This window comes from Neptuniibacter pectenicola (assembly GCF_001597735.1).
GTDB lineage: Bacteria > Pseudomonadota > Gammaproteobacteria > Pseudomonadales > Balneatricaceae > Neptuniibacter > Neptuniibacter pectenicola.
On sequence record NZ_LUTS01000007.1, the window covers coordinates 115,344 to 211,361 of the forward strand.

Consider the following 96,018-nt stretch of genomic DNA (forward strand, 5'->3'; position numbering starts at 1 on the left):
AGAGAGGTGTTGATAATAACGAGTGTATTAAATAAAGGTAAGAGGCTGGGCGTGTATTCTAATGTATAGCAATAAAAAAGGACGCCGAAGCGTCCTTTCTGTTGAGCGGTAAAGTGCTTAACAATTAACCAAACTGGTTAGAGGTGTTTTTCGCACCGCCAGCTTTAAGCGCGTTTTCACCCGCAAAGTATTCTTTGTGGTCATCACCCATGTCTGAACCAGACATGTTCTGATGTTTAACACATGCGATACCTTGACGGATCTCTTCACGCTGAACGTTCTTAACGTAACCCAACATGCCCTGCTCACCGAAGTACTCTTTCGCTAGGTTGTCTACAGACAACGCAGTTGTGTGGTAAGTCGGAAGTGTGATCAAGTGATGGAATACGTTCGCTTCACGTGATGTATCCGCTTGGAAGGTACGTGTACGTTCGTCAGCTACGGCAGACAACTCAGTTTCGTCATACTCAGCGCTCATTAGATTTGCGCGGTCGTATGCAGAGACATCTTTACCTTCAGCAGCCCAAGTATCGTAAGTCTGCTGGCGGAAGTTTAGTGTCCAGTTGAACGATGGGGAGTTGTTGTAAACCAATTTAGCATCTGGGTGAACTTTACGAACGTCATCCATCATGCCTTTGATTTCGTGTACGGTGGGTACAGCTGTTTCGATCCATAGAAGATCGGCACCGGCATTGATCGCTTCAATACAGTCAAATACGCAACGCTCATGACCTGTACCTTGACGGAACTGGTATAGACCGGATGGTAGACGCTTAGGACGAACAAGCTTGCCGTCACGGTTGAAGCATACATCGCCTTCAGCCATATCCGCTACATCGATCTCTTCAACATCAAGGAATGAGTTGTAAACATCGCCCTGATCGCCAGGTTCATTAACCACTGCGATCTCTTTTGTTAGGCCTGCACCTTCAGAGTCAGTACGTGCAACGATGATACCGTTGTCGATACCTAGCTCAAGGAAAGCGTAACGTAGCGCACGTAGTTTCGCGTGGAAGTCAGCGTGAGGAACGGTTACTTTACCATCCTGGTGACCACACTGTTTTTCATCAGCTACTTGGTTTTCGATCTGCAGTGCACACGCACCGGCTTCGATCATCTGCTTAGCCATGAGGTAAGTTGCTTCAGCGTTACCGAAACCTGCATCGATATCTGCAACGATTGGCACGACGTGAGTTACGTGGTTATCAATCTGATCTTGGATTTTAGCTTCAGTCGCAGAATCGCCTGCTTCACGTGCAGCGTCTAGTTCACGGAATAGACCGCCTAGTTCACGTGCATCTGCTTGGCGTAGGAAGGTGTAAAGCTCTTCTACTAAGTTAGCAACCGTTGTTTTCTCGTGCATAGATTGGTCAGGAAGAGGACCGAAATCAGAACGTAGCGCAGCAACCATCCAACCAGAAAGGTACAAGTAACGACGATCAGTTTTGCCACCGAAATGTTTCTTGATAGAGATCATTTTCTGCTGGCCAACAAAACCATGCCAGCAACCTAAAGACTGCGTGTACAATGATTTGTCTTTATCGAATGCTGCCATGTCAGCACGCATAATGTCAGCAGTGTACTGAGCGATATCTAGGCCAGTTTTGAATTTATTCTGAGCGCGCATGCGAGCTGCAGATTCTGGGTTAATAGCGTCCCAAGGACTACCAGCAGCTGCTTTTGCAGCAGCGATAGTTTCGATGTCTTGATTCAATGCGGACATGGTCAATCCTCTACAGAGTAATCTGTTCAGTAAATTAAATTTTGGCGAGTCACAAACCCAAGCCGGTAGTTCCCTTAACTCAACTTTTTTATTTGATTATCGTGCAGGTGATAATCAGACCAAACAGGCTGTTGAATACTCTGTATGGCTTGGTGGACTGAATAATGGGGGTATTTTGTGCCGCCGTCAAAGCTACTTTTTGTGCAGGTGCAAAAATGTAGTATTGCTACATGACCTCTCGGCATAAAGAGGTAAAATAACTACATAATATATAAAGGCCAATTCAGTAAAAAACCTTATATATCGGGGCTTCTGAGGTTCATTCCTAAGTACTAGCGACTTTGGTATAAGGCCGTATGTTCTTTATTTACAGGTTTTATAGTTATAACTAAGTTGTTTTATATTCCAATTGAGTCTAACTGTTTTTGACTACAAAACGGTGCTTACTGCCCGATTTTAAAGGCGTTGGAGCTATTTTTAGTAAAAACGTCAAATAAGCCAGCGTAGAAAAAGATCGTTGTATCCAATTAGTCAGTAGGGTGGCCCAGGTTTGGGTGTGAATTTGTCGATGGAAATGATTTTTTATCATATTTTAATGGCTGCAGTGTTGTGAAATAGCGCGTTTACTCAGTCCATAATGAGCCGTTCATCGTGGCATTTATTCGTGAATATTACGCAGTTGCGGTACATGATTTTATCGATATCTCGCTTGTGTGTTTAGCGAAGCAGGGCGGGGCTATTTTCTAGGCGCGATATCCGGTTGGGCTCGGTATGATTTTTTGCGTTTTAGTTTGTGTTTTGTACTTAAAAAGATACTCTCTTGTTACTAGGTTTTTTGTTACCAAATGAGTGAGATTATAGTGAATTTAAAACGGAAATTTACACTGCATTTAGATGCATTGATCGTGATAGGGTTTTTATTTATTTGCTCTATCGGCTTTAATTTTGTTCAACTTCAGCAGGTGAAAAGTTTAAGTCAGGATGTAATTCGCTTAGAAAGTAAGGTATTAGTTCATGAACTAAACTTGAGTTCGCAGCAACAGTATATTGATAAGCTGAAGCGTAAGTATGAAGCTGAGTCTACTCAGTAGTTCGGCCGGTCACATGGGGGAACGGTGTAGACGTTGTAAGCGGGATGAGTGTTTTTGAACCAGACGTTTTATCACCCAAATAGCAAAAAAGGATGCGATGCATCCTTTTTTGGTTAGTCTGCTCTGATGACCCATAAATCACAGGGCTGGCAGATTATTGTCTGTTAGTCGCTGAGTGTTGTGACGTGAGCGGCATCGATATCAGCATTAAAATAGGCCATACCCAGTTTAGTGAGATATTCCATACGGTCAGCCTTCATTAAATCAATTTCGGGTGCATCAAACCCATTTTCTTGATAAATGCCTGCTAGATAGGCCATAAAATTTTCACCTTCTTTAACTAGCAATAAGCTTGCGGCACCGACATCGGGTTTTACTTGTGCATTAAGCTCTTCCGAAAGATTAACGGCAAGGACGACGGGCTGTTCATCTCCTTCGATTCGTACACTGCGGTCCCTAACTGTTTGCTGGGCCCAGTAAAAAGCTAACTCTTTGCTTTGTGTTAAAAAAACCGGTTCAACTGATTCTGTATAGGCATTGCCGATTGTTGCCATGGTTTTTTTTGCCGCATCTTTCAGCGCTTGATCACCTGAGCGTTTTAACCCTTGTTCTTTAATTGAGTCGACCAGCGCCGATGATGTCCCATGATACCAAGTATTACCTGTAGTAAATCCTTGCTTGGTTAACAAATCTTTAGCATCTTTAAGAAAAGCAGGTGTATCAGTCATATTCGAAATCACTTAATCAGTTTGCAGTAGAAAGCGGGTTAGAATTCTAACGTAAAAAGCCATTCGAGTCTTTCGGCGGATGGTTAGAAACAATCCTATTCATAAAAAAGGCGGCCCTTTATACAAGGTGCCGCCTTATTCTCCAAGAGGAGCTTGCCCTAACGATACTGAAACGTTAGTTAGGGCAGGTTAACGCTAATTAAGCTTAGTTAAACTGGTTAGAGGTGTTTTTCGCACCGCCAGCTTTAAGCGCGTTTTCACCCGCAAAGTATTCTTTGTGGTCATCGCCGATGTCTGAACCAGACATGTTTTGATGTTTAACACATGCGATACCTTGACGGATCTCTTCACGCTGAACGTTCTTAACGTAACCCAACATGCCCTGCTCACCGAAGTACTCTTTCGCTAGGTTGTCTACAGACAACGCAGTTGTGTGGTAAGTCGGAAGTGTGATCAAGTGATGGAATACGTTCGCTTCACGTGATGTATCAGCTTGGAATGTACGTGTACGTTCGTCAGCTACGGCAGACAATTCAGAATCGTCATACTCAGCGCTCATTAGATTTGCGCGGTCGTATGCAGACACATCTTTACCTTCAGCAACCCAAGTATCGTAAGTCTGCTGACGGAAGTTTAGTGTCCAGTTGAATGATGGAGAGTTGTTGTAAACCAATTTAGCATCTGGGTGAACTTTACGAATGTCATCCATCATGCCTTTGATTTCGTGTACGGTTGGGATTGCTGTTTCGATCCATAGAAGATCGGCACCGGCATTGATCGCTTCAATACAGTCAAATACGCAACGCTCATGACCTGTACCTTGACGGAACTGGTATAGACCGGATGGTAGACGCTTAGGACGAACAAGCTTGCCGTCACGGTTGAAGCATACATCGCCTTCAGCCATATCCGCTACATCGATCTCTTCAACATCAAGGAATGAGTTGTAAACATCGCCCTGATCGCCAGGTTCATTAACCACTGCGATCTCTTTTGTTAGGCCTGCACCTTCAGAGTCAGTACGTGCAACGATGATACCGTTGTCGATACCTAGCTCAAGGAAAGCGTAACGTAGCGCACGTAGTTTCGCGTGGAAGTCAGCGTGAGGAACGGTTACTTTACCATCCTGGTGACCACACTGTTTTTCATCAGCTACTTGGTTTTCGATCTGCAGTGCACACGCACCGGCTTCGATCATCTGCTTAGCCATGAGGTAAGTTGCTTCAGCGTTACCGAAACCTGCATCGATATCTGCAACGATTGGCACGACGTGAGTTACGTGGTTATCAATCTGATCTTGGATTTTAGCTTCAGTCGCAGAATCGCCTGCTTCACGTGCAGCGTCTAGTTCACGGAATAGACCGCCTAGTTCACGTGCATCTGCTTGGCGTAGGAAGGTGTAAAGCTCTTCTACTAAGCTAGCAACCGTTGTTTTCTCGTGCATAGATTGGTCAGGAAGAGGACCGAATTCAGAACGTAGTGCAGCAACCATCCAACCAGAAAGGTACAAGTAACGACGGTCAGTTTTGCCACCGAAATGTTTCTTGATAGAGATCATCTTCTGCTGGCCAACAAAACCATGCCAGCAACCTAAAGACTGCGTGTACAATGATTTGTCTTTATCAAATGCTGCCATGTCAGCGCGCATAATGTCAGCAGTATACTGAGCGATGTCTAGGCCAGTTTTGAATTTATTCTGAGCGCGCATGCGAGCTGCAGATTCTGGGTTGATAGCGTCCCAAGGGCTACCAGCAGCTGCTTTTGCAGCAGAGATGGTTTCAATGTCTTTGTTTAGTGTAGACATGCTCATTCCTTCCATATTGTTCGAACAACGTTTTATGTTGTCCTTTGTAATAGTTTCGATGTGGATTCTAGTGTGTGGGGACGCATAATTGAAATAAATGGCTCTTATTTGCAGTATTTATTATGTGAATGTAGCTGTGGTATTATGAGCTATCTTCAGTGTTTATGCGGCGTTGCTATGAATTTGGATAAGATCGACTTAAATTTATTAGTCTATTTAGATATTTTATTACGTGAACGTAATGTCACTCGCTCTGCCAGTTTGTTAGGTATAACGCAGCCTGCGATGAGTAATGGGTTACGTCGCTTGCGCGAAACGTTCGGTGACCCTTTGCTGGTAAGAACCAGTGACGGGATGGCACCGACTGAGCGGGCACAAAGTATTCAACCTCTATTGCGGCAGGTATTAGCATCGGTTGAGCAGGTGATAGAACCCGCAGCAAACTTTGATGCGGCATCCAGTGATCGTGTATTCCGTATTATGACCAGCGATTATGGTGAGTCGACCTTAATGCCGCGACTCTTAAACCGTCTAAGGGAGGAAGCGCCTAACGTTGTGCTGGATATTCTCACGCCGAGTGATATGAGTTTTCAGGAGGTGGAGCAGGGGCTTGTTGATTTGGTGATTAACCGTTTTGATACGATGCCACAGTCCTTTCACCAAAAAACCTTATGGCGAGACAGCTTTTCCTGTCTCTTTTCTGTTGATAACCCTATAGCTGATGATTTTCGTTTAGAAACTTATCTGCTTGCACGCCATGTTTGGGTTAGTAAGACAGGCATGGGGGCTGGCATGGGGATTACGCCAAAAGATACTAAACGTTTGGGCTGGGTTGATGAGGCCTTAGAGAAGCTACATGCTAAGCGGCATATCTCTGTGTTTACGCGCCACTATCAGTCGGCTGCGTTACTCGCAGAAGAGAAGGGGCTGATTGCAACGATACCCACCAAAGCAGCGTCTCAATCCCAGTTGAATAACCCTCGGTTAGTGATGAAAACGCCGCCATTTGATGTCCCTGAATTTGAACTGAAAATGGCGTGGAGTCCTCTTTTACAACATAATGTGGCTCACCAATGGATACGGCGTGTCATCTCTGAAGTGGCCCAGAGTCATGGACAGTAACTTATTGATTTAGCAGGGAACAGGTATTTTAAAGCTCTAAAAATGTGAAACTATTTAGGTGAATCGTTACCCTGAAACGACGAGGTTATAAATTTTTTGATAATCACTCAATTACTGATGTGCGCACCTTAGTGAATCTGTTATAAGTATAGATAAATCGCTTGCTGCACCTCCGATGGAGTCGATAAGGATCACATCTCACTTTATCAGCAGGTATCGAATTTAATACTAAGATAACTTACAGATTGTTTTTATTATTTAGGGTGAATATTGTGAAAAAAGGATTACAAAAAACATTGTCGGTTGCTATTGCGTGTCTATCGCTGAGTGCTAACGTGGTTTTAGCTGCGCCTGATAAAGCATGGAGTTTAGTGGGGTTTGATGAGCCTGAATCAGTTTTGGTTCATCCTACAAAACCACTGCTTTTTGTTTCCAATGTAAACGGTCACCCTGCGGCGCTAAATGGTAAAGGTTATATCAGCCTATTATCTGACGAGGGTAAAGTGATTCGCCACGTTTGGGTTAACGGGATGGATGCGCCTAAAGGGCTCGCTATGGATGCGCAATATCTTTATGTTGCTGACATGCAGCAGATGCATATTGTTGACCACGAAAAAGGTGAACTGGTTAAATCAATCAAAGCTGAGGACAGTGTTATGCTGAACGATGTTGTGATTGATGATAAAGGCGTTGTTTACCTGAGTGATATTCTTGGCGGCGGTCTGTACCGTTATGAAAATGAAACGCTGACTAAGTGGATTTCAAGTGAGGCGTTACCCCATCCCAATGGTCTTCTTTTTAACCATGGGCAGTTAACGGTTGCTACCTGGGGAACGGGTCTTCACGATGATTTCTCAACGGATGTGCTCGGCGGTCTTTCTGTCATTGATCGGGAGACGAAAAAGCTAACTCCTTATAAAAACGGCGAAGCCTTTGGTAACCTTGATGGTATCGCTGAGATAAACGGGGCGCTGTTTATTAGTGACTGGATGAATGGCAATATCTTTAAATACAAAGACCAGACGCTGGAATTGCTTTTTAATGAACCTAAAAAGTTTACCGGTGACCTTTCCTCGAAAGGGAATCTCTTATTTGTACCGTTAATGTTCTCACAGCGTATTGATGCTTATCAGATTGAACCTTAACTAATCGTTATTTGATTTGCCTGTTAGATCAAGTATAGGCAGATGATGAATAAGCGCTAGAGGCCTGCTTGCAGGCCTCTTTTTGTTAGGCAGCAAACGTCGTTACTAATAATCAAAAGGGGATATATCGCCTGAATAGTTCAGGCTTTCTCCGCACGTCTGACAGTAACCTGCGTTGGCTTTTTCTTGTGAGTAGCAGGCGGGGCAGTGCACTGTAATTGCATCACGTTTCCCACGATCAGAGATGACCTTCGCCATCTCATTTTTAAGGTCCGGTTTAGGATCTAACCCACTATCTTCAAGTAGATTCCAGAGTGATTCTGTAATGATCGATAACGTCTCTAGCTTTAATTCAAGTGCGTTGATACGGGCTGAATTGATCTCAGATTCTAGTGAGGGATTTGATTCGACCATTTTGTCTTGCAGGGTGTGTTTGGGTGATGTCACGGCTAATAGGTTCACTTTTATAAGAGGTTACTGGCTAGGTATGCAGTAGTGGCGTTTATACCATGGCTTATTATAGCCAGGTAAGGCCAATAGTCAGTATGGATAGCACGATCGCAATGGCGGATGTGTATAAGCGCCAGCCGGTACACTTGCCCATGACCGCTAAGTTGGCCAGATAGGCGCAGCTAATTAGCAGTAGAGGCAGTGCCATTTGAGCGCTAATGTAAAGGTAAGGAGGTAGGTCACCAAGGCGTTCACTTGTGTAATAGATTGAACAGGCAAGCAACGGGATTAAACAAATAACGCAGGCTTTAATCAGTGTGCGGGCTGAATTCATGGGCACCTCAAGCTTATAGCTATGTGAGTGAAGAGCGTTTACGGATCGGTTAAGTGCGGTTTTACATTATTCCTTATCGAAACTGTCGACGATAATGGCACCCATCGACGCGGGCATCGTGATAACGATGATGCGTTTAAAGGATGTGAGAGGGTCGGCAAATAAGGGCAGTTTATTCAGACAAAACAGTACTAGGGCAACAACCATCGCTGCCATGATATAGGCGATGGCAATCCTCGATATAAAAACAAACTTCCTTGCAGCTACATCTCGTTGAAATACGCTTTCATAGGTGTAAAGCCCAAGAAAAATAACCGATAAGACAAACAGCATTAATAGATTATAGCCGGGTAAGGTCTCGCCGAGCCGCCAAGCCTCTTCAGAAAATGAAATGGGGACGGCCAGCGCAAAAGCCCCTACAAATATCTGGCTTGCGTCTTCGACGTTAAAGCTTAACTTCATAATCGTCCCTATTAGCGTGTACAAGGCTGCTGAGGGGGAGATCCCTTCAGTAGTTAGTCTTTGTCTTGGCGTTAGCGGTGAAGCTCACCAGCTCTTTCAGGCTGATAGAGCACCTCTTTTAATTTAACCTTAAGTGCGCCACCTCCGGGTTTTGGCCATTCGATCTCATCGCCAACTGAAAGGCCGAGTAGGGCGCTGCCAATGGGGGCCAAAATTGAGATTTTCTGCCCACTGGAATCCAGATCTTTTGGATAAACAAGGGTTAACTCAAACTCATGGTTAGTTGATTCGATAATAAATTTTACCGTTGAGTTCATGGTAACCGTTGTCGGTGGCACCTCATTGGGCGCGACGACATTTGCGCGGGCAAGCTCCGCTTCAAGTTCTGCTTGCCCCGCAATACTATTTTTGGGCAAGGATTCAATTAAATTATAGAGTCGATCTGCATCTAATGAAGTAATCGTTATTTCTGGCCTTGTGTTCATGTTTTACTCTCAAACTATTATGTAAATAACGTGTATTGAATAGGGTGACTTTTTTGGCTCAGCTGCACTCACGGCTGTTTTTGATGGTTACGATGTTGATCATAAGCACATTTCAATAGCGGTATTCTGGGAGTGATAAGAGCGGATAGCTAACTACGTTTTGGTCATCGGTCTGTTATTACGTGTGTATGAGTAATAGCAAAATGATTATCGTATTCACGTGTTTCTTAAATGTGAATAGTTAGTTTGTCTTTAATATTAGAATGTATTTGTAATCTTTTGTTTATAAAAGGTTTTCCTTAACCTGTCTTGGTTATGAATTAAGATCAGCTATGTTAATAGGGGGTGCCCCTTTTGCATGGTTCTACAGTGTAAATTAGCCGATGTTGTGCGTAAAAGCTAGTTTAAGATGAGAGAGATTTTGCGCGGTATAGTGGGCGAGCTGATAAGGCATAACGGAAAGGGCAAGCACGGTGATTGTCGGCTAGCCCTTCGTTAAGTAAAGAGGGTTATTCCTCTTCTAAGAAATAGACCGAGCCCTGTAAGAGTAATGCTTTGAGTAGTTCAATATTCTCTTCGTTGGGGCTAATTACTTCGTGATAGAGATTCGCGCAGAGGCTTTCGGCCAGTGGAATCTGTTCTGCGCTACAGACACACCCTTTACCATCAACAAAAAGGATAAAGTGATCGTCGACCCGGTTAAAGGCGAAACGAGAGCCTTCACTGCGGCAGATTGGTATGCCCGCATCAAGTAGCTGTTTAATCTCCGCTTCATCCATATCGCAGCTTTGATCGGCTCCCTGTTCTTGGTTTTTGGGTTCGGTCATAAATTGACCAAACCAGTGGGAGAGGAGTTCGGGGCTATCGATATAGTCGTGCATAATCGCTTTAACGCGATCAAGGGCGGCAGGGGTTATTTCCCCCGGGTTGTCCTGTTGCTTGAGGTCTGGGTCGCTATAGCGATCCTCAGCGGTGGTTATATTGTCTAGGTAGTCGGTGAAGTCTGCCATCATCTCTTGATGGGAGGGCGCTCTGAATCCAATGGAGTAGGTCATGCAGTCATCCCCAATGGCGTAGCCGTTATGACCTAGTCTTGGTGGGACATAAAGCATATCACCGGGCTGTAGATCCCAGGTTTGTTCCGGCGTCCATTCTGGCAGAATCATTACGGGGACATCGTCACGGCGGGGTGAGTCTTCGCCGTAGGTGCCACCCACTTCCCAGCGTCGAGTGCCTGATGCTTGGATTAAAAACACATCGTAGTTATCGTAGTGTGGACCTACGCCACCGCCATCGGTGGCATAACTTACCATTAGGTCATCAAGGCGCCAGTTAGGTACAAAGCGGAAATACTCTAATAGCTCATTTGCTTCGGGTACCCAATGATCCACTGATTGTACTAAGAGTGTCCAATGGCTATCGGGTAAATCGGAAAAGGTCTCTTCACTTAAGGGGCCATGTTGTAGCTTCCAGTCTTTACCGTCGGGAGACTGGATGATTAAACGTGACTCCACCTCTTCTTCTAAGGCCATGCCAGCGAGTTCATCAGGGCTGACGGGGGCTTCAAAATCAGGGAACGCGTTGCGTATTAATAGGGGCTTTTTCTGCCAGTACTCGCGCAGAAATGTGTCTATACTGATGTCGCCAAATGGAGAGTTCACTATTTAATAAACTCCATTAACTCTTCAACCGCTTTCTCCATCTCGTCGTAAACTTTACGTTTGTCGCGATTGGCTAAGGCTGCAATCTTGTTGTTGCCCACTTTTTTTAAGCATTTTGCGATGGTGTCAGCACTTTGGCGAATGCCTACGGCGTTGTAACCCATCATTTTTGATTCATCTTGCATCTGTTTGATGCCCGCACGCAGTTCATCGGCTTGTTTTAATAAAGCGTCTAGTCTGTCTTCCATCGTATTGGGTCTCACTTTATCGATCAGCGGTTTAGCTGATCGATTGGTTATTTTTTGAGTTTTTCAACGGTTTCTTCGACTGAGGTGAGTATGCCGCGGAGCATATTCAGTTCAGTGCGCTCAGGGCGTGAACGGTTGAAGAAACGGCGTAATTTGTCTAATACTTTACCCTCATGTTGAGGAATTATAAATTCTGTTGTGCGCAGCACTTTTTCTAAATGGTTATAAAATAGCCCCATCTCTTTTTGGCGGGGGTATTCTTCCTCAATCTCAGTGTAAGTTTTTTCTTCCGCGGCGACATAGACTTCGTAACAGAGCAGTTGAATCGCCTGAGATACATTGAGTACGGGGTAGTCTGGATTAGCGGGGATGTAGATATGGAGGTTGCATTGCTGCAACTCATCATTATGTAGCCCCATGGTTTCACGCCCAAAAACGAGTGCTACTTTGCCTTGTTTTGATTCGGCGACAATACGTTCGGCCCCTTTTCGCGCGTTGAGTAGTGGAAGATCGAATGTTCGTTTTGTGCGGGCACTGGTTCCTATGACCAGCTGACAGTCGGCAATCGCTTCTTCTAAGGAGTTAACAAGGGTCGCGTTTTCTAGCAGGTCTTTGGCGCCCGCAGCACGGGCATCCGCTTCATCGCTAGGAAACTCTCTTGGCTCAACAAGGTATAGATTAGTTAAACCCATATTTTTCATGGCGCGGGCTGCCGCGCCAATGTTGCCGGGGTGGAAGGTGTTGATCAGTACAACTCTAATGTTTGATAGCATTTCAGGAGATCTCACAAAGCATCAACAAAGCGGTTAAGGTCATAGATAAATTTTTGTCTATGCCACAAGTGGGGAGAGTGGTCCGCGCTAGGGTAGACAAGCAATTCGGAATTTTCAATATGTTGGTGAACCCAGTGTTGAAGTTCAGCACAATAAAATTGGCTTTCTTCACCATAAATTAACAGGGTCGGCTTGTTTATTGTAGGCAGAACATCACGGTAGTCCTGTTGGGTTATGTTTTCCCAGCAAGCGATTAAGAGCGGCGCATTCTGCTTTTGTAGGTAGTCACGCATCTTTTGAAACCCGTGGGAGTTTTGTTGGAAGTTTTTTAACGATTGGTGATGCATGCCATAGGCGATCAGCTCTAAGACGCTTTGGCTAAAGTCCTGTTTAAGTAACTGGATAAAGGTCTCGTTGTTTTGGTTACTAAATTCACCATAGACGCCGTGGTTCCATTCTTCATCGGTCAGTAGCTTAGGTGAATGATCAACCATGCAGAGGCCGGCAATGCGATCCTGACCAAATTGGCGAATATACTCCCATGTGGTTAATGCGCCGAGTGAATGACCAATGATCACGGCTTCCTCCACGTCTAAGTGGTCTAGGAGCGTGTTAAGGTCATCGGCCATCTGGGATAAGGTCATGTTAGTGTCTTCGGGGTAGGGGTGCCCTCCGTGCCCTCGTGCGTCCCAGCACACTACATGGTGCTCTTGGGCGAGTTCTGAGGCGAAAGGTAGCCATTCACGCACGCAGGCGGTCCAGCCGTGAAGAAAGATTAAGGTTTTTTTGCCTTCACCAAGGGAGATGAAGTGAATCTTAGTTAAGTCGGGGCGGGTAAGATATTCCATAAGGCTTAATCCATAATAATAAAAACGGGGCCATAGCCCCGTTTTTAAAATCTAAATTGAGCGTTAAGGCTCCCCTTTAGATTTTCTTCGCCTGATCTACCGCATTACCTATGTAAGTGTGCGGTGTCAGTGCCTTAAGCGCTTGTTTGGCGTCTTCTGGCATATCAAGCGTGTCAACGAAGGCTAGAATGGTTTCTTTATTCATATCCTGACCACGTGTAAGCGCTTTTAACTTCTCGTATGGTTCTTCGATAGCGTAACGGCGCATAACGGTCTGGATGGGTTCAGCAAGCACTTCCCAAGCATTTTCTAAGTCTTCATTTAGCTTAGCAGGGTTTAGCTCAAGTTTACTGATCCCTTTTAAACTAGATTGATAGGCAATTAGGCTATAGCCAAAGCCAACGCCCATATTACGTAGGACTGTTGAGTCTGTTAGGTCGCGCTGCCAGCGGGAAACCGGTAGTTTCTGTGCCAAGTGGCCCATGATCGCATTCGCTATGCCTAAGTTACCTTCGGAGTTTTCGAAGTCGATAGGGTTAACTTTATGCGGCATAGTGGATGATCCAACTTCACCGGCGATTGTTCTTTGCTTGAAGTAACCCTGAGAGATGTAACCCCAGATGTCACGATCGAAATCGATTAAAATGGTGTTGAACCGAGCGACGGCATCAAACAGCTCAGCAATATAGTCGTGCGGCTCGATCTGCGTTGTATATGGGTTAAACGATAGACCTAGGCTTTCAATGAACGCTTGCGCATTCTGTACCCAGTCGATATCAGCATAAGCGGATAGGTGGGCATTGTAGTTACCTACGGCACCGTTGATCTTGCCTAAGATCTCAACCGCTTTTAACTGTTTGATCTGGCGTTGCATACGGTAAGCAACGTTTGCAAACTCTTTACCTACGGTCGTGGGTGATGCTGTTTGACCGTGGGTGCGGGATAGCATTGGCTGTTCCGCGAATTCACGACCCAGTGCTGCAATTTCATCGGTTACTTGCTGCATCTGTGGTAGTACAACGTCTAATCCATGTTTAAGCATTAAACCATGGGAGAGGTTGTTGATGTCTTCAGATGTGCAGGCAAAGTGAACAAACTCATTAACGGCCATTAACTCGGCATTGTCTTTGATTTTGTCTTTGATGAAGTACTCGACAGCTTTAACATCGTGGTTTGTTGTACGCTCGATGTTTTTGACCGCCGCGGCATCGTCAGGACCGAAATTAGTCACGATAGCGTTTAAAACAGAATTAGCTTCAGCACTTAATGCTGGAACTTCACTAATCTGGGCATGAGCCGCTAGTTTCTGTAACCAACGTACCTCTACTTCTACGCGAAAGCGTATTAGGCCATATTCACTAAATACATCACGTAGGTCAGCTGTTTTGCTGCCATAGCGCCCATCAATCGGCGAAACGGCCGTCAGTGCGGAAAGCTCCATGAAACGATCTCTATCTTGATTAAAAAGAAGGCGCGCATTATACCCGAGTAGCGGTCACTTTCGTAGGGCTAGTGCCGACAAATCACAGACAATCGCCTGATGCGGGGGTGGAGATCCTTATAATGAGCGCCTTAGCCCATTATTTTTTTTAATGAGGGGCGAAGGCGTGATTTGAAAAAGAGTAGGTGCCAACGTTTACCACCTTTTTGTCGCCAGAGCATGGCACTGCGGATACCTGCGAGGAGTAAGGCGCGAATTTTTGCCGCATTCTCACTGTTTTGCAGATGCCTTGGGTCTCCTGTTACCTGAATACGGAAGCTAAATGAGCTGATCGTATCTTGATAAAGACTTGCGAGGTTAGCAATAACATTAGGGTGGCAGTAGGTGGCTGGCGTTAAGGTAACATCCTGCTCTTCAGCGAGGTTCGCATCGCTGTAATGTTTGTCAGCGTTGAAGTATTTAGCTTGTTCGGTCACTTGGCTTAAGCGGTGAGCGATGGTTTTTAGCATCTCTGGGTTTGCACTGAGTTTGCGCTCTAAGTGCACCATGCTGAGGACGTAGCGAATCACATCTTTATTGTGTTCTGCCCGTGGCTTATCTACGATATCTTTTAGGTTTTGTAAGCCTAAATGTAGATTGTAGGGGAGGTCGGCTGCGCCCCCATAAACATCTTCAGAGCATGCGGGGTCAAGCTGCATAATGCTGTAGATGGATGTTTCAAGGCTGTCCTGTGCAACCATTCCACGGGTCGCTATCTGCTCGACTAATGCTGCCGCTTGGAAAAGGCCAGCAAGGCCTAGGGTTTGTTCATCATGTTGACGTGACACCGTAAACCTCTCAACTATCTAATGATTCATGCTTGCCAGTATTTTCGATTACGCCGCCGCCAAGGCATATATCCGCGCTATAGATAACAACGGACTGACCTGGTGTCACTGCACGCTGGGGCTCATCAAATCGGATGAGGTAACCTGAATCGCCATTGCGTTCTATGATGCAGTTTTGATCAGACTGACGGTAGCGCACTTTTGCCTTACAACGGTAAGGTAGTGGTGGCTCTTCACTATTGATCCAAAAGATCTCATCGGCGGTTAGCCAATCCGTAAATAATAGATCATGTTGTTTACCCTGTACGGCGATCAGTACATTCCGCTCTAGATCTTTACCCGCTACAAACCACGGCTCTTCTGGGTAATCCTTTAGACCACCAATATGAAGGCCTTGGCGTTGGCCTATGGTGTAGTACATCAAGCCGGCGTGTTCACCAATTTGATCACCGGCAGGGGTTTCTATCTGACCGGGCTGCGCGGGTAAGTATTGCTTTAGAAAATCACTAAAGCGGCGCTCACCGATAAAACAGATGCCTGTACTGTCTTTTTTATTATGCGTGACCAGATCGTTAGCTTCTGCGAGCTTTCTTACGTCTGGTTTTTCCAGCTCCCCAACGGGGAAAAGGGTTTTCTCTATCTCTGGTTGGCCTACCTGATGTAGGAAATAACTTTGATCTTTATTGTTGTCGAGGCCTTTAAGTAAACGGGTTTTTCCCTCACGTAGACCGCGGCGCACGTAATGACCGGTAGCGATCATGTCTGCGCCTAATTCTATCGCATACTCAAGAAAGGCTTTAAATTTGATTTCACGGTTACAGAGAATGTCGGGGTTAGGTGTTCGGCCCGCTTTGTACTCTTCAAGGAAATGCTCAAAGACATTATCCCAGTATTCTGCTGCAAAATTGGCGGTGTGAAGGGGGATGCCTAGCTTATCGCATACAGCTTGGGCGTCCGCTAAGTCATCTTTAGCTGTACAGTATTCTGTGCCGTCATCCTCATCCCAGTTTTTCATAAAAAGGCCTTCAACCTGATAACCTTGCTGCAACAGGAGTAGGGCTGAAACGGATGAGTCAACACCGCCGGACATGCCGACGATCACTTTAATCTGGCTATGATCAGTCATGAGTGATTTCGATTAGTTACTGTATTCGTGAATGAGTTCTAAGGGGTATTGTTTGCCGGCAATGTAGTCGTCAATGCACTGTAGCACCATTGGACAGCGAAGTTTATGCTTATTGAGCGCAACTTCATCACGGGTCATCCAAACGGTTTGAATAATACCGTCATCTAATGGCCTACCTGCATCGTGTTTAATCGCTTCTGCATAAAAGCAGGCGCGATGGTACGTGATGTTATTATTGCCCGATCGATAGACATAGAAACCGATAAGATAGCTGGGTTTTACATGCCAAGCAGATTCTTCCAGTGTTTCTCTACATGCGGCTTGAACAAAGGTTTCCCCCTCTTCAATATGACCCGCCGGTTGATTTAATACAACTTCACCGGACGAGTGCTCTTCTATCAGTAGAAATTTGCCGTCTTTTTCAACAATGACAGCAACGGTGGCATGAGGATACCAATCCATCATATTCCTCAGAAATTTGTTCGTAATTATTTGGATTTATACGTATAAAATAAGCGCCACACAATAGCATCAAATGGGGCCGTTTGATAGATAAAAACACGGGCTAAAGGTTACGATAATCCAGTAAATTAATGCTATTATCTGGATTGTTAATCGTAGGGGTAAAGCGTTATGGCCGTGACTCAGGTGCGTGTTCAAACGGATGATTTTGATATCGGGGCATTATCGGAACAGGTCAGGGCCAATGATGCGACGAGCGGTGCTATTGTTACATTCACCGGTATAGTGCGAGAGTTAGTAGCGGCGGACCAATCATTGGAGGCGCTGTTTTTAGAGCATTACCCCGGTATGACTGAAAAAGCGTTAAACCATATTGCTGATCAGGCGCGAGCGCGTTGGGCTTTGGGTAATATCGTGATTAGTCATCGGGTAGGGACGTTGTCTCTTAATGAAAATATTGTGTTTGTGGGGGTCGGTAGCGCTCACCGAGCCAGTGCATTTGAAGCGGCTCAATTTATAATGGATTACTTAAAAAAGGCGGCGCCTTTTTGGAAAAAAGAGATCTCGTCTAAAGGCGAAGTGTGGGTTGAACAGAAGCAAAGTGATTTAGATGCAGCGAAACGCTGGTAACCTATGGCCCCTATGTGATGTGGCTTAACAGGTCCGTTTATTCATGTTCATTAAATCTATAGCCTATGCCGTGCACTGTCTGGATCAGTTTAGGGGCTTTTGCGTCTAACTCAATAACTTTTCGTAATTTAGAGATGTGCTGGTCTAGCGTACGGCTACTTGGTAAATAATCTCTCCCCCAACATTCATTGAATAACATATCTCGATCAACGACTTTGCCTTTTTCACGGTGGAGGAGTTGGAGAATTTTAAGATCCCTAAGGCTCAGTTCAAATGTCATTGCGTCACGTTGCGCTTGTAGTTGGGCAGGCAAAACGTGCAGGTCATTCATCCAGAAGGTTTCAGCGTCCTGTGAAACCTTAGGCTGCGGGGTAGGTCGGCAGCGCCGGGCCACGGCTTTTATGCGGGCGATGACCTCGCGGGTACCAAAGGGTTTTTTTATGTAATCATCAGCCCCGAGCTCTAAGCCTAACACTTGATCAATCTCTTCTGACTTTGCGGTAATAAAGATGACGGGGACCGTCTCATTAAGCTGGCGGATCTTTCTGCATACCGTATAACCGTCCATGATCGGCATCATAATATCGAGTAAGACAAGGTCCGGCTGATGTTTGATATATACGCTTAGCGCTGCCTCACCGTTTTCCGCTTCAAGGCAGGTATAACCCTCATTATCGAGTAGATCGGAAAGCCCCATTCTAATGTTGAGGTCATCTTCTGCGATAAGAATTTTCATAGGTTACCTTTAACGGCTGTGTGGCTTAGGCTGATGGGGGTGTGGAGGCTTAAAAGGAAACAGGCCCCTGAGGGAGTGGATTCCAGAATTAAATCACCGCCATGTTTACGTGCGAGCTCGCGCGCAATACTTAAGCCAATACCGGTGCCGCTGACGCCATCGGTGAGTTTGTTGCTGGCGCGGTAAAACTGATCAAAGATAGAACGGGATGAATACTCATCGATCCCTGGGCCATTGTCATGGATGCGGATAAAGCTGTAATCATGTTCTTGCCAGCATTCGATCTGTAGGGTACCGCTATTGGCTGCATATTTTTCGGTATTACTGAATAAATTATTTAAGATCTGTTCGACGCAGTGAGGGTCTAGTAAAACACTGGTGTCGCATTGGCTTGTGAGCACCGGTTTTATCCCGCGCTGAGTAAAGGCGGGGGTGAAGGCGTCTAAGGTGGTATTAATACAGGCCTGAACTGTGCCCATCTGTAGGGTTAAATCAAGGCTGTCGCGCTCTAGTTTTGAAAAACTGAGCACGTTATCAATTAAGCGGGTGAGTCGTTTGCTCTCGTTATTAATGATACTTAAATAACGCTTCTGTTTAACTTGCTCATCATCAAGCTGGCTCTCCAACATCTCGGTATACATTCGTACATTGGTCAACGGTGTTTTTAGCTCATGGGATACTTGATTGACAAAGTTGACACGCTGGAGGGCTAAGCGTGATTCGCGGGTTTGTTCTCGGTATATGAGCCAGCCGAGTGTGGACAAGCCGCTCAAGGTAATGACTAAAATAAGAAGCTTTTCGAGCCAGTTTTGTTCGGGTTTATTGAGGCTCGTGGTGGCGTAGTCTAAGCGCCAGCTGCCCAGCGGGTGGCTAAGGTTTAAGCTTTTTATCGGCGTTAGTGTGTCGGCAGCTATCGTTGCGTCACCCCATTCGTAACTCAACTCGCCACGGCTATTTTTGAGTGTTATGACGGCGTTGCTCAGTGAATGGTTGGAGGCGATCTCTGATTGATCCGGTAACAGGTTGATAAGATCAGAGAGTAAGCGTGCGCGGCTAATGGCAAACCCAATCACCCGATTATCGGGGGTTGTTTGCCAATAAATATGTTGCAGTTGGGTATTGTTATACCAAGCGATCCAGCCGGAGTCAGTGGGTTCTGCCTTTGGCATCGCCTTAGGCGTAGGTGATGCTACATGACTGTCTGCTGCGACCACCTCTAGTGATGAGGTACTTAAAGGGGGCATTTCTGTTTCGGCGCTGCGGGTGTTTTCCGCTGAGCGGGTTAGGCGCTGTGTTTGGGGCGCTGATTTTAATTGTGCACTATAGGGCGCTTGGGCTATCTGTAATGGTGTTGTGTTCTTCTGGGGCGCTACGCTATTTGCGGTGGGGGGTTGTGTTGTCGTTAGGCTCTCTTGGGTGTGGGCAAAGAGCGTCGGTGTGTCCAGCAACGTTTTTGTTTGTTGCAGAAACTGCAGTTCCTGCGCGGTCGCGTTGTCGTGGCGGGGATAGACCCGCTCCCGTGTTGGGCTAAGAATAAAAATTTGCTCAATATACGGACTGGCTTTAATCAATTGGCGTAGCGCAAGGGGGGAGTGTGAGGTTTCGGTGTCAGAATTAAGTACGGATGCTTCGGATTTTAAGACCGCTTCTAAACGCTGGAAGTGTCCTTGGAACAGGTTATCAACTGACTGGAGTTTAACCTCAACTAAGGCTTGGAATTGATGTTGGATGAGCTGCTGTTGATTTTGTTCTAGACGCACGGATAACCAGCCAAGAATAAGGATTGGTATTAAAATCAGTCCACAGAGTAACAAGGCTGTTTTTTTCAAATCATTCTCACTTTGCTGGTTCAGCCCTCATGTTTATGAGGGCTGTGGTATCGGTGATTAGGTGTTGTGCTTATTTGTCTTAATAGCTTTGCTGTTTCGCACGTTTGAACTGACGCTCTTTCAGCTCTTTACGTTTTTTGCTCCACTCTTGTTCATCATCAAGCTCACTGGCATCTTGGAGCGCTTCCTCTTTTTGCTCGATCAGTTTAGGTGAGGATAAGGTTTGTCCTAAATTATCTAAGTAATCTGCGCTTTTTTGCAAGATGCTTTGTGCGCCTTGAATATCGCCTTGGTCTCTTTTTTCTACCGCTTCACGGTTGAACTCGTTAGCGACCTGTTCTGCGGCGGCCTCATAGGTTTGGGTATCGACGGCGTCATCAATCTTCTTTTGAGAGCGGGTGAAGTTTGCGACTACGTTGCTAGAGAGCTGCTCATTCTGTTTATTAAATAGGTCATTATAGCGAATGTCGACATCGACCAGCTCTAGGTTTGAACGGTCCTCTTGGGCTGGAACCTCGACTTCTAGGATAATAAACTTCTCTTGTTCACTATACAGCTGGTTCATGCGCGTGCTAACCATATTGCCACTGATATCGGCTTCACGTCCTAAAACACGTAAAGGGCGTACACCGTTTTTACACGTTATATGGATCTCTACCCCTTGAGCGACGACTGATAACACATCACCAAACTCATATTGAAAAATCCTAGCGAGGTCCTCTGCATTTTCTACAAAGGCATGGTTACCGTCACTAAAGCCGGCCAGCTGTGTCATTAAATCTTCGTTGTAGCCTAAACCAAGACCAATGGTGGTTACACTGATTCCCTCTTTAGCGAGCGACAAACCTAGCTTACCCAGTTCATTGGGGGTACTTGGGCCAACATTCGCTAAACCGTCGGAGAGAAGGATGACACGGTTGACCTTATTCATATCCAAGAACTTTCGGAGTTCTTGCGAGCCTTTGCTCACGCCGGCAAACAGGGCGGTATTACCACTGGCTTCAATCTGCTGAATGGAGCGCGCAATACGGGCGGTATCGCTGGCTTTGGTTGCGGGTACAACAACATTAACGCGGCTATCGTAACTGACAACCGATACTATATCGTTCGTGCCTAAGCGGTTAATCGCCATGATGGCTGCTTTCTTTGCGTGGTAAAGCTTATCACCCTGCATTGAACCTGACTTATCTAATACGATGGCGATATTAGCGGGGATACGTTCCTGTGGCTGCTCTTGTTTAATGGCTTCTAAGGATATTTTAATAAACGCGTTATGTGTCCGGTCGGCCTCCATTACCGGTGTCGCGAGATTCACTTGAAGGTCGATCTGTTTCGCGTGGGCTAGCGGAGCCAGTGTGCTGCTTAAACATAGAGCAATGAGTAAACGTTTAATCTGAGGTAGGCGATATCTGTTCATGTGGATGTCCTTTATTGATCCCTTTGTTACCTGTAATTTAGGGCAATACCTCCGGTGAAAAGTCAGATAAATCTATCAATGTTGTAAAAGATTTGTAAAAAGTGCCCGTGTTATGCTGTATAGAATAACCCATTCCGAAACCCTGACGATAAAATAGGTGCGGGCTTGCATGAGATTAGATGAGTTTGTTACTGATTTATATCAGTTACAAACTATGCTTAAGTCAACACTATGGATAATGAGTTGAGAAAGGAGCATTAAATGACTATCACGAGTGAATTGATTTGGCAGGATCAACAGCATCAGACGTTATTTCAGTTGATTGATGAAATTAAAGCTGAGCAGGTTGATCTATCTACCTTCACTCGTCTTATCGATTACGCCGAGCACCACTTTTCTTTAGAAGAGTTGTATATGCAACAGCTTAACTACCCCGATTATGAGGCCCACTTTCAGGCACATAATAAGTTTCGTAATGAACTACTGAAAATGCTGGATGGGCACCAAGAGTACACGCCTGAGCTTAGGGAGATGTTGGCGAGCTTTCTTTCGGAGTGGCTAAAGCGACATATCTTTGGGGTCGACAAACGTTTAGAGGCTTATATTTTAGCTTCAGAGCGTAAGTAATATCGCCATATTAGTGTTTTTACTTAAATTAAGTTTGAGTTTTATAAGGCGTTGTTTTAACGTCACCACTGTATCAATTTATAGTGGGAAGCCAGATGGCGCTTATTTGTATTAAATCATTACCGTTTGAAAATGATGTTGATGTGCCCGCCATGATTCGAAGTATTACAGACGATCTGGCTCGGGGTGCTGATATCAGTATTGAACACATAACGGTGACCTGGGAGTTTATTCCTTCGAGGCAGTATGCGGTAGCAGGTTTAATGCCGAGTACTCAACCGCAAAGTGGCAGTCATCCCATTCTTGTCGACCTTCATGCCCCCAGTTTTCATAATGTTAATTGTGTTGAGGCTATGATGGAGTGCATCGCGTTTTCTATCTCTAAGCGTAGCCGCGTGGCTTACAGTAATATCTTTATTAATTACCGTAAAATTAATTCAGGCCATGTTTTTGACCATGGGGATGTGGTGCGTTGGAAGTAGGCTATGCTGAATAAAAAAGAGGCACTTAGCCTCTTTTTTATTGCCTAATTATAGATTAATGCAGCTTCATTTTTGGGCGAACTACTTTACTGACTTTTTCTGCGATATAAACCAGCATCGCTTTAAAAAATCCATGTATGGCTATCTGGTGCATGCGATAGAGCGAGATATAGACAACGCGGGCTATTTTACCTTCGATGAACATGGAGTTCTTCGTTAGGTTCCCCATCAGGCTACCGACGGTGCTGTAGCGACTGAGGTTGACCAGTGAGCCATGATCTTTGTAGACAAATGGCTGCAAGGGCTTACCTTGTAGCTTGAGCTTAATATTTTCTTTAACAAGGGATGCCATCTGGTGAGCTGACTGTGCTCTAGGTGGCACCCAGCTACCATCCTCTTGGGCACATGCACAGCAGTCACCAATCACGAAAATGTTGTCGTGTAGGCTGCTTTGCAGCGTTGGTTTAACCCGAATTTGATTATTTTGTGTTAATTCAAATTTATACAGGTCAGCGATAAAGTCTGGCGCTTTAACCCCCGCCGCCCAGATCATCATATCAGCCTCAATAAGGTCGCCGTCAGCGGTAGTATACCCCTCAGGCGTTGCTGATTTGATCATGGTGTTTTCTTGCACTTGAACGCCAATGTCAGACAGTTCTTTGCGCGCTGAGCTTGAGATCCTTTCAGGCAGGGCCGGTAGAATGCGCGGCCCGGCTTCTATTAAGGTAACTTTTAACTGTTGGGCCGTCATATTGGGTAGGCCGTAAGCACTTAGCATGTCTGTTACATTATGTAGCTCTGCTGACAGCTCGACCCCCGTCGCGCCGCCGCCAACAATGGCGATATTAAGCACACCGTGGTCTTGTTGGTTGATACGCATAAAGTTATTGATCAAGCTTTGGTGAAAACGTTCCGCTTGCTTTGCGGTATCTAAGAAGTAGCAATGTTCTGCAACCCCAGGTGTTTTAAAGTCGTTGCTCACACTGCCAATGGCTAACACCAATGTGTCATATTGGAGGTAGCGCTCAGGCAGGATCACATGACCATTTTCATCGAAGGTTTCGCTTAGGGTCACGGTCTTAGACTCGGTATCTAAATCGGAAAAACTCCCTAACTGAAATTGATAGTGATGCTTGACCGCATGGGCGTGGTAAGTAACCGCATCGGTGCTTGGGTCAAGGGTGCCGGTCGCCACTTCGTGAAGCAGGGGCTTCCAAATATGCGAGCGCTTTTGATCGACCAAGGTCACGGTTATATTGGGTTTTTTTCGATAACGGTGTCCTAGCTGAGTGACCAGCTCTAGTCCACCTGCACCACCACCGATCACTAAGATCTTGTGCGGTTCTGTTGCGTGTGTCATGGGTTGAATCCTCAAAAAAATATGGGATTAGTTACAAACACTTGGCTTGTACGGCTATAACTAATCCCATATCCATTCGCGTTATTATTCGTTGAACATTATGACTTTGGTATTATTCGAGAAAAAAGTAAATCATTAAGGCGGTTATTTAGCTCTAAAGAACGAAACCGCCGGTCAGAAGGTATAATAACTTACCGCTACTTACAGATTAAATGCCGCTTTTAATAAGGCGCGGGTATAGTCGGCTTGCGGGTTAGCAAAGATCTCAGAGGCGTTACCTTGTTCGACAATATCACCCCGGTGTAAGACCATCAGTTTGTGACTCAACGCCTTTACGACGGCTAGATCATGGCTGATGAACAGATAGGTTAACGCGTACTTTGCTTGCAGGTCACGTAAAAGATCAACAATCTGCTTTTGTACGGTTCTATCAAGAGCAGAGGTCGGCTCATCTAATATGATTACGTCCGGCTTTAGCACTAATGCGCGGGCGATGGCGATACGTTGTCGTTGCCCGCCTGAAAACTCGTGGGGGTAACGGTGGCGACTGTCGGGGTCTAAGCCCACCTCATTGAGTGCATCGATGATTAAGGCTTCATGTTGAGCTTTATTATCGGGTTGGTGTATTTGTAAACCTTCAGCAATGATCTCTGAGATCGACATACGCGGGCTGAGGCTGCCAAAAGGGTCTTGGAAAACGATCTGAATCCGGCTGCGAAGGGGTTTTATCTGTTTTTGGTCTAGAGAGGCTAGCTCATGACCGGCAAAGTTGATACCGCCCACGCTGCGAATCAATTTAATGATCGAGAGTCCTAAGGTTGTTTTTCCTGAGCCGGATTCACCTACAATACCAAGTGTCTCGCCTTTATTAATGCTGAGGCTAACATCATTAACCGCTTTGATATGGTCAACCGTTTTTTGGAAGAACCCTTGTTTTACCGGAAACCACACCCTCAAGTTATCGGTGCTCAGTAGGGGCTCACAGATCGCCGGTAGGGGAGCAGGCTCGCCAGAGGGGTCTGCATTTAAAAGCATTTTGGTGTAGCTATGCTGAGGGTTGGCAAACAGTGTTTCTGTGGATGCGCTTTCTACTTGCGCCCCTTGGTACATTACGCATACATGATGGGCGTAGCGTTTTACGATATTAAGATCATGGGTGATCAGTAATATGGACATGCCCAGCTTTTGTTGCAGCGATTGGAGTAACTGCAATATTTGCTCTTGTATTGTAACGTCGAGAGCGGTGGTCGGCTCATCCGCAATCAAGAGTTCAGGATCATTCGCTAATGCCATCGCGATCATAACACGTTGTCGCTGACCGCCTGAGAGCTCATGTGGGTAGCTCTTTAGTCGTTTGTGAGCATCGTTAATGCCGACCAAGTCTAACAGCTCTAAAATGCGCACTTGGGCTTGTTTACCCGTCATACCTCTATGGAGCAGCAAGGTTTCACCTATCTGCTTTTCAATCGTGTGTAGAGGATTAAGTGAGGTCATCGGCTCTTGAAAGATGACACTGATCTTATCGCCCCGCATCTGACACATTTGGCGCTCATTTAGCGCAAGCAGATTTTTGCCGTTATAAAAAATCTCTCCGCTGGGATGGCTGGCTTTAGGGTAGGGTAGCAACTTAAGTATCGACATGGCCGAAACGGATTTGCCTGAGCCTGATTCGCCGACCAAGGCCAAGGTCTTCCCCTTAGGAATATCAAAATTAATCTGTTTAACCGCATCCACAGGTTGTTGATTATCTTGCTCAAAGCGCACTGATAAATCACGAACGCTAAGCAGAATCTCATTCTGGCTGCCGTGGTTTTCGTTATGGTTCATTAGAGTCTCGGTTTCCATCATGACACTTTCCTTGGATCAAAGGCGTCACGGACCGCTTCACCAATAAAGATTAAGAGAGTCAGCATTATGGATAGTGTCATAAATGCAGTAATTCCAAGCCAAGGTGCGTGAAGGTTTGTTTTACCTTGTGAGACGAGTTCACCTAATGATGGACTGCCCGGAGGGAGGCCAAACCCTAAAAAATCTAGGGCGGTTAGGGTTACCACCGATCCATTAAATACAAAAGGCATAAAGGTCAGTGTGGCAACCATGGCATTGGGCAGTATATGTCTGAACATAATCATTCGGTTATCTAAGCCTAATGCGCGTGCTGCCCGTACATATTCAAGGTTACGCCCCCGTAAGAATTCGGCGCGTACTACATCCACCAATTGCATCCAAGAGAAGAGCAGCATTATACCTAAGAGCCACCAGAAATTAGGCTCCACAATGCTGGCTAAAATGATTAATAGAAAGAGTACCGGTAAGCCAGACCAGATTTCGATAAAGCGTTGGAAAAATAGATCGATCTTGCCGCCGTAATAGCCCTGTATCGCACCGGCGATAACCCCAATGATTGAACTGGCTATGGTTAAGACTAAGGCAAAGAGAATAGAAATTCTAAAACCATAGATAACGCGTGCGAGCACATCACGGGCTTGGTCATCTGTACCGAGTGGATTTTCCCAACTAGGTGGTGAAGGGGCGGGTACCGGTAGGTCATAATTGATGGTGTTGTAGTTGTAACGAATGAGGGGCCAAACAATCCAGCCTTGCCCTCCGTCTTCTATCAAACTTTGGATATAAGGGTCTTTGTAGTCCGCTGGGCTTTCGAATTCACCACCAAAGGTTAACTCGGTATATTCGGTCACAACGGGGAAATAAAGGTCGCCCTTATAAGCCACAACGAGAGGGTTGTCATTGGCAATCAGTTCGGCAAAGAGTGAGAGCAAAAACAGCGCCGTAAATAACCATAAAGACCAGTAGCCACGTCGGTTATTCTTGAAATTTTCAATACGGCGTTGATTGAGAGGGCTCATTTTGCTGAGCGACGGTGTATTTGAAATAAGGGCCATGATTACTGCTCCCTGCTTTCAAAGTCGATTCTGGGATCGACAAAGACGTAGGTAATGTCGCTGATCAATTTTAGAATCAGACCTATGAGTGTAAAGATAAATAAGGTGCCAAAGATTACCGGGTAATCCCGATTGATAACCGCCTCGTAGCCCAGCAGGCCAATGCCATCCAGTGAGAAGATCACTTCAATTAGCATGGAGCCGGTAAAGAAAATCGAGATAAGCGCCGCTGGCATTCCGGCAATAATAATGAGCATCGCGTTTCGGAATACATGGCCGTAAAGCACCTGATTTTCTTTTAGTCCTTTAGCGCGGGCGGTCAGAACATATTGCTTATTAATTTCGTCTAAAAAGGAGTTTTTGGTCAGCATGGTTAATGTTGCAAAACTACCGATAACCGACGCAAACACAGGTAACGTAATATGCCAGAAATAGTCTTTTATCTGACCGAAAAGGCTCAGCTCATCAAAATTAGGTGAGGTTAGCCCTCGGAGAGGAAACCAATCTAACCAGCTCCCGCCGGCAAAAATAACGATCAATAAAATAGCAAACAGGAAGTTAGGAATCGCATAACCCACAATGATGACACTGCTGCTCCATATATCGAAAGGGGTGCCGTCACGTACGGCTTTACGAATACCTAATGGGATGGATACGAGGTAGGTGATCAGGGTTGCCCACAGTCCAAGGGAGATAGAAACCGGAAGCTTTTCGATAATTAGCTCAATAACGGTTTTATCGCTGAACAGGCTTTTGCCGAAATCAAATACAGCATAGCTTTTTAGCATCTGCCAAAAGCGTTCATGTGCGGGTTTGTCAAAACCGTAGAGGGCCTCGATCTCTTTTACTAACTCAGGATCAAGTCCACTGGCGCCGCGGTAGGAACTCTCACTGCTGTTCGTGGCGGGCTGATTGGTTGATAGATCGCTTTGAGCGCCACTGATCCTAGCGGTTGCGCCTACGCTGATCCCTTGTAGTTGGGCGATTGTTTGTTCAACGGGGCCGCCTGGCGCTGCTTGAATAATCAAAAAGTTGATCGTTAATATGCCAATAAGTGTCGGTATGATTAGCAGCAAGCGCCGCAGGATATACGCGGCCATCACTTAACGTCCTTTTCAGGTTTGATCCACCAGGTATTAAATCCTAGGTCATATTTAGGACGGATGTTTGGCATTTCAAATTTATCCCAATAGGCGACCCGGTATTTATTAATGTGGTATTGCGGAATGACATAGTGATTCCACTGCAACACACGGTCTAAAGCGCGAGTTCTATAGACCAGCTGTTCACGGTTAGGTGATTGGATCAGTTGATCTACTAAATAATCAATGGCCGGGTTTTGAATACCGATTAAGTTTCGGCTGCCTTCTTTATTAGCGCTTGATGAGTGCCAATAATCCCGTTGTTCATTGCCGGGTGATGAGGACTGTCCAAAGCCGCTGACGACAATATCAAAATCATAACTGCGTAGGCGGGCAATATATTGTGAAACATCAATTAAGCGGATATTTGCTTTAATGCCTAAACGCTCTAAATTACGGATAAAGGGCGAAACGACCCGCTCAAATGCGGGCGAGTAGAGCAGCATCTCTATTGATAACTGTTTGCCGGTTTCCGCGTTGACTAGTTTCCCTGCTTTAAAGATCCAGCCAGCGTCTTGAAGTAAACGACGGGCTTCCCGCAGTTGTGTATAAATTTTGCCATCACCCTTTGTTTCAGGTGCTTTGTAAACCTGTGTGAACACCTCGGGTGGGACTTGGTCACGTACGGGCTCTAATATGGCTAGCTCTTCAGGGGTGGGTAGCTCAGTGGCCGCCATTTCTGAGTTAGAGAAGAAACTGTGTGTACGGGTGTAGGCATTAAAAAAGATATTTTTATTGGTCCATTCAAAATCAAAGGCGAGGGCAAGTGCGCGGCGAACCCGTGGGTCGGCGAATTGTTCGCGACGGTTGTTGATCACAAAGGCTTGCATGCCCGTTGGATTTTGATGTTCGAGCTCGGTCGTTTTTATACGACCGTCATCAAAGGCATTGCCACTATAGCTTGTGGCCCAACGTTTTGATGAGTTCTCTTGGCGAAAATCATATTCGCCCGCTTTAAAGGCTTCTAGGGCAACGGTGCCATCACGATAATAGTCAAAAATAAGCGTATCAAAATTGTTATAGCCGACTTTAACCGGAAGTTCTTTTGCCCAGTAGTTAGGGTTACGTTTATAGGTAATGCTGCGGCCTGCATCAAAAGAGTCGATGGTGTAAGGGCCCGATCCAACCGGTATATCTAATGAGGGTTTTTGAAACGCTTTATCTTGCCAATAATGTTTGGCGAGGATAGGTACTTCACCCACAATTAACGCTAGCTCACGGTTGAGTGTGTTTTTGAAGGTGAATTTTACCCGGTGTGGGTTAAGCGCTTCAATTTTATCGATATCGGCATAGTAGGATTTATAAAAGGGCGCCCCTTCTGTACGCAGTAAATTAAAACTAAAAACTACGTCTTCTGCGGTTAACGGGTGGTTGTCACTGAAGGTAGCGGTGGGTCTAAGGTTAAAGATAATCCAACTGCGGTTATTAGGTACTTCTATGCTTTCAGCCAGTAAACCGTAGAGAGAGAAGGGTTCATCAAGCGCGCGGCTTAATAGGGTGTCATATATCAGGCCTAACCCGTCGGCGGCGTTACCTTTAACAATAAACTGATTAAAACTATCAAAGGTACCGATGGCCGATTGGATAACCTGACCCCCTTTAGGCGCCTTTGGGTTTACATAATCAAAGTGTTTGAATCCCGGTGGGTATTTAAGGTCGCCATGCATTGAGATGCCATGTGCAACTTGAACTGAATCTGCGGGAACGGAGGCGGACAAAACGGCTAAAGTGCATCCGATAGCGGTTAGCAGTTTTGTACTAAAACGTAACGTGATAACAGGTAAGTTGAGCAATAGGTTTTCCTTCTCGAAATGCTTTTGGGGGCTTACTTATAATAATCCAGTCAACTAGCTTGTGTACTTAATTCTTCGACGCGTAAAATCGAATGAAAACATAAGCCTATTCGGCCTGCAAATATGACAGCTTAGTGATCAGTTTGTTCAAACTGTTCTGCAAAATCAGTGAGTTGCTGGTGGTAATGTTTTCGTTTTACTTTCTGTTTTATTAGCTCCTGATGCTTGCGGGTGAGAAAGTTATGTTTCTCTGGGTTATCGCCCGCCAGGCCTTTTATGAGATCTTGGTCCATCCACCGTTGAATGCGTTTAAACAGTACAAGCTTAAACGCGATCGCAAGTACGGTGCTGATGAAAATGATGATATAGGCTGTTATATCCATGATCTATCCCGTTTTAGTCGACTAAACCTACTGGGTACGTGTTACATCAACGTATAGGGTTAGGCGTTGGCCAGGTTTTAAATACTTGGCTTTGTCTAGGTTATTCCAGTGTAGGATGTCGGCAATGCGGACGTTAAATTTTCCGGCAATTCTCGCCAGCGAATCACCGCTACGTACCTTATAGCCCACTTTACGGATGATCTGACGCTCAGCACTGCTTAAGACGGATTGGGTCGGCTTGCTCCAGATGACTAAGCGTTTACCTGTTGGTAGTGCATCCCCCGGTGCCATGCTATTCCAGTTAGCTAACTGACGTACCCCTACATTATGTTTTTTGGCGATGCTCCAGAAGCTATCACCGCTTTTAACGGTGTAATAGGTATCTTTTCTGTCGGTGCTTCTTGAGATGCTTTTTTGCTTTTGAATATGGCGCTGGTGCTGGCTCAATGCATATTCGCTAGCTTGCTGGCTGGCTGTAGGAACAAGAATCGTCTTGCCTGCACGAATACTGTTGCCATTAATGTTGTTGGTCTTGCGAATTAAGCTCACGGTGGTTTCAAACCTTTTAGCGATCGCGATGAGCGAGTCACCCGATTTGATTTTGTAACGTGTCCATTTGACCCGTTCCGAGGCGGGAAGCGCTGTTAGCGCCTGTGTAAACTGGTCTGCATGCTCAACGGGAATTAATAGGCGATGGGGGCCTTCAGGTGCGGTTGCCCAGCGGTTGAAACCTGGGTTAAGGAGATAAAGCTCCTTTGTAGAGATACCCGCCATAGATGCTGCTTGGGCGAGGTCGATCTGGCTATGGGTATCAATCGCAGAAAAGTAGGGTTGGTTGCTGATCGGTTGTAGGGCGAGATCGTATTGCTCAGCATTTTTAATCAGTTCGGCGATGGCCAGTAGCTTAGGTACGTAAGCCATGGTCTCTTTCGGTAGGTTGAGAGACCAGAAATCAGTTGCTTTGCCTTGGCGTTTATTGCGCTTGATCGCGAGTGATACATTGCCGCCGCCCGCATTGTAAGCGGCCAGTGCTAAGAGCCAATCCCCGTCAAAACGTTTATTCAATTGCGCTAGATAAGTATAAGCGGCATCAGTCGAACTGATAATATCTCGGCGTCCGTCATACCACCAGTTTTGCTTTAAGCCGAAATGCTTGCCTGTTGATGGGATGAATTGCCATGCCCCTGCAGCTCGGCCATGGGAGTATGCAAATGGATCAAATGCACTTTCAACAATGGGAAGTAGGGCAAGCTCTGCGGGGATGCCGCGCTCTATGGCTTGCGTCAAAATATGGTAATAGTAAGGCTCGGCACGTTTAACAACCCGGTCCATATATTTTGGGTGCTTGCTAAACCACTGAAGTTGAGATTGTACGCGTGGGTTATCAAGGTAGAGATCAAGGGTCATATGATCTCGGGTCACCTGCCAAAGGTCCGTTGGCTGGGTGTTATCTGCATGTTGAAGGGATGGCTCGGTTGTTGTCGCAGTCGTCGCATCAGCGCTCGGTGCTTCAGTGAATTCAAGATTATGCGCGCTGAGTGATGCCGGTTTCTCAGTAACAGTTTGACAGCCTGTCAGTACCAAACCTGATAGCAGAAAGGAGAAGACCGTTTTGTTGGATATGTGCATAGTGCTCCGAGTACTCTGGAGGTGAAAAAATGATTCATTCTAACAGTGGCCAACTGACGGTCAATAGGTCTATCTCTTTTGTTGCATAATGTTGATTAGAATTGGTTTTTCCATTCGCGGATCGCGGCTAATACTTCTACCGCCGAGTGTGGTTTTTTTGCACTAAAGAGGCCCGCGGCATGAACAATTGATTCATGCTGTGTACGCATAAAGGGGTTGATCTTTTTTTCTTCAGCGATGCTTGTTGGCAGGGTGGGTTTGTTTTGCTCACGAAGCTGTTTGCAGCGTTGAATGGTCAATTGAATATCGTTGTTGTCTGGTTCGACGGCCGCGGCAAAGTCTAGGTTGGCAAGGGAGTACTCATGGGTGCAATAGACCTCAGTATTGTCGGGGAGTGTGTTGAAGTAGTCCATGGCTTGTAGCATCTGTTTAGGCGTGCCTTCAAATAAGCGCCCGCAGCCTGCGAGGAATAACGTATCGCCACAAAAGAGCTGTGATTGCCCATTGTTGACCCAGTAGCTAATATGATCGAGGGTATGGCCTGGGATTTCACGGACGCTGAATGTGTTGCCTAGTAGCTCAAATTGATCATTATTACGCAGTTTTACCGTGCTTCCCTTGAAGGGAGAGTCGGAGGGGCCGTATACAGGAATATCCCTGTGAGCCATTAGTTCAGCTACACCGCCGGTATGGTCATGGTGGTGATGGGTAATCAGTATGGCTGCTAAGGTGAGGTTGTTATCTGATAGGTAGTTTTCCACGACCTGTGCATCACCGGGATCAACAACAGCGATCTTGTTTTCTCCCGCGGCTGAAATGGCCCAGATATAGTTATCAGTAAAGGCGGGGATCGGGGTGATTGTTAACATTTCAGGACCTCAAACAAAATTGTAATTTGCAGTAGCGTAAAAGAGATATAATACTGCTTATATTATGTTGAACCAGTATTTATTTGGGAAAACTCATGAGCTTTCGGAAACAGCCATCTATTGAACTATTAGCGCCTCAATTAAAAGAGTGGTTCGATTCTGAGCTTGGGGCCGAATTTTTAAAGGCCGAAAAAACAACCGTTGATCGCATCGTTTCAACGCTATTTGGTATGCACTTGGTGCAGTTTTCGGTTGATTCACGTGTGACCTTGTTTGATAAAAGTCCGGTCTCTCATTGTTTTTCCGTGGTTCCGACCATCGATTTAGGGTTGTCTGAAAACAATATTGTTGCGAACAATGATGAAATTCCTCTCGCCCATGAGAGTGTGGATGTGGTGATCCTTCATCATGCATTAGATTTTACCGACTCTCCCCATCAGGTGCTACGTGAGGCATCCAGAGTGCTGCGACCGGGGGGGCATGTGGTTATTGTTGGATTCAACCCTAATAGTTACTGGGGATTGAACCATTTATTCGGTTGCAGTAAACACGCCGCACCTTGGTGTGGGCATTTTATTAGTCATGGCCGGCTATCCGATTGGTTACAATTGTTAGAATTGACTGAACTACAGCACCTTTCGGGTTATCATCGGCTTCCATTTGAACAATATAAGTGGCGTAAACGCTTTCGTATGTTAGATGGTCTGGCAGATCGCTTTCCCGGCCATCATGGTGCGTTTTCGGTCTTGCTTGCCAGAAAAGATATAGCAGGGATGACCCCTTTGCGTTCAGGCTGGGGGCTTCGTCGTTTGATTTCAATTCCTGTAGTAGAACCGTCTGCTAGGGGAACATTAAGGGAAACACGTGAACATCGTTGAGATTTATACTGATGGTGCCTGTAAAGGTAATCCAGGGCCCGGTGGTTGGGGTGCAGTCATGCGCTATGGCGGCGCGGAGAAACAGCTGTGTGGTGGTGAGCCAGATACTACCAACAACCGCATGGAGTTGATGGCGGCGATTAAAGCGCTGGAAACGTTAAACCGCCCTTGTGAGGTTATTCTTACAACCGATTCACAATATGTTCGACAAGGCATTACTGAGTGGCTCGCGGGCTGGAAGCGTAAAGGGTGGAAAAACTCTCAGAACAAACCGGTGAAAAATGCGGATCTATGGAAACGTCTCGACCTTGCTGTTCAGCCCCATACAATTGATTGGCGTTGGGTAAAAGGGCATAGCGGCCACCCAGAAAACGAATTGGCAGATCAGTTAGCAAATAAAGGTGTTGAGGAGTTAAGTAAGGTATGAGGCAGATCGTTCTTGATACGGAAACCACAGGTCTGGAGCCCTCTGAAGGCCATAACATTATTGAAATCGGGTGTGTGGAGATGCTTAACCGCCGTTTAACAGGGCGGACTTACCATCAATACATAAAACCGGATCATGCTATCGATGCAGAAGCGATGCAGGTGCATGGTATTACCAATGAGTTTTTAGCCGATAAGCCTAAGTTTCATGAAATCATGGATGAGTTTGTTGAATTTATCCGTGGGGCTGAACTGGTTATTCATAATGCCGCGTTTGATATTGGCTTTATTGATGCGGAGTTTGAGCGGAACAATTTTGCTGAGCGGGTTAGGCATTTTTGTCCAGTAACCGACTCCTTATTACTGGCACGAAAACGCCACCCAGGGCAAAAGAACAATCTTGATGCGTTATGTAAGCGTTATGGTATTAACAATGCTCACCGTGAGTTACATGGTGCCCTGCTTGACTCGGAAATACTGGCAGATGTTTATTTAGCATTAACGGGTGGGCAGACTAACTTGTCTTTAGCGTCTGAGCTTGACGGCGGTGAAGAGGGTGGAATAACCCGTATAGCCGGCGCGGACGATCTACCACAGATCGCCTTGTCTGACGAAGATATCAAACTTCATGCCGATTTTTTACAGATGTTAGATAAGAAAACCGGTGGTGAATGTCAATGGTTACATAACCATGAGACAGCGGATAGCTAATGCTTTTCTGGCTGTGATTAGACAAAAAAGCTCCGCAGATGCGGAGCTTTTTTTTTGGGTGTTACCCCTTAATGGGCCATGATTAATGCAGTGTAGGCGGTGATACTCATAACAATAGTATAAGGTAATGCCATCAGTACCATGCGACCATAAGATAAACGGATGAGCGGGGCGATTGCCGAGGTCAGCAAGAATAGAAAGGCTGCTTGACCATTAGGGGTTGCCACGCTTGGAATATTGGTCCCGGTGTTAATTGCGATAGCCAATACATCGAAATGCTCGCGAGTAATACTGCCCGCTTCGTATGCCGCAACAACCTCATTAATATAGACCGTCGCCACAAACACATTATCACTGATCGCCGATAAAACCCCATTGGCGATAAAGAATACGCCCGGTTGTGAATCAGGGTCCATCTTCAATACAGACTCAATGATCGGTTGGAATAGGTGCTGATCATGGATCACGGACACGATGGAGAAGAAAACAACCAGCAGTGCGGTAAAGGGTAGTGCCTCTTCGAAGGCTTTACCGATTTGGTGCTCTTCTACAATGCCGTTAAATGCGGTTAGCAAGATAATAATGGTTAGGCCAATAATACCTACCGCAGCAAGATGTAGTGCCAGTGCAATGACGAGAAAAACGGCAACAATCGCTTGGATCAATAGGGCTGCTTTATCGCGTTTTGTACGCTTAGCATCCTCTTCACCTGCATAATCAACCAGTACATTGCGAACATTTTCGGGCAATAATGTGCCGTAACCGAGTACTTTGAACTTTTCGAGTAAGGCGCAAGTTAGCAGGCCTGCGATGAGCACCGGCATGGTTATCGGCGCCATTAAAACAAAGAACTGAATGAAATCCCAACCGGCTTTTTCGGCAATCAAAAGGTTTTGAGGTTCGCCGACGAGGGTACATACACCGCCCAGTGCTGTGCCTACCGCGCCATGCATAAGTAGGCTTCGTAGAAACGCTCGGAACTGCTCTAGATCCTCTTCATGGTTGTGTTGAACCGCATTATCATCCGCATGGTCATGATCTGGATGATGGTAGGTTTTACCGGAGGCGACCTTGTGGTAAACCGCATAAAAGCCAACCCCAACACTAATCAGTACCGCGGTAACGGTTAATGCGTCAAGAAACGCAGACAGTAAAGCCGCTGAGAAAGAGAAGAGAAGGGAGATTGCAATCTTCGATTGGACCTTAAGTAAGATCTTAGTAAATACCCACAACAGCATGCTCTTCATGAAGTAGATACCCGCCACCATGAACATCAGTAGCAGAATAACTTCGAGGTTTGCTTCAACCTCGTGAGACACTGATTCTGGGCTCGCAAGTCCAATAACGATCGCTTCGATTGCGAGTAGACCGCCGGGTTGAAGTGGGTAACACTTGAGAGCAAGTGCTAAGGTAAAGATAAATTCAAAGATTAATAACCAACCCGTGACAACAGGTCCCATGGTGAACAGGATAATTGGGTTTAAGATTAGAAACCCAATGATGGCTTGTTTGTACCAGACGGGGGAGTTCCCCAAAAAGTTTTTAACGAGTGCTTGTGGTAGCGAGTTTGTCATTGATTGTTCTTCCCTATGCCAGAACAGCCAGTATTAAGGAGCTATAATAGTTGAAATTATGACTTTGCTTGTTTTTTATAATGTTGCTAAGACTAACAGTTGAGGTCTAAAAGCAGAAGACTAAACTCCTGTCTTAGCGCATGTTTTTGCTGTTTTAGTGTGGATGATCGTTTAAGTTTGGTTCTAAATTTGTGTAATGATTTAAATGCTAGGTTAATTTAAGGAGGTATTATCGTTGTCTGATTCTAATTGTATCTATCTATTGGCGTCGAATGAGCACTTAATCGGCACCGCCTCAGGTGTGATGACATTTAGTGCGGAGGATCTAACGGATATCCCTTTAATCGCCAGTTACCCACTGGGGCTCATTGATCATGCTAATTACCGTGTGGGGATCGTTGCTGAGGGCGATCTACCAGAACAGGTTGATCAAGATGCACTGTGTGGACTAAGAACAATGCTTGCCTCGGTTGAGGATGAGACGACATATACGCTGCTCTCTTCGGCGGCCCAGATTGTTATATGGCATGAGTCGTTCAAATTTTGCCCCCGTTGTGCGGCTCCACTGCATGCCCATTCAGGTGAGCTTGCTAAGGTCTGTAGTAGCTGTGCCCATCGCCAGTATCCGAGAATATCCCCGTGTATTATTGTGTTAGTTAGAAAGGGGGGTCAGTGTTTGTTAGCCCATGCGAGTAAATTTGCACCCGGGCGTTACAGCGCCCTGGCGGGATTTATTGAAGCGGGAGAAAGCGCTGAACATGCGGTGGTCAGAGAGGTGAAAGAGGAGGTCGGGATTACTGTGAAAAACCTCACCTACTGTTTTAGCCAGTCATGGCCGTTTCCGCACTCCTTTATGTTGGGTTATATGGCTGAATATGAAAGCGGTGATATTACTCCGGATGGCGAAGAGATTTTAGATGCTGACTGGTTCTCTGCCAGTAACTTACCGGTACTGCCGCCTAAATTTACTATAGCGCGAAGGCTGATTGACCGCTTCTTAGTTGATATAGGGGAAACCTTACCGGAAGACTCAACGCTGTTTTTCGCGGCTGAATAACTTGCTCAGCTTAGTGGCAAGCATCACGTTGCCTTCAGCGCGTAGCTTGCCTGTCATAAAAGCACTCATACCATCTTTCTGACCCGTTATTACGTCGACCATGGTTTCTGCATCCATAATCAACGTGACATTGGGGTCTGGGTGTTCGCCCTCATGTATGCTGCATGCGCCTTCGGCGATAGTGATATGGAAATCCTGTTCATCATCGAGTGTGAATTGAAAGGTGGCTTCAAAATCGGTTGCGTTTTCTTTAACAAAGCGGCTGGGTAGTTTTTCAATAACGTTTGCAACAGTGATGTTATGGCTCATGACAGAGAAGTCTCAAACTGGGTGGGTAACTGATAGAAATATGATACATTAGCGCTCTTCAAACTTACTAGTTTATTTCGGAGTTTTCTCGGTGATTGAGTTTCTAAGTGAATACAGTCTTTTTCTTGCAAAAGCAGTAACTATTGTCTTTGCTGTACTCGCTGTTGTGGTTGGTATTGCGATCGTGTCAACGCGGTCACGTAAAGAGGGCAAACAAGGCGACATTGAGGTGATTCATTTTAATGATGAGCTTGCTGAAATGAAAGAAGCCTTAGAGGGCTCGATCCTTGATGAGTGTGAGCTGAAGGCGATGCTCAAAGAGGAAAAGAAAAAAGCGAAGGCTGATAAGAAGGCCCAGAAGAAAGCACCGCCTGCGGATGATCAGCCCCGTCGTAAACGTATTTTTGTTCTAGATTTTGATGGGGATATTAAAGCCAGTGAGGTTGAGCCTCTACGCCAAGAGATCTCGGCGGTCTTACTGATGGCTGAGAAGCAAGATGAAGTGCTTATTCGCTTAGAAAGCCCCGGTGGTATGGTGCATGAGTATGGTCTAGCGTCATCACAAATTGAGCGCATTAAACGCAAAGAGATCCCCCTCACTATCTGTGTTGATCGGGTTGCTGCGAGTGGCGGATATATGATGGCGTGCTTGGCTGATAAGTTGTTAGCTGCACCGTTTGCCATTGTCGGCTCAATTGGTGTTATTGCTCAGTTACCTAATTTCCACCGCTTGCTAAAAAAGAACGATATTGATTATGAAGTATTAACCGCGGGCGAGTATAAACGTACGCTGACGGTGTTTGGCGAGAATACAGATAAAGGTCGAGAAAAGTTTGTCGAAGAGCTGGAAGAAACCCATGAGCTGTTTAAAAACTTTGTTCATGAGTACCGCTCGGGTGTTGATATAGATAAAGTCGCAACCGGCGAGATCTGGTTTGGTAAACAGGCATTAGCGGTTAATTTAGTCGATGAGCTGATGACCTCTGATCAATATATGATGGATGCTGCAGATGACGCTGATATCTATATTGTGCGTTATGAGCAGAAAAAATCTTTCCAAGAAAAGATTTCTGAATTAGCGGTGTCCTCCAGTGACAAAGTTTTGTTGCGCTGGTGGGGGCGTTTAACGCAATCCAAAATTTGGAGTCGTTAAGCCGTTTGATCTGTTCGGGTTCTACATTTTGCTATGACTGACGGTTTTTGTTAGTCATAGCTTGATTAGTAGATGGATTTTTTTATTATAATTTGTCACTATCTGTTTTAAACGCCAGTTTGGAGCTTGGATGAATCATAAAGGAACATCTGCGAGTATTATCAAGGCTGCAGAAATCCTGTTTGCGGAGCAGGGGTTTGCTGAGACAACTGTTCGTCAAATTACCAGCAAGGCTGATGTTAATTTAGCGGCGATCAATTATCACTTTGGTTCTAAAAAAGGGTTGATTCAAGCGGTGGCTGAGAAATTTTTGACGCCCCTGTGCACTGAATTAACCTCAATGTTAGAGCAGCGCCAGTCGTCTACGGATGCCGGTCAGGTAACCTTAGATGAGTTGCTCGAGATTTTGATGCGCACGCTCTTAGTCGTCAACCGTGATAATGTAAATGCATTGGCGGTATTTATGCGTTTGCTTGAACTCTCATATATGCAAAATCAAGAAGAGTTGCGTGAGTTTCTTGTCGCTCGTTATCAAGATACCTTGCAACCCTTTATTCTACTACTGCGTGAAGATGCCGCGCCGATGGAAGATGATGAGTTCTTCTGGCGACTCCATTTTTTATTGGGTTCAATCACCTTTACGTTGTCTAATTTTCAAACCCTTCATACGATCGAGAAACGTGAATATCAACGTGGTGCTGAGGTAGAGAAGATCCTCCATCGTATGATTCCTGTACTGTCTGCTGGTTTACAGGCGCGTGCGGATAAAACCTATTTTTGTCGCGTTTAACCCTATGCTTGAGGTTCACATCTCTATTAGTCGTCAGCAGTTATCACTGGTTGACGGATCTAAGGTCGTTGCTACTTACTCGATTTCTACTGCGCTAAATGGGGCGGGGGAGCAGAAAAATAGTGGCTGTACACCGCGGGGAAAACACTACATTCGAGCAAAAATAGGGGCAGATTTGCCCCTGAATGCTGTTTTTGTTGGACGTCGATTCACCGGTGAAATCTATTCTTCTGAGCTGGCCCGTTCATTTCCCAAGCGAGACTGGATACTGACCCGTATTTTATGGCTATCCGGGTGTGAGCGGGGATTTAATCGTCTTGGTAATAGCGATAGTATGCAGCGGTATATTTATATTCATGGCACCCCCGATTCCGAACCTATGGGCGTTGCGCGCTCTCATGGTTGCGTGCGTATGCGTAATTCAGACATGCTTGAGCTGTTTGATTTGGTTTCCTGTGGAACGCCGGTTTTTATTCAAGAGTAAGTAATTAGGCTTATCTATGATGCAAGCTTCCCTGTTTCTTGATTTAGATGGTATTGAGCTGACGTCAGCTGAATCTAAATTATTGCAGCACCCCCTGATCGGCGGCGTTATTCTTTTTGGGCGAAATACAGAGTCTGCCAGTCAAGTTAAGGTCTTAGTCAAACAGATCCGTGAGCTACGTCCAGACGTTATTATCAGTATTGATCAAGAGGGTGGACGGGTACAGCGCTTAAAAGAGGGGGTTACGCTGCTGCCGCCGGTACAGTGTGTCTATGACCTATTTAACGTTGATAAGGCAGAGGGTGCGCGCGCAGCGGCTCAGTTGGGTTATTTGATGGCTGCCGAGATGCGCCTTTTAGATATTGATCTGAGTTTTGCGCCGGTGTTAGATGTCGATTATGGGCGTAATACAGTGATTGGTAATCGTGCTTTTGCAACGGACTATCAAGCCGTGACGCCGTTGTCGGAGGCTTATATTTCGGGTATGGCTGATGCGGGCATGGCCGCGACAGGTAAGCACTTTCCCGGGCATGGCTGGGCGAATGCGGACACCCATCATGGGGATGCGGTTGATGACCGTTCTTTCTCCCAGCTCTGGGATACTGACATGCAGCCCTTTAAACGGGCGATAGATAACGGGATGGAGGCGATGATGTTTGCTCATGTGCTCTACCCTGAGTGCGATGCGGCGCCCGCCGGTTACTCGACCTTTTGGATGCAGAAAATATTGCGAGAGCGGCTTGGTTTTAGCGGTATTATTTTTAGTGATGACCTGAGTATGAAGGCAGCGCATAGTGTGGGTGGTTATGCGCAGAGAGCCGAAAAAGCGTTGCAGGCAGGGTGTCAGGCGATACTGTGTTGTAATGATCGAACAGGTACAATGGAGATCTTGGCATATCTAGAGACTTCAGGCTGTACGCCATTGTCGGAGCTCGTTAAATTGAAAGGTTCAGATTGGACTGTAGAGCATGAAAGATTAGCGTCTGCGCGTCTTTTAGCAAAAAAATTGATGGATAACGGAAAATGATAGAGCTACTGAATCAGTTATTGACTGAATATTTACCTTCGTATGACGCCTCCGCGTGGATGATCTTGTCGGTTGCGATCTGTGTGGCAGCGGTTGTAGCTGATATTGTAACGCGCGTTTTGCTGGGCCAGCTGATGGGGCAAGCAGAAAAGACAAAGATGCTATGGGATGATGTGATCCTTAATGCCTTTAGTCGTCCGTTGTTGTTTCTCATTTGGTTGAGCGCAGGGTACTGGCTGGTACAGATTTTCCAAGCGCATTTATCAATCCAAGTGCTGGATGATGATAGTCCGCTGCCTCGTTCAGTGCTGATTATCATTATTGCGTGGTCGTTTTTCCGCTTCCTTAATGGGATTGAAGAAGTCTTGGTGATGCCTGACCGTATGGTTAAGCCCATGGACCCGACAACGGTGGGGGCGCTTGGCCGTTTAGTTCGTCTGATCCTGTTAGTTATTATCATCATGATTGTGATGCAAAACTACGGTTACAGCATCTCAGGTATTCTCGCCTTTGGGGGTATTGGGGGTATCGCTGTTGGTTTTGCGGCTAAGGATATTTTGGCCAACTTTTTTGGTGGCTTAATGATCTATCTGGATCGGCCGTTTAAAGTGGGTGATTGGATCCGCTCTCCGGATAAGCAGATTGAAGGGACGGTAGAGGATATCGGCTGGCGTCAAACTCGCATCCGTACGTTTGATAAACGGCCTTTGTATGTACCTAACGCAACCTTTGCTAATATATCGGTGGAAAATCCATCCCGTATGACAAACCGTCGTATCTATGAGTACGTGGGTGTGCGTTATGATGATTCGGCTCAGTTGACCGGTATTATTGCTGAGGTTAAAAGTATGTTGTTAGCGCATCCTGAGATCGATACAAAACAAACGTTAATCGTTAATTTTGACCGCTTTGGGCCGTCATCGTTAGACTTTTTTATCTATACCTTTACAAAAACAACGAACTGGATCCGCTTTCACGAGATCAAGCAGGATGTGATGGTCAATGTGATGAATATTATTGAGAAGAATGGCGCATCAATCGCCTTTCCAACAACGACTGTTCACTTGGCGAGCCAGCCTCCTTTTGCAATGGATGAGCCTGCGCTAGGGAAAGAGTTTGCAGAACCTCGTTAGTTAAGTACCCATAAGCCCCGCGCGCAGGGGCTTATGGGTGTTGTCAGCGGGCGAGGTTTATTCGCGCTCTCTGACTGCAAAAATCCCCGGGGCGTTTCGCCAATAGCCTTTGTAATCCATGCCGTAGCCAAAGACGTAGCGATCTTCAATTTCAAGACCAATAAAGTCGGCTTGTAGTACTGGTGTCGCTGTGGGGGTGCGGTTGTGGTTCTTGTGTACAAGTACCGCTACCTTCACTTCGCTGGCCCCTTCTGCGTGACAATAGTTCACAATCTCTGTCAGGGTTATGCCCTCATCAAATATGTCATCAACGATGAGTACCGCTCGTCCTTTAACGTCAATTTGGGGTTTCATGAGCCATTCAAGGCTGTGGCCTGATGTTGTATTGCGATAGCGCGTTGCATGTAGATAGCCCGCTTCAAGCGGGAAGTTTAGCTTTGTCAGTAGCTTTCCTCCCACTACTAGGCCGCCATTTAATACGGGGAAGACTACGGGCGTTTTATCCGCCATATCTTCAGTGACCAGTGCTGCCAATTTGTTGATTGCCTGCTCGACCTCCGCCTCGCTGTAGAGAAGGTCTGCTTGGATGTAAACGCGTTTTATCTCTTCCTCATCTATTTTAGGCATGATGGTTTTTCTCTTTAATCGGATATGAAAAAGCCCAGTTATGAAGCAGCTTCATTGGACTGGGCTTGATGGTTAATCTTGTGGGGTAGGTTAGCGAACGGGTCTAATCTCTACCAAGATTCCCATGAGTGGGTGATCTATATAATGGAGCTCTTTTGATTTCATGCGCCGCGCCTGATCAAGGTTGACCGTTAATATATCGGGGATGGCGGGGAATAGTTCGTTAGACATTGCGCTAGTGGCTGTACTGCTGGCTTGCATCGTGATTAAAGCAGCGGCTTGAGCGTTATCAGCGCTGTTTTCGACGGTGGTGTTGATCGGTGACTGTAGCAAGGCATTCTCGTCCGCGGTTAGCTTGCGGCTTAGGAATAGGTTGGGGCGAAAATGAAGATAAGTGCCTCGGCCTACAGCGATGTAGCCATCGAGTTCATACATACCATTATCGAGGATCTCGCCACCGGTAATATGGATAGGGCGGGGTGTTTGGGTGCGGTAAACCGGTTGCATCCAGCCCGCGTGGAATAAAATTTTATAAGGGCCAGAGTTACGTAAGCGCTTTTTTGCATCATGTAAGCTTAATGAGCTGCCGGGTAAGCGTTTATAGGCGCTTCCCTCTGCATTCGAGGGCTTTAAGTTGAGGGCATTGCTCGGTACGGGAATTTCTTTGATTTCAGGCCAATATTCGTCAGCAAGAGGTGCGCTGTCTTGATTAGCAAAAACGACGACTTCAACCTTATACCAATCAGCCGCGTGGGCGGTCAGGGTGGTTAGGGCTAAAACGCTAAGGATTATGGCTCTGCACAATTTTATCATGATGTTTTAACTGCCAGATCGCTCAAGAGGCTTTCAATAGCGTTGAAGCGAGCGTCGGTCTTCTCCATGTTTAGGCTAAAACGTAATTTGTCTGCGCCTTCAAGTTTATACTTTTGTGGTTGATTTTGAACCATTTTTACCAGTGTTAATGGATCAACTTTAGCATCGGCTGCAAATTCAATGCGGCCATTTTCTACGCCCGCATCAATTTTTACAATGTTCATCGCTTCTGCGCGTAATTTAAGTTCAGTTATTTGGAAAAGATTTTTCACTTGATCGGGTAGTAGGCCAAAGCGATCGATCATCTCTATTTGTAGCTCTTTGAGCTCTTTTGATGAGCTCGCATTGGCGATGCGTTTATACATAATTAAGCGGCTATGTACATCAGGGAGATAATCATCGGGAATAAGCGCAGATAGATGTAGATTGACCTCTGCACCATGCCTTAGGGGTTGATCCATGTTAGGGGTTTTTCCTTCCCTAATTGATTCAACCGCTTGCTCAAGCATCTCCATAAAGAGGGAGAAGCCTACGGTCTGCATTTGGCCGCTCTGCTCTTCGCCTAATAATTCACCGGCGCCGCGTATCTCTAAATCATGGGTCGCAAGGGTGAAGCCTGCGCCAAGATCGTTTGTGCTTTCGATCGCCTCTAGGCGTTTAACCGCATCTTTGGTCATCGACTTTTTATGCGGGGTTAGTAAGTAAGCATAAGCTTGATGGTGCGAGCGGCCTACGCGTCCCCGGAGTTGGTGCAGTTGGGCGAGGCCAAACTTGTCTGCGCGGTCGATAATGATCGTATTTGCATTGGGAACGTCGATCCCCGTTTCGATAATGGTGGTGCACAGTAAGATATTAAAACGCTTATGGTAGAAGTCGGACATGACCTGTTCCAGTTCGCGCTCGCGCATCTGTCCATGGCCGACGCCTATGCGTGCTTCAGGTACAAGCTCACGTAGTTCTTCGGCGGTTTTTTCTATGCTTTTAACTTCGTTGTGTAGGTAGTAGATCTGCCCGCCACGTAGCAGTTCACGCAGGATTGCTTCTTTAACGACAGTCGTGTCGCTATAGCGTACAAATGTTTTAACCGATAAGCGTTTGGCCGGTGGCGTTGCGATGATCGAGAGGTCGCGTATGCCTGACATTGCCATGTTTAGCGTTCGAGGGATCGGCGTTGCGGTGAGCGTTAAAATATCTACTTCTGCACGAAGTGATTTTAAGCGCTCCTTTTGTTGAACGCCGAAGCGGTGTTCTTCATCAATAATGACAAGACCAAGGTCTTTAAAATTGATGCCGCCGTTAAGCAGCTTGTGGGTACCAATTACAATGTCCACGCTACCGGCTTCCAGTTTTTCGACAGCGCCATCCTGCTGTTTGCTGGAACGGAAGCGCGAGATAAGCTCGATGTTAATTGGCCAGTCGGCAAACCTATCCTGAAAATTTTGGAAGTGCTGTGAAGCCAATAGAGTGGTGGGGACTAAGATAACCACCTGTTTGCCGCTTTGTACGGCCATAAACGCGGCACGCATCGCGACTTCTGTTTTACCAAAGCCAACGTCACCACAGATTAAGCGGTCCATCGGTTGGGGTGCGGTCATGTCACGAATGACATTGCCAATGGCAGCGGCTTGATCAGGGGTTTCTTCAAACGGGAAGGACGCTGAGAACTGAAGATATTGCTCATCAGGGTCGTGAAACTTAAAGCCTTTTCGTGCTGCCCGTCGCGCATAAATATCGAGGAGCTCTGCGGCTGCGTCATGGGCTTTCTCGGCAGCTTTACGTTTAGCCTTACTCCATTGTTCGGTGCCTAGGCGATGTAAGGGCGCATTTTCGTCCCCCGCACCGGTGTACCGGCTTATTAAGTGCAGGGAGGAAACGGGTACATAGAGTTTCGCTTCTTCAGCATATTCGAGGGTGAGAAACTCATTCGCCTGACCCTCAAGCTCAATGATCTGTAAGCCCAAATAGCGACCGACACCATGATCGAGGTGAACAACCGGCGAGCCCGGATTGAGCTCCGAGAGGTTTTTGATGACCTGATCGTTTTGCTCTTGCTCCCGTGAGCGGCGTCGGCGCTGAAAAACTTGTCGACCAAACAGCTGAGTTTCCGTGATTAAGTGAAATTCACCCGGGACGGATAGACCTTGTTCTAAAGGGAACTCGGTGATGGCTAGATCAAGCGATGAGTTGGCAAAGGCTGACCAGTTGTCGGTTTGTGTGGGCTTAATGTTTATGCGGGAGAGTAATTCAAGTAGTGCTTCCCGTCGGCCTGCGGATTCTGCGCAAAAAAGGACGGCCCCGTCGCGCTGTATTAAAAAAGATTGCAGTGCGGCCAGCGGTTCTTTTTGTTGCGAATTAACCGGTAACTCTGGCGGCTGGATACAGTCTAGATTTGATCTGCCCGCTTTCTCTTCAATAAGGTCTGCATGTAAGGTCAGGCGGCCATAATTTTTGAGTGAGGCAAAGAGTTCATCGGTGGATAGAAAAAGTGATGAGGGCGGTAGCACGGGGTTGGTAATGTCGTGTCTGCGCTGCTCGTAACGCTCACTGACCTCATCCGCGAAGAGGTTTGCGGCATCTTCTAATCCATCATTGACCAATATCTGCGTATCTTTAGGTAGCGATGCGAAGATCGAGCTGCACTCATCAAAAAATAGCGGTAAATAGTACTCAATACCGGGTGAGGCAAGTCCGTCGTTAATGTTGGTATAAATGGGGCACTGCTTATAATCTACATCAAACTGTTCGCGCCAGCGTGATTTAAAGCCGCTGATAGCGCGTTTGTCGAAGGGGAACTCTTTAGCGGGTAATAAATTGATGGCATCGATACGTTCGATTGATATCTGTGTTTCGGTATTAAAGGTACGTAAGGTTTCGATCTCGTCATCGAATAGTTCTATTCGAAACGGTAATTCACTGCCCGTGGGAAAGAGATCAATAATGGAGCCACGAATGGTGAATTCGCCATGCTCCAATACGGCATCGACCGCATGGTAGCCTGCATCTGAGAGTTGTCTGCGAAGGTTCTCAACATCAATGGTGTCGCCGACTTTTAAATCAAAGCAATTTGCCGCAATAAACTCAGCGGGTGCAGTGCGGTGCATCAAGGTGCTAAGCGGGACGATTAAAATGCCTTGTTTAAGGCTGGGAAGGCGATTGAGTGTGGAAATTCGCTCTGAAATAATGTCTTGGTGAGGGGAAAATGTGTCGTAAGGCAGCGTTTCCCAGTCAGGAAAAGACAATATCTCTTGTGATTCCTCCTTAAAGAAACAAACTTCATTGTATAAGCGGTTAGCTTGGTTAGTATCGTTAGTGATAACAAGCGTGACCCCTTCATAGCGTTTTGCCGCATCGGTAATAAGGTAGCCTGCAGCGGCACCAAAGACTTGGCCTATATGTTTTCGATCGCCTGGACCTGAAGGTAGGGGGTAGTTCAGCTGTAGCACTGCGATACTCCTGTTCGCATGAAGTTAATTCTGGCTGAGTAGTTTAGCGGCTAGAAACATAATTGATAGCGTTTAAGGGGGAATGGGGTGCTTTTTATGGCGGAATTTATCTGTTGCTTGTATGGTTCGAAAGTATATCCCTTTGAATTTGCTCAATAGCTATTAAAAGAGGATAATGCGCACCAAATTTTTAGGGGATCTGCTAATAGATGATGTCTTGTCGTTTATTAGTGGTTGCCAACGAGTTGACATAGCTTTTTGGAGTCTCATTGTGAGCCAAGACCAAGTATTTACTGATTGGAAAGAACGCGAAGCAATTGCTGAAGCGATGGTGCCACTAGTAGGTGGTTTGTATCGTGATCGGAATATCGAATGTTCAGTGTTCGGTCGCCTGATTATTAAACGTTCTGTTGTTGATATTCTGAAAGCGCATCGTTATGTGCGTCAGGTTGAAGAGCAAGAGCTGACTGTATCCGACACGCTGCCCATTCTTGAGGTTGTAAATAGCCTGAATGTTCGTAATGCGCATGTGGATCTAGGTAAGTTGGCTGTTAAATTCCGCAATGGGGGCCAAGGCCAAGACCTTGCTGCGTTTGTAAAAGAAGAGTTAGCTGATGCTATCGATTCTGATGAGCGTGAACCCACTGACGTTGTTCTATACGGTTTTGGTCGTATCGGTCGCCTTTTAGCGCGCTTATTGATTGAGCGTACCGGCGGTGGTCAAGCACTACGTTTAAGAGCGATGGTTGTACGTAAAGGTTCAGCTGCAAATGATCTTGAAAAGCGTGCTAGCTTATTGCGTCGTGACTCTGTACATGGCTCTTTTAAAGGTACGATTACCGTTGATGAAGAAAATAACACCATTACAGCTAACGGTAATGTGATTCAGGTTATTTTCGCTAATTCACCTGAGGAGGTCGATTACACGGCTTACGGCATCAATAACGCAATGGTTATTGATAATACGGGTAAATGGCGTGACAAGGAGGGTTTGTCCCTTCACCTTAAATCTAAAGGCGCATCCCGTGTTGTACTTACTGCACCGGGTAAAGGCGTTAAAAACATCGTTATGGGTGTTAACGACGGTGATATCACGCCGGAAGATGAGATCTTGTCTGCTGCGTCTTGTACGACAAACGCGATTACACCTGTACTTAAATCTATTTGTGATAAGTACGGTATTGAAAATGGTCATGTTGAGACTGTTCATGCGTATACCAATGACCAGAACTTGATTGATAACTATCATAAAGGTGATCGTCGCGGTCGTGCGGCAGGTCTAAATATGGTTATTACTGAAACAGGTGCTGCGAAAGCTGTATCTAAAGCGCTTCCTGAAATGGAAGGTAAGCTAACGGGTAACGCTATTCGTGTGCCTACGCCTAACGTATCTATGGCTATTCTTAACCTGAACCTTGAGTCTGAGGCAGATAAAGAATCCCTAAATGCCTATATCCGTGAAGCGGCGCTTCATGGCCCAATGCAGAAACAGATCGATTACAGCAACTCACCTGAAGCGGTTTCAACTGATTTTGTTGGTTCTCGTGCAGCGGGTGTTGTTGATGCGTTGGCAACGATTGCGGGCGGTAAACGTTGCGTACTTTATGTTTGGTACGACAATGAATTTGGTTATAGCTGCCAGGTTGTTCGCTTAATGCAGAAAATGGCTCAGTGTACGCTTCCAGCGTTCCCTAAGCTTAAATAAAGCTTGAATTTGCCTTTGTAACGTATAAAGCCACCCGCGGGTGGCTTTTTGTATGTTTATTGCTCTATATTCTATAAAGGAATATACATATAGATAATGATTCTATAGTTAGCTACCTACTTTAGTTTGTGTAACGTCATGATATCGGTGGGTGTTTGTAGAAAAATAGGGCATTGCTCAGGTATACTTAATCGGATTTTTGGGTGGGGTAATTCAATTTTCGTAATAACTATATAAAGTTATTCTTTGCGTTCGGGGACAGGGCGCTTGGAATTGATAAAACGGAAATTGAATCCTGAAGAGTTTAACGTAATTGGGTGAGGCGTATGATCAAGATCAAGCAAGGTCTGGATCTACCGATCACGGGCGCTCCTGAGCAATCTATTAAAGATGGCCCAGCAGTGAACTCCGTTGCTATTGTTGGCTTTGATTATGTAGGTATGAAACCTACCATGGCTGTCAAGGTAGGTGATCGAGTAAAACTCGGTCAAGTGATCTTTTCCGATAAGAAAACAGAAGGTGTTAATTACACAGCGCCAGGTGCGGGTGTAGTTAAGGCAATCAATCGTGGGGACCGTCGTGTTCTTCAATCTGTAGAGATTGAGTTAGAGGGCGATGACGCGGTTGAATTTAATAAATATAGTGCTGGTGAATTGTCTGGTTTGACACGGGAGCAGGTTGAAGAAAGCCTAATCGCTTCAGGTCTATGGACAGCACTTCGTACACGTCCGTTTAGTCGTGTACCACAACCCGGTTCAACGCCAAATTCTATCTTTGTGACTGCAATGGATACTAATCCGCTTGCAGCAGACCCAGTAGTGGTTATCGCAGAACAGAAAGAGGCATTTTCACAAGGTCTTGAAGTACTAACGTGCTTAGCTGCTACAGTTTACTTGTGTAAAGCGTCCGGTGCTGATATCCCAACAGCCGATGGTGTTACTGTCGAAGAGTTTGAAGGGTGTCATCCAGCGGGTAACGCAGGGACTCATATTCATTTCTTAGACCCTGTATCTCAGCACAAAACAGTTTGGACCATTGGTTACCAAGATGTCATCGCTGTGGGTAAATTGTTTACTGAAGGTAAGCTATTTACTGACCGTGTGGTATCGGTTGCAGGTCCTCGTGCTGCATCACCAAGTCTGCTGCGTACACGTTTAGGTGCGTCCTTTAGCGAACTGCTTAACGGTGCTGAGATAGGTACAAATAATCGCGTTATTAGCGGATCGGTATGGAGTGGTCGTGCTGCTGCAGGCCCTACTGCGTTCTTAAGTCGTTATGCGAATCAGGTGACCATTCTTGAAGAAGGCGATAAGCGCGAATTTATGGGCTGGGTTGTTCCTGGTACTAATAAATTCTCCGTCTTGAACCTTTTTGCGTCAGCCCTAAATCGTTCTAAGAAATTTGATTTCACAACAACGACGAATGGTTCTGAGCGTGCGATGGTACCTGTGGGTCAGTTTGAAAAACTGATGCCGCTAGACATTCTTCCTACGCAATTGCTACGTGCGCTTGTAACAGGCGATATCGTTCATGCAATGGAACTCGGTTGTCTTGAATTGGATGAAGAAGACCTCGCGCTGTGCACATTCGCTTGCCCTGGCAAGTACGAGTACGGCCCAATCCTTCGCGATAACTTGACGCGTATCGAGAGAGAGGCCTAATCATGAGCTTAAGAAATATTCTTGATAAAATGGAGCCGCATTTCCATAAAGGCGGTAAGTATGAAAACTGGTACGCGCTGTATGAAGCAGCAGATACTATTTTTTATACACCAGGCCAAGTAACCAAAACAGCCGCTCACGTACGCGATGCAGTCGATCTGAAGCGTATGATGATTTTGGTGTGGATGTGTACATTCCCTGCTGTATTTTTTGGTATGTACAACGTAGGTTTACAGGCGAATACCGCCATGGCTCAGATGGGGCTTACTGAAGTTTCATCTTGGCAGGGGGCTATCGCAGGTGCATTGACGGGGTTTAATCCTGATAGCATCTTTGACAATATTATTCATGGCGCCGCCTATTGGTTGCCGATTTATATTGTTACCTTCGTTGTGGGTGGTTTTTGGGAAGTGTTGTTCGCCATGAAGCGCGGACATGAAGTAAACGAAGGCTTCTTCGTTACCTCTATCTTGTTTTCACTTATTCTTCCGCCAACTATCCCTCTTTGGGAAGTCGCGCTAGGTATCAGCTTTGGTGTTGTTATCGGTAAGGAAGTTTTTGGTGGTACAGGTAAAAACTTCTTAAACCCTGCGCTTACCGGTCGTGCGTTCCTTTTCTTTGCCTATCCGGCTCAGATGTCTGGTGATGCGATCTGGACTGCGGTTGATGGCTTCTCTGGTGCTACACCGTTGAGTCTTGCTGCTGCGGGCGGTGTTGATGCGATCTTAGCTCAGAATATCACTTGGTTTGATGCCTTTATTGGTCAAATTCAAGGGTCTGTAGGTGAGGTTTCGACACTTGCGATTGCTGCCGGTGGTTTAGTGTTAATCATAGCTAAGATTGCTGCGTGGCGTATCGTCGCGGGTGTGTTCTTGGGTATGGCCGCGACTGCGACGTTATTCAATCTTATTGGTTCTGATACTAACCCTATGTTTGCACTGCCATTTTACTGGCATCTTGTGTTGGGTGGTTTTGCTTTTGGTATGTTCTTCATGGCGACTGACCCTGTGTCAGCATCGATGACGAATAAGGGCAAATGGTATTTTGGTGCGCTGATTGGTCTTATGGTTGTGTTGATCCGTGTGGTTAACCCAGCATTCCCAGAAGGAATGATGCTTGCCATTCTATTCGCCAACTTGTTTGCGCCATTGATCGACAACTTTGTTGTTCAAGCGAACATTAAACGGAGGATGGCGCGCGATGTCAGCTAATAACGACTCTATCGGTAAAACGATTACCGTTACCGTTCTTTTGTGTGTGGTTTGCTCGGTTATTGTATCTGCTGCGGCGGTATTACTTAAACCCCAGCAAATTGCTAACAAGAACCTAGATCGCCAGACCAATATCTTGGCGGCGGCAGGCGTTGATTACGAAGGTAAGGACATTCCTGAGCTGTTTGCTAGTACGATCACAAAGAAATATGTTGATCTAGCGACGGGCAAATATACGGATGTGGCAGACCCAGCACGTTATGATGCTAAGAAAGCCGCTAAAGACCCTGAACTTGGTATTAAACTTGATAAATCAGTAGATGCTGCATCGATCAAGTATCAAGCTAAGGTAATGCCTGTCTACTTGGTTGAAGATAATGGCCAGATAGAGAAGATTATCTTACCTATTCATGGTTACGGTCTTTGGTCTACGCTTTACGGTTTTATTGCACTTGAAGGTGACTTAAACACGGTTGTTGGTTTAGGTTTCTATTCTCATGCAGAAACACCAGGCTTAGGTGGTGAGGTTGATAACCCTAACTGGAAAGCAATTTGGCCGGGTAAGAAGGTTTACCCTGAAGGTTCTATGGAGCCTGCGCTGGGTTTGATTAAAGGTTCTGTTGATGCTGCCTCAGCTAATGCTGAGCATCAGGTTGATGGCTTATCAGGTGCAACCTTGACCAGTAATGGTGTAACTAATCTTGTTAAGTTCTGGATGGGTGCGAACGGTTATGCACCATTCCTTGCTAACTTGAAAACAGGGGGGGCCTAAGCGATGTCTGCTACTAAAGAAGTCCTAATTACTCCGCTATTTAAGAACAACCCTATTGGTCTACAGATCTTAGGTGTGTGTTCTGCGCTAGCAGTAACCTCAAACTTGAATACGGCATTAGTTATGGCGTTGGCGGTAACGGTTGTTACTGCTTTCTCTAACATGTTTGTATCCTTGATCCGTAATCAGATTCCAAGCAGTGTTCGAATCATCTGTCAGATGACGATCATTGCATCGTTGGTAATCGTGGTTGACCAGATTCTGAAAGCTTATGCTTATGATGTTTCTAAGCAGTTATCGGTGTTTGTCGGCTTGATTATCACGAACTGTATCGTAATGGGTCGTGCTGAAGCGTTCGCGATGAAGAATCCTCCGGGAATCTCGTTCTTGGATGGTATCGGTAACGGTTTAGGTTATGGTGTAGTACTGATTTTCGTTGGTTTCCTTCGTGAGCTTTTCGGCGCAGGTAAGCTATTTGGTATGGAAGTGCTACCCCTCGTCAATGATGGTGGTTGGTATCTAGCAAATGGTTTGATGCTGCTTCCGCCAAGTGCGTTCTTTATTATTGGTATGTTCATCTGGTTAGTGCGTAGCTTTGATAAAGCTCAAGTTGAAGCGCCTGAGTTTGAACTTGCGAAGAATACTAAGAAGGAGGCGGTATAATGGAACAGTATATCAGCCTTGCAGTTAAGGCCATTTTCGTTGAGAACATGGCGTTGGCATTCTTCCTAGGCATGTGTACTTTCTTGGCTATCTCAAAGAAAGTACAAACAGCACTAGGTCTAGGTATTGCGGTCATCGTTGTATTGGCCATCACTACGCCGGTTAATAACCTGATTTTCAATTTGCTGCTGCGTGAAGGCGCATTAGCATGGGCGGGTTATCCTGAAGTTGATCTTAGTTTCTTAGGTTATATCTCTTATATCGGCGTAATTGCCGCGATCGTTCAGATCCTTGAGATGTTCCTAGATAAGTTCGTACCGGCTCTTTATAACGCACTGGGTGTATTCCTTCCTTTGATCACAGTTAACTGTGCCATCATGGGTGCTGCGTTGTTTATGGTTGAACGTGACTACACCTTTGGTGAGTCAGTGGTTTACGGTGCAGGCGCAGGTGTGGGTTGGGCGTTAGCTATCACAGCACTTGCAGGTATCCGTGAAAAACTTAAATACAGCGACGTACCAGAAGGACTACGTGGCCTAGGCATTACCTTCATTACTGTTGGTTTGATGTCTCTTGGCTTTATGTCATTTTCTGGTGTGCAGCTTTAATGCCTACATGGTCAACAAAGGAAGGATTAGCCAATGAATGCTGAAATCGTTCTAGGTGTTGTCATGTTTACCGCGGTGGTGCTTGCACTTGTCGCAGTAATTTTGGCAGCCCGTTCTAAATTAGTAAGTTCCGGTGACGTTACGATTCATATCAATCACGACCCGGCTAAATCTATTACCGTACCTGCGGGTGGTAAGTTGCTACAGACACTTGCTGATAAAGGGATCTTCATTCCTTCAGCTTGTGGTGGCGGCGGTACCTGTGCGCAGTGTAAGTGTCAGGTTCTTGAGGGCGGTGGTTCTATGCTGCCTACTGAGGAATCCCACTTCACTATGCGTGAAGGCAAGGAAGGCTGGCGCCTATCTTGTCAGGTGGCGGTTAAACAGGACATGGAGCTTGAACTTGAAGAGGAAATCTTCGGTGTTCAAAAGTGGGAATGTACTGTTGAGTCAAATCCAAACGTTGCTACGTTTATCAAGGAATTAACCCTTCGTTTACCTGAAGGTGAAAACGTTGATTTCCGTGCCGGTGGTTATGTTCAGCTTGAATGTCCTCCTCATGTAGTTAACTACAAGGATTTTGAGATTCAAGAAGAGTACCGTGGCGATTGGGATCAGTTCAATATGTGGAAGTATGTATCTACAGTGACTGAACCTACTATTCGTGCCTACTCTATGGCGAACTACCCTGAGGAGCGTGGTGTTGTTAAATTCAATATCCGTATCGCTTCTCCACCACCAGGTACAGATCACCCACCAGGTATCATGTCCTCCTATGTCTTTAACCTTAAAGAAGGGGATAAGATTACGGTTTATGGACCATTTGGTGAGTTCTTTGCTAAAGACACTGATAATGAGATGGTCTTCATCGGTGGTGGTGCAGGTATGGCGCCTATGCGTTCGCATATCTTTGACCAACTGAAGCGTCTTAACTCTAAGCGTAAGATCTCTTTCTGGTACGGTGCACGTTCTATGCGTGAAGCGTTCTATAACGAAGAGTACGATAAGCTTCAGGAAGAGAATGAGAACTTCCAGTGGCATTTAGCCCTGTCAGACCCTCAGCCAGAAGATAACTGGGATGGTATGACTGGCTTTATCCATAACGTGTTATATGAAAACTATCTTAAGGATCACGAAGCGCCTGAAGATTGTGAGTATTACATGTGTGGACCGCCAATGATGAACTCTGCTGTTATCCAGATGCTTGAAGATCTGGGTGTGGAGCGCGAAAACATCTTCCTTGATGATTTTGGTGGCTAATACGTCTATGTTTGTCATTATGCGACAAGCTAAAAAGTGGCCCGCAGCTTTGCTGCTGGCCACTTCTGTTTTTGTTTGTCTACTCCTGTCAGGTTGCGAGTCAGAGCAGCCAAAAATCGTTAGCCATCAAGGCATGACGATGGGGACCACATTTACTGTTAAGTGGGTGTCCTCCCAACCTGATACTGAATTAAATAAATTGATTGATAATACGCTCGTTGATATCAATCAAAGTATGTCTACCTATATTCCTGATTCTGAACTATCGATTTTAAATCGAACACCTCCCGGCGAACCCTTGTCTGTATCTGAGCCGCTTGCTCACGTATTAGCGCTGTCTAAAAAAATTAGCGTGGAGACTGAGGGGGCATTTGATAATACTGTCGGTCCACTGGTAAACCTATGGGGGTTTGGTCCTGACGGTCGCGTTGTTAAGGCGCCGCGTCAGTCTGAGCTTGATGGGGTTAGAGATCGTGTTGGGTATGACTATGTTAAAATCGAAGGGACTCAGGTTGTAAAGCAGCGTCAAAGTTACGTTGACCTATCCGCCATCGCTAAAGGCTATGGTGTTGATCTGCTCGCCGATTTGCTTGAGGCTAAGGGAATTGAAAGTTATCTGGTTGAAATCGGTGGTGAGCTGCGTGCGCGAGGTTTAAAGCCTAATGGTGATGAGTGGCGTATTGCGATTGAGTCACCCACCACAGCCGCTGAGCGGACCATTCAGCGCATCATTGCTGTAAAGAACGTGGGTATTGCGACATCTGGCGATTACCGAAACTATTTTGAAGAGGATGGGGTTCGGTTTTCCCATACGATTGATCCGGCGACCGGTCGGCCTATTAGTCATAAGCTGGTATCCGTTACCGTATTGATGCCCACCTGCGCAGAGGCGGATGCGTTAGCAACCGCGATGATGGTGATGGGCCCTGAAAAAGCATATAAATTTGCTGAAACGCATAAACTTAGTGTGTTTTTGTTGGTCAAAACGGACACGGGTTTTGAAGAAAAAATGACACCGGGTTTTAATCAATTCCTGGTGCAGTGAGGTTAAAATTATGGATACGATGATATTTACGTTTGTAGTGTTGCTTGCGGTCGTTGTGGCGATGTCTGTCGGCGTCTTAATGGGGCGTAAGCCTATTGCGGGTTCTTGTGGTGGTATGGCTAATTTAGGTATGGATACCGCGTGTGATATTTGTGGCGGCGACCCAAAAAAATGCGATGAAGAGCAGGAGCGCTTAGAGCAAAGCGGGTCCCAGCTTGAGTTGTCCTATGAAGTTAAATCTAAAGAATAATTGAGTTGTTTGTAACTAAGCGTAAGCTGTTATGATAAATAATATCTCAACAAAACAAGAAGATAACGATAATAGATAGGGGAATGTGATGGCGGTTTATGACTATGATGTCATTGTGATTGGCTCTGGGCCTGCAGGTGAAGGTGCTGCAATGAATGCGTCTAAGAAGGGGCGTCGAGTTGCGGTTATCGAAGAGCAGGAGTCTGTGGGCGGAAACTGCACTCACAAAGGGACAATACCGTCAAAGGCGTTGCGTCACTCAGTTAAGCAGATCATTGAGTTTAACACTAACCCAATGTTCCGTGATATTGGTGAGCCGCGTTGGTTTTCATTCCCAAAAGTGTTGAAACGAGCAGAAAAGGTTATTTCAAGTCAGGTTGTTTTGCGTACTAACTTTTACGCTCGAAACCGAATCGATGTATTTTTTGGAACGGCTGAGTTTGAAGATAAAAACACAGTCCTTGTGCGTGGAACGGTAAAAGGTGATGAAACCTTAAAAGCAAAAAACATTGTTATTGCTACCGGTTCTCGTCCATATACTCCAACTGATATCGACTTTAATCATCCACGTATCTACAACTCAGATACTATTTTGAAGCTAAGTCATACGCCACGTACGTTGATTATTTACGGGGCTGGCGTTATCGGTTCTGAGTATGCGTCAATTTTTAGTGGGTTAGGGGTTAAGGTTGATCTAGTTGATAACCAAAGCCGGTTACTCTCCTTTCTTGATGCAGAGATTTCCGACTCCCTTAGTTATCACCTGCGTAATAATGCTGTAAAAATTCGTCATAACGAAATCTATGACAGTGTTGAAGCCGATGATCGCGGCGTTGTACTTACGCTGAAGTCTGGCAAACGTATTCGTGCCGATGCCTTCTTGTGGTGTAATGGGCGAAGCGGTAATACAGAAACACTGCATTTGGAACGCATAGGTTTAGAGGCTAATAGTCGTGGTCAGCTAGAAGTGGATGATCATTATCGCACAGGGTGTGAAGGGATCTATGCTGCAGGTGATGTTGTTGGATGGCCAAGCTTGGCGTCAGCTGCGTTGGACCAAGGACGAGCAGCGGCGGCGGATATGCTCTCGGCTGACGATTTTCGTTATATTAATGAAGTGCCAACCGGTATTTATACCATTCCTGAAATCAGCTCGATTGGTAAAACCGAAGAGGAGCTAACGGAAGAGTGTGTGCCTTATGAAGTAGGTCAGGCATTCTTTAAAGATACCGCGCGGGCACAGATCTATGATCAGCCTGTTGGTATGCTTAAGATCCTATTTAACCGTAATACATTCCAGATTTTGGGTATTCACTGTTTTGGTGAGCATGCATCAGAGATCGTACATATAGGCCAAGCGATCATGGCGCAAGAAGGCGAAGGTAATACGCTTAAGTATTTCGTTAATACTACCTTTAACTACCCAACGATGGCAGAAGCTTATCGTGTTGCAGCGATTGCTGGATTGAATAGGGTAGCTAACCTTTAATTACTTCTTGGTGATATAAAAAAACACGCGTTATGCGTGTTTTTTTATAGCTAAGCAAAGGTTAAAGCATAAAAAAGCTCGGTATAAACCGAGCTTTTTGTTGTTCAAGGATTGCTTATTTTACCGCTTTAGCAAGTGCTGTATTCAGCGTGTTGCTTGGGCGCATTACCTTCTTCACAGACTCGCGATCAGCGTGGTAGTAACCTGTCATTGGGGCAGGTGAGCCTTGGCACGCCGCTAGCTCAGCAATGATTTTTTCTTCATTGTTGGAAAGTGTTTCAGCAAGTTCTTTGAAGTGTGCCGCAAGTTCAAGGTCTTCCGTTTGGTTAGCAACTTCCTGTGCCCAGTATAGGCCTAGGTAAAAGTGGCTACCGCGGTTATCTAGCTCACCTGTTTTACGTGAAGGCGATTTGTTCTCTTCAAGTAGTTTACCTGTTGCTGCGTCTAAGGTTTTAGACAGGATCGCTGCACGTGGGTTGTCATGCTTCATACCCATATCTTCAAGCGAAACAGCAAGGGCTAGGAACTCACCTAATGAATCCCAACGAAGATGGTTTTCTTCTTGTACTTGTTGTACGTGTTTAGGTGCTGAACCGCCAGCGCCTGTTTCGTACATACCGCCGCCTTTTAGCATAGGTACAATAGAAAGCATCTTAGCGGATGTGCCTAGTTCCATAATTGGGAATAGGTCGGTTAGGTAGTCACGTAGCACGTTACCTGTAACAGAGATGGTATCTTGGCCACGAATTAAGCGATCCATAGTAAAGCGGATTGCTTGGCTGTAGGACTTGATAGAGATATCTAAGCCTTCAGTGTCATAATCTTTAAGGTATTCTTTAACTTTTTTAGTTAGCTCAAGATCATGTGCACGTTCTTGGTCTAGCCAGAAAATAGCTGGAGTATTAGATAGGCGAGCACGGTTTACCGCTAGTTTAACCCAGTCACGAACAGGCTCATCTTTAGTTTGGCAAGCACGCCAGATATCACCTTTCTCTACATCGTGTTGCATAAGAACAGTGCCGTCAGCAGTTACAACACGCATAACACCTGTTTCAGTTTCAAATGTTTTGTCATGTGAACCGTATTCTTCTGCTTTTTTAGCCATAAGACCGACGTTTGGAACAGAACCCATTGTTGTTGGGTCGAAAGCGCCGTTTGTTTTACAGAAGTTGATCATGTCCTGATAGATACGAGCATAGGTGCTTTCAGGCATAACTGCTTTAGTGTCTTTTGGCTTGCCATCAGGGCCCCACATTTTACCGCCGTTACGGATCATTGCAGGCATAGAGGCATCGACGATTACATCAGAAGGTACGTGAAGGTTAGTGATACCTTTAACTGAATCTACCATCGCCATTTCTGGACGATGAGCAAGACATTCATGGATATCTTCTTCGATAATTTCCCGCTGAGAGCGTGGTAGAGAAGCGATTTTATCGTAAACGCTGCTAATACCATTGTTTGGGTTAACGCCAAGCTCTTTGAATAGTTCACCATGCTTGTCGAACACTTCTTTATAGAAAACAGTGACAGCGTGGCCGAATACGATAGGGTGGGAGACCTTCATCATTGTCGCTTTAACGTGAAGTGACCACATAACGCCAGTTTCTTTAGCGTCGTTCATCGTTTCTTCAAAGAATTCGCGAAGGGCTTTGCAGCTCATGCGCATACCGTCAAGGATTTCGCCTTTCTCTAGGCTCAACTCTTTTTTGACTTCAACGTTGCCCGCTGGATCAACAAACTCAATACGTACATCGCCAGCGTCTTCCATCGTAATGGACTGCTCGCTTGAGAAGAAATCGCCGTCTGTCATGTAATCAGCGTGTGTACGAGACGCTTTGCTCCATTTGCCCATAGAGTGTGGGAATTTGCGAGCAAAGGCTTTTACTGCGCCAGGTGCGCGGCGGTCGGAGTTACCTTCACGTAGCACTGGGTTTACAGCGCTACCTAGAATTTTAGAGTAGCGAGCAAGAATCTCTTTCTCTTCATCCGTTTGCGCATCTTCAGGGAAGTTAGGAATGTCGTAACCCTGCGCCTGTAGTTCTGCAATACAGGCTTTTAACTGTGGGATAGATGCACTGATATTTGGTAGTTTTATGATATTCGCATCTGGATCTTGTGTTAATGCGCCTAAGAACTTAAGGCCATCTTCTACGCGCTGTTCCTCTGTAAGCTTTTCGGGGAAGGTCGAGAGAACACGGCTTGCTAGAGAGATGTCTGTAATTTTAACATCGATGCCAGCAGCAGAAGTAAATGTACGAACAATAGGTAGAAGCGAGCATGTAGCTAATGATGGTGCTTCGTCTGTTAGAGTGTAATAGATGGTTTGGTTCGTTGTAGTCATTGTATTCCCCAAAGATTTTATGGCAGTGCAGCCAAGGGTTTGAACAAAGGCGGCTTGTGGCTGCCTTTCTCCACTATTTCAAACCCGATGGTTGTAATTTAGTAACAGAATTATACTGAATTCAGCGCGATAGTCATACGTCTGGCCTATGTACTTATGGCTAATGTTGTTGTGTTTTTACAACTTTTTTTACCTATATTCATGCTGCGATGCAGCATATTTTCGATTGTAGTCGGGTTTCATAATCTATTTAGCTATATACAGTAGCCATTTTTTGTTTTTATGCGCATTGTTCTTTCGGATTAATAATAAAGAACAAATGTGGGTTAGCGCTCATCTGTTGGGGCGGGTTGTGTCGCGTTAAGGTGAGATATTTTATGATTCAATGCTCTAGTTATTGATGATAGATTTAATTTAAAAAGACAAAAAGGTAGAATGCTATGATGCATAAAGAGGATAAGATGACTGAATTAGCAGAGAAACCAACGCAACCTGCGGACTATGCGTGTTGTGAAAGTGGGTGTTCCCCTTGTGTATGGGATACCTATTATGAGGCGCTAGCTGCTTGGAATGCCCAGCAGGCCGCAAGTAAAAAAGAAACAAAGAGCGAGTGATAAAGTAATGGGAACGGTTGTCGATATGAATGCTTCCCGAGAGAGGGTAAAGCACAAGCGAAAAGAGGAAAAGTTCGACTCATTGCAAAAGCGGTTTGAAAAGGCGCTACCTACTGATGAACCGGATCCTAAGCAGAAACTGTTAGATTTATTTAAGAAAAAATAGTTTTTATTAAAAACCACTTTCCGTCGCTGTCGTCCTGATATGCAACGAGTTAGTGATATTCAGCATAGGGGCTTACCGATTGGGCATGGTTGTCTTTTCCGAAACGACTCCTTTCCTTGTGTTTTTTAGCACCCGCTATTGTTTTAATTGATCCGTACTTTTAAGACCCTTTCGATTTTTGTGCACTACATTCCTTGCATTCACCGTATAAAATAAGTTCATGATCCTCAACTGTAAAGCCTTCAGGCATGAAGCTTTCGAAGCCGCCAGGGCATAAACGTACCTCAAATACCTGTTCGCAATATCGACATTGGAAATGATGGTGGTGTGTATGTGTTTTGATCTCGTATCTTGGATTTTGTCCAGGGAGTAAGACGCTTGTAATCAGATTGTTTGCTTGTAGCCCCTTTAAGTTTCGATAAACCGTGGCTAATGACATCTTAGGCACAATAACGGAGGCTAAATTCAAAATCTCTTGGGCAAGTAGAGGGCGCTTTGCTTCAGTCAGTACTGTACGAATAGCCTCATACTGACGGGTTTTACGTTCAATCGTCATTTTTTCCTCGAAATCTAGCTAACAATCACTAAGGGATTTAAACAGAGTGTGATTCTGACTGCACGAATAAATTCTTGTTAATTATTTAATGATAATGCATTATCATTAGCAATAAGAGAAGTGAGGAATTAGTCGAGATGAGTTCTGAAAATATTCAAGAAAAACGCCTTCCTGTTACGGTTATTTCCGGCTTTCTAGGGGCCGGTAAAACAACCTTACTCAATCACATTCTTAATAATCGTGAGGGGCGCCGTGTTGCTGTCATTGTTAATGATATGTCGGAGGTCAATATTGATGCAGCGCTTGTGAGAGAGGGAGGTGCCGAACTTTCTCGTACTGAAGAAAAGCTTGTAGAGATGAGCAATGGATGTATCTGCTGCACATTAAGAGAAGATCTGTTAGATGAGGTCAGCCGTTTAGCTAAGGAGGCGAGGTTTGATTATCTAGTTATTGAATCTACCGGTATATCAGAACCTCTACCGGTTGCAGAGACATTTACCTTTGAGGATGAGGGAGGACAAAGTCTTAATCGCATTGCGCAGTTGGATACGATGGTGACTGTGGTCGATGCATTTAATTTTTTACGTGATTACAGCTCACAAGACAGTTTACAGATGCGTGGTGAGTCCCTGGGTGATGAAGATCCACGGACGGTAGTGGACTTATTGATCGAACAGGTAGAGTTCTGCGATGTCATTGTGCTGAATAAAACCGATTTGATTTCAGCTGACGAGCGGGAGCAACTTGATGCCATTCTCCGTAGTTTGAATACGCGGGCTCGTATTGAGGTGGCTGAGTATGGAAAGGTCCCACTTGAGCAGGTTTTAGGAACGGGGCTCTTTGATTTTGAACAAGCTTCATTGGCGCCCGGCTGGCTGAAAGAGATGCGTGGTGAGCATGTTCCAGAAACTGAAGAGTACGGTATTAGCGCTTTTTTATATCAAGGGAGACGGCCCTTTCACCCTTTAAGGTTTAAAAAATGGGTGGAGAGTGAATGGCCGGGCGTTGTGCGTTCTAAAGGCTATTTCTGGTTGGCTTCTAATCCAACTATAGCGGGTAGTTGGTCACAAGCTGGGGCCGTTGCCCATCATGGCCCTGCGGGGCGTTGGTGGGTATCTGTACCAATTGATGAGTGGCCTGATGATCCCCAAAGCGTTGTCTTTATACGCCAGAAATGGGATGAGAATGTCGGTGATGCGCGCCAAGAGATCGTATTAATCGGTATGGATATGGATAAGGATGCGCTTTGTGCGGGTTTTGATGAATGCCTGCTTACAGATGAAGAGATGGCTTGTGGTCCTGATGCTTGGTCAAGTTGGAAAAATCCTTTTATGAGTTGGCCGCAAGGTGAACAGAATGCTTATTCCTAAGCACGTCCTATCGCGGGGTTAGCTTATTAAGTGAGGTCGTTTTAGTGGGGCGCTTTGATATGCGGCCTACTATTTATATGGCGTTTATTTTATTTCCTCCCTCTTTATGTGGCGATAACAGTATCGTTGTTACGTCATATTTAATTCAAACACTTTTCAGAGAAAAAATATGATTCGAAAAAATCCCCGTGGCGATGTACCACAAATACACCCCGATGCTTTTATTGATCCGACAGCGATTATCTGTGGCTTAGTTATCGTTGAAGAAAACGTTTTTATTGGCCCTTATGCTGTGATTAGAGCCGACGAGGTTGATGCAAATAATCATATAGAGCCGATCATAATTGGGGCGCATTCTAATATTCAAGATGGGGTTGTGATTCACTCCAAATCGGGGGCGAAAGTCTCTATAGGGCAACGAACCTCTATTGCTCATCGAGCGATTGTGCACGGGCCTTGTTCTGTAGGAAGCGGTGTATTTATCGGTTTTAACTCAGTGTTATTTAATTGCACGGTGGAAACAGGTTGTGTGGTTCGGCACAACGCTGTAGTCGATGGGTGCCACCTTCCAGCTGGCTTCTATGTGCGTTCTACTGAGCGAATAGGTGCAGAAACTGATCTTACTTCTCTACCGCAGGTTTCCGTGGCGGCAAGTGAATTTTCCGAAGATGTCGCACGTACCAATAATGAGTTGGTTATGGGTTATAAGCGAATTCAGAACGAGTTTTAATCTATGCAGTCCGTTAATATCACGCTGCCCGATGGGGCAATAAAATGTTTTGATAAACCGGTTACCTCTTTGGATGTAGCCTTATCGATTAGCAAAGGCCTTGCTGAGAATGTCATAGCGGCCAAGGTCAATAATAGATTGATGGACCTAAGTGATCCTATTGATGTTGATGCCGAGGTACAACTGATTACAGTACGCGATGGTGAGGGGGTAGAGATTATCCGTCACTCTTGTGCGCATCTTATAGGTCATGCAGTTAAGCAGCTTTACCCTTCAGCCCAAATGGTTATTGGGCCTGTGATCGATGATGGCTTTTACTATGATATAGCGTTTGAGCGGCCGTTTACGCCTGAAGATCTTAATGCTATTGAACAGCGTATGGGTGAACTGATTACTAAACAATATGATGTTGTTAAACGTCGCTTACCTCGTGAAGAGGTTGTAAATATTTTCATGGAGCGGCAAGAGTCATATAAGCTGCGTCTGATAGAGGATATGCCGGAGGAACACGCTTTTGGCCTCTATTTTCATGAAGAATATATAGATATGTGCCGTGGGCCACATGTGCCTAATACCCGTTTTTTAAAACACTTTAAGCTGACTAAGTTATCAGGTGCTTATTGGCGCGGCGATGCTAACAACGAGCAGCTCCAGCGTATCTATGGTACGGCATGGGCCAATAAAAAAGCACTCTCTGCATATTTGCATCGTATAGAAGCAGCGGAGAAGCGTAATCATCGTAAATTAGGTCGTGAGTTGGATCTATTCCACTTTCAAGAAGAAGCGCCAGGGGCTGTGTTTTGGCACGCCAAAGGGTGGACGCTCTTTCAGCAGCTTATTGATTATATGCGTTACTGCCAGCAACAAGCAGGTTACGTTGAGGTGAGTTCACCGGACGTAATGGATAGAGGTTTGTGGGAGCAGTCAGGTCATTGGCAGAACTATCGTGATCACATGTACACAACCGAAACTCAAGATGGAAAAGTACTCGCGCTTAAACCGATGAACTGCCCTGGTAGTATTTTGATGTATCGCCACGGGTTTAAAAGCTACCGAGATCTGCCCATTCGGATGGGTGAGTTTGGTAAGGTGCATCGCTATGAACCTTCTGGTGCACTTCATGGTTTGTTGCGCGTTAGACACTTTACGCAGGATGATGCTCACATCTACTGCACACCTGAACAGGTTAAAGATGAGTGCCAATCTGTTGTGCGACTTGTGTTGGATATCTATAGTCATTTTGGTTTTAACGATATACGCATTAAATTGTCTACACGTCCAGAAAACCGTATCGGCACAGATGAAACATGGGACTTTCTTGAAGGTGCATTAACCCAGACCTTAGAGGCGATGGAACTTGGCTTTCAGGTCAATCAAGGGGAGGGTGCATTTTATGGTCCAAAACTAGAGTTTGTTCTTAGAGATGCTATTGGCCGTGATTGGCAGTGCGGTACGTTGCAGGTGGATATGAATCTGCCTGAACGCTTTGCATTAGACTATATTGACGAAGAGGGGCAGCGCAAACATCCCATCTTGCTTCACCGAGCTCTATTTGGTTCTTTAGAGCGCTTTACCGGTATTTTGTTAGAGCATCATGAAGGTAAATTACCCTATTGGTTGGCACCGGTTCAGGTTGTAATTCTGTCGATTACTGATGAGCATGTAGATTACGCACAAACGGTTGGGCAGTGGTTATCCCTTGAAGGGGTGCGTACTGAAGTGGATAGCCGGAAAGAAAAAATAGGCTATAAAATACGAGAGAGAACGCTACAGCGCATCCCTTTCATGTTTGTCGTTGGAGCGAAAGAACGCGATACTTGTTCCGTTTCAATACGAAGCCGTGATGACCAAGAGCTAGGTATTTTCTCGCTTGCTGATGCATTAAGTTTTTTGCGTCGTGAATGCGCTCCGCCTTACCAGGTCGCACAAGAGCAGTTATTAGCGTCACTTCATGAAACCTTGCGCTTGGATTCCTCAAGTGAGGCGTTGATATGAAAAGAGCGACCGGACAATCAGAGCGCCTTAATAGCCAGCATGCCGATCTATTGATTTTGGGGGGTGTGGTTATGACGCCCAATGGTGCTGAACAAGTAGATATCGCAAGTTCCTGCGGGGTTATTGTTGCTTTAGGTGACTTAAAGGGGAGGTGGCAAGCCGACAACGTCATAAATGCACAAGGTTTGCATGTGTTGCCAGGCGTGATTGATAGCCAAGTGCATTTCCGCGAACCTGGACTCTCCCATAAAGAAGATATTGAAAGCGGCTCTCGTGGCGCTGTTTTGGGAGGCGTTACCGGTTTTTTTGAGATGCCAAATACTGACCCGCTCACACTTTGGGATACAGATCTTCAGGCGAAGTTGGATGCTGCGGAAGCTAAAGCATGGTGCGATTACGCATTTTATATGGGGGGTTCCGCTGTTAATGCCGAGCAGTTAGGTAGGCTAGAAAACCTGCCTGGATGTGCAGGTGTGAAAGTATTTATGGGGAGCTCGTTTGGTGATTTGCTGGCTGATGAAGATAAAGTACTACGTAATATCCTATCTCATGGGCACCGCCGTATGGCTGTTCATGCAGAAGACGAGGCAAGGCTAATTGATCGTAAGTCGATCGTCGAGGCCAGTGGTAATGTCTGTCAGCATCATGAGTGGCGAGATGTTGAAAGTGCTTTAAAAGCAACTCAACGTATTGTCGCATTAGCGGAAGAAAGCGGGCGTCGATTACATCTCCTCCATGTATCAACGGCCGATGAGATGCGATTTCTGGCGCGGCATAAACGCCATGTTACCGTGGAAGTGACCCCGCATCACCTATCTATGGTTGCGCCTGATTGTTATAAAACGCTGGGAAGTTTGGCGCAAATGAACCCTCCTATACGTGAGCTAGAGCACCAAGAGGCATTATGGGAAGGTATTCAAAATGGCACAGTGGATGTGATCGGCAGTGATCATGCGCCTCATACATTAGAGGAGAAATTAAGGCCTTATCCTCAATCCCCAAGCGGGATGACAGGTGTGCAAACGTTATTACCTTTAATGTTAAATCATCTGCATGAAGGTCGATTAACACTTCAGCGGCTGGTGGATTTAACCAGTGCAGGCCCCGCCCGTATTTTTGGTATTACGGGGAAGGGGCGTATAGCGTTAGGTTTTGATGCGGACTTAACTTTAGTGGACCTTAATGCTCAACGTATTATTAGTAATGAGTGGATTGCGAGCCGAAGTGGTTGGACGCCTTATCATGGCAAAAAGATTAGGGGTTGGCCTATTCATACCGTTGTGAGGGGGAAGGTCATTGTAAGAGATGAGGTTTTAGTCGGGGAGCCACAAGGGAAGGCGATGGCGTTTCTTGAGGTAGTAGATTAAACGGGTAGTAAGAACGACGTCATTTCATCGACAAAAAAAACGGGGCTATTAAGCCCCGTTTTTTATTTTAAGCGTTTCTAGCTATCAGCTTTGCTTTCTTGGCGCTTACGTAGCTCGCGAGGGTCGTTAGGTGCGCGGCGTGTTCTACGCTTGCGTACGGGGGCTTCCTCTTGAACTTTTGCGCTTTCAGTAACGGCTTCGCTAGCGGTTTCAGTAGCGGTTTCGCTGGCTGTTTCAGTAACGGCTTCGTTAGCAGTTTCAGCTACGACTTCGTTAGCAGTTTCAGCTACGACTTCGTTAGCAGTTTCAGCTACGACTTCGTTAGCTGTTTCAGTAACGACTTCGCTGGCTGTCTCAGTAACGGCTTCACTAGCTGTCTCAGGAACGACTTCGTTAGCAGTTTCAGTAACGGCTTCGCTGGCTGCTTCAGTAACGGCTTCGCTGGCTGCTTCAGTAGCGGCTTCACTAGCTGTTTCAGTAACGGCTTCGTTAGCAGTTTCAGCTACGACTTCGTTGGCTGTTTCAGTAGCGGCTTCGCTGGCTGCTTCAGTAACGACTTCGTTAGCTGTTTCAGTAGCGGTTTCGTTGTCTGCTTCAGTAACGACTTCGTTAGCTGTTTCAGTAACGGTTTCGTTAGCAGTTTCAGCTACGGCTTCGCTAGCTGTTTCAGCAACAGCATCGTTAGCAGTTTCAGTAACGGCTTCGCTTGCCGCTGTTACGTCAGTGCTAGTCGTGCTTGTATCTTGCAGTGTTTCAGTTACGGACGTGTTTACGTCAGCGGTTTCAGCAGAGTTTGCTTCTTCGCTTGTACGTTCCGACGTGGCTGTTTGCTGAACGGGGTTTGAGCGTGTTGCTGTGCGTTCAGTAGGGCGACGACGACGACCGCGACGGCGTGGGTTACGTGGTAACTCTTCGCTATCAGCTGATGCGTTGTTGTTTGTGTTGCGCTCTTCAGTGTTGCGGCTATTATCGCTCGCATCCTGTTCAGATTTACGCTTACGGCGTCTACGCTTTGGTTTCTCATCAGAAGTCGTTGGTAAAGGCTGATCAGGCTCAGGCTTAACGGTAATGATCTCATCATTTTGTTTTTGCGCGCCTCTAGGCTTGCGATCATTGTCACGACGACGACGTTTGTTGCGGCCGTTTTCGTTGCGATCACCACGGTCATTATTCCGCTTGCTCTTAGGCTTAGGTGTTTCTTCTTTTTTCACCGGTGCTTTTGGCTTAGGCTGCTCGGCGCTACCGAAGATATTTTTAATAAATTCGATAATCCGTTCAACGACACCTTGTTCTGCGGGTGCTTTACCGGCTGCATTTGCAGGCTTGTTTGCCACTGCGTTGTTCGCACTTGCGTTTTGTGTGGCACTGGCCTCTGCAGCAGGTGCTGGAGCTGGTGTCGATGGCGCAACAGTGCGCACAGCTGCTTGTTCGCGAAGGACGACCGTTTGAGCGGTTGCTGAGGCTTCAATAGGCTCATCGTTCGTTGGTTCTGGCTGCATTGTGTAGCTTGCATCGTTTGTGGTGGCAACGGTGTTGTCATCACGTAAACGAACGACTTCATAGTGCGGTGTTTCCATATTTGGATTAGGCACAATAACAACACGAACGCTTTGACGTACTTCAATATCATGTACAGCGTGGCGTTTTTCGTTAAGTAGGTAAGTGGCAACGGTGACCGGCAGAATCGCTCTAATTTGTGCGGTTCTGTCTTTGCCTGATTCCTCTTCGATCAATCGTAGGATTGATAGGGCGAGGGATTCAGTGTCGCGTATAGTGCCTTGTCCGCTACAGCGAGGGCAAACCACGCCGCGAGTTTCAGCAAGAGAAGGGCGTAAACGCTGGCGAGACATTTCAAGTAGACCAAAGCGAGAGATGCGGCCCATTTGTACACGCGCTCGATCTAACTTAAGTGCATCACGTAAGCGGTTTTCTACTTCGCGTTGGTTTTTAATCGGTGTCATATCGATAAAGTCGATAACAACAAGTCCACCAATATCCCTAAGGCGAAGCTGGCGAGCAATTTCGTCTGCGGCTTCAAGGTTGGTTTGTACTGCGGTTTCTTCAATATCGCCGCCACGGGTTGCGCGTGCAGAGTTGATATCAATAGAAACTAGGGCTTCTGTTGGATCGATAACGATTGAGCCGCCAGAGGGTAGTGTGACTTCCCGTTGGAATGCCGTTTCAATTTGCGCTTCAATCTGGAATCGGTTGAATAGAGGCGTTTGCTCTGCGTAAAGACGGATTTTGCTTTCGTAGGTTGGCATAACCTGTTTTACAAAGTTACGCGCATCTTCGAATACTTCGGGATCATCAATCAGTACTTCGCCAATATCTGAGCGAAGGTAATCACGTACCGCACGAATAACAACATTGCTTTCTTGGTAGATTAAGAAAGGTGCTGATTTTTCGTCGGATGCTTGGGTGATCGCTGTCCAAAGGGTTTTTAAGTATTCAAAATCCCATTGAAGCTCTTCACTGCTGCGGCCAACGCCAGCAGTACGCACGATGATGCCCATCTGTTTAGGTACATTAACACCAGCAAGCGCTTCTTTAAGTTGTGTGCGCTCATCACCTTCGATGCGACGGGAGATACCGCCAGCTCTAGGGTTATTTGGCATTAAAACTAAATAACGACCGGCTAGGCTAATAAAGGTTGTGAGTGCAGCGCCTTTGTTGCCGCGCTCCTCTTTATCAACCTGAACAATAACTTCAGTGCCTTCTCTCAATACTTCTTTAATGCTTGGGCGAGAACCGCGGCTTGGTGGCTGCGTGAAGTACTCTTTAGAGATCTCTTTTAGTGGTAGGAAACCATGACGTTCTGATCCGTAGTCAACGAATGCAGCTTCAAGGCTGGGCTCGATACGTGTGATCTTGCCTTTATATATGTTGGCTTTTTTCTGTTCACGTGATCCAGATTCAATATCTAGGTCATACAGGCGCTGTCCATCAACCAGCGCTACGCGCAACTCTTCAGGTTGAGTTGCGTTGATAAGCATTCTTTTCATAGCGTTCTCTTATGGAACGCTCTTCACGCAGTAAGGAGGTTCTGATCGTGACCAGAAGCCCGTCTTTTGGACGATTATTAACATCAAAACCGTTAGGGTATTAACACCACTTCCGGTTCAATAAGAGTTTCAGCTGCTCAAACAATAAAATTGGAGCTGGAGTCGCATCTTACATTTAATGTGTTTTGCATTACTTCGCAAACGGCGAAGCAACTGTCCTCGGTAGAGGAAACATTAGCCTCATGTTCTTCTTTCTAATTGTGGCTGCCCTAAAGCAGGTTCCTGGCTAACGTGCATCTCTACCTCCAACCGGTTTTTCCGACTGGGTGAAAAGCTATTCTCAATTTATATTCATGATATTGCCGCTTGTTTCAGCAGAATTTGTTTTTTTTCCGCGATTTTCGGGTCTGTATTACAGCAATTGAAAAAAGATAAAGCCAACAGGCCACGGCAGGGCTAGAATATAGCAGTTATCAACTACAGCATCAATTCGCTAATCGGTTTTCATTATAAATATGTCGCAAGAAAGTAGTTCGCCAACCAATCAAGTACGTTTCGTTGAAATTACAGAAGGGAATGCTGGCCAAAGGGTCGACAATTTCTTGATCACAACCTTAAAAGGTGCGCCGAAAAGTCTAATTTATCGGATTGTGCGTAAAGGTGAGGTGAGGGTTAATAAAAAACGAGTTAAACCCGAATATAAATTACAGCTTAATGATCTGGTGCGTATACCGCCTGTTCGGTTAGCTGATCGGCAAGAGCCTTCAAAAATTGGCACTAAGCTGATCGATCAGCTCGAAGCGGCCGTTTTGTATGAAGATGATGATCTAATCGTCGTAAATAAGCCGTCAGGGATTGCAGTTCACGGTGGTAGTGGTATTAGTTTGGGGTTGATTGAGAGTTTTAGGCAGATGCGCCCTCAAGCTAAGTTTCTGGAATTGGTCCACCGGCTTGATCGTGATACATCCGGTTGTATTTTGCTGGCAAAAAAGAGAAGTGCATTGAAACTGATGCATGAGTCGTTGCAGAAAAGCCGTATCACTAAAATTTATCATGCCATGGTGATGGGCTCGTGGAGCGAAAGAAAGAAACGAATCGATGCGCCGCTTAGGAAAAATGAGCTCAAGTCGGGGGAGCGGGTTGTTAAAGTATCCGCAGATGGAAAAGCATCGCTGACAGAGTTTAAGGTGCTGGAACGGTTCGGTCGTCAAGCTACGCTCATTGAAGCGCGGCCTATAACGGGTAGAACCCATCAAATTCGTGTGCATTGCCAGTTTGCGGGACATCCTATTGTGGGAGATACCAAATATAATACGGATGAAATGAACGATGTTATGCGGAGTCATGGGTTTAATCGTTTATTTCTTCATGCGGCAGAGTTGCGGTTCCCGTTGCCTTCTGGTGGACGCAAAGTGATAAAGGCGCCGCTTGAGATCAGTTTGCAAAAAGCGGTGAACAGTTTTAAGAGCAAGAATAGTTAATGGATTTTAGTGTTTTATGAGTGATTTGGCTTTAAAAGAGAAGGTTTATTCCACAGCAGATCGGTTGTTATTGGCTGGCTTGCAGCCAACAGCGGTGCTTATTTCAGAATCCTTGGGTTGTGATGAAAAATTAGTTGAAGCTGATCTACATGATTGGTGGAGCTTAGTACCTGAGCGTATTGCGCTGCATGTGAATGATGTTGTTATTCCTGAGGTGCCTGATTCGTTGGCACAATCATTTTCTAAGTTATGGCAGCAAGCGGTACAGGAAGCTAATGGCTTGCTTAGTGTTGATAAGCATAGTCATGATGTGGGTTTGGAGGTTGTGCGTCGCGAAGCCGATGAGTCGCTGAAAGAGTCCCGAGGACGCTTAAGTGATCTTGAAGAGAAGCTAAGGGCTGAAGCAAACAAAAAAGAGGATGTTGAAACACAGGTCAAAGCCCTTGAGGCGGAGATTGATGTTTTAAAAGCAAACCTGATGGCGGAGACGTCACAGAGGAAGCAGGAAGAGCAGAGCCGCTTAAATGTTGAGCAAGAGCTTAATCATTTAAGAAAGACCTATGACGATAGTAAGCGGACATTTGATCAGCGTATTAAAGAGGAGCAGCGGCATACACTTGAGGCCGTAAGTAAGGCTGATGCGGATGTGCGGTATTATCGAGGCGCGCTGGAAAAACTTAGGGATGAGGTGGGTAAAAAAGAATCGGCCCTGACTAAGAATATCCATGATATGCAGGCTGAGCTGGCTAGGAAAGATGTTAAAAATGACACGCAAAAAACGCAGATAAAAAGCTTAGAAACTGAGCTAAAACAGATCAAGCAAGACACCTCGGGTCAGGCGCGAGAGCTGGCCAAAGTGAATTCATCCTTGCTTGCCGAATCCAACAAAAACAAAAGGTTGGAAGATAAAGTTAAAATGATGGATGAGGAGATAAGGCGGGCTAGGCAGAAGCAAGTGAGCTTAGCGTCTGAGCATTCTAGGCGTGAAGCCGGTATCCGATCTCAGTTTAAAGATAAAGAGGATGAGCTTGTTCGCTCATTGGCAAAAATTAACAGTCTTGAAAAGAAAATCATTACCCAAGATGAAGAGATTCGACGCTTGAATGCACGCGGTTAGGTCGGGCTTCTGGTCTATTGAATTTATTCTAAACTGTTATAATAATTTTAAATTTCTTATGGCGAAGGCATAAGCCTCGTTGTTATTTTCTGGAGCGTTTGATGAAGTTGCAGCAGTTGCGATACATCTGGGAAGTAGCTCGTCACGACCTTAATGTGTCGGCGACAGCTCAGAGCTTGTATACCTCTCAACCTGGTATTAGTAAGCAGATTCGTTTGCTTGAAGATGAGCTAGGTGTTGAGGTTTTTGCGCGCAGCGGTAAGCATTTGACGCGAGTCACCCCTGCAGGACAGGCGATTTTGTCTGTTGCAGGTGAGATTTTGCAGAAAGTCGAAAGTATTAAGCAGGTTGCACAAGAGTTTAGTGATGAGCGCAAAGGCAGCTTAGATGTAGCGACGACCCATACCCAAGCTCGTTACGCCTTGCCGCCCACAATAACGGGGTTTATGAAGGAGTATCCTGATGTGTCTCTACATATGCATCAAGGTACGCCTATGCAGATCTCTGAGATGGCGGCAGATGGCACGGTTGACTTTGCGATTGCTACTGAGGCGATGTCCCATTTTAGCGACCTGATAATGATGCCATGCTATCGCTGGAACCGCTCTGTGGTTGTGCCTAAAGACCATCCGCTGACACAAATTTCTAAGCTAACCTTAGCTGACTTAGCTGAGTATCCTATTGTTACCTACGTGTTTGGCTTTACGGGGCGCTCTAAGCTGGATGAGGCGTTTGTCAATGAAGGCTTAGATCCTAAAGTAGTGTTTACCGCGGTTGATTCGGACGTGATTAAAACCTATGTCCGGTTAGGTCTAGGTGTAGGTATTGTTGCGACAATGGCGTTTGATGAAAAGCAGGACAGTGATCTTGTTCGTTTGGATGCCAGTCACTTGTTTGAGCCGAGTATTACTAAAATTGGCTTTAGGAAGGGGACCTTCTTGCGGGGTTATATGTATGACTTTATCCAGCGCTTCGCTCCGCATTTAACGCCCGATGTGATTCATCAGGTCTTAGAATGCAGTAATCGAAATGAGATTGATGAGTTATTTGCACATCAGGTACTGCCCGATCTATAAAGTGCGGTTGCTCTCTACCGAAGGCTTGTTTGTTTAAACAGGCCTTTTTTGTGTCTGAGCTTTACCGTCATTAAGTCTCTACTGTAAGAATCACAGTCGAGGCGCTATCTTGAGGTTTTTTTGATCTGATCGACGACGTATCCCATGATTTGTTTAGCCGAACGCTTGGCCTGTCTTGGGTGCCATAGCGCAGGTTAAATATCAGTAGGAGGGTGTCTCAGGCTGTTTTTAAAAAGGGCAACGATACCAGACCTAAGCCTTGATAATCGTTGCCCTGTTCCGTTATGTGTTTGCGGCGATAATATCGCGTAACACCATCGGTAGGATGCCTTTATGACGTATTTGATCCAGCTCAGACGAGGTATCGACACGCGAAAGCAGTTCTAGTTTCTGAGATGAGCCATCCGCTCTGTGAATAGTTAGCTCTACAGATCCCCTTGGTTTAAGTGTATCAATACCCTTCAAATCAAAGGTTTCAGAGCCATCTAAATTGAGCGAAGCGCGTGTGACCCCTTGCGGTAACTGCAGCGGCAAAACACCCATGCCCACTAGATTGGATTTGTGAATACGTTCAAAGCTTTCAGCAATAATCGCCCTTACGCCCAGCAAGGCAGGCCCTTTAGCGGCCCAATCCCGTGACGATCCCGTGCCATACAGTTTGCCACCAAAAACAACGGTGGAGGTTCCTTCTTCACGGTAACGCGCAGCCGCGTCGTAAATCGACATTTGAGCAGGTTTACCTTCAGATGGGTGATAGCAGGTTACTGCGCCTGTGGTACCAGGTAACATCAGGTTTCTGGCTTTACCATTGCCAAAAATACTACGCAGCATCACGTGGTGGTTGCCTCGACGTGCCCCAAGTGATGTCAGGTCGCTCTCGGCAACGCCTTGTGAGATTAGGTACTCACCCGGAGGGGAGTCTGGACGTATACGGCTTACCGGTGAGATATGGTCCGTGGTTGTATTGTCATCACACATCACTAGCATGCGCGCCCCTGAGATATTGTTTAACGCGTCCTCAGGTGTTTCCACTGCAAAACCGTCGAAGAAAGAGATTTCCTGGATGTAGGTTGAATCGGGATCCCAGTCATAAACAGGGCCGGTAGGCGATGCCAGTTTCTGCCACGTATCAGGCCCGTCGAGTGAATTCTCGTAGGTTTCTCTGAAGGTTTTCGGGTCCATGCATGCATGCATGGTTTGAGTAATTTCGGCGTTGCTCGGCCAGATATCTTTAAGGAAAATATCCTTTCCTTCTGCATCTTGACCAATGGGCTGAGTGCTCACATCAATATTGACGTTGCCGGCAATGGCCATTGCAACGACTAACGGGGGTGACATAAGGAAGTTGGTATCAACATCCGGATGTACGCGGCCTTCAAAGTTCCGGTTACCGGATAAAACCGACGCAGCGATAATATCGTGGTCTTGTAATGCTTTTTCAATGCTCGGTGCCAGAGGGCCAGAATTACCCACGCAGGTTGTACAACCATAACCGGCAGTATTAAAACCCAATGCATCCAAATGCTGTTGTAGTCCCGCCTTCGTTAAAAAGTCGGTTGCAACCGGTGACCCCGGTGCCAAGGATGTTTTAACGCCATTAGGGACTTTCATGCCAAGCTCATTCGCTTTCTTGGCAAGCAAGCCCGCGGCAATCAATAAGCCTGGATTCGATGTATTGGTACAGGAGGTAATCGCCGCAATCACGATATCGCCGTCTTTTAACTCCCTTTCAGGTAAGGGGACGAAAATACCTGCGTCATCTGCTTTCATGGGTGTCACGTTAACTACTTCAGGCGTGCGATCTCTTTCAGTCGCTGCTTTTCTGAAAACGTTGCCAAGCTCAGCTAGCGGTAGTCTGTCTTGAGGTCTTTTAGGGCCAGCCACAGAAGGCTCAACGGTGGATAGATCAAGTTGAAGAAGGTCTGTATAGCGAGGCAGAGACTGACCCGGTGTCCAGGTCATGTTTTGTGCTTTATAAAACGCGAGTGGCAGATCGCCATCTCTGCCTGTTGCTCTTAGGTACTCGGCAGAGATTTCATCAAAGGGGAAAAAGCCCATAGTTGCGCCATATTCAGGCGACATATTGGCGATAGTTGCACGGTCAGGCAGGGAAAGGTTGGCACACCCTGCACCGATGTATTCAACAAATTTACCAACAACGCCTCCCGGGTATTTGCGCAACATTTCAGTGATCGTCAGTACCAAGTCTGTCGCCGTGACGCCTTCTCTTAATGCGCCGGTGAGTTCAACGCCCACCACTTCGGGTGCCAGCATTTGCATAGGTTGGCCCAGCATGGAGGCTCCAGCTTCAATGCCGCCTACGCCCCAGCCCACAATGCCTAAGGCGTTCGCCATGGGCGTATGGCTATCCATACCGATGAGAGTATCCGGCACCATTAGCCCATTAATGTTGAGGTAGCCCTGTGCTAGATATTCTAGGTTTACCTGATGAACAATCCCGGTTTGCGGGGGAATAATTCTGATGGTTTCAAATGCCTGAGCGCCCCATTTCAAAAAGGCATAACGTTCTATATTTCTGGCCGCCTCAAGCTCTCCATTAATTCGGAGAGAAGCAGGGCTACCGGTATTGTCCATTGTCACCGTATGATCAATAACAAGATCTGCACGTACTAAAGGTTCAATAATCGCGGGGTCCATGCCCATACGCTGAACGGCTGAACGCATCGCCGCAAAATCTACAATGGCGGGAGTGCCACTCAGGTCGTGCATCAGGACGCGACCTGCCGTGAAAGGAATTTCGATCGGCTGTGTGCCTAGGCCTTCTGTCCAGTGTCCAAGCGCCTGAATCTGCTCAGCGGTTACGCCGTTTTGGCCAACATTGCGGGCGATACCTTCGAGAATAGGGCGAAGGGAAAACGGGAGTTCATCAAGGTTTATACCAAATAGCTCAGCGGTATCTGGAAGGCTATGGTAGCGGTGCGCTGTTCCGGGGAGTGTTCTAATAGAACGGGATGGATCGAAATCACTAAGATTTGTCATATATTATACCTTTCGCAGAGGGGTGTTTCTGGCTCTACAACTTTTTTTGCACGAGACCCCGGTGATTGTTGGGGCTGCTCGATTTCCTTATTAGTCGTTTATTTAGCCGTCAAACGAACCGTTATTACCTGCAACATAAATTATTGCTTTATTTGGATTGTCGACAATGTTAGACGATGATCGTCTTAAAACAAGTGTTGTTGGTGCTTTTTTGATATAATTACATACAATCTACGACTATTTTCTAGTGCATATGGTTTTTTTAAATGTTTGGAGGGTGTCGAGGGAGTTCATATAACGCAGAAAGACGGTGGTGCTATTTACTTGAATACATAAAGGATCAAGGATTGAAGTAAGTATAGCGAAGCTGTATTGGCGGCTAGATTCAAGCCAATGATAGAAGAGGGTGCATGGGGGAGGCGAAAAACTCTCTATGTCTACCTACTCGGTGAGTGCCCGTAAATTTGGTACAACTATACACCTCCTCGGTGGCACTCAGAGGCGGTGTATTCAATGAGAGTGACGACAAGCCGAGTATAATGCGTATTCTCCCAGTGTCGATTAAATCGCTATAGGCACGGGAGTCAGTTAATCTGCTGTGTAATACGCAATAATTGACGCTTCTTGGTTGATCCTAAAAATTAAACACACACTCTAAATGATTGTTGTTCTCAACAAAGGCGCGGCCCAGCAACATTTGTAAAAAAACATGTAAGCCTACAACCAATGTATACCATCTATAACTAATTGATTTTGTTTGTATTTATTTTATTTATATCGACTATAAGCGTTATTTAAATTGTTTTCATTGAGCTGTTTGTCGCTTTTTCCTTATAATATATTACTGATTCATAATTAGAATTAATTGAGACGAGACGCTTTACGCTATGAGTTATTATTCTGACTACCTAGAAGAAATAGAGGTTCGTAAAAAGGACCTTGGCCTGAATCCCAAACCGATTGATAGCGCTGAGCTACTTTCTGAAATCATTGCCCAGATTAAAGACGTTGGTAATGAACATCGCGAAGCATCTTTGAACTTCTTTATCTACAACACGCTACCGGGTACGACACCAGCGGCTGTCGTTAAAGCGGCTTTCCTGAAAGATATCGTTCTGGGTAAAGAAAAGGTTGCAGAGATCTCTCCTGAGTTTGCGCTTGAGCAGCTATCTCACATGAAAGGCGGTCCTTCTGTTGAAGTATTGCTGGATATCGCATTGTCTGATGATGCTCAGGCGGCAGCTGCGGGTGAAGTTCTGAAGTCTCAGGTATTCCTGTACGACGCAGACTACGTTCGTCTGGCTGACGCTTTCAAAGCGGGTAACGCCATCGCTAAAGAGCTGTTGGAAAGTTACTCAAAAGCTGAGTTCTTCACCAAACTGGATGATATCCCAGAGAAGATCGACGTTGTTACCTATATTGCTGCTGAAGGCGATATATCTACTGACCTTCTTTCTCCAGGTAACCAGTCTCACTCGCGTGCAGACCGTGAGCTACACGGCAAGTGCATGATCTCTCCGGAAGCTCAGCAAGAAATTGTTGAACTAGGTAAGAAACACCCTGACGCTAAAGTGATGCTGATCGCTGAAAAAGGCACTATGGGCGTAGGTTCTTCCCGTATGTCGGGTGTAAACAACGTGGCACTATGGGCAGGTGAACCAACGTCTCCATACATCCCATTCATCAACAACCGTCCGGTCGTTGCAGGTACTAACGGTATCGCACCTATCTTCCTGACCACTGTTGGTGTAACTGGCGGTATCGGTCTAGATCTAAAAAACTGGGTTAAGAAAACTGACGCAAACGGCGACGTTGTTCGTGACGAAAATGGTGACCCGGTTCTGGAAGAAGCATACTCTGTTGCGACAGGTACGGTTCTAACCATCGATACTAAAGCTAAGAAATTGTACAACGGCGACCAGGAACTGGTTGACGTAGCAGATGCTTTCACACCTCAAAAGGTGGAATTCATGAAGGCGGGTGGTTCTTACGCGGTAACTTTCGGTAAGAAACTGCAAACGTTCGCTGCGGAAACGCTAGGCGTTGAAGCACCGGCTGTTTACGCGCCATCTAAAGAGATCTCTATCGAAGGTCAAGGCCTAACGGCTGTTGAGAAGATCTTCAACCGTAACGCAGTTGGTGTAGCGTCTTCTACGCCGTTGCACGCGGGATCTGACGTTCGCGTTAAAGTGAACATTGTAGGTTCTCAGGACACTACGGGTCCTATGACTTGTCAGGAACTGGAAGCGATGGCCGCTTCTACGATTTCTACAAGTGTTGATGGTGCCTTCCAGTCTGGTTGTCACACAGCCTCTGTATGGGATAACAAAGCTAAGGCAAATACGCCTAAGCTGATGGCGTTCATGAACGCATTCGGTGTTATCACAGCGCGTGACCCGAAACACGTTTATCACTCCATGACTGACGTGATTCACAAAGTACTAAACGATATCACAGTTGACGACCGCGCAATCATCATCGGTGGTGACTCTCACACTCGTATGTCTAAAGGTGTTGCGTTCGGTGCTGACTCCGGTACGGTTGCGATCGCATTGGCGACAGGTGAGTCTGCCATGCCAATTCCTGAGTCTGTGAAGGTTACCTTCAAAGGTAAGATGCAGCCTCACATGGATTTCCGTGACATCGTACATGCGACTCAAGCGCAGATGCTGAAGACGTTCGGTGGCGAAAACGTATTCCAGGGTCGTGTAATCGAAGTACAGATCGGTACGCTGTTAGCTGACCAAGCGTTCACCTTCACTGACTGGACTGCAGAAATGAAAGCGAAAGCTTCTATCTGTATCTCTACTGACGATACCTTAATCCAGTCTCTTGAACTGGCTAAGTCTCGTATCCAGATCATGATCGATAAAGGTATGGATAACGAAGCTCGCATGCTGCAGGGTCTAATTGATCTAGCAGACAAGCGTATCGCTGAAGTGAAATCTGGCGAAGCGCCTGCTCTGGCTCCAGATGATAACGCTAAGTACTACGCTGAGCTTGTTGTTGATCTAGACGTCATCAATGAACCAATGATTGCTGACCCAGACGTTAACAACGAAGACGTTTCTAAGCGTTACACTCACGATGTGATTCGTCCTGCTTCATACTACAATGGCCGTAAGGTTGATCTAGGCTTCGTTGGTTCTTGTATGGTTCACAAAGGCGATATGCAGATCATCGCTGCGATGCTGCGTAACCTAGAGAAGAAAGGACCAATTACCTTTAAAGCGCCGCTGGTTGTTGCGCCACCGACTTACAACATCGTTGACGAGTTGAAAGCAGAAGGTGATTGGGAGTTACTAGAGAAATTTGCTGGCTTCGAATTCTCTGATGAGAATCCAAAAGAAGCAGCACGTACCAAGTACGAAAATATTATGTACTTGGAGCGTCCTGGCTGTAACTTATGTATGGGTAACCAAGAAAAAGCAGAACCGGGTGATACCGTGCTGGCTACGTCTACTCGTCTGTTCCAGGGGCGTGTTGTGGAAGATGCAGCAGGTAAGAAAGGTGAGTCTCTGCTGGGCTCTACTCCAATGGTTGTGCTGTCTTGTATCCTAGGTCGTTTCCCGACTCTAGAAGAGTACAAAGAAGCGGTTGAGGGTATTGACCTGACTACCTTTGCTCCACCAAGTGAAGACTTGAGTGTAGCGCATACAGCGATCCCTGCTGTGCGTATCTAATTACTGATAACGCGTTAACAGAAAAGCCCTGATTCTTCAGGGCTTTTTTATTTTTGTCGGTTGGTTTTTTATTTTGAGCTTAGATGACTAACGCTTCGTTGGCCGCGTTTTTCGTCAAAGGTATTGCTGCATGAGTATCGCCCCAATCATCGCCCGCGCCTGATAGGGTTTTGTTCCATCTATTATTGCCTCCGTAGCAAGATACTGGCGACGGCTTTAAAGCTAATATCGATGGGTTTTTATCACATACCAACGCCGTTTTATTGGCGTCTCTTCAAATGTCAGTCTTATGCCGCAGACGCCTAGCGGGTAAGCTTAGCTCTCTTATTGCTATTGTTCTGTATTGAAGGCTTAGCCTCGCGAAGCCCCCGTTCCGTTTCTCAGCGTGCCTGATCGCGCCTAGCGGCTGCTTTTGTCGTTCAACCGGCGCGGCTGTTTGAGTTCATATATGTATACTCTTTGGGTCGTAATGGTCATCAGTATTATCGTCTAGTAATGCTAGAAATCGATTGTGGATTAGCGGGAAAATTCCATCTAATGACAGTGTAAAAGTGAAGGTTATTTATGATATCTACACTAATACTTTCTGATGAATTTAGGGTAGAGGGTTGAATTGTAAGATGTTTATCTATATCAATAGAAGAATGATTAAAGTTAAAAAATCGAATTAAATTCTATTAATATATGTAATATATGGCCAATAGATTTGTAATCTTCCGTTTGTCAGGATATAAACAAACAGTTGTTTACATCTTTCTCATCGTTAGAACGATAATTATAGGATAGGAGGGAGCCTTGAATTCTCCAATTTGGGATGCACTAGCTGATTGGGAGCTAAATTCAGATTTTGATAGCCCAAACACGGGTCGCATCCAAGCCGCGTTCGACGCACAGCATCCTCGGTATCTTATTTATAAAGGTCATCAAGGGAAGCGGATCTTGTATCATTTTACCCGTATGGTTGCAGCGGAGCCTGACAAACTACGTCTTCATACTAAGCGGATTTACTTGTCGATTGCTTGCTACGATAGCGAAGCACTCGAAGGCGCGTTTGCTGATTTCTTATTAGTGCTGGGTAAAAAAGGCGCTACATTACGGAAAAGACTTTTTGAACAGGCGAAATCAGTGATGAAGCCCGATGTTCGAAAAATTATAGAACGTGCCATTAATGAAGATAATTTAGAGGGTTTGTCTAAACTCTCCACGAAGCACTCCGTATTAATTAATGGACGCTTTCAGCCTGCTAGTTTACATGGATGACACAAAGGGTAGCTGGTCTTAAATGAGTATAAGAAGAAACAATCAGTTAGAGAATGTGCGAAAGATCGCGTTAGAAGGCTTTATGGGGCCTAATCAAGCGATGCTTGAGTATTGTTTTTCTTCTGCCGTCGATTGTGAACTTGTGACCGCAAGTCGCGCGGCTATCATTATCGTTAATGGCGATCAAGCAAATAAAGACACTGATGTACAGCAACAGATCAATGAAAAGTTTCAGGATGCTTATAAAATTGTTATCAGCATTAGGGACCTGAATTGGGATGGTTTTATTCTGCTTAAAAAACCTCATACCTCAGAAGATTTACTTAATTTAGTTCGACGCTTTGAGGTAGAAACACCCGGGGTTGATGCTACTCATGTTTCAGGCGAAGAAAAACACGCAGAGCCGCAGGTGCGTTCAGGCGATGTGGACTTTTATCGTGGGGGTCAATACTCCAAAAAACGAAAAAGTGAAGCCCTGAAGCAAAAGCTAATACGCGGTAATTTAGTGGTTAGCGCCTCTGATCGTTTAGTTAAGCAGCTTGAAGATGAGATCAAAACGCAAGAAGCTGAGTTGGTTGCCAAGCTAGAAGCGGAAAAGCTTGAGCAGACAAAGTTGCTTATTGCGAAGAAAAAAGCGCTTAAGCTGAAAGAGCTAAAGCTTGAAAAGCTAAAACAAGAACGCTTAAAGCAAGAAAAATTAGCGCAGGCCCGTTTAGAGAAAGAGCGGATCGCGCAAGAGAATTTAAAGAAAGAGCGTGCAGAACAAGCACGTTTGAAACGCGAACAATTGGAACGTGAGCGCTTAAAAAGCGAACGTCTAGAAAAAGCGCGTTTAGAAAAGGAACGGATCGAACAAGTCCGCATAGAGCAGGAACGTATCAACAAAGAGCGGCTTGAGCGGGTTCGTTTAGAGCAAGAGAAAAAAGCGCAGCAAAAGCCATCAGCCGATAAGGCACCCGTCCATGAGGCTGAAACTACACCCGCTGAGTTTGAGGTGGATAGTTTAGACGTTGATGCGCTAGAAGCGGGTAGCCAATCCTATGTACAGCATGCGTTAACCGCAGAAGAGGTTCTGCAGCGCTGTGGTAATGCGGGTGATGCGGACCTGAGTAAAAAAGAAGAACGCCGCCGCGTGTTTTTTAGTGTTGAAGACTCTCTGCTTGTTAAAATGATGGAGTCAGTAGAGCTGGCGCGGAAGATGGAGCAGCCGGTAGAGATAACCGGGTTGCCGGGCACAATGTATTTTCTGCCGGATGAAGATGTCTTTTACTCTACATTCAGCGACGATTTCTTAAATCAGCTCGCGTTAACGCGTTTTGGGTATCAAGAGCTTGATCTTGAAGCACACAGCGAGCTTGAGTTAGACAATAAAAACAAGCATCTCATTGAAGATGCGAAAACGTTGATCTGGAAAGTGGCTATCTGGACAGCGAGAGGACGGTTATTTACTGGGATGGATCCCGAAAGAAGTATGCAATTATCGACCAAGCCTGATTTTGTTCGCTTTCTGCCATTGCCAAGTGGTGAAGAGATCAGTGATGTATGGGCTGAGCACAGTTTATCTGCGCTAGATGTTGTAAGAATACTAGATGTTCCTCAACGTGTTGTATTTTCATTCATGTCGGGTGCATATTCACTTGGATGGTTTCAGGAATGAACCAGGGTTAGACGATGGGCTTCGGAGTTAATTTGTGACAAGTGCTACTATTCAGAATCAGTTTATTCAAATCTGTCCGGCAGGTGCCTTCTACGCTACTGTAGGCTCCGAACCTGATGATGCCAGGGCTTTATTATTGCAGCTTCTCAGTACGGATGTATCGCTGCCTTATAGCCATGAACTCATTATGGAGTTGACTGACTTAGAAGAAGCGGAAGCTAAAGAGCTTTTTGATAAATTACTAGAGAAGAATTTTGTACAGTTATGTAATACACCTGTACGTGTTGTGGATGATTCCATAGAGAAGATTCTTCCCGGATTGCTTGCTAATTTATCCAGTACTTCTAAAGTTGCGTTAGCTGACGATCATGGGTTTTGTCTAGGTTCTACAGGTTATGATCCCGATCATGCTGAAGCCTTATGCGCTTTAGCCGCTGATGTGAGTTCCCTGCATGAAAGACATAGTCTTCTTCTTAACCGTGACCTTGCCTTTATGGGTGAGTCATGGGGAATGCTTGATCCTGTAGGATTGAGTCAAGTTGGTTTTTGGGTTATTCATCTTGGTCATCAGCGCTTTGTGCTGGTTATTGATCAGATGCCTCGACTTAATCATAACAATTATGTTGATTTATTAAGTGCCCTAGCGCGGCGCTATCTTGATTATTGATGTTGATCAATAATCAAATTTTAAATTCCTGTATTTTAACGCCTTACATTAAAGGAGTAAGTATATGCGCTCAGAAATGTTGACCTCTATACTGAGTGACTTGAACGGAACTTCAGCTGAAATTGAAGCGTCCGCTGTCATATCAACGGATGGTCTGATGATCGCAGCTCTTCTTCCAGCAGGTCTGGATGAAGATAGAGTTGGTGCAATGAGTGCAGCAATGCTTTCATTAGGTGAGCGAACTGCTACTGAACTTGCCCGTGGAGAGCTAGAACAAGTACTCGTTAAAGGTGACAAAGGTTACATATTGATGACGCATGCAAATGATGAATCAGTATTGACGGTTGTTGCTAAACCGAATGCTCGTCTCGGCTTAATCTTTTTGGATGTTAAACGTGCAGCAGAGGCGATAGGGAAGATCCTCTAAACCGTTTTTTCCAAACAACAGAATAGGTTTATTGATGCCTGAACATGATATGAAAGATGTTCGTGATATAGTCATCAACTATCATGATGGAACCTCTCGCAAGGCGACAGTTCTTGATCGCGAGGTTCCTTATCCTGAAGGAAAGCTGATCGTTTCTCGTACGGATACTCAAGGGATTATCACCCATGCTAATCAAGCATTTGTGGAGATGTCTGGGTATACAGAAGAGGAGTTGATTGGTACTAATCATTACATACTTCGACATCCCGATATGCCAGCGGTGGCCTTTGCCGGTTTATGGGAAACAATTGAAGCAGGTAATAAGTGGCATGGTTATGTAAAGAACTTACGTAAAGATGGTGCTTATTATTGGGTTAAAGCCACGGTCATTCCAAATATACGTAATGGTGTGGTTGTCGGGTACACCTCGGTGAGGCGTAAACCTTCACGCAGTAAAATTTCTGAAAGTGAAGCGTTATATAAAACACTTAGGTAGGTGAACCCTCATGACATTAAATTTAACCGTTAGTCCCGATTTCGCGCCTGATCATATCTCTGGTTGGTTTATCTTTAATACGTGGCTGCAACGGCAATTAGGTACCGGTGTTCATCTGGAGCTTTATGATTGCTTTGATGCACAGCGTCAAGATATCAAATCGGGTAAGTTTGATTTGGTTTATGCCAATCCTTTTGATGCGTCTATGTTGGTGCGTGAACTGGGCTTTAAAGCGCTTGTTCGTCCTATATCTAAACCTGATGAGACTATTATTGCGACCCATAAAGATTCGCCTCTTCAATGTGTCGAAGATTTAAAGCCGGGTGCTCAGTTGGTCGCCACGGATGATCCTGATGTTAATCGCATCGGCATGATCATGTTGGAACCAGCAGATTTAGATCAAACCAATACTGAAACCACGACCGTTGATAGCTATGTGATTGTCGCTAAAAATGTGTTGAACAAAAATGCAGAGGTCGGCTTCTTTTTAAAAGATGCCTACGATGAGCTATCGGATCTGATTAAAAGTCAGATGAAGATACTTGTGAGCAGTGAGATTAGTGTTGTTCATCATACTTTGCTTCTTTGCCCTAAGTTGCAAAAATATGCGCCTAAAATTCAACAACGCCTAGTTAAAATGGCGGATGATGAAAAGGGGCGTAGTGTCCTTGAAAGTATGAACCTTCTCGGTTGGGAAGTGATGACTGAAGAGGAAACCGAGTTTATGATCGATCTGATTGATACGCTACTCGATGAATAACAAGGTTTATTCAGCGTTGCAGAGCAACCTACAACCGTAGTTGCTCTGCCGCGTTTAGCGTTAACGTAGAACGAGTACTTAGAGTACCGCGCTAAACCCTTCAAAGGAGGGTGGGCCTAAATAGATATCAGTAGCGGGCTTTGCGTTCGCATGGGCTTTTCTAAACGCATCCGATTTAGTCCAACCAATAAAGGCTTCTTCTGACGCCCAGACGCTATGAGAGGCGAACAGCGTACATGTCTCATCGGTTTTACCTTGAAGAAGGTTAAAGCTTTTAAAGCCGGGCACTTCATCTAAAAATGTTTCGCGGTTCTTCCAGATATTAATAAAGTCCGCTTCTTTCCCTAATGCTATTTTGAATCTATTCATTGCAACGTACATTGATAGCCTACCTAGCGATATTAAAAATAATTAATATAACCCATATTGTCGTGACTGTATGTTTAGGGTTATTGCTCAGCCTTCATGCTCAAGGCAATTCGTTTTCGTTTAAGGTCGATCTCAATAACCCTCACGGTCACAATCTGTCCTGGTTTAACAATCTTATGGGGGTCTTTAACAAAGGTATCTGCCAACTGAGAGATATGCACGAGCCCGTCTTGGTGCACGCCGATATCTACAAATGCGCCAAAATTGGTGACATTCGTTACCGTTCCTTCGAGTTTCATCCCTTCCTGTAGATCCGCCATTGTTTCTACATCATCGCGCAAGTTAGCGGTTTTAAACTCAGGACGAGGGTCGCGTCCCGGCTTCTCTAATTCAGCCAATACATCTGTAATTGTGTAGCGCCCATGTTCATCACTGATAAAGTCGGCGGGATCAAGTTGCGCTAACAGCTCCCTATCACCGATAAGTTGTGACACCGCTCGCTGGCTACGTTGAGCAATGAGCTTTACCAATGGGTAGGACTCAGGATGTACTGCCGAGTTATCGAGTATCTGTGTTCCGTTGCTTATCCGGAGAAACGCCGCCGACTGCTCATAGGCTTTAGGCCCTAAACGAGGCACGTTTAATAATTGGCTTCGAGATGTAAAGCGGCCAATCTCATTACGGTATTGAACGATGTTGTTGGAAAGGGTTTGGTTTAACCCCGACACCCGTGTTAAGAGTGCTTCTGATGCGCTGTTAAGATCAACACCTACCGCGTTTACACAATCTTCAATAACGGTTTCCAGTTGTTGAGATAACTGGTTTTGATTAACGTCGTGTTGATATTGGCCAACGCCGATCGCTTTAGGCTCAATTTTAACCAGTTCTGCAAGTGGGTCTTGTAAGCGTCGGGCAATGGATACCGCTCCACGTATAGTGACGTCGAGATCAGGAAACTCATGTGCCGCCAGTTCCGATGCGGAATACACAGAGGCGCCGGCTTCACTAGTAATCAGTTTTTGGGCGTGGATATCGCTGTGTTCCTTTAATAGCTCGGATACCAGCTTTTCGGTTTCTCTTGAGCCTGTGCCGTTGCCAATGCTGATGAGTTCGACAGCATGTTGCTGGCACAGTTGATACAGCGTCTCTTTGGATGCTTGCCACTGATTTTTAGGCGCATGGGGGTAGATGGTCGCATAGGCGAGTAACTTCCCGGTTGCGTCAACGATAACGGTTTTAACGCCGGTTCTAAGCCCTGGGTCTAAGCCTAAGGTGACTTTCGGGCCAGCTGGTGCGCTCAGTAATAGGTCTCTTAAGTTACGGCTAAAGACATGAATGGCTTCCGTTTCGGCGATCTCTTTGTAATGCTGGGTCAGCTCTTTTTGTAGTTTACTTTTTAAACGTGTTTTCCAGCAGTTCGCAAGGGCGTGTTGTAACCATTCAGCGCCGCTGCCTTTGCGGGGTAGCTGAAGGTAGCGGGAGATCAGTTGTTGGCAGTGCTCTTCATCCGGGATGAGGAGCTTTAACTTTAAGATGCCGTCATTGACTCCACGTAATTGCGCCAGCATTCGATGTGAAGGGATCAGTTTAAGCTTCTCGGTGTAATCAAAATAATCTTTAAACTTGGCACCTTTATCCTCCTTGCCTTTAATGACCGTGGCGTGAAGCTTGGCCTGCTCGGTTAAGGTCGAGCGTAAGCGCTGTAGGAGTTCTGCATGTTCACAGATGCGATCACTCAATACTGCACTGGTGCCCTCTAATACGGCCTCTATGTTCGGGAACCCTTTCTCAGGGTTGATGAAACCCTGGCCCAGCTGAGAAGGTGATTTGTGAGGTTGAGTAATGATCTTATCTAATAGCTGATCAAGCAGGGCCTCACGTGCAATTTGAGCTTTTGTTCTACGTTTACTTTTGTAAGGTAGGTAAAGGTCTTCTAGTTGCGTTTTGTTATCGGTGGCGAGGATCGCTTGTTTAAGCTGAGGGCTTAGGCTTGATTGCTCATCAATATTTTTAAGAATCACGGCTCTACGGGCATCAAGTTCTCGTAAATAAACTAAGCGTTGAGAGAGGAGCCTGAGTTGCTGGTCATCAAGCGCTCCGGTTAGCTCTTTTCGGTATCGTGCAATAAAGGGAACAGTATCCCCCCCATCTAATAACGTGATTGCCGCATCAACTTGGGCTAACTTAACGCCAAGCTCTTGAGCAATTTTATGGCTTATCATCTGTAGGTTAGGCCTTTTGTAACGTTTGTAAGATCCACTGTTTTAATTGAGGCTCTTGCAGTGCACCTGATACCCGATCAATCTCACGCCCATGTTGGAACATAATCAGGGTGGGGATGCTTCTAATATGCATATTTCCACTGACGTTAGGCGCGCTTTCGGTATCAACCTTCGCAAAGAGAAGCATCTCTGATTCTGCGGCGGTTTTTTCAAAGATAGGTTTCATCATCTGGCACGGGCCGCACCAGCTGGCCCAGAAGTCGACAATGACCGGCAGCTCATTTTGGCTAATATATTTTTCAAAGTTGCCGTCTGTTAATTCCACCGGGCTATGGGTATGCAAACTCCCTTTGCACTTTCCGCATTTACCTTGCAGATGGGATTTGTTATCGGGGATACGGTTAGAGGTCATGCAAGCAGGACAGACAACGATCATCGGCATTTCTCTTAGTCGTGAATTTATAAATATAATACCGCTCATCGCGTGTTAGATGGAGTGAAAAACGCATTTCCGTATCAGAAAATGCTTATTTGCACATAAAAAGCGATATATCGACCTTACTGACCCCAAATGATTTAATCCGCTTTTCCAAAAGCGCTGTAATCCTCTATGCTACGGCCATCTTTTTCATTCCATTTGAGGTGATGTTTATGAATGATCAGAACGCAGACGTACAAACACGCGGGCGCTTAACGACACGTACCATAGCGATGCCCGCTGATACCAACCCATCCGGTGATATCTTTGGTGGTTGGGTGTTGTCTCAGATGGATATCGCGGCAGGGATTTGTGCCGGTCAGCGAGCACAGGCGCGTGTTGTGACTGCGTCGTTAGATAGCATGAGCTTTATCCGTCCGGTTAAAGTGGGTGATATTCTGGGTGTTTATACTGATGTTACACGGGTTGGGCGTAGCTCAATGGACATTCATGTGGAAGCTTGGGTAAGACGCGGCCGTATTGGGCAGCGAGAGAAAGTAACCGAAGCTACCTTTAAGTTTGTTGCTATCGATGAGCAGGGCAACCCTACACCGGTACCGGCCGAAACTGATCTTCCTGATTACGTAATGGATATATAACCTGTGACACACTTTGTACCTGTGGAGGGAATCGCCTCTTTAGCGTTTGAGCCGGGCTGTGATTATGCCTACTTTGTGATGCAATCCGCAGCGGGGGAGCAGCTCTATTTAGCGTACGCCTCGACGCGTGATTTCCTATCGGTTCCGCTGACCTACCAAGTTATTTGTTTCAGTTGTTCAACGGTATTAGAGATCCATAAAATGGGGATCGATGAGTACCTTGATGGCTTTGAGGAAGATGTTAGGATTCCGGAGCCGGGCTTTTATCAGTTTGAAGCGAATGATGACGGGGAGGATACGGGCGATGATATGGCCATTTTTATCTTGGCGGATCGGGCCAGTGTTCTAGAGATCATGTATGAACATAAGGATGTATATGCAGAGGTATACCACTGTGCTGATGCAAAAACGGCGCTGACCAATCTGTTGTCAGGCTTAAGTTAACGGACTCAACCTAGACCAGTTATATAGGCATTTGATCATTTATGATTCGTATTCTACACACCTCAGATTGGCATCTTGGTCAACACTTTATAGGCAAAAGCCGATTAGCTGAACATCAAAAATTCGTTCAGTGGTTGCTTGATAAAATCAAAGAAAAACAAATAGATGCAGTTACTATTGCAGGTGATGTATACGATACAGGATCGCCCCCCAGTTACGCCCGTGAGTTATATAATCAGCTGGTGGTTGCCATCAATAAGCTAGGCTGTCAGCTGATCGTTTTAGGCGGAAACCATGATTCAGTTTCAACCTTAAATGAATCTAAAGGGCTGCTTAAATACCTAAGTGCCGATGTGATTGCCAATGTGCAAGATAACCTCAGCGATCAAGTGATTACACTCAACAACCGTCAAGGCGAACCTTCCGCTATGTTGTGTGCGATCCCCTATATAAGGCCCCGCGATGTACTGCAAAGCCATGCGAATGAATCGGCTAGCGATAAAGCGCAGGCCTTAGGTAATGCGATTGCCGAGCATTATCAGCAGGTATACGAGGTTGCAGATAGAAAACGCAAAGCACTAGGATTAGCACTGCCGATTATTGCCACCGGTCACTTAACCGCCATGGGCGTTAAAAGCTCAGATTCGGTGAGGGATATCTATGTGGGGTCTTTAGAGGCTTTTCCGGCAAGTGCCTTTCCACCCGCTGATTATATCGCGCTCGGTCATATCCACCGTCCACAGGTCGTCGCCAAATCGGAACATATACGTTATTGCGGTTCACCCATTGCCCTAAGTTTTGATGAGCTGGGTAGCCAAAAGCAGGTGCTGATGGTTGAGTTTGATGAGACTGCGTTAGTCAGTGTTGAGCCTATCTATGTCCCACAATTTCAACCGATGCAAGCCATTAAGGGTGATCTTAACCACATCGAAGAGACGCTGATTGAGATTGGCCGTACGGCGCATGAACTACCGGTTTGGCTATCGATTGAAGTCGAAACCCAAGATTACCTAAATGACCTGACGCAACGTATAGAGAAACTGACCCAAGATCTGCCGGTTGAGGTATTACTCCTACGCCGTGCGCGCAAACAGCGGTCTAGCGAGTTGATCCGGCAGGAGAAAGAAACACTGGATGAACTGAACCCCTTTGAGGTTTTTGAGCGACGTTTAGAAAGCGAACAGTTTGAGGGCGATGATGAGACACTAAGGCTTCAGCGAATTAAAGAATGTTTTGCCCAGATCGTGCATCAAGTGGAAGAGGAGCATGGCTTGGCCCCCAGTAAACCGGCGTCTACAACGCTTAAAGCCGAGGGCCTGCCTGACATGACTCATTCAACCGTCAGTGAGCCTATGTTGGAAGGGGAAGGGGAAGAGGCCGACCCCGTCACGGCAATTGCAGATGACGTTGAAGTCTTACCCCTGTTTAACGAAGAACCTCCGCTTACCGCGCCGCCCGCCGCACCCGCTACCTCAGCAAGGCCCTCGAAAAAACCGAAAGCGGACAGCGATACACCGATTGTCGATGATCTTTTTGCAACGGGAGATGATGTATGAAAATTCTATCCCTACGTTTTAAAAACATTAACTCCCTCAAAAATGAATGGAAAATTGATTTCACAAAATCGCCTTTTATCGACAATGGCTTGTTTGCCATCATCGGGCCGACCGGTGCTGGCAAAACCACCATTCTTGATGCCATCTGTCTTGCGCTTTATCACCGCACACCGCGATTGGTTAATATTTCTAAATCGACTAACGAGCTGATGACGCGCGGTACTGCTGATGCGTTAGCGGAAGTCGAATTTGAAGTAAAAGGTAAACGCTATCGAGCGTTTTGGAGTCAGCGCCGTTCCCGTAATCAGGTAGACGGAAACCTGCAAGACGCTAAAGTTGAGCTGGCAGATATCACCGACTCACCGGCGGGTACTATTCTGGCCAGTCAGATTAAAGTGAAGAGCCAGTTAATTGAGAAGATAAGCGGTTTAGATTTTGATCGTTTCACTAAATCGATGATGCTCTCCCAGGGTCAGTTCGCTGCGTTTTTAAATGCCGATGCCAATGAGCGAGCAGAACTACTCGAAGAGTTAACCGGCACTGAGATCTATGGCCTTATCTCTGAAAAAGTCTTCCTCCGTTATAGTGAAAGCAAACAAGCCTTAGAGAAACTACAGGCGAAGGCGGAAGGGGTCGAGCTGCTGACGCAAGAACGCTTAACTGAACTTATGGAAAAACGTGACGCCCTAGGCCAGCAGTTTACGGCGAAAAATAGCCAGCTTGAGCAGTTACAAAAACAAGCAACCTTTTTGACTGAAAAGAAAAAAGCGCTTACTACACTGGCTCAGACAGAGAAAGATCTCGTTACAGCACAGGAACAGCTTGCGCGTGAAAAACAGAATTTTGAGCGTTTAGCGCAAAGCGCCTTGGCAGAAAAGCTAAGCCGCGTTTATAACCCGTTAAAAGCGAACGAACCTAAATTAGTACAGATCGATGCTGAATTAAGCGCGTTGGCCGAGGCGAAAGCGCAAAAACGCACTGAGGTCGAGGCGCTACAAGCCCGCCAGCGTGTAGAGCAGGATGCGCTGCAAACCTTAAAACAAAACAATGTTGCGTTAGAAACACTGTTAAATGAACACGTGGTGCCACTTGATGCCGCTTATCAACAGCAAGTTGACCAGTTAAAGGAAAAAGAGTCCCAGCGCCAACAGCTAGAATCCGAGCGCGCAGAGTGTGAACAGACGCTTAGGCAAAATCAACAACGCAGTGGTGAGCTAAACCAGCGCCGTGGCGAGATCAGTAGCCTATTAACCAACCCGTCTATCAATAAAGCGCTAGTGGATAAACTTTCCCTTTGGGGCGCACAGTTTGGTCGTGTGAGAGAGCTGCAAGCGGTTGAGCAAACTAAACAAACTGAGTTAACAGCGCTACAGGAAACACAGGTTGAACAGCAACAGCAACTGAGTCAGGCGGATAAACAGCTAGAAGAGTCAAAGTTAAGCCTGGCCCATGCCCAGCAACAGCTCGACAACCAAGCCGCATCACATCAACAGGATAGCCAAACCCTACTGACCTTTCTTGAGCAATCGTTGCATAGCGTGATGGGGGAGCGTGGTGTTGTTGGGCAGCTACCGGCGATCGCCTCAGCTTTTACAAAACTGTCGGCAGAGAAAATAGCGCTACAGGATAAAATAGCGCAAGCGAATCAAGACAAGCAAAGCATTGATCAGCAGCTCAGCGAATTTAGGGCGGTTTATAAAGATAAGCGCGCGCAACTTGGCGATATAGAACAGCGTTTAGCACTAGAAAAACAGATCTCAGACCTAACGGCGGCAAGACAGCAGCTTCAACCGGATCAGCCCTGTCCTTTGTGTGGCTCAAAAGCGCACCCGCTGGTGGAGACTTATCAAACCCTAGATCAGAGCGAAACCGAGTTACGTTACCGCACCCTCGAGACGGCGCTGGAGACGGTTAAAGAGCAAGGGACTAAGCTTAACGAGGAACAGGTTAAGCAAACGCAATGGCTGCAAAGTGCGACAGAACGCCTTGAACAGATTGAAACCGATATAAAACAGGAGATGGACCGTTGGCAGGTGCTTGTGTCGGATCTACCTTATGCTAATCCATCCCAGGCCGTCATTGATATAAACGATCAGGCCGCGTATGCCGCGTTAGCTCAGGCGCTTGAGCAACGCATGACCTTTTTGCAAACACAGATTGAAGAAGCAAAACGGTACAACGCTCAAGTACAAACTGCTCAAGTCCACTTGCAGCAGGTGGAAGGGCAGCACGCGTTAACGCAAAAAGCGTTAAATTATAGCGAGCAAACCATCAGTACGCTGAGCCAAGCGCTTAAGCAAATCAAAGAAGAAAGCCAAACACTGACCAACGCATTAACTGAAAGCATCGGCGAACAACAGATGCCTATGCCGGAACTTAACCATGCGCTCCAGTGGTTGCAGCAAATGCGCTCGACAGTCGATGCCTACTTAAATGCTGAAACTGAAAAACAGCAGATAGAGGTTCAGATCGCCGCACTCACGTCAGAGCGAGAGCAAGCCCAGCGACAGGCAGAAAAAATCACGCAGCGGTTGGAGCAGGTTACTACAGAATTACAGGCCATTAAGGAGCGTGCTGAGAGCAATCGTCAGCAGCGCTACGCATTATTTGCCGATAAACAGGTGGATGAGGCGCGGCAACAGGCCCAAACCGCGCTACGGGAATCAGAGCAGAGCTATCAAACGACCCATGAGCAGCATCAGCTTATAAATCAGCAACTACAGGACCTTAACGCAACAGAAAATGCGTTGAAGGAGCAGAGCACGCGTTTACATGCAGAGTGTGAACAGCTCCGTAATGACTGGGAGGCACAACTCGCTCAGAGCCCTTTTGCCAGTGAAGCGGCGTATTTAACGGCGTTACTCAATGATGAGCAGCGTGGGCAATTAGAAGCACAGAAAGATCAACTAACCACCGCATTACAGCGATCTATCGCGTTAAAAGAGCAAGCAGAGCAACGGCTAGAAACATTACTTACCGAATATAGCGGGGGCGAGAGCGACCCTGAAGCACTCCCCAGTCTTGAGCAGCGTATCAGTGAAGACAAAGAGGTGTTGAGAGCCATCACCCATGAACAAGGCCAAGTGAGTGCCCTGTTAGATGATGATAAAGCACGGCGAGAAGGGCAGGTTCAGCTCTTTGCGCAAATTGAAGCCTCTCAACAGCAGTACGATGATTTAGCCTACCTGCAGAGCTTAATTGGCTCTCAAAAGGGGGATAAATTTAGACGTTTTGCACAAGGTCTAACACTTGATCATTTAGTCCACCTTGCCAACGCTCAGTTAGAACGGTTGCATGGCCGTTACTGCTTACAGCGCAAACAGGGCGCAGCCTTAGAGTTAGAAGTGCTAGATACTTGGCAGGCAGACACCTCAAGGGATACTAAAACCCTCTCCGGCGGTGAAAGCTTTTTGGTCAGTTTAGCCTTAGCCTTGGCCTTATCGGATCTCGTGAGTCAAAAAACCAGTATCGACTCCCTCTTCCTAGATGAGGGCTTTGGTACTTTAGACAGCGAAACCTTAGACACCGCTCTCGATGCGCTCGATAGTCTAAACGCCTCAGGTAAAATGATTGGGGTCATCAGCCATATCGAAGCGATGAAAGAGCGGATTCCCGTGCAGATTAAAGTGAATAAAATGAGTGGCCTAGGCACAAGCCGACTTGACGATCGGTTTGCTCGGGCGGGGTGAGGAATATCCGGCGGGGCTGGCTGGGCCGGCTAATCGCTCGTAAGCTTATGGCAGTATGCCTTGGGAGATAAAGATGGATACATACCTGATCACTAAAGAAGAAATAGAGCAATTTGAAGGTATATCTAAAACGCATTTTCTTAACGAAAACGCGAAACGAACGAATAAATCGCTTGGTGATCTTGCCGGTCTAACGGGCTTTGGATTTCATATCATTGAAATACAACCCAGCCATGAATCGACAGAGTTCCATAAACACTATCATGAGGATGAGTGCGTTTATATTTTGGACGGTGTAGCTGAAGCCCAGATAGGCGACAAAATATACCCAGTAAAGGCGGGGGATTTTATAGGGTATCGAGCCGGCGGAGAGGCCCACGCATTGAGAAATATCAGTGATTCGATGGTCTTAAAATGTATTGTGGTCGGGCAGCGCCTTGATCATGATGTGGGTGATTACCCAAAACTGAACAAGCGTATTTATCGGCATAAAAATATGCCATGGAACCTCGTCGATATTGATAAGGTTGAGGAACCTAACGCAGGTAAAAAATAATAGGTTAGGACGAAGGTTTTATCGCACATATTTTATCCTGCTTTATTTTATGTAAGGATAGTAGGACAATTTTGTATATTTCCACCGATAACAGGAAACACCCGCTAAGGAAAGCTTATGATATTCAAAGACCTAGATTGTTTTTCCCAAGTTCTTTCATGTAGATATATGACAGATTGTCGTGTTTAAACGCGACAACTTGTCATATATTTAGCTGTTAAGCATCCTATGAAAATGAGCCACGAAGAATACATCCAGAAGCAACGTGAACGCGCTGTTGAATTAGCAAGCGGAATGCTTGATGGCTCTATCCATTATTTAGAAGGTGCAATTGAGTTGTCTGCTCTAAGATTTGAGGTCGGGCTGCCCGAAGATGATAAAGATTTTCTAGCATTCGCTGGTGTGTCCTCTGAAACGGATCACCTTCCAATTGGCTCAGCGAGGCAGTATTGGTCACAGAAAGCCCTTGAGAAGCATGAGCCAGAAATACAGCAATCTATTAAATGGGCAAAGGAGGTTTCTTTGTCTGAATGTAAATCTATCGTAGCAAGGTTCAATGCTTAATCGGGTAGCCGAGGGTCTCTAACCCTCAGCCCCCACAACACCCTGCATGCGGATCCGCACAGGGCGTTTCACTAAGAATGGTGAAGCTTGATCCATCCATCGCGCAATTCATAAAGCCCCTGAGATTTTAAGTAAGCATTGGATAATGCCT

84 protein-coding genes are annotated in these 96,018 nt (G+C 45.9%); 46 read left to right on the forward strand and 38 right to left on the reverse strand.

Annotated elements, in window-relative coordinates:
* Window positions 1-124: 124 nt before the first annotated feature.
* A complete protein-coding gene (locus A3773_RS10745) occupies window positions 125-1,723 on the reverse strand; it encodes an isocitrate lyase (protein ID WP_067985856.1) in 1,599 nt (532 codons plus the stop codon).
* A gap of 845 nt (window positions 1,724-2,568) precedes the next feature.
* Between A3773_RS10745 and A3773_RS10755 the strand changes: the two genes are divergently transcribed.
* Entirely contained in the window at window positions 2,569-2,814 is a 246-nt protein-coding gene (locus A3773_RS10755) for a hypothetical protein (protein WP_067865586.1), read from the forward strand.
* 164 nt (window positions 2,815-2,978) lie between these two features.
* Here A3773_RS10755 and A3773_RS10760 read toward each other — a convergent pair whose 3' ends face one another.
* Both A3773_RS10760 and A3773_RS10765 read right to left on the reverse strand, forming a co-directional pair.
* Window positions 2,979-3,542: a hypothetical protein gene (locus A3773_RS10760; protein WP_067985860.1), complete on the reverse strand. Its 564-nt coding sequence runs from the start codon at window positions 3,540-3,542 to the stop codon at window positions 2,979-2,981.
* A 205-nt stretch (window positions 3,543-3,747) separates the two neighbouring features.
* On the reverse strand, window positions 3,748-5,346 hold the full coding sequence (locus A3773_RS10765) for an isocitrate lyase (RefSeq protein WP_067985863.1): 1,599 nt from the start codon (window positions 5,344-5,346) through the stop codon (window positions 3,748-3,750).
* Between the two features lie 177 nt (window positions 5,347-5,523).
* On the opposite strand from A3773_RS10765, the gene A3773_RS10770 reads away from it, so the two are divergent.
* Both A3773_RS10770 and A3773_RS10775 read left to right on the forward strand, forming a co-directional pair.
* Window positions 5,524-6,468, forward strand: a complete 945-nt coding sequence (locus tag A3773_RS10770) for a LysR family transcriptional regulator (protein WP_067985865.1) — start codon at window positions 5,524-5,526, stop codon at window positions 6,466-6,468.
* A gap of 272 nt (window positions 6,469-6,740) precedes the next feature.
* Complete coding sequence (locus tag A3773_RS10775) at window positions 6,741-7,613, forward strand: SMP-30/gluconolactonase/LRE family protein (RefSeq protein WP_067985866.1); 873 nt, start codon at window positions 6,741-6,743, stop codon at window positions 7,611-7,613.
* 105 nt (window positions 7,614-7,718) lie between these two features.
* Here the strand turns inward: A3773_RS10775 and A3773_RS10780 are convergent, their stop codons facing one another.
* The 12 genes from A3773_RS10780 to A3773_RS10835 form a co-directional block, all read right to left on the reverse strand.
* Window positions 7,719-8,060, reverse strand: coding sequence for a hypothetical protein (locus A3773_RS10780; protein WP_156473502.1), 342 nt, complete (start codon window positions 8,058-8,060; stop codon window positions 7,719-7,721).
* Window positions 8,061-8,130: 70 nt separating this feature from the next.
* Window positions 8,131-8,397, reverse strand: a complete 267-nt coding sequence (locus A3773_RS10785; protein WP_067985869.1) for a hypothetical protein — start codon at window positions 8,395-8,397, stop codon at window positions 8,131-8,133.
* A gap of 66 nt (window positions 8,398-8,463) precedes the next feature.
* Window positions 8,464-8,859 (reverse strand): DUF2391 family protein, encoded by a 396-nt coding sequence (locus tag A3773_RS10790; RefSeq protein WP_067985871.1) that lies wholly within the window; start codon window positions 8,857-8,859, stop codon window positions 8,464-8,466.
* A 71-nt stretch (window positions 8,860-8,930) separates the two neighbouring features.
* Window positions 8,931-9,344: a nucleoside diphosphate kinase regulator gene (gene rnk, locus A3773_RS10795; protein WP_067985873.1), complete on the reverse strand. Its 414-nt coding sequence runs from the start codon at window positions 9,342-9,344 to the stop codon at window positions 8,931-8,933.
* Window positions 9,345-9,853: 509 nt separating this feature from the next.
* Entirely contained in the window at window positions 9,854-11,005 is a 1,152-nt protein-coding gene (locus A3773_RS10800) for a cupin domain-containing protein (protein ID WP_067985875.1), read from the reverse strand.
* Window positions 11,005-11,253, reverse strand: a complete 249-nt coding sequence (locus A3773_RS10805; protein ID WP_067985877.1) for a hypothetical protein — start codon at window positions 11,251-11,253, stop codon at window positions 11,005-11,007. The genes A3773_RS10800 and A3773_RS10805 overlap by 1 nt, the downstream gene beginning before the upstream one ends.
* Window positions 11,254-11,300: 47 nt before the next feature.
* Window positions 11,301-12,026 carry a tRNA (cytosine(32)/uridine(32)-2'-O)-methyltransferase TrmJ gene (trmJ, locus tag A3773_RS10810; RefSeq protein ID WP_067985879.1) on the reverse strand — a complete coding sequence of 242 codons (726 nt, stop codon included), beginning with the start codon at window positions 12,024-12,026 and terminating at the stop codon, window positions 11,301-11,303.
* Window positions 12,027-12,037: 11 nt separating this feature from the next.
* A complete protein-coding gene (locus A3773_RS10815; RefSeq protein WP_067985881.1) occupies window positions 12,038-12,874 on the reverse strand; it encodes an alpha/beta fold hydrolase in 837 nt (278 codons plus the stop codon).
* Window positions 12,875-12,950: 76 nt separating this feature from the next.
* Window positions 12,951-14,315, reverse strand: a complete 1,365-nt coding sequence (gene purB / locus A3773_RS10820) for an adenylosuccinate lyase (protein WP_067985882.1) — start codon at window positions 14,313-14,315, stop codon at window positions 12,951-12,953.
* A gap of 131 nt (window positions 14,316-14,446) precedes the next feature.
* Complete coding sequence (locus tag A3773_RS10825; RefSeq protein ID WP_067985884.1) at window positions 14,447-15,142, reverse strand: lysogenization protein HflD; 696 nt, start codon at window positions 15,140-15,142, stop codon at window positions 14,447-14,449.
* Window positions 15,143-15,152: 10 nt separating this feature from the next.
* Window positions 15,153-16,268 (reverse strand): tRNA 2-thiouridine(34) synthase MnmA, encoded by a 1,116-nt coding sequence (gene mnmA / locus A3773_RS10830; protein ID WP_067985886.1) that lies wholly within the window; start codon window positions 16,266-16,268, stop codon window positions 15,153-15,155.
* A 12-nt stretch (window positions 16,269-16,280) separates the two neighbouring features.
* Window positions 16,281-16,733, reverse strand: coding sequence for an NUDIX hydrolase (locus A3773_RS10835; protein WP_331709174.1), 453 nt, complete (start codon window positions 16,731-16,733; stop codon window positions 16,281-16,283).
* Window positions 16,734-16,901: 168 nt separating this feature from the next.
* On the opposite strand from A3773_RS10835, the gene moaE reads away from it, so the two are divergent.
* The gene (gene moaE, locus A3773_RS10840) at window positions 16,902-17,360 is read left to right on the forward strand and encodes a molybdopterin synthase catalytic subunit MoaE (RefSeq protein ID WP_067985889.1); all 459 of its coding nucleotides are present in this window, start codon (window positions 16,902-16,904) and stop codon (window positions 17,358-17,360) included.
* 37 nt (window positions 17,361-17,397) lie between these two features.
* Here moaE and A3773_RS10845 read toward each other — a convergent pair whose 3' ends face one another.
* From A3773_RS10845 to A3773_RS10855, 3 genes are all read right to left on the reverse strand, one after another.
* Complete coding sequence (locus A3773_RS10845; protein ID WP_067985891.1) at window positions 17,398-18,096, reverse strand: response regulator transcription factor; 699 nt, start codon at window positions 18,094-18,096, stop codon at window positions 17,398-17,400.
* The gene (locus A3773_RS10850) at window positions 18,093-19,925 is read right to left on the reverse strand and encodes a sensor histidine kinase (protein WP_067985893.1); all 1,833 of its coding nucleotides are present in this window, start codon (window positions 19,923-19,925) and stop codon (window positions 18,093-18,095) included. Before A3773_RS10850 ends, A3773_RS10845 begins: the two co-directional genes overlap by 4 nt.
* Window positions 19,926-20,004: 79 nt before the next feature.
* On the reverse strand, window positions 20,005-21,342 hold the full coding sequence (locus A3773_RS10855) for a vWA domain-containing protein (RefSeq protein WP_067985895.1): 1,338 nt from the start codon (window positions 21,340-21,342) through the stop codon (window positions 20,005-20,007).
* A 261-nt stretch (window positions 21,343-21,603) separates the two neighbouring features.
* Between A3773_RS10855 and A3773_RS10860 the strand changes: the two genes are divergently transcribed.
* Together A3773_RS10860 and A3773_RS10865 are read left to right on the forward strand one after the other, a co-directional pair.
* Window positions 21,604-21,969, forward strand: coding sequence for a hemerythrin family protein (locus A3773_RS10860; RefSeq protein ID WP_067985897.1), 366 nt, complete (start codon window positions 21,604-21,606; stop codon window positions 21,967-21,969).
* A 95-nt stretch (window positions 21,970-22,064) separates the two neighbouring features.
* Window positions 22,065-22,451, forward strand: coding sequence for a hypothetical protein (locus tag A3773_RS10865; RefSeq protein ID WP_067985899.1), 387 nt, complete (start codon window positions 22,065-22,067; stop codon window positions 22,449-22,451).
* Between the two features lie 55 nt (window positions 22,452-22,506).
* Here A3773_RS10865 and A3773_RS10870 read toward each other — a convergent pair whose 3' ends face one another.
* From A3773_RS10870 to gloB, 8 genes are all read right to left on the reverse strand, one after another.
* On the reverse strand, window positions 22,507-23,811 hold the full coding sequence (locus tag A3773_RS10870) for an NAD(P)/FAD-dependent oxidoreductase (RefSeq protein WP_067985902.1): 1,305 nt from the start codon (window positions 23,809-23,811) through the stop codon (window positions 22,507-22,509).
* 201 nt (window positions 23,812-24,012) lie between these two features.
* Window positions 24,013-25,659, reverse strand: coding sequence for an ABC transporter ATP-binding protein (locus A3773_RS10875; RefSeq protein WP_231902189.1), 1,647 nt, complete (start codon window positions 25,657-25,659; stop codon window positions 24,013-24,015).
* Entirely contained in the window at window positions 25,656-26,714 is a 1,059-nt protein-coding gene (locus A3773_RS10880) for an ABC transporter permease (RefSeq protein ID WP_067985905.1), read from the reverse strand. The genes A3773_RS10875 and A3773_RS10880 overlap by 4 nt, the downstream gene beginning before the upstream one ends.
* A gap of 2 nt (window positions 26,715-26,716) precedes the next feature.
* Window positions 26,717-27,814, reverse strand: coding sequence for a microcin C ABC transporter permease YejB (locus tag A3773_RS10885; protein ID WP_067985907.1), 1,098 nt, complete (start codon window positions 27,812-27,814; stop codon window positions 26,717-26,719).
* Entirely contained in the window at window positions 27,814-29,649 is a 1,836-nt protein-coding gene (locus tag A3773_RS10890) for an extracellular solute-binding protein (RefSeq protein WP_231902190.1), read from the reverse strand. The genes A3773_RS10885 and A3773_RS10890 overlap by 1 nt, the downstream gene beginning before the upstream one ends.
* A 131-nt stretch (window positions 29,650-29,780) precedes the next feature.
* The gene (locus A3773_RS10895) at window positions 29,781-30,032 is read right to left on the reverse strand and encodes a hypothetical protein (protein WP_067985909.1); all 252 of its coding nucleotides are present in this window, start codon (window positions 30,030-30,032) and stop codon (window positions 29,781-29,783) included.
* A gap of 27 nt (window positions 30,033-30,059) precedes the next feature.
* The gene (locus A3773_RS10900; protein ID WP_067985911.1) at window positions 30,060-31,661 is read right to left on the reverse strand and encodes a lytic transglycosylase; all 1,602 of its coding nucleotides are present in this window, start codon (window positions 31,659-31,661) and stop codon (window positions 30,060-30,062) included.
* A gap of 95 nt (window positions 31,662-31,756) precedes the next feature.
* Window positions 31,757-32,530, reverse strand: coding sequence for a hydroxyacylglutathione hydrolase (gene gloB / locus A3773_RS10905; protein ID WP_067985913.1), 774 nt, complete (start codon window positions 32,528-32,530; stop codon window positions 31,757-31,759).
* Window positions 32,531-32,625: 95 nt separating this feature from the next.
* On the opposite strand from gloB, the gene A3773_RS10910 reads away from it, so the two are divergent.
* The 3 genes from A3773_RS10910 to dnaQ are packed head-to-tail and all read left to right on the forward strand — an operon-like array spanning window position 32,626 to window position 34,545.
* Window positions 32,626-33,408 (forward strand): class I SAM-dependent methyltransferase, encoded by a 783-nt coding sequence (locus tag A3773_RS10910; RefSeq protein ID WP_067985914.1) that lies wholly within the window; start codon window positions 32,626-32,628, stop codon window positions 33,406-33,408.
* Window positions 33,395-33,835, forward strand: a complete 441-nt coding sequence (rnhA, locus tag A3773_RS10915; RefSeq protein WP_067985916.1) for a ribonuclease HI — start codon at window positions 33,395-33,397, stop codon at window positions 33,833-33,835. Before A3773_RS10910 ends, rnhA begins: the two co-directional genes overlap by 14 nt.
* Entirely contained in the window at window positions 33,832-34,545 is a 714-nt protein-coding gene (dnaQ, locus tag A3773_RS10920) for a DNA polymerase III subunit epsilon (protein ID WP_067985918.1), read from the forward strand. The genes rnhA and dnaQ overlap by 4 nt, the downstream gene beginning before the upstream one ends.
* Window positions 34,546-34,613: 68 nt before the next feature.
* On the opposite strand, the gene nhaB is transcribed toward dnaQ, so the two are convergent.
* On the reverse strand, window positions 34,614-36,119 hold the full coding sequence (gene nhaB, locus A3773_RS10925; RefSeq protein ID WP_067985920.1) for a sodium/proton antiporter NhaB: 1,506 nt from the start codon (window positions 36,117-36,119) through the stop codon (window positions 34,614-34,616).
* Window positions 36,120-36,354: 235 nt separating this feature from the next.
* On the opposite strand from nhaB, the gene nudC reads away from it, so the two are divergent.
* Entirely contained in the window at window positions 36,355-37,176 is an 822-nt protein-coding gene (gene nudC, locus A3773_RS10930) for an NAD(+) diphosphatase (RefSeq protein WP_067985921.1), read from the forward strand.
* Here nudC and A3773_RS10935 read toward each other — a convergent pair.
* The gene (locus A3773_RS10935) at window positions 37,150-37,485 is read right to left on the reverse strand and encodes an SCP2 sterol-binding domain-containing protein (RefSeq protein ID WP_067985923.1); all 336 of its coding nucleotides are present in this window, start codon (window positions 37,483-37,485) and stop codon (window positions 37,150-37,152) included. The two genes, nudC and A3773_RS10935, sit on opposite strands and share 27 nt — an antisense overlap.
* Window positions 37,486-37,576: 91 nt before the next feature.
* Here A3773_RS10935 and sohB point away from each other — a divergent pair, with 91 nt between their 5' ends.
* The 5 genes from sohB (at window position 37,577) to A3773_RS10960 (ending at window position 42,072) form a co-directional block, all read left to right on the forward strand.
* Window positions 37,577-38,638, forward strand: coding sequence for a protease SohB (gene sohB, locus A3773_RS10940; protein ID WP_082800606.1), 1,062 nt, complete (start codon window positions 37,577-37,579; stop codon window positions 38,636-38,638).
* Between the two features lie 130 nt (window positions 38,639-38,768).
* Window positions 38,769-39,428, forward strand: coding sequence for a TetR/AcrR family transcriptional regulator (locus A3773_RS10945; RefSeq protein ID WP_067985925.1), 660 nt, complete (start codon window positions 38,769-38,771; stop codon window positions 39,426-39,428).
* Window positions 39,429-39,432: 4 nt separating this feature from the next.
* Window positions 39,433-39,912, forward strand: coding sequence for a L,D-transpeptidase (locus A3773_RS10950; protein ID WP_067985927.1), 480 nt, complete (start codon window positions 39,433-39,435; stop codon window positions 39,910-39,912).
* Window positions 39,913-39,928: 16 nt separating this feature from the next.
* Window positions 39,929-40,939, forward strand: a complete 1,011-nt coding sequence (nagZ, locus tag A3773_RS10955) for a beta-N-acetylhexosaminidase (RefSeq protein ID WP_067985930.1) — start codon at window positions 39,929-39,931, stop codon at window positions 40,937-40,939.
* Entirely contained in the window at window positions 40,936-42,072 is a 1,137-nt protein-coding gene (locus tag A3773_RS10960; RefSeq protein WP_067985932.1) for a mechanosensitive ion channel family protein, read from the forward strand. The genes nagZ and A3773_RS10960 overlap by 4 nt, the downstream gene beginning before the upstream one ends.
* A 57-nt stretch (window positions 42,073-42,129) precedes the next feature.
* On the opposite strand, the gene A3773_RS10965 is transcribed toward A3773_RS10960, so the two are convergent.
* The 3 genes from A3773_RS10965 to mfd all read right to left on the reverse strand — a co-directional run bounded on the left by A3773_RS10965 (window position 42,130) and on the right by mfd (window position 46,955).
* Entirely contained in the window at window positions 42,130-42,699 is a 570-nt protein-coding gene (locus A3773_RS10965; protein ID WP_067985934.1) for a hypoxanthine-guanine phosphoribosyltransferase, read from the reverse strand.
* Window positions 42,700-42,789: 90 nt separating this feature from the next.
* Entirely contained in the window at window positions 42,790-43,512 is a 723-nt protein-coding gene (locus A3773_RS10970) for a CsiV family protein (RefSeq protein ID WP_067985936.1), read from the reverse strand.
* Window positions 43,509-46,955, reverse strand: coding sequence for a transcription-repair coupling factor (gene mfd, locus A3773_RS10975; protein ID WP_156473503.1), 3,447 nt, complete (start codon window positions 46,953-46,955; stop codon window positions 43,509-43,511). Before mfd ends, A3773_RS10970 begins: the two co-directional genes overlap by 4 nt.
* A 271-nt stretch (window positions 46,956-47,226) precedes the next feature.
* On the opposite strand from mfd, the gene A3773_RS10980 reads away from it, so the two are divergent.
* The 10 genes from A3773_RS10980 to sthA all read left to right on the forward strand — a co-directional run bounded on the left by A3773_RS10980 (window position 47,227) and on the right by sthA (window position 57,619).
* Entirely contained in the window at window positions 47,227-48,660 is a 1,434-nt protein-coding gene (locus tag A3773_RS10980; protein WP_067986024.1) for a glyceraldehyde-3-phosphate dehydrogenase, read from the forward strand.
* A 326-nt stretch (window positions 48,661-48,986) separates the two neighbouring features.
* Window positions 48,987-50,321, forward strand: coding sequence for a Na(+)-translocating NADH-quinone reductase subunit A (locus A3773_RS10985; RefSeq protein ID WP_067985939.1), 1,335 nt, complete (start codon window positions 48,987-48,989; stop codon window positions 50,319-50,321).
* Window positions 50,322-50,323: 2 nt separating this feature from the next.
* Entirely contained in the window at window positions 50,324-51,532 is a 1,209-nt protein-coding gene (locus A3773_RS10990) for an NADH:ubiquinone reductase (Na(+)-transporting) subunit B (RefSeq protein ID WP_067985941.1), read from the forward strand.
* Entirely contained in the window at window positions 51,522-52,304 is a 783-nt protein-coding gene (locus A3773_RS10995; protein ID WP_067985943.1) for a Na(+)-translocating NADH-quinone reductase subunit C, read from the forward strand. Before A3773_RS10990 ends, A3773_RS10995 begins: the two co-directional genes overlap by 11 nt.
* A gap of 3 nt (window positions 52,305-52,307) precedes the next feature.
* On the forward strand, window positions 52,308-52,967 hold the full coding sequence (locus tag A3773_RS11000) for an NADH:ubiquinone reductase (Na(+)-transporting) subunit D (protein WP_067985945.1): 660 nt from the start codon (window positions 52,308-52,310) through the stop codon (window positions 52,965-52,967).
* Entirely contained in the window at window positions 52,967-53,575 is a 609-nt protein-coding gene (gene nqrE / locus A3773_RS11005; RefSeq protein ID WP_067985948.1) for an NADH:ubiquinone reductase (Na(+)-transporting) subunit E, read from the forward strand. The genes A3773_RS11000 and nqrE overlap by 1 nt, the downstream gene beginning before the upstream one ends.
* Window positions 53,576-53,608: 33 nt before the next feature.
* Window positions 53,609-54,835, forward strand: a complete 1,227-nt coding sequence (gene nqrF / locus A3773_RS11010; protein ID WP_067985950.1) for an NADH:ubiquinone reductase (Na(+)-transporting) subunit F — start codon at window positions 53,609-53,611, stop codon at window positions 54,833-54,835.
* On the forward strand, window positions 54,819-55,880 hold the full coding sequence (locus A3773_RS11015) for an FAD:protein FMN transferase (RefSeq protein WP_067985952.1): 1,062 nt from the start codon (window positions 54,819-54,821) through the stop codon (window positions 55,878-55,880). The genes nqrF and A3773_RS11015 overlap by 17 nt, the downstream gene beginning before the upstream one ends.
* A 10-nt stretch (window positions 55,881-55,890) precedes the next feature.
* A complete protein-coding gene (gene nqrM, locus A3773_RS11020) occupies window positions 55,891-56,130 on the forward strand; it encodes a (Na+)-NQR maturation NqrM (RefSeq protein ID WP_067985954.1) in 240 nt (79 codons plus the stop codon).
* Between the two features lie 88 nt (window positions 56,131-56,218).
* Window positions 56,219-57,619, forward strand: coding sequence for a Si-specific NAD(P)(+) transhydrogenase (gene sthA, locus A3773_RS11025; protein WP_067985956.1), 1,401 nt, complete (start codon window positions 56,219-56,221; stop codon window positions 57,617-57,619).
* 115 nt (window positions 57,620-57,734) lie between these two features.
* Here the strand turns inward: sthA and A3773_RS11030 are convergent, their stop codons facing one another.
* Window positions 57,735-59,963, reverse strand: coding sequence for an NADP-dependent isocitrate dehydrogenase (locus A3773_RS11030; protein ID WP_067985958.1), 2,229 nt, complete (start codon window positions 59,961-59,963; stop codon window positions 57,735-57,737).
* A gap of 440 nt (window positions 59,964-60,403) precedes the next feature.
* Between A3773_RS11030 and A3773_RS17580 the strand changes: the two genes are divergently transcribed.
* Window positions 60,404-60,577, forward strand: coding sequence for an oxidoreductase-like domain-containing protein (locus tag A3773_RS17580; protein WP_231902191.1), 174 nt, complete (start codon window positions 60,404-60,406; stop codon window positions 60,575-60,577).
* Between the two features lie 326 nt (window positions 60,578-60,903).
* Here the strand turns inward: A3773_RS17580 and A3773_RS11035 are convergent, their stop codons facing one another.
* Window positions 60,904-61,299: a Fur family transcriptional regulator gene (locus A3773_RS11035; protein WP_197462767.1), complete on the reverse strand. Its 396-nt coding sequence runs from the start codon at window positions 61,297-61,299 to the stop codon at window positions 60,904-60,906.
* Between the two features lie 137 nt (window positions 61,300-61,436).
* Here A3773_RS11035 and zigA point away from each other — a divergent pair, with 137 nt between their 5' ends.
* From zigA to A3773_RS11055, 4 genes are all read left to right on the forward strand, one after another.
* Window positions 61,437-62,669 (forward strand): zinc metallochaperone GTPase ZigA, encoded by a 1,233-nt coding sequence (gene zigA / locus A3773_RS11040; protein ID WP_067985960.1) that lies wholly within the window; start codon window positions 61,437-61,439, stop codon window positions 62,667-62,669.
* Between the two features lie 169 nt (window positions 62,670-62,838).
* Window positions 62,839-63,399 (forward strand): gamma carbonic anhydrase family protein, encoded by a 561-nt coding sequence (locus A3773_RS11045; protein WP_067985962.1) that lies wholly within the window; start codon window positions 62,839-62,841, stop codon window positions 63,397-63,399.
* A 3-nt stretch (window positions 63,400-63,402) separates the two neighbouring features.
* Window positions 63,403-65,394, forward strand: coding sequence for a threonine--tRNA ligase (thrS, locus tag A3773_RS11050; protein ID WP_067985965.1), 1,992 nt, complete (start codon window positions 63,403-63,405; stop codon window positions 65,392-65,394).
* Entirely contained in the window at window positions 65,391-66,761 is a 1,371-nt protein-coding gene (locus A3773_RS11055; RefSeq protein ID WP_067985967.1) for a dihydroorotase, read from the forward strand. The genes thrS and A3773_RS11055 overlap by 4 nt, the downstream gene beginning before the upstream one ends.
* A 77-nt stretch (window positions 66,762-66,838) precedes the next feature.
* On the opposite strand, the gene rne is transcribed toward A3773_RS11055, so the two are convergent.
* Window positions 66,839-69,766, reverse strand: coding sequence for a ribonuclease E (gene rne / locus A3773_RS11060; RefSeq protein WP_067985969.1), 2,928 nt, complete (start codon window positions 69,764-69,766; stop codon window positions 66,839-66,841).
* A 515-nt stretch (window positions 69,767-70,281) separates the two neighbouring features.
* Between rne and rluC the strand changes: the two genes are divergently transcribed.
* The 3 genes from rluC to cysB all read left to right on the forward strand — a co-directional run bounded on the left by rluC (window position 70,282) and on the right by cysB (window position 73,440).
* Window positions 70,282-71,247, forward strand: a complete 966-nt coding sequence (gene rluC / locus A3773_RS11065) for a 23S rRNA pseudouridine(955/2504/2580) synthase RluC (protein WP_067985971.1) — start codon at window positions 70,282-70,284, stop codon at window positions 71,245-71,247.
* Window positions 71,248-71,263: 16 nt separating this feature from the next.
* Window positions 71,264-72,364: a DNA-binding protein gene (locus A3773_RS11070; RefSeq protein ID WP_067985973.1), complete on the forward strand. Its 1,101-nt coding sequence runs from the start codon at window positions 71,264-71,266 to the stop codon at window positions 72,362-72,364.
* Window positions 72,365-72,465: 101 nt separating this feature from the next.
* Entirely contained in the window at window positions 72,466-73,440 is a 975-nt protein-coding gene (gene cysB, locus A3773_RS11075; protein ID WP_067985975.1) for an HTH-type transcriptional regulator CysB, read from the forward strand.
* Between the two features lie 282 nt (window positions 73,441-73,722).
* On the opposite strand, the gene acnA is transcribed toward cysB, so the two are convergent.
* Complete coding sequence (gene acnA, locus A3773_RS11080) at window positions 73,723-76,440, reverse strand: aconitate hydratase AcnA (RefSeq protein WP_082800607.1); 2,718 nt, start codon at window positions 76,438-76,440, stop codon at window positions 73,723-73,725.
* Between the two features lie 887 nt (window positions 76,441-77,327).
* Here acnA and A3773_RS11085 point away from each other — a divergent pair.
* The 7 genes from A3773_RS11085 to A3773_RS11115 all read left to right on the forward strand — a co-directional run bounded on the left by A3773_RS11085 (window position 77,328) and on the right by A3773_RS11115 (window position 85,390).
* Window positions 77,328-80,123, forward strand: coding sequence for a bifunctional aconitate hydratase 2/2-methylisocitrate dehydratase (locus A3773_RS11085; protein ID WP_067985977.1), 2,796 nt, complete (start codon window positions 77,328-77,330; stop codon window positions 80,121-80,123).
* A 795-nt stretch (window positions 80,124-80,918) separates the two neighbouring features.
* On the forward strand, window positions 80,919-81,383 hold the full coding sequence (locus tag A3773_RS11090) for a hypothetical protein (RefSeq protein WP_067985979.1): 465 nt from the start codon (window positions 80,919-80,921) through the stop codon (window positions 81,381-81,383).
* A gap of 22 nt (window positions 81,384-81,405) precedes the next feature.
* Complete coding sequence (locus A3773_RS11095) at window positions 81,406-83,040, forward strand: hypothetical protein (protein ID WP_067985981.1); 1,635 nt, start codon at window positions 81,406-81,408, stop codon at window positions 83,038-83,040.
* 34 nt (window positions 83,041-83,074) lie between these two features.
* Entirely contained in the window at window positions 83,075-83,707 is a 633-nt protein-coding gene (locus tag A3773_RS11100) for a hypothetical protein (protein WP_067985983.1), read from the forward strand.
* Window positions 83,708-83,771: 64 nt separating this feature from the next.
* Window positions 83,772-84,134, forward strand: a complete 363-nt coding sequence (locus A3773_RS11105) for a roadblock/LC7 domain-containing protein (RefSeq protein WP_067865400.1) — start codon at window positions 83,772-83,774, stop codon at window positions 84,132-84,134.
* Window positions 84,135-84,168: 34 nt separating this feature from the next.
* A complete protein-coding gene (locus A3773_RS11110) occupies window positions 84,169-84,630 on the forward strand; it encodes a PAS domain-containing protein (protein ID WP_067985986.1) in 462 nt (153 codons plus the stop codon).
* Between the two features lie 10 nt (window positions 84,631-84,640).
* Complete coding sequence (locus tag A3773_RS11115) at window positions 84,641-85,390, forward strand: phosphate/phosphite/phosphonate ABC transporter substrate-binding protein (protein WP_067985988.1); 750 nt, start codon at window positions 84,641-84,643, stop codon at window positions 85,388-85,390.
* A 78-nt stretch (window positions 85,391-85,468) separates the two neighbouring features.
* On the opposite strand, the gene hmuQ is transcribed toward A3773_RS11115, so the two are convergent.
* The 3 genes from hmuQ to trxC form a co-directional block, all read right to left on the reverse strand.
* The gene (hmuQ, locus tag A3773_RS11120) at window positions 85,469-85,771 is read right to left on the reverse strand and encodes a heme-degrading protein HmuQ (RefSeq protein ID WP_067985991.1); all 303 of its coding nucleotides are present in this window, start codon (window positions 85,769-85,771) and stop codon (window positions 85,469-85,471) included.
* Between the two features lie 68 nt (window positions 85,772-85,839).
* A complete protein-coding gene (locus tag A3773_RS11125) occupies window positions 85,840-87,981 on the reverse strand; it encodes a Tex family protein (protein WP_067985993.1) in 2,142 nt (713 codons plus the stop codon).
* 7 nt (window positions 87,982-87,988) lie between these two features.
* Window positions 87,989-88,417 (reverse strand): thioredoxin TrxC, encoded by a 429-nt coding sequence (gene trxC, locus A3773_RS11130; RefSeq protein ID WP_067985995.1) that lies wholly within the window; start codon window positions 88,415-88,417, stop codon window positions 87,989-87,991.
* 215 nt (window positions 88,418-88,632) lie between these two features.
* On the opposite strand from trxC, the gene A3773_RS11135 reads away from it, so the two are divergent.
* From A3773_RS11135 to A3773_RS11160, 6 genes are all read left to right on the forward strand, one after another.
* Complete coding sequence (locus A3773_RS11135; protein WP_067985997.1) at window positions 88,633-89,058, forward strand: acyl-CoA thioesterase; 426 nt, start codon at window positions 88,633-88,635, stop codon at window positions 89,056-89,058.
* Between the two features lie 3 nt (window positions 89,059-89,061).
* A complete protein-coding gene (locus A3773_RS11140) occupies window positions 89,062-89,502 on the forward strand; it encodes a hypothetical protein (RefSeq protein WP_067986000.1) in 441 nt (146 codons plus the stop codon).
* Between the two features lie 41 nt (window positions 89,503-89,543).
* Complete coding sequence (sbcD, locus tag A3773_RS11145; RefSeq protein WP_075109544.1) at window positions 89,544-91,058, forward strand: exonuclease subunit SbcD; 1,515 nt, start codon at window positions 89,544-89,546, stop codon at window positions 91,056-91,058.
* Window positions 91,055-94,747 (forward strand): AAA family ATPase, encoded by a 3,693-nt coding sequence (locus A3773_RS11150; RefSeq protein WP_067986002.1) that lies wholly within the window; start codon window positions 91,055-91,057, stop codon window positions 94,745-94,747. Before sbcD ends, A3773_RS11150 begins: the two co-directional genes overlap by 4 nt.
* A 73-nt stretch (window positions 94,748-94,820) precedes the next feature.
* Window positions 94,821-95,303, forward strand: a complete 483-nt coding sequence (locus A3773_RS11155) for a cupin domain-containing protein (protein ID WP_067986030.1) — start codon at window positions 94,821-94,823, stop codon at window positions 95,301-95,303.
* Window positions 95,304-95,537: 234 nt separating this feature from the next.
* Window positions 95,538-95,867, forward strand: coding sequence for a DUF2489 domain-containing protein (locus tag A3773_RS11160; RefSeq protein ID WP_231902192.1), 330 nt, complete (start codon window positions 95,538-95,540; stop codon window positions 95,865-95,867).
* The last annotated feature ends 151 nt before the right edge of the window (window positions 95,868-96,018 follow it).

What these genes read in the sequence shown, in the direction of transcription:
- A3773_RS10845 (WP_067985891.1), bottom strand. Translation starts at nt 18,096, where the DNA reads ATGAAAATTCTTATCGCAGAAGATGACCTCAACATTAGAATGGGGCTT.
- A3773_RS11030 (WP_067985958.1), bottom strand. Translation starts at nt 59,963, where the DNA reads ATGACTACAACGAACCAAACCATCTATTACACTCTAACAGACGAAGCA.
- A3773_RS10875 (WP_231902189.1), bottom strand. Translation starts at nt 25,659, where the DNA reads ATGATGGAAACCGAGACTCTAATGAACCATAACGAAAACCACGGCAGC.
- A3773_RS10770 (WP_067985865.1), top strand. Translation starts at nt 5,524, where the DNA reads ATGAATTTGGATAAGATCGACTTAAATTTATTAGTCTATTTAGATATT.
- A3773_RS11070 (WP_067985973.1), top strand. Translation starts at nt 71,264, where the DNA reads ATGAGTGATTTGGCTTTAAAAGAGAAGGTTTATTCCACAGCAGATCGG.
- A3773_RS11115 (WP_067985988.1), top strand. Translation starts at nt 84,641, where the DNA reads ATGACATTAAATTTAACCGTTAGTCCCGATTTCGCGCCTGATCATATC.
- A3773_RS11135 (WP_067985997.1), top strand. Translation starts at nt 88,633, where the DNA reads ATGAATGATCAGAACGCAGACGTACAAACACGCGGGCGCTTAACGACA.
- A3773_RS10815 (WP_067985881.1), bottom strand. Translation starts at nt 12,874, where the DNA reads ATGGAATATCTTACCCGCCCCGACTTAACTAAGATTCACTTCATCTCC.
- thrS (WP_067985965.1), top strand. Translation starts at nt 63,403, where the DNA reads ATGCAGTCCGTTAATATCACGCTGCCCGATGGGGCAATAAAATGTTTT.
- nqrF (WP_067985950.1), top strand. Translation starts at nt 53,609, where the DNA reads ATGAATGCTGAAATCGTTCTAGGTGTTGTCATGTTTACCGCGGTGGTG.
- A3773_RS10985 (WP_067985939.1), top strand. Translation starts at nt 48,987, where the DNA reads ATGATCAAGATCAAGCAAGGTCTGGATCTACCGATCACGGGCGCTCCT.
- A3773_RS10760 (WP_067985860.1), bottom strand. Translation starts at nt 3,542, where the DNA reads ATGACTGATACACCTGCTTTTCTTAAAGATGCTAAAGATTTGTTAACC.
- purB (WP_067985882.1), bottom strand. Translation starts at nt 14,315, where the DNA reads ATGGAGCTTTCCGCACTGACGGCCGTTTCGCCGATTGATGGGCGCTAT.
- A3773_RS10755 (WP_067865586.1), top strand. Translation starts at nt 2,569, where the DNA reads ATGAGTGAGATTATAGTGAATTTAAAACGGAAATTTACACTGCATTTA.
- A3773_RS10970 (WP_067985936.1), bottom strand. Translation starts at nt 43,512, where the DNA reads ATGATAAAATTGTGCAGAGCCATAATCCTTAGCGTTTTAGCCCTAACC.
- dnaQ (WP_067985918.1), top strand. Translation starts at nt 33,832, where the DNA reads ATGAGGCAGATCGTTCTTGATACGGAAACCACAGGTCTGGAGCCCTCT.
- nhaB (WP_067985920.1), bottom strand. Translation starts at nt 36,119, where the DNA reads ATGACAAACTCGCTACCACAAGCACTCGTTAAAAACTTTTTGGGGAAC.
- A3773_RS10945 (WP_067985925.1), top strand. Translation starts at nt 38,769, where the DNA reads ATGAATCATAAAGGAACATCTGCGAGTATTATCAAGGCTGCAGAAATC.
- A3773_RS10870 (WP_067985902.1), bottom strand. Translation starts at nt 23,811, where the DNA reads ATGACACACGCAACAGAACCGCACAAGATCTTAGTGATCGGTGGTGGT.
- A3773_RS10900 (WP_067985911.1), bottom strand. Translation starts at nt 31,661, where the DNA reads ATGCACATATCCAACAAAACGGTCTTCTCCTTTCTGCTATCAGGTTTG.
- A3773_RS10765 (WP_067985863.1), bottom strand. Translation starts at nt 5,346, where the DNA reads ATGTCTACACTAAACAAAGACATTGAAACCATCTCTGCTGCAAAAGCA.
- trxC (WP_067985995.1), bottom strand. Translation starts at nt 88,417, where the DNA reads ATGATCGTTGTCTGTCCTGCTTGCATGACCTCTAACCGTATCCCCGAT.
- A3773_RS11160 (WP_231902192.1), top strand. Translation starts at nt 95,538, where the DNA reads ATGAGCCACGAAGAATACATCCAGAAGCAACGTGAACGCGCTGTTGAA.
- cysB (WP_067985975.1), top strand. Translation starts at nt 72,466, where the DNA reads ATGAAGTTGCAGCAGTTGCGATACATCTGGGAAGTAGCTCGTCACGAC.
- moaE (WP_067985889.1), top strand. Translation starts at nt 16,902, where the DNA reads ATGGCCGTGACTCAGGTGCGTGTTCAAACGGATGATTTTGATATCGGG.
- gloB (WP_067985913.1), bottom strand. Translation starts at nt 32,530, where the DNA reads ATGTTAACAATCACCCCGATCCCCGCCTTTACTGATAACTATATCTGG.
- mnmA (WP_067985886.1), bottom strand. Translation starts at nt 16,268, where the DNA reads ATGACTGATCATAGCCAGATTAAAGTGATCGTCGGCATGTCCGGCGGT.
- A3773_RS10835 (WP_331709174.1), bottom strand. Translation starts at nt 16,733, where the DNA reads ATGATGGATTGGTATCCTCATGCCACCGTTGCTGTCATTGTTGAAAAA.
- A3773_RS10960 (WP_067985932.1), top strand. Translation starts at nt 40,936, where the DNA reads ATGATAGAGCTACTGAATCAGTTATTGACTGAATATTTACCTTCGTAT.
- A3773_RS17580 (WP_231902191.1), top strand. Translation starts at nt 60,404, where the DNA reads ATGATGCATAAAGAGGATAAGATGACTGAATTAGCAGAGAAACCAACG.
- A3773_RS11095 (WP_067985981.1), top strand. Translation starts at nt 81,406, where the DNA reads ATGAGTATAAGAAGAAACAATCAGTTAGAGAATGTGCGAAAGATCGCG.
- rne (WP_067985969.1), bottom strand. Translation starts at nt 69,766, where the DNA reads ATGAAAAGAATGCTTATCAACGCAACTCAACCTGAAGAGTTGCGCGTA.
- A3773_RS10880 (WP_067985905.1), bottom strand. Translation starts at nt 26,714, where the DNA reads ATGGCCCTTATTTCAAATACACCGTCGCTCAGCAAAATGAGCCCTCTC.
- A3773_RS10995 (WP_067985943.1), top strand. Translation starts at nt 51,522, where the DNA reads ATGTCAGCTAATAACGACTCTATCGGTAAAACGATTACCGTTACCGTT.
- A3773_RS11125 (WP_067985993.1), bottom strand. Translation starts at nt 87,981, where the DNA reads ATGATAAGCCATAAAATTGCTCAAGAGCTTGGCGTTAAGTTAGCCCAA.
- A3773_RS11045 (WP_067985962.1), top strand. Translation starts at nt 62,839, where the DNA reads ATGATTCGAAAAAATCCCCGTGGCGATGTACCACAAATACACCCCGAT.
- A3773_RS11105 (WP_067865400.1), top strand. Translation starts at nt 83,772, where the DNA reads ATGCGCTCAGAAATGTTGACCTCTATACTGAGTGACTTGAACGGAACT.
- nqrE (WP_067985948.1), top strand. Translation starts at nt 52,967, where the DNA reads ATGGAACAGTATATCAGCCTTGCAGTTAAGGCCATTTTCGTTGAGAAC.
- nagZ (WP_067985930.1), top strand. Translation starts at nt 39,929, where the DNA reads ATGATGCAAGCTTCCCTGTTTCTTGATTTAGATGGTATTGAGCTGACG.
- A3773_RS10805 (WP_067985877.1), bottom strand. Translation starts at nt 11,253, where the DNA reads ATGGAAGACAGACTAGACGCTTTATTAAAACAAGCCGATGAACTGCGT.
- hmuQ (WP_067985991.1), bottom strand. Translation starts at nt 85,771, where the DNA reads ATGTACGTTGCAATGAATAGATTCAAAATAGCATTAGGGAAAGAAGCG.
- A3773_RS10785 (WP_067985869.1), bottom strand. Translation starts at nt 8,397, where the DNA reads ATGAATTCAGCCCGCACACTGATTAAAGCCTGCGTTATTTGTTTAATC.
- A3773_RS11000 (WP_067985945.1), top strand. Translation starts at nt 52,308, where the DNA reads ATGTCTGCTACTAAAGAAGTCCTAATTACTCCGCTATTTAAGAACAAC.
- A3773_RS11110 (WP_067985986.1), top strand. Translation starts at nt 84,169, where the DNA reads ATGCCTGAACATGATATGAAAGATGTTCGTGATATAGTCATCAACTAT.
- rnk (WP_067985873.1), bottom strand. Translation starts at nt 9,344, where the DNA reads ATGAACACAAGGCCAGAAATAACGATTACTTCATTAGATGCAGATCGA.
- zigA (WP_067985960.1), top strand. Translation starts at nt 61,437, where the DNA reads ATGAGTTCTGAAAATATTCAAGAAAAACGCCTTCCTGTTACGGTTATT.
- nqrM (WP_067985954.1), top strand. Translation starts at nt 55,891, where the DNA reads ATGGATACGATGATATTTACGTTTGTAGTGTTGCTTGCGGTCGTTGTG.
- A3773_RS10790 (WP_067985871.1), bottom strand. Translation starts at nt 8,859, where the DNA reads ATGAAGTTAAGCTTTAACGTCGAAGACGCAAGCCAGATATTTGTAGGG.
- A3773_RS11055 (WP_067985967.1), top strand. Translation starts at nt 65,391, where the DNA reads ATGAAAAGAGCGACCGGACAATCAGAGCGCCTTAATAGCCAGCATGCC.
- A3773_RS10895 (WP_067985909.1), bottom strand. Translation starts at nt 30,032, where the DNA reads ATGGATATAACAGCCTATATCATCATTTTCATCAGCACCGTACTTGCG.
- rluC (WP_067985971.1), top strand. Translation starts at nt 70,282, where the DNA reads ATGTCGCAAGAAAGTAGTTCGCCAACCAATCAAGTACGTTTCGTTGAA.
- sthA (WP_067985956.1), top strand. Translation starts at nt 56,219, where the DNA reads ATGGCGGTTTATGACTATGATGTCATTGTGATTGGCTCTGGGCCTGCA.
- A3773_RS11155 (WP_067986030.1), top strand. Translation starts at nt 94,821, where the DNA reads ATGGATACATACCTGATCACTAAAGAAGAAATAGAGCAATTTGAAGGT.
- A3773_RS10935 (WP_067985923.1), bottom strand. Translation starts at nt 37,485, where the DNA reads ATGAGCCATAACATCACTGTTGCAAACGTTATTGAAAAACTACCCAGC.
- A3773_RS10865 (WP_067985899.1), top strand. Translation starts at nt 22,065, where the DNA reads ATGGCGCTTATTTGTATTAAATCATTACCGTTTGAAAATGATGTTGAT.
- A3773_RS11035 (WP_197462767.1), bottom strand. Translation starts at nt 61,299, where the DNA reads ATGACGATTGAACGTAAAACCCGTCAGTATGAGGCTATTCGTACAGTA.
- A3773_RS10910 (WP_067985914.1), top strand. Translation starts at nt 32,626, where the DNA reads ATGAGCTTTCGGAAACAGCCATCTATTGAACTATTAGCGCCTCAATTA.
- A3773_RS10950 (WP_067985927.1), top strand. Translation starts at nt 39,433, where the DNA reads ATGCTTGAGGTTCACATCTCTATTAGTCGTCAGCAGTTATCACTGGTT.
- A3773_RS10885 (WP_067985907.1), bottom strand. Translation starts at nt 27,814, where the DNA reads ATGGCCGCGTATATCCTGCGGCGCTTGCTGCTAATCATACCGACACTT.
- A3773_RS11150 (WP_067986002.1), top strand. Translation starts at nt 91,055, where the DNA reads ATGAAAATTCTATCCCTACGTTTTAAAAACATTAACTCCCTCAAAAAT.
- sbcD (WP_075109544.1), top strand. Translation starts at nt 89,544, where the DNA reads ATGATTCGTATTCTACACACCTCAGATTGGCATCTTGGTCAACACTTT.
- A3773_RS10860 (WP_067985897.1), top strand. Translation starts at nt 21,604, where the DNA reads ATGACTATCACGAGTGAATTGATTTGGCAGGATCAACAGCATCAGACG.
- A3773_RS10855 (WP_067985895.1), bottom strand. Translation starts at nt 21,342, where the DNA reads ATGAACAGATATCGCCTACCTCAGATTAAACGTTTACTCATTGCTCTA.
- acnA (WP_082800607.1), bottom strand. Translation starts at nt 76,440, where the DNA reads ATGACAAATCTTAGTGATTTCGATCCATCCCGTTCTATTAGAACACTC.
- A3773_RS10965 (WP_067985934.1), bottom strand. Translation starts at nt 42,699, where the DNA reads ATGCCTAAAATAGATGAGGAAGAGATAAAACGCGTTTACATCCAAGCA.
- A3773_RS10745 (WP_067985856.1), bottom strand. Translation starts at nt 1,723, where the DNA reads ATGTCCGCATTGAATCAAGACATCGAAACTATCGCTGCTGCAAAAGCA.
- A3773_RS11085 (WP_067985977.1), top strand. Translation starts at nt 77,328, where the DNA reads ATGAGTTATTATTCTGACTACCTAGAAGAAATAGAGGTTCGTAAAAAG.
- A3773_RS11015 (WP_067985952.1), top strand. Translation starts at nt 54,819, where the DNA reads ATGATTTTGGTGGCTAATACGTCTATGTTTGTCATTATGCGACAAGCT.
- A3773_RS10990 (WP_067985941.1), top strand. Translation starts at nt 50,324, where the DNA reads ATGAGCTTAAGAAATATTCTTGATAAAATGGAGCCGCATTTCCATAAA.
- trmJ (WP_067985879.1), bottom strand. Translation starts at nt 12,026, where the DNA reads ATGCTATCAAACATTAGAGTTGTACTGATCAACACCTTCCACCCCGGC.